Genomic DNA, 113,842 nt, shown 5'->3' with positions numbered 1-113,842 from the left:
GCGATCACGTGATCCTGACCGTGGACAAGGCCGGGGTGCTGTTTCTGGATGAGTACCGGGTAGCCCCCGAAGAACTGGAAGGGCTGCTGCGCAGCAACGTCGTGCGCATGCAGCGTCAGCTTTTCCTGCGGGCGGACAAGGGCGCGGCCTACGGCGACGTGGTCGGCGTGATGGGGCGCGTCCGCGCGGCCGGGATAGAAAAGCTGGGAATCGTCGCGGAACGCGACCCCGGTTTGGAGTAGCCATGTCGGGACGGGACTGGATGGTGTCACTGGCGCTGCATTGCGGCCTTGCGGGCGTTCTTGCGTACGGGGCGACCCGGGCCGAGGATACGCCCCGCCCCGTGGAGCGCGTCTACGAGGTGAGCCTGGCGGAATTCGCCCCCGCGCCCCCCGAGATTCCGGCCGCGCCGCCTCCTCCTGCGGAACCCGCCCCGCCGCCCCCGCCGTCTTCCCCGCCCCCCCGGCGCGAAACGAAGACCATCGCGCCGAAAAAGAAGCAGGATGCCCCGCCGGTACAGGCCGAAGCCCCGCCGCCCCCCGCCCCGCCCGAAACAGTGACCGATCCCCGGCCGCAGGCCGAGCCGTCGCCGGAAGCGGGCCGCGTCGTGGCCCGGTATGCCCCCCGCAATGTTTCGGGCTACCTTGCCTACGAATCGGACAAGGTGGACGAGCGGCCCGCCGTGGCCCGGCGCGTGATGCCCGATTACCCCCGGAGCGCCCGGCGGCAGGGCATTCAAGGCCAGGTCGTGGTGCGCATTGTGGTGGACAAGGACGGCAACCCGCAGGCGTGCGCTGTCCACTCGGCCGCCCCCGAAGGCTATTTCGAGGAAGTGGCCCTGCAGGCTGCGCGGCAGATGCGGTTCATTCCCGGCAAGGTGAAGGGAACGCCCGTGAACACCCTGGTCACGGTGCCGTTCGTGTTCAGGTTGCAGTAACCCCTTCGGCATGTTCGTGGCCGTGTGTCTGCGGCGCTGTTCCCCCGCCATGCGCGATTGCCCGTGACGATGGCCGAGGTGGAAATCAGGCTGGACGGCCCCTTTCCCTGGCGAACATGGAAAAGCTGACCTTGACGAGCAGCGCCGCCAGAATCTGGATGGCCGCGGCCGCGACGAAGATGCCGCCGATCCCCGTGGTGTCGAAGGTTATGCCGCCGATGGCGGCGGCAAGCCCGATGGAGAACTGGATGGCCGCCACGGGCACTCCGCCCCGATTTCCGCCTTGTCGGCAAGCGTTCTCGTGATCCTGCCACGCCTTCCTTGATGACCTCCCCGAGGACCGCCGGAAGAGGACGGCGAAGGGCGGCAGGCTGCCTGATCAGCACCCACCTGACACAGCCGCGCCGGGCGCGGCTGTGTCAGGTGGGTGCTATCGCGTACCCCTTGGGAGAATGACCGGAATTTTACGATTGCGCCTGGATTTTTTTCGTAGGGCGGCGTCAATGTTGCGTTAATCCGTTTTTTGTCGTGGGTTATAGACGGATTATTCCTTGATGGTGGTCGTTTTGGTTTGGCGACGGTAACTGTTGAAAATCATTATGCCGGATCATTATATTTATAATTGGGAATCAAAATACTTCCCAATTATTCGAATGGTTGTATATTGTTCAGAAAAACCAAACATGATCCAGGATGTTGCTATGATTGATATTTTCGCAATACGCGTAGTTTCAAACCCTTATGATTGCAAATCATGACGGGCATTAACAAGGGTGCCACACCGTCTTCGGCCGCGTGCGCGTACGATGCTTCAACGGGAACTTTTCCCGCATGATTGCCTGAGGCGTCCTGGACGAGCCGTCCGGCTCCAGTTCGGCATCAGGAAACTGCGGCGCTCGTGGAACATGAAGGCGACAGTCATACTCTTGACGGAATTTCTCTTGGATTTCAGATGGGTTGTTGCTTCGGGGGGATGTCGCAATGGAAGGGGATTGGAGAAAACGAATATCCGTATGCAAGTTTTCTTGAGCCAGGAATGCCAAAGCATTCATGAGCATCCAGCGACGGTTCGGACTTGATTGCATGTGCTCTCAATCTGTTTTTTTCAATATTTCGTATTCTGCTGCGCCGCATGCCGTTTTCATGCTGCTCCAGCCCATTCCAATGCCGACGGAATGCCCGGCGTGAGCATAGGCGGAGATGGGGGAGGAAGAATACATGCCCAAGGTTCGAGGCACCCACCGCCTACGTTCCATCCGGATAGCTGACACGATCACCACGGTGTCGTCATTTCTGGCCAGCGGCCTGGCCGTCGGCAATCTTCAGAAGTACTTCCAGCCCTTGCCCGGCGACCAGCCTCCACCTTCCCTGTCCAGCCCTGTCCTGACGATCTGCATACTGCTCGCCATACACAAGATGATGCTCGAGCACCTGTACGACGAGGCCGACAAAGTCCATGAGCATTGGATCGCTTCGCACGTATTGAGATATTTTCTCGTTATCGCGGCGGACTGCGCCGCCTTGCTCGTGTTGCACGGCATTCCGCGGTTCGACACGCCGGACAATCCCTTCATCGTGCTGTACGCCGTTACGGCGGCCATTCTCGGCTCGTCCGTCACCCTTGCCGCACATGTCTATTCCAAGCGCTGGAGCAGCAACCCCAAGAACATGCGAAACATCGTATTCTTCGGGTCAAACAAGCGTTCCACGTTATTTGCGCGTTATATAAAGGACAACAAGCACACCGGGTTGAACGTCGTGGGTTTTGTAGATGACGAGAACCACAGCCATGAAGACATCAACATCCTGGACCGTATCGACAACTGCGCATCAGTATTTCGCAACAATGTGATCGACGATGTCATAATAAACCTTCCGATACGTTCTCATTACGACAAGATAAACCACATAATACGAACCGCAGAAACGCAAGGAATAACTGTTCATTACATCGCGGACATATTCAATTTGGACAAAAGTTCCCTAGCATCAAAAAGCATTCACGGCATGCCCTCCATAATCCTGCACACCGCGCCGCTGGAAGACTGGAGGATGTCCGTGAAGCGGCTCCTGGATTTCGTATGCGCCCTTGTCCTGCTCATCGCCGTATCGCCGTTGCTTCTTGTCGTCATCATATGCATCAAGGCCACTTCGCCAGGCCCGGCCATTTTCGCCCAGGACAGGGTGGGGTACAACAAGCGAATATTCCGGATGTACAAATTCCGCACCATGTGCCGCGATGCGGAGCGGTTGCAGAAGGATCTTGAAGACAGGAACGAAATGGACGGCGCTGTCTTCAAGATAACGAACGACCCGCGCATAACGCCTATCGGAGCATTTCTGCGCCGCTACAGCATCGACGAGTTTCCGCAACTGTACAATGTGCTTCGAGGCGACATGAGCATGGTTGGCCCGCGCCCGCTTTCCGTCAGGGATTATTCGAATTTTTCAGAAGACTGGTTGCGGCGGCGGTTCAGCGTGCGGCCCGGCATCACCTGCTACTGGCAGATAGGCGGGCGCAACGATGCGAGTTTCATAGAGTGGATGCAGCACGATCTCTACTATATCGACAACTGGAACCTTCTGACGGATCTGAAAATCATCCTCAAGACCGCTGTGGTCATCTTCAAGGGGCATGGAAAATGAACGCGAACGACAGAAAAATGCAGAACTTCCGCGTGTGTTCACATTCCACGCGCTGCATAGGCATCATTCTTTCGACGCTTCTTGTCCTGCTTGTTGCCGCAATGTACGCAAATTCCATGTTTACGTACACAGACAGTGAAAAGATCATCATGAGCACCATGAAATCGAACAAGTGATCCATCGCAGGCACCTGCGAAAGGAGTCGCCATGCCGGAAAAATCAATGCTGCATGACGCACGCCACCGCTGGCGTACGGCCGGTTGTCTCACGCTTGTCGCCGCGCTGCTCGGCATCGGCGCGGCCTGCACGCGCAAGCCTCCCGAGGGATATGCGCCGGTACCAGCAGATTTCCGCCAACCCAGGTTTCCCCAGGAGTCCACGGCGATAGAGCCGGGCGATACGCTGAACATACGCTTCTATTACCATCCGGAACTGAACGACAGCATGACCGTCAGACCGGATGGCAAGATATCGCTTCCTCTTCATCAAGGCATTGCAGTCGCGGGAAAAAGCCCGGAGCTGCTCCAGGAGGAACTGCACGCCATCTACGCGCAGGAGTTCGTGGACCCGGCAATAACCGTGAACATTGAAAAGGCAGTAAACGCACAGGTCTTTGTCACCGGAGAAGTGGCCCAGGGCGGAGCCAAGCCGTTGCCGGGCAACGCCACCGTCTCGCAGGTGCTGGCCACCAGTTCCGTCCTGACCACGGAGGCGGACCTCGGCAACGTCATTCTGGTGCGGCAGACCCGGAAGGATCTGTACACGGCCTACAGGCTGGACGCCGACCTGGTCGCGGGAAAGGACAGGAGCGTCTACATGGCTCCGGGCGACATACTGATAGTCCCCAAGAACGGCATCACCATGGCGAACGATTTCGTGAAGAAGTACATCACCAACATGATCCCCACCCAGGCCAACGTCGTCTGGGGCTTCACGTACTATCTCAATTCAGATTCATCAAACTAACATAGTGGCATGAACCGCTAGCAACAGCGAGGATCACCTTGGCCACCACAACTCGTGACATACTCAACATCGTTTTCCGATACCAACGCCCAGCCATCATCTTCAGCGTGTTCGTGCTTGCGGCAACGTTGGTGTATGCGTTCGCAACGAAAAAATACTACACCTCGACCGCGAACCTGCTCGTACGTCTTGGTCAGGAGCAGGTGGGCACCATCACGTCCGGAGAAAACAACGTATACATCACTAGGCGAGAGCAGGAAATCAACAACGAAAGCCAGATACTGAAAAGCTCGGATGTCGTTCAGGCTGTTGCGGCAAGGCTTTCAGGGCAGGACGCCATTACGGAAGACAAGGACGGCATAGCCAAGCTCCTAACCGACAACATCGACGTAAAGACGATTCTCGATTCCGACACGCTTCAAGTCTCCTTCACCTTTCCCGACGCCGAAATAGCCAGGAAGGTTCTTTCCATTTATCTCGAAGAGTTCCAGAAGCATCACATAAGCGCATACCGGGACACCAACGAAATCGATTTTCTGAAAAAAAATGTCGTCGACTCCCGCGCCAGGTACGATGCGGCGCTCGGACGCCTGCACGAGTTCGTGAACGAGCACAAGATCTATGACAACAACCAGGTAGCCATGCTGTTGCAGCAGTATGACAGGGTTCGCCAGGTCATCATTGACGCGACATCGGACTACGAACACAACCTCAAGAAGAAAAACCGCCTCGAAGGCATTCTGGGCAGCGTTCCCCGATACGAGGAATACAGCGTGGTGGACGCCCGCAACACGCAGTTGAACAAATTGCAGGGCAGGCTGAACGACGCCCTGATCGAAAGACAGAGCCTGAGAGAGCGGTACACGGAAAATTCAAGGCTCGTCCGGGACATCGATGGCGAAATTGCCCTGCTCAGGCAGATGATCGGCGGCGAACCGGAAAGCGTCACCGACACCCGCGACCGCCGGCTGAGCGACACCTACGCCTCTCTCAACCAGACCCTGCTCACCCTGTCCGCCGAAACCAGCGGGCAGGCAGCAAGGATCGCCGAACTGCAGCAACGGCTGGGCGACATCGCCGCCGAGATAGCCCGGACCTCCGGCGACGCGCAGGAATACGACGTGTTGCGCAAGGACGCCGACCTTGCGGAGGCCACCTACGAGAAATACCACAAGGAATACACGGCCAGCATGATCCGCAACAGCGCGGCGCAAAGCGACATCACCAACATTTCGGTGATCGAGCAGCCGTCGCTGGCGCGGTCCCCCGCCAAGCCGAACCTGAAGAAGACGATGGCGTTGTCGCTGCTCCTGCTCGTCTTCGGCAACTGCGCCCTGATCATCGCGCTTCACCTCACCGACAGCACGTTCACCACGCCGGAGCAGGCCGCCCGCGCCCTGAAGCTGGGCGTGCTGGGCGTGCTGCCGCGCCGCGTCACCGCCGCCGGAGAGCCCGCCATCTCTCCTTCGCTGCCCTTTCCTGCGGATCTCCTGCGTGAATTCCAGCGCATCTATCTCAACATCGCGCACGCCGGAAAGGACAAGGTGGTCCTGGTCGCCAGTTCGCAGCCGTCCGAAGGAGCGCGCACCGTCGGGGTCAACCTTGCCCGCTTCGCCGCCGCCTATCCCCGCAAGAAGGTGGCCTTCGCGAACTTCTCTCCCGCTCCGGTGACGGCAAGCCTTGCCACGCCCCCTGCGGGAACGAGCTTCAACCACATCGTGGCCGACGGGGTGACACTATTCCAGTACCACCCGGGCAACATGGCCGACGAACTCCGTTTCGACATCCTCAAGGAACTCACGCGGGAGTTCGACCAGGTGTTCGTCACCGCGCCTCCGGTCAACAGCTTTCCCGACCTCGTGCTTCTCCGGCGCCATGTGGACCAGATCGTGTACGTGGTCGAGGCGGAACGGACCAACCGCCACTCCATCGCCTACTGCATCGACGTGCTGACAGGCTATGGTTTCGAGAATATCGGCCTGCTGCTCAACAAGCGCATCTTCCACATTCCACGGCAGATATACGGGGCGGTATAATGGACATCTTTGCGATCCAGCACAAGACATCGATGCGGATGGCAAAACTCTACACGCTGCTTCTGCGTTCTTCCTTCAAGCGCATGGGAAAAGGAACCATAATCTTCTTTCCCGTCCGCGTTGATTTTCCGCAGTACATGGCCATGGGAGAACGTTGCCGTATCATGGGGCAGGCGTGGATCACCATGGTGGAATCATGGTTCGACCGTACCTACACGCCGTACCTCGAACTTGGCGATGGCGCGATCATTGGCGCAAACGTGAAAATCTCCGTGGCGTCCACCATGCACATCGGAGAAAACGCAGCCATCGGGCTGAACTGCATCGTCACGGACCACTTCCACGACTATACCTACTGCGACCAGCCCATACTGTACGGCCCCCTCAGCGAGCCGAAACCCGTGACCATCGGACCGGACTCCTACATTGCCGCGAACACCGTCATCGCCCCCGGCACGCAGATCGGCCGCCACGTCTATATCGGGCCGAACTCCGTGGTGCGCGGGGTGATTCCGGACTTCAGCTTTGCCGTCGGCAACCCCGCCCGCGTGGTCCGGACATATGACCCCGAACGCGGCGGCTGGGTTTCGCCCGCGTAAGGCCAGCCCCGCCCGGGCCGTCGTTCCGGCCGCCCGGACAGGCAGATCAGGAGAACGCCATGGGCCGACTGTCCGCCATGCTGCCCAAACCTCTCTACCGCATATGCCGGCGTTGCCTGAACATGTTGGGGGTGCGCACCAGGATAAAGGGTCCCCGCAACCGCATCCGGATGCAGCTTGCGGCGCTGCGCGATGTCGAGATCGACATCGAAGGCTCGGACAACGAAATCAACATCGAAGCGGGCTGCTTTCTCAAGACCGTGTCCATCCGCATGCGCGGTACGGGCCACCAGTTGCATATCGGCCGCGACACCTGGGCCGTGGACGAAAATTTCCACTTCGAAATGCAGGACTGCGGCATCTACATCGGCCAGCGGGTCAGGATGAACGGGGGCAAGCTCTCCGCCGCGGAGACGGGCACATCCATCTTCATCGGCGACGATTGCGGCCTTGCCGAGGGGCTGGACATGCGCACCACCGACTCGCACGCCATCGTGGACCTGGACACGGGGGCGCCGCTGAATCGCGGAGCGGACATCCGCATCGGCCGCAACGTGTGGATGGGGCTTCAGGTGCTGGTGATGAAGGGGGCGGTGGTGGGCGACCATTCCGTGGTGGGAGCCCGTTCCATAGTCCTGCGCGAAATACCTCCGCGCTGCCTCGCGGTGGGCGCGCCCGCCAGGGTCATCCGCGAGAACGTCAGTTGGGTGTGGGACTCTCCTTCTTCCTTCGCCCGCCTGAGCGAGGCCGACCTGAAAATGCTGCGCAGCGGCGAGGATGCATGAACGCGCAAGCCAACAGCGCGGCCGGGGGCGATACGCCCCGGCCTGCCCCGGCGTCTTCCGTCCGCCTGCTCGCCAACACGGCGTGGCTGACGGCGGCGAACCTGATCGCGCGAATCATCGGGTACGGCGGGTTCATCCTGCTTGCGCGCGCGTACTCCAGCGCGGACGTCGGCACGTATGCCGTGCTCGTGACCGGCATGATCTTCGCCGAGCTGGCGGGCAACCTGAGCCTGGACAAGATACTGGTGCGCGACCTTGCCCGCGGGGCAGAGGACCCGGCCGGGCTTGTCTCCGCCGCCCTGCTCCTGAAATTGTGCGCTTCGGTGCTGGGCGCGGGCGCGATCACCGTCCTGCTGTTCGCCATGTACCCGGAATTTGGCGGAATCCGCCCGCAGGTCGTCGTCTACATGTCCGGCGCGGTCCCGGTGGCCATGGCCCGGCTTGTGGAAAGCCTGTACATGGCCCGAGAGCGCATGATGGAGCCTGCCCTTGCCCAACTGGCCGAACGGGGGACGCAGTTCCTCATTCTGCTCGGGGCATGGCTCGGCTGGTACGGGTTCCCGGTCCTGCTGCTGTTGCTGCCCGCCACGGGCATCGTCCGCCTGTGCGCGCTGCTGTGCATGACGGGCGAACACGGCAATGAACTCGCCCGGCTGCTCCGGGCGCTGCCCGGCCACATCCGCGCATGCCCTCCGGCCATGCGGCAACTGCTGTCCGAAGCCGCCCGGCTGCTGGCCGTCGAGGTCATGGCCGGCATCTACTTCCGGATCGACGTGTTCCTGCTGGCGCGCATGACCACCTTCAGCGATACGGGCCTCTATCATGTGGCCTACCGTGTCCTGGATGTCATGGCCGCCGTCTTCACCGGCTACCTTGCCGCCGTCTTCCCCATGCTGGCCCGCCGCGGGCGCGGCGCCCCGTTCACCGTCATCATCCTCTCCGGCCTTGTGGTCATGGTGCCCGCGAGCCTCGGCGTCATCGCGTTTCGCGCGGAAATCCTGGGGCTGTTCGGCACCGCATACGGGCAGGCCGCCACGGTGCTTGTCTGGCTCATGGCCGCCTGTCCGCTCGTCTACATCGCGTCCATGTTCGCGAACATAGCCATCGCCATGGGCCGGATCGGCATGCTTGTCCGCCTGGCCTTTGCGATGATGACCTTGAACGTGGCGCTGAACCTCCTGCTCATCCCCTTCTACTCCATCACCGGCGCGGCCATCGCCACGTTCGTCTGCGAATGCGTCAGCCTCGTCCTTTTCACGGCCGGGCTGCGCGACGTGCTGTGGGCGCCCGCCGAACCCGCCACCGAGGCAGGTGCACCCCGATGAGAAGAAGCCTCGCGCACCTCACGCCCCGCTTCTCGCGCATGGTCGGCATACCGCTGGCCATGGCCGTGCCCGTGGCGCTTCTCGTCCTCGGCATGGCCGAAACCGGCCTGCTGATCTCGGCGCTGGCCATGGCGGGGCTGGCAGGGGCGCTGCTGGCCGGTCTTGCCCCCACGCCGGCGCTGTGCCTGCAACTGCTCCTCCTTGGCCTTTCTCCATTTTTTTTCGGCCTCGACGTGGGGGCCCGGGGGATATTCCCTTTCATCTCGGCGGAAGAGGTGCTGTTCGCACTGATCCTGCCCTCGGTGCTGCTTCGGGCGGTGACGGGAAGGGCGCGCACCGCCGCGCCATCCCCCGGCCTGCTGTTCGCGCCGCTGGCGGCCATCCTTCTGCTGGCCTTCGGCTTTCTGCTGAACGCCGCCACCTACGTGGCCCTGCGGACGTTTCTTGAAACCGTCGTCCTCGGCTACCTGCTCTATCTCGTGTTCCTGCTCGAAACGGACAGCGAACGGGCCGTCCTTTTCACGCGCGTCCTCGCGCTTGTCGGGGTGCTGCTCGCCGCGGGGGGACTGGTGGAGTTCGCGTTCAAGTACAACCCGCTCATCGAGTACGCCGCGAAGAACCTGCCCGATTACAAGCAACTGTTCATCTCGCCCCGGCTGCTCCAGCGCCTGAACGCCTTCTACCGGCCGTACGTGATCTTCTTCCACCCGTCGGAGGCCGGGACATTCGTGGCCATGTGCGTGCCCTTCGTCTACCTGTGCGCGAAGGACATGCGAAACCGCGTTGCCGCCGCCGCGCTCCTGCTGCTTCCGCTCGCGTTTCTGGTGGTCAACTTCACCCGTGGGGTATGGTTCGCCATGGCGGTGGTCGCGCTGGCCCACCCCCGCCTGCGCCGCTGGGCCGTGCCCCTGTGCCTCGTGGGGCTGTCCCTGCTGGCGGCGGCCAGCGCGATGTTCGAGGGACATCCGTTCTTCGACCGCGTCCTCGCGCCACGAAACCTCGTGATGCGGTTCTTCTACTGGGGCGTCGCCTTCCGGATATTTGCGGACAACATGCCCGCCGGCATAGGCTACATGAATTTCAAGAACGTCTACACGGAGCACATGGGCGCGGTTCCCATGGATATCCGGTCCGAAGTGCAGACCATCAAGGTCGCGGACAACATCTTCCTCACCACGGCGGCCGAGCAGGGGCTGGTGGGGCTGGCCGGGCTTCTCTGGCTGCTCGGCTACCTTGTCTGGCGGGTCCGGACGGGAATGCGGCGGCTGGTCCTGGGCGGACGGGCATGCGACGCGCGGTTCGTGCAGATGGCGCTTGCGAGCATGGCCATATACGTGACGGCCGGACTGCTGGCGGACTTGCACTTCTTCACCAAGGTCACGCGGTTGTTTTTCATCCTCGCCGCCATGGCCCTTGCCCTCGCGGAGCAGGGCGCATCAGCGTCCGGCCCCGGGCAGGGCACCCCCGCGCCCCCCGCCGCGCCCGCGCGCCTGCCCCAGGGAGGCGCGACCCCATGAAGCGCCTGAGGATCCTGCTGCTCACCAACTCGCTCGGCGGGGTGAAGCGCCACGTGCTGGACCTGGCTGCCGGGCTGGACCGCGACAGGTACGAGGTCGTGGGCATCTTTCCGGACAAGACGGCCGATCCGCAACTGGACGAAGGGGGCGGCGCCTACCAGCGCGCCTTCAACGCCCTGGGCCTGCCGTTCCTGACCCTTGAACTGCCGCGCCGCCCCACGCCGGACATGGTGGCCCGCGCCATTGCCCGGCTCATTCCCCTGCTGCGCGAACTGAAGCCCGACGTGCTGCACTGCCACTCGACCATGGGGGGCGCGGTGGGGCGCATCGCCCGCCTGTTCGCCCCGGCCATGCGCGTGGTCTACACGCCGCACCTGATGTTCTACCAATGCTTCAAGGGCATCAAACGGCGTGCCTGCCTGATGGCGGAAAAGGCGCTGCTGCCCCTGTGCGACAGCATGATCGCCGTTTCGGCCTCCGAATGCGCGGCCCTGCGCCGCGACATGGGCACGGAGCGCATCCGGCAGATCAACAACGGCGTGGCGCTTCCGCCGCTGCCCGACGACGGCGCGCGCCACGCCATCCTGCGCGAACTGGGCCTCGCGGGTGCCTTCGGGGAAGGACTGCGGCTGATCCTCTGCCCGTCCCGCTTCGAGCCGCAGAAGGACGTGCAGGCGCTGCTGAGGGGCGTGGCCGGGCTGAACGGAACAGGCCCGGAAGTGCGGGTGCTGCTGGCCGGTACCGGCGAAGAGCGCGAACTCCTCGAACGGCTCGCGGCCGGTCCCCGGCTTGCCGGAAAGGTCATGTTTCTCGGCTGGCGGGAGGACATGGACCGCCTGATGGCCGCCGCCGACATCGTGGTGCTGCCCTCCAGGGTGGAGGGATGCCCCTACGTGGCGCTGGAGGCCGCGGCGCACGCCAGGCCGCTGATAGGCAGCGACGTGCAGGGGGTGCGCGACTGCATCCGCCACGGCGAGACGGGTTTTCTGGTCCCGCCCGGGGATGACGAGGCCATGACCCGGAGCCTGGCCACGCTGCTGGACAGGCCCGCGCTGCGCCACCGGTTCGGCATGGCCGGGCGCGACATGGTCGCCCGCGATTTCAGCCTGCCGGGCATGCTGCGTTCCACGTCGGACGTGTACGAGACCTTGTGCGCCGACGCCATGCGCAAGGATGGGAGGCGGCGCTGATGGACGTATCCGTCATCTACGTGAACTGGAATTGCGCGGACGAGATACTGGCCTCCGTTGCCACCGTGCGTCGGCACGCCGCCGGGCTGGAGTACGAAATCATCGCGGTGGACAATGCCTCGGCCGAAGACCCCGGCGTGCTGGAGGGCAGGGTGGACCTGCTTGTGCGCAACACGCGCAACGCGGGGTTCGGGGCAGGGTGCAACCTGGGCGCAAGCAGGGCGCGCGGGCGGCACCTGCTGTTCCTGAACCCGGATACCCGGCTGCACGACGACGTGCTCTCCGGGCTTTCCCGCTTCCTGGACGCAACCCCCGCCACCGGGGCCTGCGGCCCCATGGTGCTGGAGCCGGATGGCCGGGTGCACTACGGGGCCGCGCGTTCCTTCCTCAGCATCGGCAACGACCTCCTGGAGCATTCCACGCTCACGTTCCGCCTGCCCGGCAACAGGCTGACCGGCCGTCCCTACTATTCCTACTGGGACCACGCCTCCACCCGCGACGTGGACTGCCTGCTGGGGGCGTGCATGCTCTTTCGGGCGGATGTGTTCCACGCCGTGGGCGGCTTCGACGAGAAGTTCTTTCTTTATTGCGAGGAAGTGGACCTGTGCAGGCGCGTCTGGCAGGCGGGCCATGCCGTGACTTACGTGCACAGTTGCCGCATCACCCATTCCGCCCGGCACAGCACCATCCGTTTTTTCGGCAGCATGGGCAGACTGGTCCGGCAGTACCTTGAAAGCGAGGAGTACTACTTCCGCAAACACCACGGCAGGGCGTACGCCCTGGCTTGGCGCGGCATGATCGCCGCCATCTACGGACTGCGCTACCTGCGTCGGCGCGACCCGGACTTTCTCGATTACGTGCGCTGGAGCCTGGGCCATGATTAGCGTCATCATTCCCACCTGCGACCGCGCGCCCGTTCTGGACCGCTGCCTGCGCGCGCTGCGGGACGTGAAGGGCATCGAAGGCTGCGAGGTGATCGTGGTGGACGACGGCTCGGCCGATTCCACGCCGCAGGTCATCGCCCGGCATGCCGAATCCTTTCCCGTCCTGCGCCCGCTGCGGCAGGAGAACCAAGGGCCGGGCAGGGCGCGCAACGCGGGAATGGCCCAGGCCGGGGGCGACGTGTTCCTGTTTCTTGACGACGACGTATTCGCCAGCCCCGGCCTGCTGGATGCGCATGTCGCCCTGCTGGACGCGGGGGCCGACGTTTCGCAGGGGCGGCTGGAATGGCATCCGGAACTTGCGGGTTCGCCGGTCCTGCGGTTCATGGACCGCCATGGCATGCAGTTCGTGCAGGAAGGCTACGCGCATGGCCGGCCCGTCAGCTTCCTGCACGTCTATACCGCCAATCTTTGCGTGCGGGCGGACGTGTTGCGCTCCGTGCGCTTCGACGATGCGTTCGCGGCCAGGCGCTACGCGTTCGAGGACACCGCCCTGGCCTACAGGCTGCACCGCGCCGGAGCCAGGCTGCTCTTCAACGCCGCCGCCCACGCCCTGCATTACCACCCCATCGACGAAACGCAGCTGGTGGCGCGCGAGCGCAAGGTGGGCTACGCAAGCCAGATCCTGGCCTCGTCCTACCCGGAAATCGCCGTGGCGGCGGGAATGCGGGCATTTTCCCTGTTTGACCTGTTGCAGGCGGGCGTGCTGGCCGGTCTGATGGGACTCGGAATGGATGCATGCGCGGGGTTCGAACTGCGCCTGCGGCTGCGCTGCCGCGAGGCGTTCCTGCGCGGCGCGCTGGACTACACCCTCGAGCAGCGGCGGAAAGGGGGAAGCGCATGACGCGGCGGCACGTCCATGGTTTCCGGACCCATCTCGCGCGGCTCGCCGCCCTCCTGATGCTGGGCGTCGCCATGGCAATGGCCGCCGTGGGCGATGCGGCGGCCATGGACGCCTGGATCACCTTCCGGAACTCGCCGCGCCCCGTCTACGTCACCAACCTGCGCGTGCACTACCGGAACGACTTCGTCGGGCAGGAGCGCTTCGTCATGATGCTGGGGGAACAGCGGAAGTACGTCTCCTTCGACTTCCGCCAGGTGCGCGCGGTAAGGTTCCAAGGCGTGGCCAGTCAGCGCGCGGGCATGGTGAGCTACGTCATCCGGCTCGACCTGAAGGACGGCGGCAGCCATCTGGCGGGCATGCTCATGCCCATCAGGGCGCTGTCCGGCAGCGCCTCCGGGCGTCCGTGGAAGTTCGAGACGGGGTCCTACGACGAGGAACTCGCGCGCGAGATGTCCGAACCCCTGCAGGAGATCAGGTTTGCACCAGGAATCCGCTAGCACGGCCGGACACCGGCCCGCCCCCGCGTACAGCGTGGTGATCGTGGCCTACCGCAGCGAAGACGCCATCGCCGCGTGCCTCGATTCGCTGTTCGCGGATTCCGCCGCGACGGGGCGTTGCGAGGCCGTGGTGGTGGACAATTCTCCGGACGAGGGCACATGGGAGGCGCTTCGGGAATACGCGCGCGCCCATCCGCTGCGGCGCGTGCTGACGATCCGCAGGCCCGACAACCCCGGCTTCGCCCGGGGCTGCAACCTCGGCGCATCCGTGGCGGGCGGGCGCATCCTGGTCTTCCTGAACCCGGACGCATGCGTCCTGCCGGGCGCCCTGGACGCGCTGGCGGCCCGGCTGGACGGGCATGCGGACATAGCGGTCGCGGGTCCGCAGATACTGGCCCCGGACGGAAGCGTCGTGCCCACATGCCGCAGGCTGCCCACGCTCTGGCGCATCTTTCTCGACGCCACGGGGCTGGACCGTCTTGTGGGCGGATACCGCATGCTGCATTTCGATCACGCCACGGCCCGGCCCGTGGACCAGGTCATCGGGGCATGCTTTGCCGTGCGGGCCGACGATTACAGGCAAAGGGGCGGCTTCGACGAGCGGTTCTACATCTATTTCGAAGAAGTGGACTACTGTCGCCGGGTGCTGCAATCAGGCGGGCAGGTGTGGTTCGAGCCCGCCGCCAGGGTGCGGCACGCGGGCGGGGCGTCCTGCGAAAGCGCGGGGGCGCTGGAGTTCACCACCGCCATCCTGCGTGAAAGCCGCACCCGCTATTTCGACAAGCACGCCGGGCCGTGGGGGCGGGCAGGCATCCGCCTGCTGAACAGGTGCGAAGCGCTGGCCAAGGCGGCGGCGCTTCTCGCCCTCGACATCGCGGAGCCCAACCCCGCGCGCGCCGCCAAGGCCAGGGGCTTCATCCGCGTGGCGCGCGGGAAATGGCCTCCCCATCCTTAGCGGGGCATGTCCGCGGCAAGGTCCACGACCTCGGGCCCGCCCTCCGCCGCGGCAGGCAGCGGAGCCGTATGGTCCAGCACCAGCATGGGCGGCAACCCCACCATCCCCTTGTACGGCCGCCCCGCGAAGGCGGGGCTTTTCAGCGCGTTCCAGTTGTTGGCGTCAACCGGCAACGCTCCCGCGCTCAGGCGGGAAAGCAGCCTCAGCCACTGCCCGGCGGCATTCCGCATCCATGCGGGCTTGGGCTGCCACGAGCCGTAAGGATGGTCCGGAATGAACGTGGAGTACTCCTGCCCCCAGTAGCCGTCGGGAAAACGGCGGACCACCAGCTCCGGCGTCCAGTCCCGCCACGATACGCGCGCCAGCCTGGCCTTTCCGGCGTTGAAGTCGCGCACGGCCCGGCCGTACTCCGTAAGTTCGCCGGTTTCCGTGTTCGCCAGCGCCTTCACGTGTTCCACATATGCGTAATCGACGCCCATCCTGTAGGCGTACTCCAGCGCTTCGCGCAGTTCCCGAGGGGTATGGTGGCCCGGACTCCATGTTCCGTTTTCGGGAAACTTGTCGAGAAACCACAGGTCCACGCAGGCGAACAGCAATTCCTGGCGGTACTGCCGGGCCGCCCCTGCGTAAACGAAGTACATCAGGTCGTTGCTGGTCTCCTTCAGGAACTTCGGGGCAAGGATGGCCCCTCCCCGGGCTGCCGCGTGGGCGTAGTCCGGAAACACCATTTCGAACACCGCCAGCTTGCCGTATCCGGCCTGGTAGGCAGACAGTTCGCGTATTTTGCCGACAACGGCCTCGTAGGCGGCAAGCGGCGACATTCCGCGTGAATCGACGAAGTATGGCGGCACGGTGCGGCCGTTGACCGTTGCGCCGTTCAAGGACTGCATCAGCATCGGCTCGTCGTAGACCTGCCCCATGAACAGCGGGTCGGCGCGCAGCCTTTCCATGATCGCGGGCTTGATGTCCCAGCGGTAGGTGCCGTCCGGATTCCGGAAGAAGGGAACGCCGGGCACATAGTTCACCAGCTCGGTGTTGAACAGGTAGCGCAGCCCGTTGGACCGGAAGAAGCGCACCAGTTCGTCCAGCCGTCCGGGTTGTTCCATTTCTTCCGGCGAAACGTGCCAGACCACGAAGTCGACACCCAGCGCCTTCAGCGCGGCGGCGTAGCCGGGACGGCGTATCTCGCCCTTCCAGTTGTCGCCGTTGACGCCGAAATGGAATGGCGGGACCTGTTCCTGCGCCGCGTGCGCGCAGGCAGGCAGCAGCAGGACGAAGCACAGGACACGGAACAGGCGGGCGAGGTCAGGCATGGCGGTGTGCCCTCCGAAGTATTCCGGCGTAACCGGGAACATGCGCTTCCAGGCTGAAGGCCGCGCGCACGGTCTCCCGGGCGTTTTCTCCCATGCTTCGCCGCAGTTCCGCGTCGGACAGCAGGCGGTCCAGGCGGTCGGTCCATTCCCTGGCCGAGTCGGCGAAGAACCCGTTCTTTTCATCGATGACCACGTCCAGGTTCGCGCCCACCGGCGATGCCACCACCGGCAGCCCCGCGGCCATGTACTGGATGAGCTTGAAGGCGCATTTGCCCCTGGAGAAGGGGGAATCACGCAGCGGCATGACGCCGATGTCGAAGGTGCGGAAGAAATCCAGTTCCTCCCGCAACGACCACGCCACATCCACGACGCGCACCCCCGGCCATGCCAGCGGGCGGCCAAGGCCGACGACGCGCAACTCGAAATCATGGCGGCGCGCAAGCACGGGCATGGCTTCGGCAAGCAACTCCAGATGCGCTCCGCTGTAGGGCGTGCCTATCCAGCCTATCCTGGGGCGCGGCGCGGGTTGCGGGGCCAGCGGCCCGAAACGGGACATGGGCACCACGGTGGGGATGACGAAGACGTTCGGGGTGTACGCGGAAAAGTGGCCGGACAGGAACCGGTTCCCGCACACCACGGCGGAATAGCGGGGCGCAAGCCGGAAAAACTTTCCGAAATCGCGTCCCCGATGGTGCAGGATGCCCTTGCATGTCCCGTCATGCAGAAAGACGGCATCGTCGATATCCAGCACCACGCGGGGATTTACGGAAAACAGCAGGCGTTCCAGCAGCGGCGGGCCAAGCGGGCAGAGTTCGCGCCCTATCCACACCACATCGCACGAGCGGGCAAGCGCCAGGATATCCCGCAGCCGCCGCGCGTAGCCCGCAGCGAACCCGGCCGCCAGACGGACGGCGTCGCCGCCGTCCACCTGAGCCCGCCATGTCCGGGGGGAGAGCAGGCTGCGGTGAAGGACGTCGATGCCTTCTGCCCGCAAGGGCTCGACATACTGGAGAATCCTGTATCTTGTATCGGGAGCCTCCTCGGGCCGGACCGTCAGGGCCAATACAGACAGGCGGGAAGACATGGCGGCACCCCGCATTGCAAGGATGAGAGAGGATATTGCCTCGTGCCGGATAAAATACCACAGCCTGCCGCACCGGCGTCAAGAGAACTGGCGGGCTCAAGCCGATACTCATTGCATGCCGGATATCTTTCACGCAGAATGTCCGGCAACAACGGCCATGCGCATGACCCCGTCCCTGCCTTGGCGCAGGCGGGCGTCACCGCAAACCGGCAGGAGCCCTGCCCATGACCAGAAGCGGACTCACATCCGGATTCCTGCACGGAGCCGCCATCTTGATGGCAACGTGCGCCGTGGCGGTCTTTCTGGCCGCGCACGTGCAACCGGCCGATTCGCCGCCCGCCCGGATCGAGGCCAGACCGGCCCCACCCGCAACGGACGCCCGGCCTGCCGTTCTCCCCGCTCCGCCCGGAGATGCCTCCCCCTCTCGCGCCGGGGGCGCATCCGCCGCCCCGATGGCGGAAGCCGTGCCGGATTCCGGCGGCAACCGGCCCGCCGCCGATCCACCGGCGGAGGCAGCGGCGCTCGCCGCCCCCGCCATGCCGGACGGGCCGCGCGCTTCCGACGCTCCGGCGTCCCTTTCCGCGAGCACGGCCCCCGAACCGCTGCTTCTCGTCCGTATCGGCGGCGAATGCATCTCGCTGACCGAGGAAGAAGGGCTCGACCCCGCCTGTTTTCCGCTGATCGAGGCCAGCCTGCCCGCCATCCGGCGGTCCCATGGTCAGGTGCTGGTGCAGGGCCACACCGACAGCCGCACCATCGACCCGAGGGGGCAGACCAATTTCCGGAACAACCAGGAGTTGTCCGTCTACCGGGCGCGCATCGTGGCGGCCCGGCTGGCGGACATGGGCGTGCCGGCGGACCGCATCCTGGTCTCGGGGCTGGGGGAAAGCCGCCCCATAGCCCCCAATGACGGGGAGCGCCAGCGGGCGCTGAACCGCCGCGTGGACATCATGCTTGCGCAATGACGAGGCGAGGTCGCGTATGTATCTGGCTCACTTCGGTCTTGATCGCCGTCCGTTCGAAAACGTGCCCAACGCCGATTTTTTCTTCGAATCCGGCCAGTACGCACGAACACTGGCCTTCATGCGCGAATCGGTCGCCCTGGGCAGGGGGCTGATGGTCATTTCCGGGCCCATAGGCGCAGGCAAGACCACGCTCACGCACATGCTCGTTTCCGACCTTGGCCCGCAGGACGTGCGCGCCTGGCTGCTCATGCCTCCGGCGGAAAGCATGGAACTGTTCGCTTACGTGGCACGGGAAACCGGGGGGGCGCTTTCCTCCGGGGCAGGTTCCGCCGCGCTGCTGCACGCCGTGCGCGAACGTTGCGCCGACCTGCGGGCCAAGGGACGCAAGGCGCTGCTGCTCATCGACGAGGCGCACCTCGCCACGCCGGATTTTCTCGAAGGCGTGCGCATCCTGTGCAACCTTGAAGACGCAACGGGCAAGCTGTTGCAGATATTTCTCGTCGGGCAGGAAGAACTGCCCGGCTTGCTGGAAGCTCCCGACAGGGTCGCGCTTGCGCAGCGGGTGGCCGCCTGGCTGAAACTTGCGCCCATGACCCCCGAGCAGGTGGCCGGGTACGTGACGCACCGGATCACGGCCGCCGGAGGCCCGCCGGACCTTTTCACCCCGCAGGCCCTGGAAATGACGGCAGAAGCCGCGCACGGGACGCCCCGTGTCGTGAACAACCTTTGCGACAGGGCGCTTTCCCATGCAGCCGGGCGCGCGGGGCGACGCGTGAAGCCGCAAGACCTGCACGAGGCCGCCAGGGACCTGGGGCTTGGCCAGAGCACCCGCGCCTACCTCAGCCGCAACGGTTCGCCGGAAGTGTTCACCCGCTCCACATCCAGGGTATGGTCCGTCCCGGCGCAACCCTGTGTCGTCGTCACTCCCCCCGTCGACGCGCCCCTCGCCGCATCCACTGGCGCCCCTGCCGCCGCCGCCCACACTCGTGCACCGGCCGCATCGGCTGAGCCGGTCGAAACGGCCGCATCGGCCGAACCGGCCCCACGCCCCGGCCCGCCCACGGAAGCCAGCCTTCGTCCCCTTCTCCTCCAAGACCGCCAGAGACAGCCTGCCGTGACCGGCTTTCTGTTCGCGCTGGTCATGCTGCTTCTCAGCGCGCTGTATTACCATTCCCTGCGGGGCGACTGGCCCTGGCCCGGCGACATCCTGTCCGCTCTCGCGCGGATGTTCTGACCGGCCGGAAGGGGAGCGTGGCCGAGGGTTTCGTTTTGCAACGCGATGCTGGCGCGACATCGCGTTTTTCATGTTCCTGCCTTGCGTGGAGGCCGCTTTGGGACAAGGCCGCCTTTTCCTACCGCTCCGTTTCCATGCTCTCCAGCAGCCGCGCCATGGCCAGTTCCCTGCCCATTTGCAACAGCAGTCCGTCGACGTGCTCGAAGCTGAAGCGCGAGCCAAGATACAGGTGCATGTACCCGGCGGGCACGCCGCAGTGCGGGGCCATGGCCCCGGCCAGTTCGCGGGTGCGCTGCTGGGCGCGGCCGCTCCAGGGCCAGTCCGAGTCGGCCAGGAAGCCGATGGCGTGCTCGGCCCGCACGTCCTCGGCCCGCATGGTGAGGCCGGTCAGGCCGATGTCCAGGTAATGGTTGACCACGGCCAGCGGCTTCACGCCCTCGGCAAGGCTCACGTCGTCCAGCCCGTGCATGGCGGCGGTGGCGAGTATGATCTCTTCGTCCGCCCCGCGCGCGGCCAGTTCGCGCAGCACCCACGAGTGGTGGTCCTCGTTGCGGGCGATGAACGGGTCCTCGGACTTGTGCAGGGTGTAGTTCGCGTCGAAGGCGTACACGAAGCGCTTCAGGCAGTCGTGCAGCAGGATGGCGGCGTAGAGCAGGCTGCGGTCCAGCGGCAGGCCGCGCGCCTCGTGCGCGTCGCCCAGGGCGCGGGCGTTGCGCAGGTCCTGCAACACGTGCAGGGCCAGCCCGCCAATGTGCCCGTGGTGCGCGCCCGATCCGGGCGACGCGGCAAAGCGCCACGCCTCATGCCGGGGGTGGGCATAGGGCGTCAGCGGTTCTTCCAGTTCCATGAACTCTTCCACCAGGCCGCGCCACACCGGGTTGGTCACGGCGGGCACGAATTCGCGGCGGATGGCGGCCAGGGCGGGTTCTCCCTGATGGCGGGCCAGCCGGGACAGTTGGTGCGGCGGAATGATTTCTAGGTGCGGCATGGCTGTCCCGATCTCTTGTTTCCGGTCCTACTTGATGCCCGCCCGCATGAACGACTGCACGAACTGCCGCTGGAACAGCAGAAAGCCGATCAGCAGCGGGCCGGAGGTCATCAGGGTGGCCGCCGTGATGATCGACCAGTCCACCCCCTGTTCGGTGGACGAGAACACCTGCAGGCCCACGGTGAGCGGCCGGGAATTGGTGGTGTTGGTGACGATGAGCGGCCACAGGAAGTTGTTCCAGTGGTAGCTGATGGAAACCAGCGCGTAGGCCAGGTACACCGGCTTGCCCAGCGGCACGTACACCTTCCAGAGGATTTGCAGGGTGCTGGCCCCTTCCACGGCGGCGGCCTCGTCCAGTTCCTTCGGGATGCTCTTGAAGGTCTGGCGCAGCAGAAAGATGCCGAAGGCCGACGCCATGTACGGCAGGCCGATGGCCAGCGTGGAATCCAGCACCCCGATGGCCGACATGGTGCGGTAGTTCTCCACCACCAGCACGTCGGGCATGATCATGAGCTGCATGAGCACCAGCGCGAACAGGATGCCCTTGCCGGGGAAGTCGTACTTGGCGAAGGCGTAGGCCGCCAGCGTGCACAGCACCAGTTGCCCGGCCAGCACCATGGTCACCAGCAGCACGGTGTTGACCAGGTAGCGGGCGAAGGGGGCCGCGTTCCACGCCATGCGGAAATTATCCAGCGTCAGCGGCGCGGTAAGGCTGAACCGGGTGGAAAATTCCGAAGGGTGAAAGGCCGTCCACACGGCGTACAGCAGCGGCAGCGCCCACAGCAGGGCCAGGGTCCACGCGGCGGCGGTGTCCAGCACGCGGGCCAGGCCCCGGCTGTCGTAGATGTTGGTCTGGCTCATCTGTAGTGCACCTTGCGTTCGAGAAAGCCGAACTGGCCGATGGAGGCCAGGGCCAGGAAGCCGAGCAGCACCATGGTCAGCGTTGCCCCGTAGCCGGTATCCCAGAATTTGAAGCTGACTTCGTAGATGTAGTAGAGCAGCAGCGAACTGGCGTTGTTGGGGCCGCCCTGGGTGAGCACGAACAGGTGGTCCACCATGCGGAAGGCGTTGATGGTGGCGTTTACCAGCACGAACAGGGTGGTGGGCATCAGGAGCGGTATGACCACCCGGCGGTAGTAGTACAGGCGCGACGCCCCCTCCAGCATGGCCGCCTCGGCCAGCGAAGGGGGTATCTGCTGCAACGCCGCCAGGTAGAAGATCATGAAGAAGCCCGCGTCCTTCCACACCGCCACGGCGATGACGCACGGCAGCGCCGTGGACTCGCTGCCCAGCCAGTTCACCCCGGTCATGCCCAGCGCCCCGCGAATCTGTTCCAGCAGGCCGTATTCCGGCGTGTAGAAGAACAGCCAGATGTTGGCCACCGCGATCATGGGCAGCACCGTGGGCACGAAGTAGCACAGCCGCAGCACCGACTGCCCGGCCAGCCCGGCGTTGACCAGGAAGGCCATGGTCATGGCCAGGCCGATGGACAGCGGAATGGTGCCGCAGGCGAACAGCAGGTTGTTCACCAGCGCCTTGCGGAACACCTCGTCCTCCAGCAGGTACTGGTAGTGTTCCAGCCCCACGAACTCCGCGGGCGCGCCGCCCCGGCCGTCCAGGAAGAAGCTGTGGATGAAGGTGTTCACCGCCGGAAGGTGGGTGAACGCGGCGATGAACGCCAGGGCCGGCAGTAGCAGGAGCCAGGCGTGGATGTTCCGCATGGTGGCGGGGCTGCGGAAGGCTGGGAACACGGATGGACCTCCGGAATAGACAGTGAGGGCGGAATGGACTGTGAGGGCAGGATGGACGGCGCGCGGCAGGGTGAACGGCCGGGTGGCGGTCCATGTCCCCGGCCGGGGCGGAACACGCGGCTCCGTCCCGGCCGGGGCTTTCGGTCAGTCGGCCTGCCCGTCGGGCAGCAGGGGGGCAGGCGCGGCGTGCGCCCCTACTTGCCGTAGCGGCGCAGGATGCGTTCCGCTTCCTTCTGGGCGTCCTTCAGGGCGTCGGCGGGCTTTTTGGAGCCGGTCACGGCGGCCTGGATGGCGTCGTCCAGCGCCTTGGTCACGCGCTGGTTGTCGTGGGTGGACAGTTCCGGCACGGCGTGGGCCAGCTGGTCGCGGGCCACGGCCGCCACGGGGAACGTGGCCACGTAGTCCTTCATGGCCGGGGTTTCCCAGGCGTCGGGGCGTACGGCCACGTAGCCGGTGTCGATGCCCCACTGGGCGGCGCGTTCCGCGCTGGTCATCCACTGCACGAAGGTGACGGCCGCCTTGCGTTCGGCGGGGGTGGCCTTCTTGAAGATGTAGAAGTTGCCGCCGCCCGTGGGCGAGCCGGGGCGCGCGCTGGCGGGCAGCATGCCCACGCCGAAGGGGAAGGGCGCGTTGGTGCGCACGTTGGTCAGGTTGCCGGTGGTGGTCCACATGATGGCGGTCTTGCGCTCGAAGAAGTCGCGCGGGGTGGTGGCCCAGTCGATGGTGCCCTTGGGGGACACCTCGTGCTTGTAGGCCAGGTCCACCAGGAATTGCAGGGCCTCGACGGCCTTGGGGTTGTCGAAGTCGGTCCTGGTGCCTTCGGCGTTCATCAGTTCCACGCCGTTCTGGATGGCCAGGGCCTGGAACATCCAGTAGGCGTACCCGGTGGAGGGAATGGCCACGCCCCACTGGGTGACCTTGCCGGAAGCGTCGCGCACGGTCAGCTTCTTGCCCATTTCCACCAGTTCGTTCCAGTTGGCGGGGCCCTTTTCGGGGTCCAGCCCGGCGGCCTTGAAGGCTTCCTTGTTCCAGTACATCACGATGGTGGAGCGCTGGAAGGGAATGCCCCAGGTCTTGCCGCCGGTCTGGCTGTTGCGCATGAAGCCGGGGAAGTACGCCTTGACGAAGCCCATTTCCTCGGGCTTCAGGATGTCGTCGTAGGGCACCACCGCGTCCTCGTCGATGAGGGTGTACATGTCGGTGGACAGCAGCACCGCGATGTGCGGCGGCTCGCCCCCGCGCAGGGCGGTGAGGGCCTTGGTGAGGGTTTCGCGGTAGATGCCGGCGTACACCGGGGTGATCTTGATGTCGGGGTGTTCCTTCATGAACTGGTCGGTCATGCCCTCCACGATCTTGGTGATGGACCCGCCGACGGCAACCGGGAAGTAGAAGGTGAGGTTCACCTTTTCCGCCAGTGCGGTGCCCGCCAGCAGCGTCAGCGACAGCAGGGCCGCCGCCATCAAGGTGCACGCTTTCCTGAATCCGGCCATTGTGATGCCTCCTGCGATGTTGCGTTGGGGATGATGGTCGAGGATCGTGGCCCGCCCGTGCGGGGAAATCGTGTCCGTCGTGTCGCGGACCCGTGTCATTGGCAGGTGCCGCGCCGTTCGCCGGTTTGCGCGTCGAAGACGTGGATGTGCTCGTCCGGGCAGTGCAGGTAGATCTCGGCCCCCACGGCGATGGTCGGCACGCCGTCCACCACCACGGAAAGCTCCTCGCCCCCCACGCGGCAGCCCAGCACCGAGCTGGAACCCAGGTATTCCACGCTTTCCACCACGGCGCGCCACCCTTCGGGCGCGATGCGGACGTGCTCCGGCCGGATGCCCAGGATATAGTCCGGGCTGTCCACCACGCTCACCCTGCCGGAACGGCTGCCCGCCACGCACACGCTGCCGCGCTGGTCGTCCAGGCGCACCAGGTTCATGGGCGGGGTGCCGATGAAATTGCCCGCGAAGGTGGTGGCGGGGCGGGAATACAGTTCGGAGGGGGTGGCGTTCTGCACGATGCGCCCGCCCTGCATCAGGATGATGCGGTCGGCCATGCTCATGGCCTCGGTCTGGTCGTGGGTGACGTAGACCATGGTCATGCCCAGGGTCTGTTGCAGCGCGCGGATCTCCCGCCGCATCTCGTGGCGTAGCTTGGCGTCCAGGTTGGAGAGCGGCTCGTCCATCAGGCACACGGCGGCCTCGGCCACCAGGGCGCGGCCCAGGGCCACGCGCTGCTGCTGCCCGCCGGAAAGCTCGCCCGGCTTGCGTTGCAGCAGGGCGCCAAGGCCCAGGATGTCCACGGCGCGGGCCAGGCGTTTTTCGCGCTCGGCCTCCGGCACCCTGCGCACGGTGAGCCCGAACAGGATGTTCTCGCGCACCGTCAGGTGCGGGAACAGCGCGTAGGACTGGAAGACCATGGCCAGCTGGCGCTGGGCCGGGGGCAGGTTGGTGACGTCGCGCTCGCCGATCATGATGCGGCCCGAGGTGACGGATTCCAGGCCCGCGATGAGCCGCAGGGTGGTGGACTTGCCGCAGCCCGAAGGCCCCAGCAGCACCAGCATGGTGCCCTGTTCCACCTCGAAGGAGACGTCGTCAACGGCGCGGACGTCGCCCCAGTGCCTGCTGACGTTCAGAAGTTGAATGGCGGACAATGCGACCCCCTGTCGCTTGGGGTTGAGTGAGCACGAAGCGGGCCGGCGCGGCGGGCGCCGGGAATATGGTGGCCGTTACGCACAACCGCGTGAGCGGCCGGAAAACGGCACTGTTATGGGCAGGATATGTTGCACACATTTGCAGTTTCGCGTCAATATCTCGTAGTTGTATGATTAAACAGTCATGCGGTCCGGCGGGGTGACGATGGCGCGGCATCCTGGTGACGTTGGCGCGCGGGCACGCCAATCCATTGCGGGCTGGTCGCAGGGGCAACGCCGGTTGCGGTCCCCCCGGAAAGAAACGGAAAGGCCCCCGGAATCCACGGATTCCGGGAGCGCTTTCTGCATGGCCAGTCCGTATGGACCTTACAGGGTGACCAGTTCGTAGTCCAGGCTGCCCATGCCGATGGAGGCGGCGTACTCCACCTGATGCCAGCCGCGCGTGTGCGGGCGCAGGGCGGCGAACTTGTCGTAGCCGCAACTGTGCATGGCGTGGCCTTCCATGGGCACCAGGTTGGGCGCGTCCTTGACCAGGTCGTGGCAGGCCTGGTCGATGGCCACCGGGTCGGTGGAGGCCAGGATGCCGATGTCGGGCACGATGGCCGGGTCGGACCAGCCCGCGCAGTCGCACTGAGGGGTGATGTTCATCAGGAAGTTCAGGTAGCAGATGCGGTCCTGCTTCCCCAGCACCGCGCCGTAGGCGTATTCGGCCATGCGCTCGGCGAAGTCCGCGTATTCCGTGGGCAGCCCCACGCCGATGGCCCCCTGGTTGCACACGCTGACGCATTCGTAGCAGCCGATGCAGCGTTCCGCGTCGATGACCGCCTTGCGCCCCTTCTTGGCTTTCTTCAGCGTCAGCGCGTCGCGCGGGCAGGCCTTCACGCACTGCCCGCAACCGATGCAGCCGGGGTAGATGACCACGCTGCGGCCGTGCTGGTCGATCTTGCCGAGCTGCGGCGCGCAGCCCATGGCCAGGTTCTTGATGGCCCCGCCGAAGCCGCCGAAGGCGTGCCCCTTGAAGTGCGAGATGACCACCATGGCGCTGATGGACCGGAAGGCCTGGGCGATCTTGACCGAGGCGAAGTGCTTGAGGTTCACGGGAACCTCCTCGTAGCAGCGGCTGGTCACGCCGTCGGCGATGATCACCGGCGCATCCACCACGTAGGGGGTGAAGCCGTGGCGGTAGGCGGTTTCCAGGTGGTCCACGGCGTTGTGCCGGGTGGACTTGTACAGGGTGCAGGTGTCGGTGAGGAACGGGCGGCCCCCCGCCGCCTTCACACAGTCCACCACCTGCCGGGCGAAGGTGGGATGCACGTAGGTGTCGTTGCCTGTTTCGCCGAAGTGCATCTTGATGGCCACCACCTCGTCCTCGCCCGTGGCGCCCAGGGGGCGCACCCGGTCGGGCAGGCCCATGGCCTCGCACAGGCGCCGGATCTTGGCCAGGCGGTTGTCCGAGGGATTCTTTACTGCGAGTTTCGCCAGATAGACGGGAACGGACATGGGCGTACCTCTCTTGTCTTTGGGAAGCGAGGGGAGCGGGGGCGCGGGGGCGGGTGACAGGAAAATGCCCGCCGCCTCCGGCGCCGCGCCGGGCGCGCGGCAGGGTGCCAACGGCGGCAGCATAGGCGGCGGGGGGAAAAATGGGGAGGCCCGTTCCTCGCATTCTTTTGCCTGATCCTGCCGGGAGAAGGGAAAATCATCGATTGTCCGGTGATGGGGCGTGCTTTCGGCCCCATGCAATGCCGGAAACGGCAGCCCCCGCCGGGGGGCGGGGGCTGCGAGGGAAGGAGGGCGGACGAAAGGCAGGGGGGCGGGCGCGGGACTGCCCGCCGGGGACGTGAAGATGGGGTTGTGCGGCGCGTTGGGGTTATCCGGCGCTCCACGGCTGGGGCACCAGCGGCAGGTATCCGGTCTGGCGGGCTTGCAGTTCCAGCGGCAGCATGGCCAGTGCCGAGACGGACGGATCGGGCAGGTTGATGAATTCCGTGGCGTCCAGGCACAGGATGTACCGTTTGCAGGCATCGCAGGTGTCGGCCCGTTCGAAGGGCCTTTCCTGCGCCGCCAGCAGGCCCAGCCGCTCCGGCTCTTCGTTGCCGCAGCCGGGGCAGGACACCCGCTTGTAGCGCCATTCGGTGGCGCAGGTGGCGCAGTGCAGGAATCGCACGCCGCCATGCCCGGTGATGAATTCGCTGTCGTCCCGTTCGCGTTGCAGGCGCGAGAAGTTGGGCGTTCCTCCGCATGTCGGGCACACCGGGCGCGCCCAAGGCATGGCGCGCAGGACTGGCGCAAGGTCACGGGCCTGGCGTTCGATGAACGGTCGCACGGCCTCGACCGCCACGAAGGACAGCACCTCGGCGGAGACGCCGGGGGGCGGGGGAGCGATGCATCCGCCGGCGCTGGCCACCAGTGCCACAACGTCGATGCCGCCGATGTCGAGGGCCCGCCGCAAGGCCGCGAGTTCAGGTGCAAGGGCCGGGAATGCCCCGTTCAGCACCGGCAGCAACAGCTCCAGGGCGGCTGGCAGGTGTTCCGACACGTCCTGAAAGCCGCAGCCCGACAGCAGGGGAATGCCCTTGGTCGATGCTCCGGGCGCCGGGCACGGCAATGGTCCCGCCCAGCCGGGGGCGGCATCGCGCAGTCTGGCGCGTGCTTCCAGCAGGGGGGCGAAGGCGTCCAGCAGGGGGCGCAGCGGGGGCACCTCGCGCGCCAGACGCGCGGCGTCTTCACGCAAGCGGAGGCAGGCATTCTGCGTCGGGTCGATGGCGGACGTTTCGTCGGAAATGGTGTTCCCTCCGGGCATGGGCGTGGCGGCTGTGGTTGCTGCGGGCGTATCCGGCGTGGCGGCGTGCATGCGTGGCTCCCTTGCAAATGCGGTGCGGATGGCCCCGTGCGGCCGCCCGCAGTGGGCAGCCGCACGGGGTGTGTCGTCGTCAGCTGTTGGCGGAGTCGGCCAGCCCGCGCAGCGGGGCGGCCAGCCGGGCCATGAACTGCTGGCGGCTCATCTGTCGGGGCGCGGCTTCGGCCACGGCGTGGGAGTGGTACTTCTTGGGGTCGTCGGCCACCAGGAAGATCACCGCCACGTCCTTCACGTTCAGCAGTTGCGCCGCCGGGAAGGTCTTCTTCACCGCGGCCAGGCGTTCTTCGGCCAGTTGCAGCATGGCCGCGCGGTCACCGAAGTTCATGGCCCCCATGGCGCAGCTTTTCACGCACATGGGCAGCATGTTGGCGCGCACGCGGTCGATGCACATGTCGCACTTGACGATGCGCCCGGTGGCCGGGTCCTTGCGGGGGATGTCGTACGGACAGGCATCCCGGATGTCCTCGAAGTTCTCCTTGGCCGTCAGTTCGTTGTAGATGATGGCTCCGGTGTCCGCGTCCTGGATGATCGCCTCCGGGTTCGAGGCCACCAGCATGCACGGCGCATCCAGGCAGTGCCTGCACTGGTCCGGGAAGAAGTACCACTGCACGGCGCCGTTCACCATGTGCTCGCTGAAGCGCACCAGCTTGAAGTTGTACGGGTTCAGGTCCGGCGGGTTCTGGTGGGTGCCGGTCTGTTTGGTGGGCACCGGGGGCAGGTTCTTCCATTCCTTGCAGGCCACCTGGCAGCCCCGGCAGGCCGTGCACCGCGTGGTATCTATCAGAAACGCCTTGGGCATTTCGGTTCTCCTTGGCTTTGCGCCGTCAGCCTTCGGCTGCGACGGGACGCCTGCCCCGCCGCATGCCGGGCGGGACGGCTACAGTTCGGTGACCTTGGCGGCCTTGCGCAGGTTGACGAGGCTGGCCTTGAACTCGGGAATGGTGGTGTTGGGGTCGCCCACCGAGGGGGTGAGCCTGTTCACGGAATCCCCGCACTTGGGCTTGGTCCAGCCGAAGCAGAAGGGCATGCCCACGAGATGCACGGTCTTGCCCTCCACCTTGAAGGGCCGGATGCGGATGGTGACCATGGCCACCGCCTGCACCACCCCGCGTATGCTTTCCACGTCCACCACGTCGCCGTTCTTGATGCCCTTTTCCTTGGCCAGTTCATGGCTCATCTCGATGTACTGCTGCGGCTCCGCCTCCAGCAGGGGCGGGGCGTTGCGCGTTTCGGAGCCGGAGCACCAGTGCTCGGTCAGGCTGTAGGTGGTCAGCACGATGGGGTACTTGGGGTCGCCGTTGGCGGCCAGCCTGTCCATGTCGCTGGTGGCCACCTTCATGCAGGGGTTGCTCATCTGCTTCGAGAAGGGGTTGACCTTCAGCGGCGTTTCGGCGGGTTCGTAATGTTCGGGGAAGGGGCCGTCCTCGCGGCCCGGCCCGTACAACTGCGAGCGGCCTTCGATGGTCATGATGAAGGGATAGGTGCCTTTTTCCATGGCCATGGGCGGTGCGCCGCCGTCGGGCACGTCGCCCACCCACTTGCCGTCCTGCCATTCGATGACCACGCGGTCGGGGTTGTATGGCTTGCCCTGCGGGTTCACCGAGGCGCGGTTGTACAGCACCCGCCGGTTCATGGGCCAGGCCCAGGCAAAGCCGGGGTACATGCCGATCTTGGCCTGCATGGGGGTCTGGGTCAGGTCGCGCCGCTTGGCCAGGTTGCCTTCGTCGGTATAGCCGCCGCAGTACACCCAGCACAGGCTGACGGTGGAGCCGTCGTCGCGCAGGTTGGCGAAGCCGGGCACCTGCTGGCCCTTCTTGTATTCCTTGTCGCCGATCTTCACGTCGCGGGTGAACCAGCCGTTGCACTTGCGGGCCACGGCGTCGGCGTCGAAGGTTTCCGGGTAGTCCATGTGCAGCAGGGCTTCCGGCAGCGCGCCGCCCTCCTTGGCGTACAGGGCGCGCACCCGGCTCATGATGGCCGTGCACATCTCGCCCATGTTGCGGCTCTGCCCGTGGGGTTCCACGGCCTTGTAGTGCCACATGTGCCAGCGGCCGCTGTTGGAGATGGTGCCTTCCTTCTCGGCGCGGTAGGCCGAGGGCAGCAGGAACATCTCGGTCTTCACCTTACTGGGGTCGATGCCGGGCCTGCGCCAGTTGTCCGTGGTCTCGTTGTGGAACACCTCGGCCATGACCAGCCAGTCCAGGTTGTCCAGCGCTTTCCGCACCTTGTGGATGTTCGGGAAACTTTGGGCCGGGTTGTGCCCGAAGATGAACCCGCCCTTGATGCCGCCCTTGTACATGCGGTCGAAGATGAACAGGTGCGAGCAGTCCATGTCCGCGTCCAGCTTGGGCAGCAACTGGTACCCGAACTCGTTTTCGGGCGTGGCGTTGTCGCCGTACCAGCCCTTCAGCAGGCTGACCACGTACTTGGGCCGGTTGCCCCACCAGTTGACGCTCTTGGGGTCCTTGCTGACCGGGGTGCTGGCCTTCAGGTAGTCGGCAAGGGTGGGGTAGTTGGCCGTGAACATGTTGTGGTAGCCGGGCAGGTACCCGTAGAGCAGGGCGTGGTCCGTGGTGCCCTGCACGTTGGGTTCGCCGCGCAGGGCGTTGATGCCGCCCCCGGCGATGCCGATGTTGCCCAGCAGCAGCTGCACCATGGCCGAAAGGCGGATGTTCTGCACGCCCACGGTGTGCTGCGTCCAGCCCAGCGCGTAGATGATGGTGCCCGCCTTGTCCGGGCGGCCCGTGGCGGTGAAGGCATCATACACCCGCTTGATGTCCGCCTGCGAAACGCCGGTCACGGACGAGACGCGCTCCATGGTGTAGCGCTCGTAGTGCTTCTTCAGCAGGTTCAGCACGCAGCGGGGGTGGGCCAGGGTGGGGTCGCGCTTCGGCAGGCCCGCCTCGTCCTTCTCGAAGGCCCAGGCGGCCTTGTCGTACTTGCGGGCCTTGGGGTCGAAGCCGGAGAACAGCCCGTCGGTGAAGGCGTACTTTTCGCCCACGATGAACGCGGCGTTGGTGTACTCCATCATGTATTCCTCGAAATACTGCTTGTTTTCGAGGATGTATTTCACCATGCCGCCCAGGAAGGCGATGTCCGTGCCTGATCGGATCGGCACGTGGAAGTCGCTGCGGGCCGAGGTGCGCGAGAACTTGGGGTCCACGTGCATGACCACGGCGCCCTTTTCCTTGGCCTTGATCACCCACTTGAAGGTCATGGGGTGGTGCTCGGCGCAGTTGCTGCCCATGATCAGCACGGCATCGGCGTTCTGGATGTCGTTGTAGTGGTTGGTCATGGCGCCGCGACCGAACGATTCGGCCAGCGCGGGCACGGTGGAGCTGTGGCACACCCGGGCCTGATGGTCGAAGTGCACGATGCCGAGGCCCCGGATCATCTGGTGCAGCACGGCGGCTTCTTCGTTGGAAACCTGCGAGGAACCGAGGTGGAAGACGGATTCCAGCCGGTTCACCACCTGCCCGGCCTCGTTCTTCTGGCGGAAGTCCTTGTCGCGCTGGTCCTTCACCTTGCGGGCGATGCGGTCGAGCATCCAGTCCCAGTCCTTTTCCTCCCACTTGTCGCTGCCGGGGGCGCGGTACAGGGGCCTGGACAGGCGGTTTTCGCTCACGTGCAGCGAGCGCAGGGCAGAGCCCTTGGCGCACAGCCCGCCGCCGCTGACGGGGTAGTCCGGGTCGCCTTCAACGTTGATGATCCTGCCGTCCTTGACGTGGACCAGCGTGTTGCACCCGCAGGAACAGAAGGGACAGATGGAGATGTACTCCTTGGCCCCCTCGATCTTCAGCCCGGCGGCGTGGGCCGAGATAGGCCCAAGGTCGATCCCGAACCGCCCCAGTGCGAGCCCCGCGGCCCCGGCGCTGGTCAGTTTCAGGAATCCTCTGCGTGACAGTCCCATGGCAGCCTCCTTGTTGTGGATGCGCGGTCGGTACGCGCGATGCGCCCCCGTGGGACATGCCGCTCGGCAAGGTGTTGCGCCGGACCGGGGCGCCGCGTGGCGGCGCAACAAGTGCGCTGTCCGTATCGTGTGCGGCGTGCCGTTTCGTGCGCGTCGGGCAATCCTGTTTGGGGGTGGTGGGGCCATTGGTATGCCGCACAATGTGCTGTCGTCAATATTTTTATGTAAAATTTTCAAATAGTTATATGTATTTTTTACAATACATATCCGCAGGGATGGTCTTTTGGAATGGCACGTGTCAAAGACTATTGGTGCAAAAAATGACACGACCCGGAATGGTCCGGGTCGTGCGGCACCGGGGTGGGCGCCATGGCGTGGGGTTCCCGTACCGGGAACCGGAAGAGGGTTCAGGATGCAGGCTTGGGCGGTGGCAGGGTGCAGGCCAGGCAGGGGGCAAACCCTTCGCCAAGCCCGGCGAAGGGCGACACCGGCCAGGGGAACAGGCCGTCGGCACGTTCCAGGGCATAGCGCTCCACCTCTTCGAACCACTGGCGGAACGAGGCGCGCAGAGCCTCGCCGTGCGGGGTCAGGCGGCATCCGTCGCGCTTGTGCCCGGCGACTTCCACCAGGGCAACGCCGAGGGTGCGTTCCGTCGCGCGCAGCTTGCACCACGCGGCCCGGTAAGACATGCCCATGGCCTGTGCCGCCTTGCGGAGCGAGCCGTGCCGTTCGATCATGTCCAGCAGATGCACCCGGCCCAGGCCGAAGACCATGGATTCGCTGTTTTCCAGCCACAGGTGCAGCCGGACCGTGGCATGTCGGGACATGGACCAACCTCCTTTGCCCGACCGGCAGCGAGCGCGCGCGAGCGGGCGGCTGTGCCCGGAACTTGCCGATCGGCAGCGTGAGGCCGATGAAGACCGGGCGGGTTGCTGATGCCGCAAGCGTACGGTGGTGAAGCAGGCCGCGCAAACGGCAAGGGCACTGCAATGCGGCAGTCTGGCAACGCAGCGCCGCAGGTGGGCCGTGCTTGAAGAGCGGGGGCGGAAGAACAGGGAGCGTTGCACGACGTTGCGCGCAAGGCTTGCGGGGCAAGGGGTGCTGGGGGTGAAGCCTTGTGGGTGTAGTGGGGCACGCGCAGGGCACGTCAGCCGGATATGTTATTTTGCCACGAATAGTGACAGGTGCGTGACATTCAGGGCATAGAAGGGATCGATACGACGGGCGTGGCCATTTCACGCCGTGGACGCGCCGAAACAGGGCAGGCACGCCGAGCATGGACATACTTGCCTTCAATGATGTGGTTTCTTCGGAAACCAGAGCACGCCGCTACATTTTGGGATTCTGCTGGAAAAACCATCAGCGGTTCTGCCCCAAGTGCCGCGAGCGCAAGTTGTATCCCGTGGACGGGGGCGACAGGCGGCGGTGTGCCCGGTGCGGGTACACCTTTCACGATTTCAGCCGCCGTTTCCTGAACGGCTGTGCGTTCGACGCCCGCCGCTGGCTGTGGTTCCTGAAACTGTTCGAATTGGGGGTGGCCCCGGCGGACATGGCGGCGCAGCTTGGCGTTACCTATGCCACTGCGCTGAAGGCGCAGGACATTGCCCGCAGGGCGGTGCTGGCGCAGGCGCTGGACGCCCCGGCGCTGTACCGCGCGGGGATATGGCCCGGCCCCGGCGTGCCCCGGCCCCAGGGAAATGGCGCGGACTCCCCGGTATTCGGCATCATCGACCTGAACGGCATGGCGGTGTGCGACGTGCTGCCGGAAGTGACGCCCAACACCTTGTTGTCGTTCAAGTTCAACTTCGGGCTGCGCACGGCGGCGCTGGGGCGCGTGGTGTATACCGCGCCGTACCGGCAGTATCGCGCGCTGGTCTGCTGCGGGGAATCGTTGTGGCCCAGCCGCCTGGTGCGGCACGACGACAGAAAGCTTGCCGCCGAGGTCACGGGGTTCTGGAGCTTTGCCCGGCAGCGTCTGGCGCGGCTGCGCGGCGTGACGCCCGCCCAGTTCCCCCTGCATCTCAAGGAACTGGAACTGCGCTACAATCAGCGAGAAAATGAGTTGTTCGAACCGGTGGTACGGGCCGTGTGCGGCTTCGTGCCCGATGGCTGACGCCCGGCAGCGCATGCGCCCATCGGTGATGGGCCGTCGCTCCGTTGTGCCGCCATCGGCAGTGCGCGTTACGGTTCCGGGTCCACGGGCCGCCCGCCCACCCACGCGCCCAGCACGGGGATGGACGCAACGTCTTCACGCGTGCCCCCGGCGTTCCACGTGTCCAGCGGGTCGCCGCCCAGCACCGCGAGGTCGGCCAGCATGCCGGGGGCCAGGCGGCCCTTGTCCGCTTCCTCGAAGGTGGAAAACGCGGCCTCGGTGGTGAACATGCGCAGGGCTTCGGCCATGGTCACCGACTGTTCCGCAAAGGGGTGGGCCACGGCGCAGGCCATGCCGCGCAGCGGATCGTACCCGGTCACCGGGCTGTCGGAGCCACCGCACACGCGCACTCCGGCGTCAAGGATGGTCCGGTAGGGGTGCAGGCGGCGCATGCGGTGCGGGCCGAACAGCGAAGCGAGATGGGCCATGCGGTCATCGCCGAAATAGGACTCCACGAACGCGGGCTGCATGGAGGCCACCACCCCGGCGCGGGCCATGCGGTCGATCTGGTCCCACGTGGGCAGTTCGAAATGCTCGATGCGGTGGCGGCAGTCGGCGCGGGGTTCCAGCCGCTGGGCGCGCTCGATGGCGCGCAGCACCTGGTCGATGGCCCGTTCGGACTCGCAGTGCACGGCCACCTGCAATCCGCGCGAGTGGGCGGATAGCACGAAGTCGTTCATTTCCCACTGGGTGTACAGCAGGGCGCCGTCGTTGTCCGGATCGTCGGAATAGGGCTCGAACAGCGCGGCGGTGCGGGCGTCCAGTTCGCCGTCGGCGCAGATGCATCCGCCCACGCGCGGCAGCGACAATCGCTCCACCTCGGTCAGGTCCATGCTCTGGTTCCAGCACACCACGCGCAGCGGCAGGCGGGAGGCATTGTCCAGCAGCACGGCGGAGCAGCCGGGCGTCAGTTCGCCTCCCTCCATGGAGTGCACGGTGGTGATGCCCCGCCGCAGCGCCGACCAGGAAGCGGACTGCGCCGCCGCGTCGAGGTGGCCGCGCTCCAGGCCGCGCAGCATGGCCGGAAACACCCAGGTGAGAATGCCGGGGTCGCGCACCACCCCGGTAAGGTGGCCGCCGGGGCGGGAATCCTCGGCATCCGCGCCGGGCAGCCCGCGCGGCACCGCCAGCAGTTTCAGCGCGCGGGAATTCATGACGCAGCGGTGGCAGGTGGCGTGCATCAGCAGCACGGCGCGGTCGGGGGCCGCCCGGTCCAGTTCCGCCCTGGTGGGCATGCGCCGTTCCGCAAGGTCCAGTTCCTCGAACCGGAAGCCGTAGACCACCTCGTCGGGGGATGCGTCGCGCGCGGCGTCGGCCGCCATGGCGAGCACCTCGTCCAGGGTGCGGGCCATGGAAACGTCCATGCCCAGGTCCATGATGCCGGTGAGCAGCAGGTGCGAATGGCAGTCGATGAGGCCGGGCACCACCGTGGCCCCGCCAAGGTCGGCGCGGAGGAAGCCCCGGTCGGCGAAGGGGGCCAGTTCCGCCGCGCGGCCCACGGCCACGATGCGCCCGCCCTCCACGGCCATGGCGTCGGGCAGGTCGGCCCCGCGCAACGTGGCGGGGGCCAGCGGGTCGCGGAACCGGGCGTTGACCAGCAGGCGCGGGCGGGCTTGCGGGCGTGCGGCCGTCATGACCACGCCCCCGCGCCGCAGATGCCGCTGTTGGCGTGGGGAGAGGGCGGAGCAGTGGCGGCCCGCCGCATTTGTCGGCGGATGTGGCGGATGCCGGGGGATGCGCTGCCGGTGCGGACGGTCCGGGTGGTCCGGGTGGTTCGGGCGGCGGAGATGACGACAAAGGCCATGCGGTTCTCCGGTACGGGGGTGCGCTGCGCGGGAAAGGGGACGCCGTGTCCGCCCGGCGAAAGACGGACGCGATCCATGGAACGCGCGGAACGAAGGGCGTCAGCTGTCTTTCTTGCGGAACAGGCGCAGGGGGTTGGGAATGCGCGCGGGGCGGGAAGACTTGGACGTGTCCCCCGGTGCGGCGGGTATGACATCATCGCCGTCATTGACCTCGTCTTGTCCGTGTGGAGCCCCGTTCCGGCCTTGCGGGGCGTCTGCCCGGAAGGGCATGGCCCGGGCCACGGATGTGGCCATGTCGCCCGCACGGTGAACCACGTCGCCCACTCCGTGCGCGGTGGCGCGCGCGCCCTTGCGCACCGCGTCGGCGGTGCGTCGGGCGGTGCCCTCCAGGCCCGACCGGATGCCCGAGGCCACGCCGCCCACGGCGGCCTTGGTCACGGCGCGCACCAGCCCGGCGGTCATGCGTCCCAGAAGGGCCGCCGATTCGCGGTAGGGATTCTGCCGCGCCGGGCAGCCGGGCAGCACGGGCGAGAGCATGTTGCGGGTGACGATGCCCACCCGCAGGGCCAGCAGGGCATTGGCGGAGCCGTCCACCAGGGCGGCAGCCAGCAGGGTGCCCACGTGCGAGGCCCCCGGCACCGAGGCCAGCGGCGAGGCCGTGAGCAGCGGGCCGAGCAGGGCGTGGATGTGTTCCTCCAGTCCCGCCTCTTCCAGCGCGCCCGCCGCCAGGGCCGTGCCCGCCACGTTGATGTACAGGCGCACCATGTCGCGCGGGTGGGGCCGCTGGTCGTAGATGGATGAGACGCGCCACACCAGCCGCGCCAGCAGCACCAGCACGATGAGCGTATCCAGCCTGCCGTTGCGGGCCACGGCCGTGGACAGGAAGATGCGCGAGGCGGTGCGCTTGGTTTCGCGCAGGGCGGCGGCGTCCAGCAAGCGCAGCAGGGCGGCGGCTTCGGCCACCCCGTCGGTCGTGCCGGGCAGGCCGGGCGTACGGGGGGCGGCTGCCGCCATGTCCGCGGCGTCGGTCATCGGATGGGCCATGCCGCCTTCGCGCAGGTGCGGGTTGGCCCGTAGCCGCGCGGTGAGGCGGTACAGGTAGTCGCGCAGTTCTTCGGGCGTGGGGTTCTGCGGCTGCGCCAGCGGGCGGGGCCGCAGGAACCAACTGGCAGCCAGCCAGCCCAGCGCGGCGAGGTAGGCGGCCATGCCGCCCCAGAACACCGTCTGGCCCAGCAACGGGTGGATGCGCGCGGCCATGTCGGACAGGGTCAGCACCTGGCCGCCGATGAACACGAACAGGCTCGCGCACAGTGCCGCCACGAGCAGGAACAGGGCGCGGGGGACAAGCTGGTGCATGGGACTCCTTGGCGGGTAATGTGCGGCGCGAAGGGCCGGGAACGGCAGGCCCGCCGCCGTGCGATGGGGGCGGGTCCGTGCCCGGCAATGCCGGGCCGTTTCCTTTAGGTGCGACAGCAAGGGGGCATCGTCAAGTCCGGCAGCCCGGCAGGCCGGGGGAGGGAGGCGCCGGGGAGATGCGGCGGCGGGCGGGAAGGGAAGGGGGGCGGCCGGGGAGAAGCCAGGGAGGGTAAGACCGGCGGCTATTCGCCGTCGCGGACCTTGTCCTCGAACTGGCGCACCGGCCATGGCAGCACGGTGGCCGCGCTTTCCACGGCGCAGCGCTCCACGGTGGCGAACCACGCGCGAAAGCGGTCCATGGCCTCGCGTCCGACGGTGGTCAGGCGGTACCCCTCGCGGTTGCTGCCCGCCTTCTCCACCAGGCGCAGGCCAAGGGCGGTCTCGGTCTGCTTCAGCTTGCCCCACGCGGCGCGGTACGACATACCCAGCGCCTCGGCCGCCTTCTTCAGCGAGCCGTGCTCGTCGATGGCCAGCAGCAGCATGGCCCGGCCCATGCCGAAGACCATTTCGCCGTCCTCCTCCAGCCACAGGTGCAGGCGGACGGTGGGACGGGGGGCGGGTGCGGAGCGGAGGGGAGGGGTGGTCATGCGCGTGTTCCGTGTAGGTGTGAAGCGGCTACGGCTGGGGGCATGCTCCGGAAATATCACCGGAATGATCACGCCCGGCGCGGTTTGCGTGACTGCGCGGGGTATGTGTTGGCCCGAGCATACCTGTTCATCATGACATAATCGCGGGCCGATGAAAACCGGCACGCGGCCGGTCCGTTCGATTGCATCCGCGCGAGCCGTCGGCGGGGGATGAACCCCGCGCGGCGGCGCGCCGCCGGTCCCGAAGCCCACGGAAAGCGCCGACCGGATGGCCGGCCGGCGCTGGTGGGCAGTATCCGGGCAGTGTCTGGGCAGTAACCGGGCCGTGGCCGCGATACTACTTCTTCTTGGCGGCCGCGGCGTCCTTCTTGGCTTGCGGGCTCATGTGGCAGGGACGGCAACCCGAGAATTCGGGGTGGTCCTTGGCCATCTGCTTGTGGCAGCCGTAGCAGGAGCGGTCGGTGTCCTTGGCGTGGTAGGCCACGAACATGCTCATGGTGTCGCGCTCGCGCGGGCCGGGGGTGGCGTGGCAGTCGTCGTTGGTGCACGAGACGTAGGGTTTCGCGGGGTCCGGCGTGTCATGGTGACACTGCTCGCACGCCACGTCCTTGTGGGTCGCGTGGTTGAACATCACGTGCATTCGCTTGGAGGTGCCGTGCTTCAGTTCGATGGCCTTCTTAGGGGCCTTGGCGGCATCCCCGGCGTCGGCCGCCAGGGCCGCCCCGGCCACGAGCAAGGTCACTGCAAACAGGGAGATGACCAGGTATTTCATCAAGGTGCTCCTGTTCAATACATATTCCAGAAGGATGGTCTGAGCGGGCGCAACTTCTTGCGCGCCGCCACCATGTCCAGATGCATCATGCCCAGCGCCAGGGCGTCCAGGTTGGGGACGGCCTCGCGTTCCCGCAGGTCGACGGTGGGACAATAGGTGTTGCACTTGGTGCACCAGTCCAGCCGTTCGCCACGGGCGGCCTCGGTCTCGCGCAGCATTTCCATGGTGCCGCTGACCTCCTTTCCGCACGAGGGGCAGGCCCCCCGCAGGAACTTCCAGGCGGCGCCGCACATGGAGCAATGCAGGTGCTTCTTGCCGCCGCCGCCGGCCAGGTAGGCGTTCTTGTCGTCCAGAATGGGCTTGTCCAGCCAGGCGATGGTGGGAAAGGCCCCGCACACCGGGCAGTAGCCCTGCTGCCATGCTCCGCCCGTGTCCCAGGGGGCATCCCCTTCTTCGGGCACGGCGGCGGCAACCATGGCGTGCAGCACCGGAGACACCACGAAGCCGGTGACGAACGCAAGCACGCCCGGCTCCACGCCGCCGTCGCGGGCGATGGATTCGATGGACCTGCCCGCCACCACGGCCTCGGCCAGGGCGTCGCGGCTGTCATCGGCCTCCACCGGACGCAGGAAGAACGCCCGCAGCGAATCCGCGTGGGGAGCCACCGCCTCTATGGTGGTCAGGAGCGGCAGCAGTTCTTCCGCCGCCTGGCGCATGGGCCCGGCGATGCCGGTCAGGGAAACCCCCGCCAGCAGGGATACCCCCTGCTGGGCGCGGTCCCATTGCAGTTCCGGCAAGCGCAGGCCCGCCTCGCGCACTGGGTCCGCGAGTTTCCCGGCCAGCGCGTGGCCGGCCGAGAGCAGTGGTTCGAAGGCCCGCAGCACGGGTTCGAGGACAGGACGGCGGGAAGTGACATCTGCCAGCGTTTCCGCGACACTTTGGCGTTTGGCGGCCATGAATGCTCCACGAGAACCGGGGGCCGGAGCCCCCATCAGAGGGTGAAAGCGGCGCACGGGGCGCCCGCGTAGCTGCTACATGAAACCGGCGTACTCGTAGTAGTGTTCCTTTTCTTCCGCCAGCAGGTAGATGACGCTCACGTCCTCCATATCGACCAGATGGGCCTTGGGGAAGCGTTCCTTGGCCACCGCGAGGCGCTTCTGCGCCACGGCCAGCACTTCTTCGCGCTCGCCGAAGACCATGGTGCCGGTGGGGCAGGTCTTCACGCAGATGGGCTGCATGCCCGCGGACACGCGGTCGAAGCACATGTCGCACTTGGTGATGCGCTTGGTCTTGGGGTCGATGCGGGGGATGTTGTACGGACAGGCTTCGGCCACGGCCTTGGCGTCGGCCGGGCTGAGCTTGGCCGACTTTTCGGTGGCCAGCACGGCGCCGGTCTTCTTGTCCTTGATCATGGCGCCGGGCAGGGCCATGTCCGCCACGTCCACGCACACGGGCGTCACGCAGTGGCGGCACTGGTCGGGGAAGAAGTTCCAGACCACAACGCCTTCCTTGGTCAGCCGCTCGTTGAAGCGGACGATCTTGAGGTTGTTGGGGTTGAGGTCCGGCGGGTTCTGGTGCGAACCGCGCTGCTTGGTCTCGTTGGCCGGCAGGTCGTGCCATTCCTTGCAGGCCAGCTGACAGCCGCGACACGCCGTGCATCGGGTCGTATCAACTAAAAATGCCTTGGGCATCGTAGTGCTCCTTGACGGGCGCGCCCCGCAACGGGGCGCGCCCGGCTCTGGTTAGGCTATTTCGGTCAGCTTGTCGGCCTTGCGCAAGTTGACGAGGCAAGCCTTGCTTTCGGGAATGGTGGTGTTGGGGTCGTACGCGCCGACGGTAAGGCGGTTGGTGGAGTCACCGCACTTGGGCGTGGTCCAGCCGTAGGCGAAAGGCATGCCCACGAGATGCACCGTCTTGCCCATGACCGTGAAGGGCCGGATGCGCACGGTGACCATGGCTATGGCCTCCACGCGCCCGCGCGCGCTTTCCACGATCACGCCGTCGCCGTTGTTGATGCCCTTTTCCTTGGCCAGCTCGTGGCTCATCTCGATGTAGAGCTGAGGCTCGGTTTCCAGCAGGTTGGGCACATTGCGCGTTTCGCCGCCGCCGCACCAGTGTTCCGTCAGGCTGTAGGTGGTGAGCACGTACGGGTAGTCGGGGTCGGCCGCCTTGGCCATCTGGTCCATGTCCGAGGTGTGGAACTTGTACACCGGGCTCGACAGCTGCTTGGAGAACGGATGGCTGGCGAGCGGGGTTTCCGCGGGTTCGTAGTGCTCGGGGAAGGGACCGTCCACACGGCCGGTGCCGTAGAACTGGGCGTAGCCGTCCTTGGTCATGATGAAGGGCAGCTTGCCCTTTTCCTTGTCGGCCATGGGCGGCCACGGGCCGTCCGGCACGTCGCCGATCCACTTGCTGCCGTCCCACTCGATGACGGCCTTCTTGGGATTGAAGGGCTTGCCGTTCAGGTCCACCGAGGCGCGGTTGTACAGGATGCGCCGGTTCACCGGCCAGCACCACGACCAGTTGGGGAACAGGCCGATGTTGGCCTGCATGGGCGTCTGGCTGGCGTTGCGCCGCTTGGACTTGTTGCCGTCTTCCTCGGTGTAGCTGCCCGCGTAGACCCAGTTCAGCGACGAGGTGGTGCCGTCGTCCTTCAACTGGGCGAAGGCGGGCACCAGCTGGCCGCGCTTGTATTCCTTGTCGCCGATTTTGGTGTCGGCCCAGAAGAAGCCGTTGATGCGGCGGGTCCACTCCTCGGCGTCGAACTTTTCGGTCCAGTGCATCTTCAGCAGGGGATCGGGAAGGGTGCCGCCTTCCTTGCGGTACAGGTCGCGGATCTTGTTGACCAGCGGCACGAAGACGTCGGCGAAGTGGCGGGCCTGTCCGCTTGGCTCCACCGCCTTGTCGAACCATTGCAGCCAGCGGCCGCTGTTGCTGATGGTGCCCGCCTTCTCGATGCGGTGGGCGGACGGCAGCAGGAACACCTCGGTCTTCTTGGTCTTGGGATCGACGCCGGGGCGCTGCCAGTTGTCCGTGGTTTCCGAGTTGTGCAGTTCGGAGCAGACCAGCCAGTCCAGGTTGTCCAGGGCGGCCCGCATCTTGTTGGTGTTGGAGAAGCTGTTCATCGGGTTGACCCCGAAGATGAACCCGCCCTTGATCTTGCCATGGTACATCTTGTCCATGACGTACATGTACGAATAGTCCTCGCCGGGTTCGAGCTTCGGCAGGTATTCGTAGCAGAAGTCGTTCTCGGGCGTGGCCGCGTCGCCATACCAGCCCTTGAGCAGGCTGGCCACGTACTTGGGCCGGTTGCTCCACCAGTTGGCGCTGTTCTTCAGCTTGCTGGCGGGGGTGTTGGCCTTGTTGTAGTCGGCCAGGGTCTGCCACGGGGCCACGGGCATGGCGTTGTAGCCGGGGATGATGTGGTACAGCAGCGCGTGGTCGGTGGAACCCTGCACGTTGGGTTCGCCGCGCAGGGCGTTGATGCCGCCCCCGGCGACGCCGATGTTGCCCAGCAGCAGCTGGATGAGGGTGGAGGTGCGGATGTTCTGCACGCCCACGGTGTGCTGGGTCCAGCCCAGGGCGTACAGGATGGTGCCCGCCTTGTCCGGCTTGCCGGTGGCGCAGAAGGTCTCGTACACGCGCAGCAGGTTTTCTTCGGATACGCCGGTGACGTCGGAGACGTTCTTCAGCGTGTAGCGCTCGTAGTGCTTCTTCATCAGGTTGAAGACGCACCGTTCGTTCTTCAGGGTTTCGTCAATGACCGGGCCGCCGTCGGGACCCGTCTCGAAAGCCCACTTGGACTGGTCGTACTTGCGGGTCTTGGGATCGTACCCGCTGAAGACGCCCTCGTTGAAGGCGTAGTCCTTGCCCACCACGAAGGCGGCGTTGGTATAGTTGAAGACGTAGTCCTTGAAGTAGAGTTCCTTGTCAAGGATGTACTTCACCATGCCGCCCAGGAAGGCGATGTCCGTGCCCGAACGCAGGGGCACGTGGAAGTCGCAGCGGGCGGACGTGCGGGAGAACTTGGGATCGACGTGCATGAGCGCCGCGCCGTTGTCCTTGGCCCGCATGATCCACTTGAACGCGACAGGATGGTGTTCCGCGGCATTGCTGCCGATAATGAGCACTGCATCGGTATTCTTGATATCGATCCAGTGGTTCGTCATAGCCCCGCGACCGAACGACTCTGCCAGAGCCGCAACAGTGGGACTGTGTCAGACCCGGGCCTGGTGGTCCATATGGACAACACCCAGGCCGCGCATGGCTTGATGGATGACGGCGCATTCCTCGTTGGAGGCGTGCGAGGTGCCCATCATAAAAATGGATTCGAAGCGGTTGACAGTCTGACCCTTCTCGTTCTTGAGGATCATGTCCTTGTCGCGGGCGTCCTTAACGCGGCGCGCGATCTGGTTCAGGGTCCACTCCCAGTCCTTCTCCACCCACTTGTCGCTGTGCGGAGCGCGGTACAGCGGCTTCGTCAGGCGGTGCGGGTTGGTGTACATGGAGAAAAGGGCCGCGCCCTTGGCGCACAGCGCCCCTTCGTTCACCGGAAAGTCGGGATCGCCTTCGGTGGAAACGAGCTTGCCGTCCTTGACATAGGCGATGACCTGACAACAGACGGAACAGAAGGGACAGACGCTGCCCACTTCCTTCGCGCCTTCGATCTTGAGCTTGCTGGCATACGCCTGCGCTTCAGCAAGATCGAACCCAAGCTGGCCGAGCGAGAGACCGACAACGCTCACGCCCATGAGCTTGAGAAAACTCCGCCGCGTAGTTTTCATGTTTCACTCCTTGTTAAAGCCCCTCACAGAGTCCGAAAGGTCCGGCGGACCTTCGTGCTGCATCCGCAGAATCCGTGCGCGCGGCCGTGCGCGCGTCCCCGCCACGTGAAGGAGGGGGGACGACACGATGCCGCCGGGCGTGCTCGGGAATCGACGCCGTCGCGGTTCCGCAGGCTTCCGGGCGGACGCGCGGGCCTGCTGGCTTCGCGCGGCCGGTACGACCCTCGGTCCTGCTGGAGAAGATGGATCTGATGCCACCTTCGCATCGTATCTTTTGGGGGCACCATAACAGGGTTCGCGGTGAAAACAAGAAATATTAATAGAAATCGGTGAGTTAAATGCAGCATATGCGCAGGCTTTGTCACTGCCCAGGTCGGATATGGTGTGCGTTATGGTTTGTTACGGTTCTTTTTGGTTGGAATGCGGATGCGTTTGCGTCGGGAGGATGAAGTGGTGAAAATACTGATGGTTGCGCGTTCAAACTAGCGGATTCCGGCACGAATGCATCCGTACGCGTGCGGAATCGCCTGCGGAACGGCAGCCACCCGCACCGGGGGGCGAAGCGCTGTCGGCCCCCGGTGCGGGTGGATGTGAAGGGGAAAGGCTGCGCCGGGCATGCCGCCCGCGCGGGAGCGGTCCGGCGTCAGGCGCGGGGCTTCACAGGCCGGGCGGGGCGCGCGGAGTCGTCCACGCCGCCGGGCATGAAGCCCTTTTCCTGCAACAGCATGTCCAGATGGGCCATGCCCAGCGGCAGCACCGAGGCCACGTCGGCGTCGCGGTGGCGCAGGTCCGCCGCCAGGATGTACCGGCGGCAGGACGCGCACGCCTCGGCGCGCTCGTCCTCGAAGCCCTGCACGTAGCGCAGGGTGATGTTGTCCGGCTTGTCCACCCCGCAGAAGGGGCAGGCGGTGCGCTGGTGGCGCCAGGCATGGTCGCACAGCGCGCAGACCAGCCAGCGCTGGCCGCCTTCGCCCCGCAGCACGCCCAGCTTGGGGGCCGTGCCGCACACGGGGCAGTGCCCGTGGGCCCATTGTTCCGCGTGCGCGGCCAGGGACGGGGCCACGGCGCGCTGTACCCGGCGGGCGGCAGCCGTGGCCAGTTGCATGGCCACGAAGCCCACGGCGTCGGGCGACAGTCCGGCGCGCCGCGCCCATTCCTGGGCGGCGGGCATGCGTCCGGTCAGCGCCCACCGGGCCAGTTGGCGGGACAGGGAGGGCTGGGGGGGCTGGCCCGGGTCTTGCGCGCCGTCCGCCGCTTGCGCCAGCCGGGCAAGCTCGCGCACGTCCCCGGCCACGGCGGGCAGCCCCGCGGCGATGGCCGGAGCCAGATGCTTCAGCGCGTGGGCCAGGAAGATGTCGTCCAGGGCCTGCCCGTCGGGCAGTTCGTCGGCGGGCAGCAGGGCGCGGCCCTGCGCGAAGAGATCGGGCTCCACCCTGGCTTGGGGCACGGGGGCCGCCCCGGCGGGGTCTTCCATTTCCGCCAGTTCCGCCTGGGCCACGCTGAGCGCGCGGAACGCGGCGATGAGCGGCGCGTGTTCGGGGTGGCGGGCCAGCAGGCGGTCCAGGGTTTCCGAGGTGGTGCGGGAAAGGGAGGGGGAAGCGTCGGGCATGGGCATGTCCTTGGTGTGCTGGCGGTGGGGGATGTCCGCGCGAGCCGGGCGGGGCCGGGCGGGAACGCGTCCCGCCCGGCCGTGCCGTGCCGGATTGGGGTTACACGCCCGCCGCGTACTTGTGGTACTTCAGCGGGTCGTCAGTGACAATGAAGATGACGCGCACGTCGTCGGCGTTCAGCGCCTGGGCCTTGGGCCACGTCTTCTTCAGGATGTCCACGCGCCGTCTGGCTTCCGCGAGCATGGCGTCACGCTCGCCGAAGACCATGGCCCCGGTGGGGCACGACAGCACGCAGGCGGGCGGGAGCCCGCTGGTGATGCGGTCGAAGCACATGGTGCACTTGTACATCACCTTGGTGTCCGGATCCTGCCGGGGGATGTCGTAGGGGCACACGCTCAGCGACATCTCGAAGTCGCTCTTGCTGGTGCCTTCGGTGTACACCACCGCGCCGGTGGCCTCGTCGTGGATCATCTCGTCGCCCTGCGCGCCCGCCAGACACGGCGGGTTCATGCAGTGGCGGCACATGTCCGAGAAGAAGTGCCAGTACGGTTTGCCGTCCTTGTCCCTGCCGTCCGCGAAGCGCACCACCTTGAAGGTCTGGTGGCTGAAGTCCGGCGGGTTCTGGTAGGTGCCGGTCTGCTTGGTCCTGGTGCCGGGCAGGCCGTTCCATTGCTTGCAGGCCACCTGGCAACCCCGGCAGCCGGTGCAGCGGGAAACGTCGACGAGTATGGACTTTCCATCAGCCATGACTCACCCCCTATACCTTGACCACGTTGACCATGAACGCCTTGTATTCCGGCGTCATGGCGTTGGCGTCGCCCACCGTGGGAGTGAGCAGGTTGGCACTGTCGCCGTTGTCTTCAGGAAAGCGCCAGCCGTAGTTGTAGGGCATGCCCACCTGGTGCAGCGTCTTGCCGTTGACCAGGAAGGGGCGGAAGCGCGGCGTGACCATGGCCACGCACTCCAGTTTGCCGCGCGCCGATTCCACGCGCACCTTGTCGCCGTTCGTGATGCCCTTTTCCCTGGCCAGTTCCTCGCTCATTTCCACGTACGCCTGGGGCATGGCCTCGGTAAGCCACGACTGCCAGCGGGTGAAGGCTCCGGTGCACCAGTGTTCGGTGGAGGAGTAGGTGGTCATGACGATGGGGAAGCGCGCGTCGGCGTTGGCCACCATGTCCTTGTCGCTCTTGTACAGCAGGATGGCGGGGTTGTTCTGCTGCGGCGACATCAGGTTCTTGGCCAGCGGGCCTTCCAGCGGTTCGTAGTGTTCCGGGAAGGGGCCGTCGCCAAGGCCGGGCCCGAACAGCGAACCGACGCCGTTGGGCTGCATGATGAACGGCAGCTTGCCGCCTTCCGCGGCCAGCGGCGGCGGAGCGCCGTCGGGCACGTCGCCCACCCACTTGCCGTCCTTCCATTCCAGCACGGCGCGCTTGGGGTTGTAGGGCTTGCCGGTGGGGTCGCACGAGGCGCGGTTGTACAGCACCCGGCGGTTCACCGGCCAGGCGAACGACCATTCCGGGTACAGGCCGAGCCCCGTGGGGTCTGCCTTGCCGCGCCGCTGCATCAGGTTCTTGCCGTCCTGGCTGAAGCTGCCCGCGCAGATCCAGTTGCCCGACGAGGTGGTGCCGTCGGCCTGCAACAGGGCGAATGAGGGTACGCAGTCGCCCTTCCTGTACTGCTTGCCGCCTATCTCCACGTCGGCCAGGAAGTAGCCGTTGATGAGCCTGGCCACCTTTTCCGCGTCGTAGCCGCCCTTGTCGGAGAGGCCATCGGACGTCATGTTCAGGATGGGCTCGGGGAACGCGCCGCCTTCCTTCCGGTACAGTTCCTTCAGCTTGTTCTGGATGCGGATGACGGCCTCGCCCGCGTAGATGCAGTCGCCGGGGGCCTTGGTGGCCTCGTAGCGCCACTGTATCCAGCGGCCGCTGTTGGTCTGGCTGCCGGCCTTTTCGACAGAGGCGGAGGCGGGCAGCAGGAAGACCTCGGTCTTGACCTTGGCGGGGTCCATGCCCGGCCCCTTCCAGAACGACGCCGTCTCGTTGTCGAAGATGTTCAGGTGCACCATCCAGTCCAGCTTGGCGAAGGCGGCGCGCACCTTGTTGGAGTTGGGGATGCTGCACGCGGGGTTCTGGCCGAACACGGTCATGCCCTTGATCTTGCCCGCGTACATCACGTCGAACAGGGTCATGACCGAGTAGTCCTTGCCGTCCTCGGCCTTGGGAACCCAGGCGTAGCCGAACTCGTTGTCCTTGCCGGCCGCGTCGCCGTACCACGACTTCAGCAGGCTGACCGCGTACTTGCCGTAGTTGGACTGCCAGTTGACGGATCTGGCTTCCGTGGTCGCGGGGGTGATCTTCTTGATGTACGATTCCAGCGTCTGCTGCGAGGCGCGCGGGGCCGAAAGGTAGCCCGGCAGGTAATGGTACAGCAGCGCGTGGTCGGTGGAGCCCTGCACGTTGGGTTCGCCGCGCAGCGCGTTGACGCCGCCGCCGCACACCCCGATATTGCCCAGCAGCAACTGGATCATGGCCAGGGTGCGGATGTTCTGCACGCCCACGGTGTGGTGGGTTTGGCCCAGGGCGTACATGACGGTGCCCGCGCGGTCCTTGGTGCCGGTGGACGAGTACATCTCGTACACGGTCTTCAGGTCCTTTTCGGGCGTGCCGGTGATGGAAGAGACCTTCTTCAGGTCGTAGCGGGCGTAGTGGGCCTTCAGCAACTGGTAGACGCAGCGCGGGTTCTTCAGCGTCTCGTCGCGCAGGATGACGCCGTTGGCGTCCTTCTGGTAGGTCCAGGTGGACTTGTCGTAGCCGCGCTTGTCCGGGTCGTACCCGGTGAACAGCCCGTCCTTGAAGCCGAACTTTGCGTCCACCAGGAACGGGGCGTTGGTGTAGTTGACCACGTAGTCGTGGAATATCTTGTTGTTGTCGATGATGTACTTGATCATCCCGCCAAGGAAGGCGATGTCTGTGCCCGAGCGCAGGGGGGCGTAGAAATCGGCCTTGGACGAGGTCCGCGTGAAGCGCGGATCCACGTGGATCAGTTTCGCGCCCTTTTCCTTGGCGCGCATCACCCACTTGAAGGAGATGGGGTGGTTTTCGGCAGCGTTGCTGCCCTGGATGAGAATGCAATCACTGTGCTGGATGTCGATCCAGTGATTGGTCATCGCGCCGCGTCCGAACGACTCTGCCAGAGCCGGTACGGTGGGGCCGTGTCAGACACGGGCCTGGTGGTCGATGTACACCAGGCCGAGGGAGCGCGCCCAGGCGGTGATGCTCCAGCATTCCTCGTTGTCCAGGTTGGAACTGCCCATGTGGGCCAGGGTTTCCAGCCGGTTGACCACCTGGCCCGCCGCGTTTTGGGTGATGAAGGACTTGTCGCGCTCTTCCTTCATCAGCCGGGCGATGCGGTCGATGGCCCAGTCCCAGCTTTTCTCTTCCCACCTGTCCGAGTTGGGGGCGCGGTACAGCACCTTGGTCAGTCGGTGTTCGTTGGCCTCGGTGGTCTGGAACATGCCCGCGCCCTTGGCGCACAGCGAGCCTTCGCTCACCGGGTGCTCGGGGTCGCCCTCGATGTTGATGATCTTGCCGGTCTTCTCGTCGGTGGCGCAGATCAGGCCGCACCCCACCGAACAGTAGCAGCATACCGAGGTCGTCTGTCTGGCGCTCTTCAGGCGGTCGATCTTCTTGATCTCTTCCGCCCACGCCTCGATGGGCACGAGATCGACGCCCAGCCCGCACAGGGCGACACCCGCCCCGAGCACGCAGGACATCTTCAGGAATTGGCGTCTTCGCATTCCGGCAACCTCCTTGGATCAAGCTGCGCGGTCCGGCCCCGTCGCGCCGGTTCGCACCCCTGCCGGGGGCTGGCTGCGGCGGACCATGCGCCGTGTCCGCATGGTGAGTTTGGGCAAGCGTAGCAGGTTTTCGGAGGGTGATAATGATAAGTTCAATGAAATCAGCAGCTAAGCATAGCATATGCGTATAGTTTGGCACTGGTGACTTATTCGATGTGTTATTTTTAGTTTGTACAGGTTGAAATAACGTCAAAAACAATCATTATGAGGTCTCTTTCGTCATTCTGCGCCGCAAAATGGTGCCAGTATGACCCGTGAAGACGGCGCCATTGCAAGTGAACGAGTGCTCACGGCATGTGAATGCGTACATACTCCGCACGGTTAGCGGCGGGTTGTATGAACAGTCATTGCAACACGTTGTCATGCTTGAATTAACACGCGTTGTTCGTTGACCGTGACCTGCCGGGGCTGATACATATGCACACTAGGAGTGCCTGCATATTCAGTCCGGCCATGCCCTTCTCTTTGCGTCCGAGAGGGCTCCCACACCGACTGCGGCAACGCCGGAATGCTGCCTGTCCCTTCACGGGAGCAGAAGCACATGCATGGTCACGAACACGGCCTTTCGGTCGTCCCCGTCCACGAAGCCGTGGGCATGATGCTGTGTCACGACATGACGCGCATCGTCCCCGGCGTGGAAAAGGGGCCGGGGTTCCGCAAGGGGCACGTCATCGCCCCCGAGGACATTCCCCTCCTTCTGCAAATGGGGAAGGAGCACGTCTACGCCCTGCGCCTTGGCGCGGGCCAGCTGCACGAAGACGATGCCGCCCTGCGTCTGGCGCGCGCCGTCGGCGGTGCCGGCGTGGCCCCGGAAGCCAGGTGCGAGGGGCGGGTCAATCTCATCGCCGAACACGACGGGCTGCTGCTCGTCGATGTTCCCGCCCTGGGCCGGGTCAACGGCCTGGGCGAACTCGCCGTGTCCACGCTGCACGGCCTGTGCGCGGTGCGCGCGGGCCAGATGGTGGCGGGCATGCGCGTCATTCCCCTCATCGTCCACGAACAACTGCTGCACGATGCCGAACGCGCCCTTGGCGGCGCTCCGGCGGTGTCCGTGCTGCCCTTCCGTCGTGCCCGCGTGGGCATGGTGACCACGGGCAGCGAGGTGTTCCACGGCCGCATCCAGGACAAGTTCGGCCCCGTGGTGCGCCGCAAGTTCGCGGAACTCGGCAGCGAGGTGGTGCGCCAGGTGCTGGTGGCCGACGACCGCGACGCCACGGCCCGGGCCATCCGCGAACTGGTGGACGAAGGGGCGGACATGGTCGTCGTCACCGGCGGCATGTCCGTGGACCCCGACGACCAGACCCCGGCGGGCATCAGGGCCGCCGGGGCGCGCGTCGTCGCCTATGGGGCTCCGGTGCTGCCGGGCTCCATGTTCATGCTGGCGTATCTCGGCGAGGTGCCCGTCATGGGCCTTCCCGGGTGTGTCATGTACCACCGGGCGTCGATCTTCGACCTCGTGGCGCCCCGGCTGCTGGCCGGACTCGACGTCACGCGGGAGGACATCACCGCGCTCGGCCATGGCGGCCTGTGCCTCGGCTGCCAGGAATGCCGGTATCCCGCCTGCCCGTTCGGCAAGGGGACGTGACCCCGAGCCGGACCGGCGGAAAGGGAGGGGCGGCGCAAGCCGCCCGTGCAGGAAGGGCGATGCATTCGCCCGCGACGGAAAGGGCGGTTCGCCCGCCCGCGCAACATGCAACGGACAGATCCACGGAGGCCAGGCTCATGATCAACAAGCATTTCATCGTCAACGGCATACCCCGCAACCTCGTCGTCGATCCCGAGGCGACGCTGGCGGACGTGCTGCGCGAACAGCTGCTGCTCACCGGCGTCAAGGTGGGCTGCGGCGAAGGGCAGTGCGGCGCGTGCAGCGTCATCCTTGACGGCAAGGTGGTGCGTTCGTGCGCGTACAAGATGCGCCGGTTGCCCGAGGGGGCTTCGGTGACCACCATCGAGGGCGTGGGCAGCCCCGACTGCCTGCACCCGCTGCAACTGGCCTGGGTGGCCCACGGCGGCGCGCAGTGCGGCTTCTGCTCGCCGGGGTTCATCGTCTCGGCCAGACAGTTGCTGGAAGAAAACAAGAGCCCCAGCCGCGACGACGTGCGCGACTGGTTCCAGAAGCACCGCAACGCCTGCCGCTGCACCGGCTACAAGCCTCTGGTCGATGCCGTGATGGACGCCGCCAAGGTGCTGCGCGGCGAGATGACCACCGACGAACTCTGCTTCAAGATTCCCGCAGATGGCCGCATCTGGGGAACCAAGTACCCCCGCCCCTCCGCCATTGCCAAGGTAACGGGCACCTGCGACTACGGTGCGGACCTGGGCCTGAAGCTGTCCTCCGAAGCGCTGCACCTTGCGTTGGTGCAGGCGGAAGTGTCGCACGCCAAAATCCTGTCCATCGACACCTCCGAAGCGCAAAAGATGCCCGGCGTGCACAGCGTGCTCACCCACAAGGACGTCAAGGGCAAGAACCGCATCACCGGCCTGATCACCTTCCCTTCCAACAAGGGCGACGGCTGGGACCGGCCCATCCTGTGCGACGAGAAGGTGTTCCAGTACGGTGACGCCCTGGCCATCGTCTGCGCCGACAGCGAAAAGCACGCCCGCGCCGCCGCCGAAAAGGTGAAGGTGCAGCTGGAGGAACTGCCCGCCTACATGAGCGCCCCGGCCGCCATGGCCGAGGACGCCATCGAAATCCATCCCGGCACCCCCAACGTGTACTTCACCCAGAACATCGCCAAGGGCGAGGACACGAAGCCCATCTTCGACGGCGCCGACGTGGTGGTGGAAGGCGACTACTACGTGGGCCGCCAGCCGCACCTGCCCATCGAGCCGGACGTGGGCTTCGCCTACATGGACGGCGAAGGGCGCCTGGTCATCCACTCCAAGTCCATCGGCCTGCACCTGCACCTGTACATGATCGCCCCCGGCCTTGGCCTTGAGCCGGAAAAGATCGTCATGGTGCAGAACCCGGCTGGCGGCACCTTCGGCTACAAGTTCAGCCCCACCATGGAAGCCCTGGTGGGCGTGGCGGCCATGGCCACCGGCCGTCCGGTGCACCTGCGCTACAACTACCGCCAGCAGCAGAACTACACCGGCAAGCGCTCGCCGTTCTTCTTCAACGTGCGCTACGCCGCCGACAAGTCGGGCAAGATCAAGGCCATGGAAACCGACTGGATCGTGGACCACGGTCCGTATTCCGAGTTCGGCGACCTGCTGACCCTGCGCGGCGCGCAGTTCGCCGGGGCGGGCTACGGCATCGCCAACATCCGGGGCCAGGGCCGCACGGTGTGCACCAACCACGCCTGGGGCTCGGCCTTCCGCGGCTACGGCGCGCCGGAAAGCGAGTTCCCGTCCGAAGTGCTGATGGACGAACTGGCCGAAAAGCTGGGCATGGACCCGCTGGAACTGCGCTACCAGAACGTCTACCGCAAGGGCGACACCAACCCCACCGGGCAGGATCCGGAAGTGTACAGCCTGCCGGAAATGATCGACATCCTGCGGCCCAAGTACAAGGCCGCGCTGGAAAAGGCCAAGGCCGGTTCCACGGCGGCGGTCAAGAAGGGCGTGGGCGTCGCCGTGGGCGTGTACGGCTGCGGCCTTGACGGGCCGGACACCTCGGAATGCGACGCCGAACTGAACCCCGACGGCACCGTGACCATCTACAACTGCTGGGAAGACCACGGCCAGGGCGCGGACATGGGCTCGCTGGGCACCGCCCACGAGGCGCTGCGTCCGCTGGGCATCGCGCCGCAGAACATCCGCCTGGTGCTCAACGACACCAGCAAGGCCCCCAACAGCGGCCCGGCGGGCGGCAGCCGTTCGCAGTACGTCACCGGCAACGCGGTGCGCGTGGCCTGCGAAAACCTGGTGGAAGCCATGCGCAAGCCCGGCGGCTTCCGCACCTACCAGGAGATGGTGGACGAGAAGATCCCCACCAAGCATCGCGGCGCGTGGACGGCGGCGGGCACCCACTGCGACGAGAACGCGCAGGGCAAGCCCTTCACCGCGTACATGTACGGCGTGTTCATGGCCGAGGTGGCCGTGGAACTGGCCACCGGCAAGACCACCGTGGACAAGCTGACCATGGTGGCCGACATCGGCAAGGTCTGCAACAAGCTGGTCACCGACGGCCAGTTGTACGGCGGCTTGGCCCAGGGCGTGGGCCTGGCCCTGTCCGAGGACTACGAGGACCTCAAGAAGCACGCCACCATGGCGGGCGCGGGGATGCCGTACATCAAGGACATCCCCGACGACATCGAGCTGATCTACGTGGAAACCCCGCGCGGCGACGGCCCCTTCGGCGCGTCGGGCGTGGGCGAACTGCCGCTCACCGTGCCGCATGCGGCCATCATCAACGGCATCTACAAGGCGTGCGGCGTGCGCATCACCCAGCTGCCCGCCCTGCCTGAAAAGGTGCTGGCGGGCCTCAAGGGCGCGTAAGACGACCAACATGGCCCCGGGGTGGATGCGCTCCGCCCCGGGGCGTCATTTTCCCGGGCCGTGGGGATGTTCCCCGGCGGCCCGCCCGTATAGCCCACCCGTACAGCCCGCAAGGGGGAGCCCGGCATGGACCAGACCTCGCTACGCGACTGGGAGTCGCGCTGCATACAGGAAGAACCGCCCCGCTGCCAGGCGGCATGCCCGCTGCACGTGGACGCGCGCGCCTTTCTGGGGCACGCGGCGAAGGGCCGCTGGCGCGAGGCGCGCGGGGTGCTGGAACGCACCATGCCCCTGCCCGGCGTGCTGGCCCGGCTGTGCGAGGCCCCGTGCGAGGCGGCCTGCCTGCGCGCGGAGGCGGGCGGGTCCATTGCCGTGGGGGCGCTGGAGCGGGCCTGCGCCGCGCTGTCGGTTCCTGCGGCCGACCCGCGCCCCCTGCCGGGGCGGGGGCTGCGCGCCGCCGTGCTGGGCGGCGGGCTGGCCGCGCTAACCGTGGCCTGGGACCTGGCGAAGAAGGGCCACGCGGTGACCCTGGCCGGATGGCTGGAAGACGGCGGCGAGAGCAGCGCCGATGGTGGGGCCGCCGGTGATGCTGATGGTAGCGCCCGATCAGCCGCCTTGGGCCGCCTTGCCGCCATCTCCCCGGACGTGTTGCCACCACAGGCGTTGCACAAGGAACTGGACCGGCTGGCCAAGCTCAAGGTGCGCTTCGCCGCACCGGTCGCGCCCACGGCGGCGGCGCTGGAAGAGATGCGCGCCGCGCACGGGGCGGTGTTCGTGGCATGGAGCCCGGCGGCCGCCCGCGCGCTGGACCTGCCTGGCCGCAACCAGTGCGACGCGCTGACCCTGGCCCACCCGGACCTGCCCGGCGTGTTCTGCGGCGGCTGGCCCGTGGACGGCCCGGCAGGTTTGCCGCGCTGTATCGACGAGGCCGCCGACGGCCGCCACGCGGCCACCTCCATGGACCGCCACCTCACCGGCGTGTCGCTGGCGGCCGGGCGTGAGCGGCAGGGGCCGTTCGAGACGCGGCTGTTCACCAGTCTTGTCGGGGTGCAGGCGGTGCCGCCCGTGGCGCTGCCCGCGCTGCCGCCCGCAGGGGAGGGGGGCGGCGAATCCGCACCCGACGCCCCGTACCGGGAAGAGGCGGCCCGCTGCCTGCAATGCCAGTGCCTGGAATGCGTGAAGGTGTGCGCGTACCTGGAAAAGTACGGCGACTACCCCAAGAAGCACGCCCGGCGCATCTACAACAACTTGGCCATCGTCAAGGGCGTGCATCAGGCCAACCGGTTCATCAACTCGTGCAGCCTGTGCGGCCTGTGCGGCACGGTGTGCCCCACCGGCTTCGACATGGCCCCGCTGTGCCACGAGGCGCGGCGCACCCTGGTGCATGACGGCAAGATGCCGCCCTCCACCCACGAATTCGCGCTGGACGACATGGCCTTCAGCAACGGACCGCATGCCGCGCTGCTGCGCGCACCGGCGGGGGCCACGACCTGCGCGTGGCTGTTCTTGCCCGGCTGCCAGCTTGCTGCGTCCGCGCCGGAGCGGGTGGAGCAGGCGTGGGGCGTACTTGCGCAACGGCTGCCCGGCGGCACGGGCATCGCCCTGCGCTGTTGCGGCGCACCAGCCCTGTGGGCCGGGCGCGACGACCTGGCCGCTGCCGCCGCCGAAGAACTGCGCCATGGCTGGGAGGCCATGGGACAGCCCACGCTGGTGGTGGGGTGCCCGTCCTGCGGCACGACGTTGCGCACGCTGCTGCCCGACCTGCCCCAGACCCCGTTGTGGGCCGCGCTGGCGGAATACGGGACCGGCGGGCCGGAAGTGTCCGCCCCGGCGGCGCTCACCCTGCACGACCCTTGCGCGGCGCGCGAGGACGAACCCCTGCGGGCCACGGTGCGCGGGCTGCTGGCCGCGCGCGGGGTGGCGGTGCACGAGCCGGACCTGACCGGCCAGCTTACCGAATGCTGCGGCTACGGCGGCCTGATGGCCGAGGCCGACCCGGATTTGGCCCGCACCGTCATCAAGCGCAGGGCCGACGCCTGTGACCTGCCCTTCGTCACCTACTGCGCCATGTGCCGCGACCGTCTGGCGGAAGCGGGCAGCCCGGCCAGCCACCTGCTGGACCTGCTGCTGCCGCCGCTGCCCGGCGGCAACCCGGACCCGGCCGCCCCCGGCCCGCACATCACCGCCCGGCAGGAGAACCGCGTCCGGCTGCGCGACCGCCTGCTGCGCGAGGTCTACGGTGAAACCTCATCTGATGTCGCGCCGGAACTGGCGTTGCGCATCACGCCGGAGATGCGGCTGGTGATGGAGCGGCGGCGCATCCTCGACGACGATTTGCGCGGCGTGATCGCGGAAGCGGAACGCAGCGGGCGCTATTTCATCGACGCCGATACCGGCATGCGTCTGGCCTGCCTGCGCCGGGTGCGCGTCACCCACTGGGCGGGGTACGAGCCCGCGCCGCAGGATGCAGCCGGTGGTGAAAGTGCGGGCGACAGGCCCGCATACGCCATCCGGCAGGCCTACGCCCACCGCATGGTGTTGCCGCAGGGGCCACCGGCGGGCGGCTGGAAGGAATCGCCCCACGAACCGGCCTACCTGCCCGCGTCGGGCAACTGGGCCTGCTCCTGTGGCGGCACGCCGCGCCCGCTGTCGGTGGAACTGACCTACCTGGGCAGCACCTTCAACGTGCGGCTGCTGACCTGCCCGGACTGCGGGCGGGTGCTGGTGGATGAAGCGCTGGCCTTGGGGAAGATGCTGGAAGTGGAACAACTGCTGGAGGACAAGTGAGCGCGCCGTCCGCCGCCAACGCCCTTGTGCCGAAGGGGGCCGCCACGGGAACAGGCCCGTGGGAGCACCCGGCCCTGCGCGCCGTGGCCGGTGCCACGTTGCGCCCCGGCGGGCTGGCCCTGACCCGGCGCGCGCTGGAACTGGCCGCGCGGCTGGCGGGCCTGCCGCAGGGCGCGCGGGTGGCCGACGTGGGCTGCGGGCCGGGCGAAACCGTGGCCTTGCTGCGCGAACGGGGCCTGACGGCGGTGGGGCTGGACCTTTCCGCCAGCCTGCTGGCCGAGGCGCGCGGCCGTGATGGAGCCATGCCCCTGATACGGGCCGATGCGGGGGCGAATACCGAAGTTGGTCTGCCGCTGCGCACCGCCAGCCTCGACGGGGCGTTCTGCGAATGCGTGCTCTCGGTGCTGCCGGGGCGGCAGGCGGTGCTGGCGGAACTGGCGCGGGCGCTGCGTCCGGGCGGCGTGCTGGCCTGGTCCGACCTGTATGCGCGGGATGGCCGCCCGGCAGGTGCGCGGCGCGGCGCGGACGGTGGCGAACCCCGGTGCTCCGCGCCGTCGGTATCCGGTCGTTCCTGCCTTACCGGGGCCATCCCGCGCGCGGCCATGGAGGGCGTGCTGCAACGCACCGGGTTCACGGTGCTGGCGTTCGAGGACCACAGCCGCCTGCTGGCGGAACTGGCGGGCAGGCTGCTGTTTGCCGGGGCCGGGCTGGCGGAACTGTTCGGGTGCGGCGGCGGTGGCGGGGGACGGCCCGGCTATGCGCTGCTGCTGGCCCGGCGCAACGGCCCCGCACAGGGCGAGCCATGGGGGGATGCTTCATGAGCGACGACGCATTTGGGCGGGTATTGGCCCTGGGGGCCTCCGGGTACTGCTGTACCCAGATCATGGTCATGCTGCTGCTGGACGTGCAGGGGCGCGAGGCGCCCGACGCGGTGCGCGCGGCGGGCGGCCTGTGCCGGGGCTTCGGCCTGTCGGAGGGCGCCTGCGGCATCCTGCTGGGCGGGTGCATGGCCATGGGCCTGTGCGCCGCCAAGGGCCACGACGGCGAGGACGCCCACGAGGCGCTGGAAGGCATGACCACGGAATTCGCCGAATGGTTCCGCGAGCGTACGTCCGCCAGCGGGGGCATCTCGTGCGGGGCCATTCTGGGAGACACCGGGGGCGGCCGGCCCGACTTCGGCAAGTGCCACGGCCTGCTGCTGGAGGCGTACGGCAAGATGTTCGAAGTGCTGGCGGCCTACGGCGTGGACCCCACGCTGGTGCGCGGGGAGTAGGCGGCATGGCCGGGCGCGGCAATGTTCCGGCGGATTGCAGCCGCCTTGCAGAAAGCACGGGCGCGTCCGGCACTTCCGCGCCGCCGCATGGCCGCGTGCTGGCCCGCACCGCCAGCGTGTGCCCGGTGTGCCTGGGTCCGGCCCCGGCCGAGCGGGTGGCCGTGGGCGACACGGTGTTGCTGGTCAAGCGCTGCCCGGAACACGGCGAATTTTCCGCGCCGGTGTGGCGGGGCGAGCCCGCGTTCACCGGCTGGGTGCGCCCCAAGATTCCCACGGCCCGGCGCGGCCCCGGCACGGAACGGGTGTTGGGCTGCCCGCGTGATTGTGGGCTGTGCCCCGACCATGGGCAGCACACCTGCACCCTGCTCATCGAAGTCACCGGGCGCTGCAACCTGCGCTGCCCGGTGTGCTTCGCGTCCGCCGGGCAGGGGTCGGAGGATGCCCGCGAATCCCGCTGCGAGGACGACCCCTCGCTGAACGACCTGGTTTCCCGCCTGGCCGCGCTGCGCCCCCGCGCGGGCGACGCCAACATCCAGCTTTCCGGCGGCGAACCGACCCTGCGCGACGATCTGCCGCAACTGGTCACCGCCGTGCGCGGCCTGGGCTATCCCTTCGTGCAGTTGAACACCAACGGCCTGCGCCTGGCGCGAGAGGCGGGCTACGCCGCGCGTCTCGCGGCCGCCGGGCTGGATTCGGTGTTCCTGCAATTCGACGGGCCGGACGACGCGGCCACCGCCCGGCTTCGCGGCCTGCCCCTGCACGCGGACAAGGTGCGCGCCGTGGACGCCTGCGCGGCGGCCGGGCTGGGCGTGGTGCTGGTGTGCACCGTGGCGCGCGGGGTCAACGACCACTGCCTGGGCGACATCGTGCGCTTCGGCCTGTCGCGGGTGCCCGTGGTGCGCGGGGCGCATTTCCAGCCGGTGAGCTTCTTCGGCCGGTACGAGGGCTTCGGTGAACCGGACGCTGCGGACGGCGAGGCAGGGGAATCCCCGCGCGAGGCGGCGCGCATCACCCTGCCCGAGGTCATGCGCGCGGTGCGCGACCAGACCGGCGGGCTGATACCGCTGGCCCACCTGCATCCGCCGGGGTGCGAGCACGCCCAGTGCTCCTTCAGCGGCACGTTCCTGGCCCACGAGGACGGCGGGCTGGAACCGGCGGGCGGGGCCTGCTGCGGGACAGGCGGCAGCAATGGCGGCAGCAATGGCGGCAACCGCGACGATAGTACGGGCGTCATCGCCCCGGCCCCCATCCCCGCCGCGTTGGGCGCGGAACGGGCGCGGGCCTTCGTGCGCCGTCAATGGCGGGCGCCGGAGGGAGGAACCGATACCCCCGCCGCGCCGCCCCGCGACGATTTCGAGCGCTTCCTGGCCCGCGCCGGGCGGCGGTTCACCGTGTCCGGCATGGCCTTTCAGGATGCCTGGACTCTGGACACCGAACGGCTGCGCGGCTGCTGCATCCACGTGGCCGCCCCGGACGGCCGCATGGTGCCGTTCTGCGCCTGGAACCTGACCTCGGCGGGCGGCACGCCGCTGCACCGCACCGGCGCGCCTCGCGGAACGGGAAGGACCGGGGGAGAAGGAAACGCAATCGAACCGGGTGCGGGGGAGGGCGCATGACCCGGCACTCCGCGTTTCCTGCGCGTTCCCCGCTGGACCCGTGGCTGGCCGCGCGGTTGTCCATTCCCTCCGACGAACTTTCCCCGGCCACGGTGCGCGCCCGGCAGGACGAACTGCTGCGCGGGGCCGTGCGCCGCGCCCTCGATGCGCCATTCTACCGCGCCCGGCTGGCGGGCCTGCCCCTGCCCCGTTCGCTTGACGACCTGCCCGGCCTGCCCTTCACCACGGCCGACGACCTGCGCGAGGATGGTGACGCCCTGCTGCGCGTGGCCGACGACGCCGTGGCCCGCGTCGTCACCCTGCCCACGTCGGGCAGTACCGGAGCACCAAAACGGCTGCGCTTCGCGGACGCGGACATCGAACGCACCGTGGACTTCTTTGCCGTGGGCATGACCACCCTGTGCCGCCCCGGCGACGTGGTGGCCGTGCTCATGCCCGGCCAGCGGCCGGACAGCGTGGGCGACCTGCTGGGCCGGGGCCTGCGCCGCTCCGGCATGCATCCGGCGCTGCTGCCCCCGGAGGCCAGCGGGCCGGAGCACGCCGCCCTGCTGGCGCAATCCGGAGCGCACGTCTTTGTCGCCACGCCGACGCAGGCCCGCGCCATGGCCGAGGCCGTGCTGTCGGGGCAGGCTCCCGCCTCCCGCCCGCGCGCCTGCCTGCTCAGCGCGGAGGCCACCCCGCCGGAAACGGCGGACAGGGTGCGCGCGGCCTTCGGGTGCGAGGTGTTCGACCACTGGGGCATGACCGAAACGGGTTACGGCGGCGGCGTGGAATGCGCCGCCCACCACGGCTTTCACCTGCGCGAGGCGGACATTTTCGTGGAGATCGTCCACCCGCTCACCGGGGCTCCGCTGCCGGACGGCCAGACCGGCGAGGTGGTGGTGACCACCCTTGCCGCCGAGGCCATGGTGCTGCTGCGCTACCGCACCGGCGACGCGGCGGCCCTGCTGCCGCCGCCGTGCCGCTGCGGCAGTCCGCTGCGGCGGCTGGGACCGGTGCGGGGGCGCATCCACCGCAGCGGAAACCACTGGGACATCATCACCCTTGCCAAGGGAGTACGACCATGACGCAGTTTTTCGGGCAACTGGCCGACGCGCTGGAGCGCGATGGCGCGGCCGCGCTGGCCACCATCGTCACGGCGGAAGGCTCCGCTCCGCGCATGGCCGGGGCGCGGCTGTTCGTGCGCCCCGACGGAGCGGGCGGCGGCTTCGAGGGCACCGTGGGCGGGGGCATCCTTGAGGCGCGCGTGCTGGAGGCCTGCCGCACGGCCCTGGGTGACGGGCTGGCCCGTCTGCTTACCTTCGACCTGTCCGCCGACGAGGCCGCCGGGTCGGACATGATCTGCGGCGGCCGGGTGCAACTGTACGTGGAACCGCTGCGCGCCGCGTCCTGCCCGCGCCTGGCGTCCATGCTGCGCGAAGCGGACCGTCTGACCACGCAGGGGCGGCGCTGCGTGCTGGTCAACGTGCTGCGCCCCGATGCCGCTCCCGACTGCCGCCGCCTGCTGCTGGCGGGCGAGGGGCAGGGGGCTGACGTCAGCGGCGACCTGGCGCTGGAGCCCGGTGCGCTGGCCGAACTGCGCAAGGCCGTGGCCTCGGCCAGCGGGCCGCTGTGCGTGGAGGCGGGCGGCCTGTCCCTGCTGGCGGACCCCGTGGCCTCGCCGGGGCGGGTGGTCATCGCCGGGGCCGGGCACGTGGGGCGGCAGGTGGCGCTGATGGCCTCGCTGGCCGGGTTCCGGGTCACGGTGGTGGACGACCGGCCCGATTTCGCCAAGGCCGACCGGTTGCCCGGCGCGGATGACGTGCGTTGCGTCGGACAGGGCGGCGACTGGCTGGCGGGGCTGGGCCTGCACGAGGACTGCTACGTGGTCATCGTCACGCGCGGGCACCGCAACGACGGCGAGGTGCTGGCCAGCGCCCTGCGCACCCCGGCCCGCTACGTGGGCATGATCGGCAGCCGCCGCAAGCGCGACGCCGTGTACCGCAGGCTGGAAGAGGCGGGCACCCCGCGCGCGGCCATCGAGCGGGTGCATTCGCCCATCGGACTGGACATCGGCGCGGAAACGCCCGAGGAAATAGCCGTGAGCATCGTGGCGGAACTGGTGCAGGCGCGGGCCGCCAGCCGGGTACGCCACATGGTGGCCCCCGTGCAGGTGGTGACGCCGGTGGGCGTGGCGGATGGTGTATGATTGCGGATGAACAACCGGAAGGTGAAACGGCCATGCGGGCTCCCGTAATCGGCGTGGTGCTGGCGGCCGGGGCATCGTCGCGCATGACCCCGGACTTCAAGCCGTTGCTGGACCTTGGCGGGGCCACGGTGCTGGCCCGCTGCGTGGAGATGTTCCGGCAGGCGGGCGTGGCCGACGTGCTGGTGGTCACCGGACATCGCGCGGACGAGGTGGCGGCCGAGGCCGCCCGGCTTGGCGCGGCCACGGTGCACAACCCGGCATGGCGCGAAGGGGGCATGTTCTCCTCGGTGCGTGCGGGGCTGGCAGCCGTGGCGCAACGTGGCGACGGGGCTGGCGGGACTGGCGGGACTAACGGAACTGGCAGGACTGACAGAGCTGGGGCCTTGCTGTTGCCGGTGGACGCCGCGCTGGTGCGGCCCCTGACCGTGCGGCTGCTGCTGGAACACGCGGCCCGGCGGCCTGGCCGGGTATTGCTGCCGGTGTTCGGCGGGCAGTGGGGGCATCCGCCGTTGCTGCCCGCATCGGTTTTTTCGATCATTCTGGGCGATGGCGGCGACGGCGGCCTGCGCGGCGCGCTGCATCGGCTGGGACCGGACGTACTGGAGGAGGTGGCCGTGCCCGACCGGTTCATCCTCCGCGACATGGATACGCCGGGGGACTACCGCGCGGCCTGCGCCGACTGGTCCACCCGAGACGTACCCACGCCGCAGGAGGCGCGCATCCTGCTGGCGGCGCGGGCCATCCCACCCGGCGGCGTCGCCCATGCCGAGGGCGTGGCCGCCGTGGCCGTGCATCTGGCCGACACCCTGAATGCTGCGCGGAATGGCGGCGTGGCTGGCGGAGCAGCCGCCACGAACGCGCTTCTGGACCGGAACCTGACCGAGGCCGCCGCCCTGCTGCACGACATCGCCAAGGGCCAGCCGCGCCACGAGGCCGCCGGGGGCGCGCTGCTGCGCGAACTGGGCTTTTCCGGCGTGGCGGATATCGTCGCCGCGCACCGGGACACCACGCTGCCGGACGGCCAGCCCCTGGCCGAACGGGAACTGGTCTACTTCGCGGACAAACTGGTGCGCTGCCACATGGTGGTGGACGTGGAAACCCGCTTCGGCGAGAAGCTGGCCCAATGGCGTCACGATGCCGAGGCCGCCGCCGCCATAGAGGGGCGGATGCGCCGGGCGCTGGCCCTGCGTGCGCGCATCGAGCGGGAGGTGGGCCAACCGCTGGCGGACATCCTGCATCCGCTGGCCGTGGGCATGCCCGCGTGGGAACCGTCGGCTGACGGGGTGGCAGCCGCCACCATGTGTCCCACGAATACGGCCCCGTCACACGCATGACCGCCATGCCGGATATCCTGCTGTTCCGCCACGCGGCCACGGACATGGGCGACGGCCCGCGCCGGTACATCGGGCGCACCGAAGTGCCGCTATCCGGCGAGGGCCGGGAACAGGCCGTTGCATGGCGGCCGCGTCTGGCCGGGCTGGCCGTGGCGCGGGCCTACGCCTCGCCGCTGGCGCGGGCGCTGGAGACGGCCCGGCTCATGCTGGGGCAGGATGACGGCACGGACGGCAAAGATGGCCGCTCCGGTTTGCCGGGCACTGCGGGCGCATCGGGCATTCCGGTCACCGTCCTGGCCGACCTCGCGGAAATGGACCTGGGGGAATGGGAAGGGCTGGCCCAGGCCCAGGTGCGGGAAACCCGGCCGGACGCCTACGCCCGGCGCGGCCGCGAACCCTGGACCTTTCGCCCGCCGGGTGGGGAATGCTGCGCCGACGTGGCCGCGCGCGGATTGCGGGCGCTGTCCGCCATGTGGCGGGACTGCGCGGGAGAGGAGGAAGGGGAAAGGGGATGCGCCACAGGGCGGCCGTGCCTCGCGGGCGGCGTCGCTGATCACGTCCACGCCCCCCTGGTGCTGGCCGTGAGCCATGCCGGACTGATCCGTTCCGTACTGTGCGCGCTGGGCCACATCGGCCGGAACGAACTGCTCACACTGCCGGTGCGCCACCTGCAATGCGTGCGCCTGCGCCGCCACGAAACGGGTTGGGGCGTGGTCTCGCCGGACTGGCAACCCTGAGGCCCCCATGGGCGGGGTGCGTTCCTGCGGCGCGCCGCCTTCCTATTCCATGTCTTCCACGGACAGGATTTCCCAACGCGAATTGTCCGCCGCCACGCGGAAGGTGGCAACGGCCCGCGCGCCGCACGAGCGGCAGATGAGCACCCGGCGGTGCTCGCCGTTCTTCTGGCCCGCCCACGAGGTATCCGGGGGGCCGAAGTGGCAGCGCGTACAGCGAAACATGGGAGCGACGTTTATCTTGTGCAGGGTAAGGGTGTCTGCTTCGAAGCTGGGCATGTGCAAACCTGTGCTGTTCGTTGGTCGTGTCGTCCGGGTGGCGCATGGTCCGTTACCCGTATCGGGCGGGTAGGGCGATGCCGTACGAACCGGCATGCCGCGCGCATGCTGAACCGGAGTGTCATGTGTGCTATCCCTTTTCCCTTTTTCGGTCAAGTATCAGAGAAATTTTCATCTGCAACTCCCCCGTGAAGTGGCGCCTCATTTTTTGCGGCATACCATGCAACAGCATGCGCGATGCCCTGCGGAACAGTAATGGAGGAATGCCATGTGCATCATGGAAGGGCGAAAACGGCAAGCGGTGAAACGCAGGCGCACGCGAAGCTGACTATGCGGTTGCACGCGGGGCACGTTCTGGTATGGTGCCGATGCCCCCGCAGCACGCCGGACGGCCGTTGCGCCGGGGCTGCCCCCCCTTCATGAACCGTGATGCCCGCGAGCCCACATGTCATCGTCCTCCTCCATTTCTTCGTCCGGTTCCGGCGAGTCCTCGGTTTCCGGCGGCGTCGTGCCGGGTGGAACCGCACAGTCCGATCTCGGCAGGCTGTCCATCGACAAGACCGGCTGGCAGTCGCCCCGGCGTTCTCCCCGGCGGCGTTGGCTCTGGCTGCTGGCCGTGGTGGCGGTGTTCTGCGCCGTGGTGGCCGCATGGCTGCTGTTCCCGGCGGAGCGCGAGGTGCGCCTTGCCGTGGTGGCCCGGACGTATCCCACCCAGTCCATGACTACGCTGGTTTCCAGCGGCTACGTCACCGCGCAGCGCAAGGCGTCGGTGGCGTCCAAGATCACCTCGCGCCTGGAATGGCTGGGGGTGGAGGAAGGCAGCCGGGTGACCGCCGGGCAGGTGCTGGCCCGGCTGGAAAGCGACGACGCCCGTGCCGTCCTGGATCGCGCGCTGGCCAACGAGCGCGCCGCGCGGGCCGACATCGACCGCGCCGCCGCTGAACTGACGGACGCCAACCGCAACCACGCCCGTATGCGCAGGCTGCTGGCGGAAAACGTGATCTCCCGTGCCGATCTGGACACCGCCGAAACCCGCGCCCTCACGGCCGATGCCTCGGCCCGCGCCGCCCGCGACGGGCTGGCCGCCGCCACCGCCGCCCGGCGCGAGGCGGAGACGCAACTGGAATACACCTTCATCCGCGCGCCGTTCGATGCCGTGGTGCTGACCAAGAACGCCGACGTGGGCGACATCATCACCCCGCTGGGCGCGGCGGCCAACGCCAAGGCCAGCGTGGTGACCATCGCCGACATGGGCTCGCTGCTGGTGGAAACGGACGTCGGCGAATCCAGCGTGGGCCGGGTGAAGCCCGGCGCGCCCTGCGAAATCGCCCTGGACGCCCTGCCGGACGAGCGCTTTCCCGGCCGGGTGCACATCATCGTGCCCACGGCCGACCGCAGCAAGGCCTCGGTCATGGTCAAGGTGGCCTTCGACGCGCTGGACCCGCGCGTGCTGCCGGAAATGAGCGCCCGCGTGGCCTTTCTGGACCGCGTGCCTTCCGAGGATGAACGCCGCGCCCGTCCGGCCGTGCCCGCCACCGCCGTGCGCGGAGAGGGCGAGGCCCGCGCCGTGTTCGTGGTGCGCGAGGGCAGGGCGCAACGTACCCCCGTGCGCACCGGCATGGCCCTTGGCGATGCCGTGGAACTGCTGTCCGGCCCGGCCGAGGGCGAACGGGTGGTGGCCGACCCGCCCGCCGACCTGGCCGACGGCGACCGCGTGCGGATGCAGCCATGAGCGGCGCGCAGGATTCCGCCGCTTCTCCCCGTCCCGCCCCGCCCCGCACGGCCAGCCCGCCCATCCGGCTCGACGGGGTGTCCAAGGCCTACCGGCGCGGCGCGCAGGTGGTGCCGGTGCTGACCAGCGTGAACATGGCCGTGGCCCCCGGCGAATTCCTGGCGCTCATGGGGCCGTCCGGCTCCGGCAAGTCCACGCTGCTCAACCTCATCGCGGGCATCGACCGGGTGGACGCCGGGTCCATCTTCGTGGGCGGCACGGACATCACCACCCTGGACGACGCGGACCTGGCCCGCTGGCGCAGCCGCAGCGTGGGATTCATCTTCCAGTTCTACAACCTCATCCCGGTGCTGAACGCGCAGGAGAACGTGGAACTGCCGCTGCTGCTCACGCCCCTGTCCGGGCGCGAACGGCGCGACCGGGCGCGCACCGCGCTGGACATGGTGGGCCTGTCCGACCGCCTGGACCACTACCCCGGCCAGCTTTCCGGCGGGCAGCAGCAGCGCACCGCCATCGCCCGCGCCCTGGTGGCCGACCCGGACATCCTGGTGGCCGACGAGCCCACCGGCGACCTGGACCGCGTGTCCGCCGGGGAAATCCTGGACCTCATGGACGGGCTGAACCGCACCATGGGCAAGACCATCATCATGGTCACCCACGACCCGCGCGCGGCGGAACGGGCGGGCCGCCTGCTGCTGCTGGAAAAGGGCGAACTGGCCGATGCTCACGCTTAGGTTCGTGCTGCGCAACCTGGCCCGGCACCCGCTGCGCAACGCGCTGACGGTGCTGGGCATCGCCGTTTCCATCATGGCCTTCGGCCTGTTGCGCACCACGGTGGAGGCCTGGTACGTGGGGGTTTCCGCCTCGGCCGCCAACCGGCTGGTCACCCGCAACGCCATCTCGCTGGTGTTTCCGCTGCCCATGGCCTACGCGGGCAAGATCCGCGCCGTGGAAGGGGTGACCCACCTTTCGTGGGGCAACTGGTTCGGCGCGTACTACGTGGACGAGAAGAACCTTTTCGCCAACTTCACCGTGGACGTGCGCAGCTACCTGGACCTGTACCCGGAATACGTCATCCCCGACGACCAGAAGGCCGCCCTGCTGCGCGACCGCAAGGGCATGGCCGTGGGCGACAGGCTGGCCCGGCGCTTTGGCTGGAAATTGGGCGACACCGTGCCCCTCAAGGGCACCATCTACCCCGGCGACTGGAGCGTGACGGTGCGGGCCATCTACACCGGGCGCTACCCCAACACCGACGAGACGCAGGCCTTCTTCCACTGGGACTACGTCAACGAGCGCATGAAGACCGAAAATCCCGGCCGCGCCGACCACGTGGGCTTCTACCTGGTGGGCGTGGACCGGCCCGAGAACGCCGCCCGCGTGGCCAACGACGTGGACGCGCGGTTCCGCAATTCGCTGGCCGAAACCCTGACCGAGACGGAACAGGCCTTCCAGATGGGGTTCATCTCCATGACCGAGGCCATCATCGTGGCCATCCGGCTGGTGTCGGGCATCGTCATCGTGATCATCATGGCGGTGGCGGCCAACACCATGGCCATGTCCGCGCGCGAGCGCATGGGCGAATTCGCCACCCTGAAGGCGCTGGGCTTCGGCGGGGGGTACGTGGCCCTGCTGGTGACGGGGGAGGCGCTGGCCCTGTCGCTGCTGGGCGGGGCGGCCGGGTGCGCGCTGTCGGTGCCGGCCACGCGGGTCATCGCCCACGTGCTGGGCGACTACTTTCCGGTGTTCCTGCTGTCCGGCGAAACGCTGGCCCTGCAAGGCGCGGCGGCGGCCGTGGTGGGGCTTGTGGCGGGTGCCGCGCCCGCGTTGCGGGCACGGCGGGTGCGCATCGCCGACGTGCTGGGACGATAGGATACCGCCGCTGCGGTCGTCTTGCCGCCCGCCTCTCCCGTCCCCTCGCCATCCTCCCCGGGCAGCCGACGCTGCCCGGGGAGGTGCGGGCTTCCCGCAGCGTGTACCCGGCGTGCCCGTTACAGGTTTTTCGTGAAGAACCCGGCCAGCTTGCCGAAGGGAATCAGGTTCACCCGGTCGTACAGGTCAACGTGTCCGGCGCCGGGAACATAGTACAGTTCTTTCGGCTCGGCGGCGCGCTGGTACGCGTCTTCGCTGAACTCCCTGGAATGCGCCTGGTCGCCCGTGATGAACAGCAGCGGGCGCGGTGAAATGATTTCGATGTCATTGAACGGATAGAAGTTCATGAACTTGGTGTTGCTGCTGAGCGTGGGGTGGGTGGCGGTTTCCTTTGAAGATCCCGCGGGAATGAACTCGCCTCTCGGCGTCCGGTAGAACTCGTAGAACTCGATTTCGATGGGGTGCGAGTTTTCGTTGATTTCATGCACCGTTCCGCTTGTGTACCTGGTTACGCCGCCTTCGAACTCCACGTAGCGCTGCTCGGCCGCTTCCGCGATGATTCGCTTTCTCTGTTCGAGGCTCTGGGATTTGTTCAGGGCATTCCGGTTGGCCTGCCCCATGTCGTACATGCTGACGGTCGCAATGGCTTTCAGGCGCGGGTCGATCTTGGCGGCGCTGATGGCAAAGCTGCCGCTGCCGCAGATGCCGATGACGCCAATCCTGTTCCTGTTCACGAAGGGGCGCGTACCAAGATAGTCCACCGCGGCGCTGAACGCCTCGCTGTACATGTCCGGCGAGACGACATTGCGTGGTTTACCCGAGCTTTCGCCCCAGAACGGCAGGTCGATGGACAGGGTGACGAACCCCTGTTCCGCCATCTTGATGGCATACAGGTTGGCGGACTGTTCCTTTACCGCACCCATGGGATGCCCCACGATGATGGCCGGGTGCCGCTGGCCCTGATCCATGCCTTTGGGCAGGTAAAGATTGCCCGCCACGGTCATGTCGTACTGGTTCGGAAAGGCCACCTTTTGCGTGGTCACGGCTTGGCTTTGGTAGAAATTGTCAGCGTCCGCGGGCCTGGTCCGGGCTGATGCCGATGTGCTCATGGTCACTGCTCCCAGTAGTGCGGTTATGATGGCGATAAGCGCGAGTCGTTGCATGTTGGTGCTCCTTGCTCGGGTGGCGTTGTGCCGGAAGTGGCCTTGATGAGCCGGATGAACCGTGCGGGAACGCCGCCGACAACCGTATCCGGCGCGACGCTTCTGGACACCACCGCCCCGGCGGCCACGATGGCGTTGTCCCCGATGGTCACGCCGGGCAGAATGGTGGCGTGTGCACCGATCCAGACGTTCCTGCCGATGACGATGGGCGCGGGGTGGATGTGGCCGCGCTCTTCCGGCAGAAAACCATGGTTTATGGTTGCGAAGACGACCATGTGGCCGATGAAGGCGCCATCGCCGATGGTGATGCCGCCCTGGTCCTGAAACCGGCAGCCCGAATTGATGAACACGTTTTTGCCGATGGTCAGGTTTTTTCCGAAATCGCTGTAGAGCGGGGGAAACACTGTCAATGATGCATCCACCTGCTTTCCGGTCAATGTCGAAACGAACCGCCGTATTTCTTCCGGCGTATGATAGGAGCCGTTCAACTCGGCCGTGATGCGCATGGCTTCATTGCTGTACGTCACCATGCAGGCATGCGCGTCTGTTCCTGCCTCGACGGGCAGCCCCTTTTCGAGATGTCGCAATAGTTGCCCAAGTTCCATGTCGCCCGTCCCTGTTGTCCGTCCATGTCGCGCCCCGGTCCTGTCCTGTGAACCGGATATAAGGTTCGCCTTCGCCCATGGGAAATACTTATATCAAATAGCTTGACATGCCTTGAAGGCATGAAAGATCCTGCCGGAAACGGAGGACGCCACATGGAGTTGCGCGTATTACGCTATTTTCTGGCTGTGGCCCGTGAGCGGAGCATTTCCGGGGCTGCCCAACTCCTGCATATTTCGCAGCCCACGCTTTCCCGCCAGATCATGGAACTGGAGGAAGAGTTGGGCGTTACGCTGTTCCACAGGGGGAACAGGCGGATTACCCTTACCGATGAGGGTATGTTGTTGCGTAACCGAGCGGAACAGATTGTGGAATTGGTGCAGAAAACCAAAGGGGAGGTTGCCGCTGCCGATGAAGCCGTCAGCGGGACGGTCTATATCGCGGCGGGGGAGACGCACGCATTCAGGATGTTGGCGGCATCGACAAGGAATCTGGTAGGGCAGTATCCGGGCATCCGCGTGCATCTTTTCAGCGGCAACGCGGAAGATGTGATGGAACGGCTGGACAAGGGGCTGGCGGACTTCGGCCTGCTGATCGAACCCGCCGACGTGACCCGGTACGAGTATTTCCGGCTGCCAGCCGTGGACAGGTGGGGCGTGCTCATGCGCAAGGACAGTCCGCTGGCCGCTCTCGACGCCGTGCAGCCGGAAGACCTCTGGAAGGTGCCGCTTATCGTTTCACGGCAGGCCATGGAAGGGGGGCAGTTGTCGAGCTGGCTGAAAATCCGGCGCGAAAAGCTGGATATCGTCGCCTCGTACAACCTGTTGTTCAATGCGTCACTGTTGGTGGAAGCCGGTATCGGATACGCGCTGTGCCTGGATAACATCATTGCCGCGACCGACGAGAGCGAGCTTTGTTTCCGTCCGCTTCTTCCCCCGCTTGTGTCGCATGTGGATCTTGTATGGAAGAAACAGCAGGTGTTTTCCAGGGCTTCGGAACTGCTGCTGGAAAAGCTGAGAGAGGAACATTGAGTCTTCAGCCTGTTTGGCGAATGTCCATCTTCCGATTACGAAATACGACACAGAGTATCCCAAAGGAAACGGCATGGCCTCGCTCTTCTCGTACAGCCTGCGCAACATGCTGGCGCGCCGCCTGACCACGGCCCTTACCGTGGGGGGCATGGCGCTGGTGGTGTTCGTGTTCGCGGCCATGCTCATGCTGTCCGAGGGGTTGCGCGCCACGCTGGTGCTCACCGGTTCGCCGGACAACGTGGTGGTGCTGCGGCAGGGGGCCAAGTCCGAAATGGAAAGCTCGGTGGAGCGCGACCAGGCCCCGCTGGTGGAAAGCCTGCCCCAGGTGGCCCGCGCCGCCGACGGCGGCCCGCTGGCCGCGCGCGAACTGGTGGTGCTGATCACCCTGAACAAGCGCGGCACCACCAAGCCGTCCAACGTGGTCATCCGGGGCATCGGCCCCCACTCGCCGGAACTTCGTTCGCAAGTCCGGCTGAAGGAAGGGCGCATGCCGCGCTTCGGCACGTCCGAGATCATCGCCGGGGAAAGCATCGCCCGGCGGTTCAGCGGTACGGGCATCGGCGAAAGCCTGCGCTTCGGCCTGCGCGACTGGACCGTGGTGGGCATCTTCGAGGCCGGGGCCACCGGCTTCAGTTCCGAGGTGTGGGGCGACGCGGACCAGTTGATGGCCGCGTTCCGCCGCTCGTCCTATTCCGTGGTGGTGGCGCGCATGAACGAGCGGGACGGGTCCGAGGGACGGGGCGGACTCGCGGGCCTGCGCGCGGGCCTTGCGGCGGACCCGCGCCTGCAACTGGAGGGCAAGCGCGAAACCCGCTTCTACGAGGAACAGTCGGAAATGATGGCCAAGTTCCTGGGGGTGCTGGGCACCATGCTGCCCGCCATCTTTTCGCTGGGGGCCATCATCGGGGCCATGATCACCATGCACGCCGCCGTGGCCAACCGGGTGCGCGAGATAGGCACCCTGCGGGCCATCGGGTTCCAGCGGCGGGACATCCTGCGGGCGTTCCTGATGGAATCGCTGCTGCTGGGCGGCAGCGGAGGGGCCATCGGGCTCTTGCTGGCGTCCACCCTGCAATTGGTGACCGTCTCTACCATGAATTTCCAGACCTTCTCGGAACTGGCGTTCAGCTTCAGCCTCAGTCCGCGCATCGCCGTGTGGTCGCTGCTGTTCGGCACGGGCATGGGCTGCCTTGGGGGCATCCTGCCCGCCATCAAGGCTTCGCGGCTGGTCATAGTGGACGCGCTGCGCGCGGCCTGATTCCCTTTGGGAAGCGGCATATCGCACCCTATTTTGGTAGGAATTATGTCCGCAGTAAAATAAACACCAAGTTATTTCAGTATATTGTAAAATAGGAGAATGCGGCATCCCGGCCCGGTCGAACAGGACTGGCGGCGAGGGGCTTGCACGCGGAATACGAGCGCCGGAATGGGGAATTCCGGCGCTCGTGTTTTTAATACCATGATATTATGGCATATATTTTTTCATGGAAATTTTGGAAGAGCCGTTGACAATATCCCACCATGCAGGTAGGAAATAACCCATACCAGCACGGTAGGAATTAACGGAACACGCGGACTGCCACCCGCGCCTCCGTGCCGGTGACTGAAGGTAGACGCTGGATCACCCCGGATGCGCGCGGAACCATGCCCCCGCGCCACCCGGATACCGGAACAAGGCGATGAGGTTTCCCAAGCTGGCCCGGCGGTGCTGCCGCCGCGGTCCCCGCAGCCGGATGGCGCTGGCGGCGGGGGCCACCCGGAAGCACCGGGGCAGGATTTCCCAACCTTTCAGTACACAGGGGCAAGCCAATGCAAGTTCAGGAGATGTTCGCGATGGCTGAGGCGGGCGACGCAAGCGCCCAGTTCAATCTTGGCATGTTGTACTACGAAGGCAACGGCGTGGCGCAGGACTTCGGCAAGGCCGCCCAGTGGCTGGGCCGCGCCGCGCAGGCCGAACATCACGAGGCCCTCAATTTCTACGGCGTGCTGCACGCCACCGGCAAGGGCGTGGCGCAGGACTTCGGCAAGGCGCTGGAACTGTTCCGCAAGGCCGACAAGTGCGGCTACAACTGCGAACCGGTGTATGACGACCTGCCCACCGACTTCCGCGACAAGCAGTACGGCATGGAACTGGTGGCCGCCAAGCGCGACTTCGTGCGCAAGGCGCGCCTGCTGGCCGCCGAGGCCCGCTGCAACGTGGGGCTTGCCTACCACGGCGAAGCCACCGACGCCACCTCGCGCAAGGTCGCGCGCGAACTGTTCCTGAGCGCGGCCACCTTGGGCAACGGCAAGGCCATGCACCTGCTCGGCACCATGTGTCGTGACGGCGCGGGCGTACCCGCCAGCGAAGTGCGCGCGTACATGTGGTTCGACCTGGCCGTTACGGCGGGCTTCGCCAAGGCCGGAGAGGCCCGCCGCGAACTCATCGACAGGATGAAGGACAAGGACGTGACGCGGGCCGAAAAGCTCGCGGCGCGCTGGCTGCGTTGTTTCCCGCTGCCGGAGGGTGCGGCCCAGTAACCGGCGGCAGGCGGAGCGGCGGCGGGGACGGCAACCCCCGCGCCTGCCGTGCCGCCGGGCTCAGGCCGCGCGCGGCGGTTTCCTCCTTCTTGCGCCGCACCAGTGGCCGATGCACGTGACGCACGGGGCTCCCTGCCGAAAGGCACGGAGCCCCGCAGCATTTGGCGCGTCCGTGACCGGCGTGGAGCCTGCGCGGGCTCCGCGCGGGCCATGCAAATCCTACGTTGCAGGTATGAATTTGACTAATTTAGTCCGAATTGCGCAGGTGAACCGGTATCGAGGTGCAGCGGAGTCATCGATTCGGTGAAGAGGGCGAGCCGGAGGAGGATGGCTCACCTGCGCAGGTAGGGGCAGGCAGGGGCGGGCAGGGACAGGCAGGGCCTGGGTGGGGCACGGCGGACGCCGGCCCGTCATGTCGTGGTTGCGGCGCGGTTACGCCTGGGCGGGAACGGCCCTGCGGATGGTGTCCAGCAGGACGGCGGGGACCACCGGCTTCTGGTGGGTGGGCACGCGACGCGCCAGGCGGGCCGGGCGGGGACCCACGCCGCTCACCACCACCACGGGGGTTTCGCGCAGGGCGGGGCTGCGGCGCAGCCGGGCGTAGAACACCGTGCCACCGGGGCTCGGCAGGTCCATTTCCAGGGTGATCAGGTCGGGACGGAAGCTGGCGGCGGCCTCGAGCGCCTCGGGCGTGGAGGCGGCGGTGCGCACGGCATGTCCTTCCGCCGTCAGCAGCCCGGCAAGGCGTTCGCGCTCGGCGGGGTCGTTGTCGACCACGAGCACGCGGCGGTGGGTGGCACTCATGTTGGTCGCGGACATTGACATCTCCTTCACAAGATGGGGGTAAAAAGGACCCGCCGTGCCGGGCGGCGACGGCGGGTCCGTTCGATGCGGCTAGTCGTTCTTTGCGGCGGGAGCGTGGGCGGCGCAGCCGCAGGCGCAGCAGCCGTCGCCCTTCAGCGAGCCGAGGGCCTTCAGCACTTCCATGGCCACGCCAAGACCTTCCTTGGCTTCCCTGGAACCGAGAGCCCCGACCATGCCGAACATGCCCACGGGCTTGGCCTGCGACAGGTCCAGCTTGGCCAGCATGTCCACCGCGCGGGCCAGGAAGGCCTGCACGTTGGGATCGGCCAGCTTTTGCAGCAGTACGGTCATGAAGGCGAGGGCGTCGCCCATCTTCTCGATGCCTTCGGGGGTGTTGGCGTCCAGCACCTTGCCGCCCGCGCCCTTCAGGGCGGTCAGCTTGGCGAACACGCCGTCCTGCTCCCACTTGCCCAGCCCCTCGATGATGTGGGGCCAGGTGGGGGCCACCGCCGGGTGCATGGTGCGCCACAGGTCGATGAGGTTTTCCAGCTGGTCGAGGCAGTAGTTCAGGTTCGGCACGCCGCGCAGGCCACGGCGCAGCAGTTCGAAGATGTCGTCCAGATGGACCCTGCCGTGCACGTCCTGCAACTCTTCCACCATCAGGCGGAAGGCGTGGTTGCCGATGGGCGTCACTTCCTCGATGAAGTATTTGGTGCCCATCGCGCGCTCGTGCAGGAAGGCGATCCGCTCTTCCATGGCCTCGAGGCGCTGGAGAATGAGTTCTTCGTTGGTCATTTGCGCCTCCGGCTTACTTCTTCCGCATCAGGGAAGTGTCCTTGCCGTGCAGGTACATGTTCGGCTCGAACGGCAACTCGTGACCCTTCAGCATCAGGCTGTAGTACACCCACTTGAACATCAGCTTGCCCCAGTAGTTGATGTAGCTTTCGCCCAGCAGTTCGCAGGGGCCCACGCCGGGGAAGGGGAACATGCCGGGCAGCGGTTCCACGTCGTAGCTGAAGTCGATGAGCGAAGCCTTTTCGTAGCCGGTCACGATGAAGCAGGTGGAGTGACCGTCGAAGTGGTGGTAGTGTTCGCTGCCGTCGATGTCGGACATCAGGTTTTCGGCGATGATGTCGGCCTCGTAGTGGGCCACCGAACCGGCCTTGGAGGTCGGCACGTTGGTGGTGTCGCCGATGACGTACATGTTGGGGTACTTCTTGGACTTCAGGGTGCCCTTGTCGGTGTCCATGAAGCCCATGGGGTCGGCGATGTCCGAATCGATCAGGAACTGCTGGCCCATGTTCGGGGGAATGGTGACCAGCAGGTCGTAGTTGATCTCGTCGCCGGTGACGGAGGCGATGGTCTTGTTGCCCGCGTCAACGCTGTCCACCACGAAGTTGGGCGTGACCTTGATGTTCTTCTTGTCGCACAGTTCGCCCAGGATCTTGGCGGCCACCGGCTTGGTGAACGCGCCGGTCAGCGGGGTGACCAGTTCGATTTCGATGTTGTCGCGCACGCCCATCTTGGTGAAGTACCAGTCGGCCAGGTACACGAATTCCAGCGGCGCGACCGGGCACTTGATGGGGGTTTCGCAGATGTGGTGGACCAGGCGGCCCTTCTTGAAGTTCTTGATCTTGGGCAGCAGGGCGGCGGCGCCGTCGGGGGTGTAGAAGTCGTGGATGCTGCCGCGCCAGTCGTCCAGCAGACCTTCCACCTCGTCGGGGGCGATGCGGCAGCCGGTGGCGATGACCACCCAGTCGTAGCTGTACTTGCCGCCTTCACAGGTGACCACCTTCGCTTCCGGATCCACGTTGGTGATGGTATCCTTCACGAAGTTCACGCCACGGGGAATGAAGTCCTTCTTGGCCTTCTCGCAACCCTTGGGGGTGTCGATGCCGAAGGGTATGAACAGCCAGCCGGGCTGGTAATGGTGGGTGAGGTCGCGGTCGATGACCGTGATCTCCCATTCACGCTCGCTGAGCTTTTTCCTCATTTTGGTGGCGAGCATGGTGCCGCCGGCACCTGCCCCAAGAATGAGCAGTTTCTTCATGCCAGGTTTCTCCTTCACTTATTGGCTTTGGTGAGAGCAGATTCGTGTATTGCAGCCCCGCAGGGCACGGGGCGTTCTGCCGTATCGCGGCGTGTTCAGCGGCTTGTTGCCGTTCAGCTTGGGCGAGGGCGCCGGGCGGGCGTCCTTGTCCCCTTCGGCCATGTGGGCGCAGTCGTCGGGGCGTTCGGCGCCGTGCATGATGTCGGTAAGGGTGAACTGGTCCAGGGTTTCTTCCAGGGCCTTGGCGGCGCTGGTCCAGGCGGCCTTGCAGCGGCAGGGGGCGTCGTCGCAGTCGGCGCCCACGCAGCAGTTGGGAGGCTGCACGCCGCCCTCGACCACGCGCAGCACGTCGCCCAGGGTCACGTCGTCGGGGTTCATGGTCAGCACGTGGCCACCGGCGGCCCCGCGAACGCTGCGGACCATGCCCGCCGTGCGCAACTGCCGGATGATCTTTTCGATGAACTTGACGGAAATGCCGGTGTGCTCGGCCAGTTCGGAGGCGGAAAGGGGCCCGTCCTGCGGGCCGTGCAGGGCAAGGTTGACCAGCAGCCGGGATGCGTAATGCACCGTGGAGGAAATTCTCATGCCGTTCTCCAGTGCCTGTGCGGGGGGGCGAAGGCTGCGCGCCGGGGCGCGGTGGGGCTGTTGACCGGGTAATTCCGGTATGTGCCGTATGTATATTGATGCAATTTTGTTTCTGTTAATCTGAATCTTTTAGAATCAGATTAATTTCGTATGAATTAAACCCATCCGAATTTAGGTGTCAAGCACCCCTCAAAAAAAGGGGTATTTTTCAACAGATTGAATTCGTGCGGTTATTTTGGGGTTGTGAAAAAATTCTTGCTGCGCCCGCCTTCGTTACGGCCGTGCATGACTGGCGGCGGCATCCGCCGGGCGCGCTGACGGCGTGCATGGTGCCACGGGCGGGCCGGGTGACGAGAGGCGGGAGTGGGCTTTTCGGGCGAACGGACGACGCCCTGGCGGGCCGGACGGTATCCGGAGTGATGCGATGCACACTTTTGTAAGAGTGGTTGTTCTGTGCGGCGTCGAGAGTAGCACTTCATGTTGCGTAAACCGATTGTTTTTATTTACCCATTTTCTCGGCATGTCCGGTTAATGATTACTAACATCTTGCCGTTCCAGTCGATTTTCCGGATGTGCAGTGAAAACGAATTTTTTTAATTCCTATTGACAAGGGAGGATATTTTCTGTAAGAAGTTTCCCATAGTTATGTAATAGCTCACTCTTTTTCATCGTGCCGTGTGGCGCGGTGTCGAGTGACGGGCGCGGGACCCATACAATGAAGCTTGCAGCAAAGACACGATACGCGGCGCGCATCCTTCTTGCTCTGGCCATGCACGGCGAAGAGGCTCCCATGACCACCACGGCGCTGTCCCAGCACACCGGCGTGACGGTCCAGTTCATCGAGCAGATCCTCAAGACCCTGAAACGGGGCGGGCTGACGCGCAGTTCGCGCGGGGCCTCGGGGGGCCACATGCTGGCGCGCACGCCGGAGGAGATTACCCTGGGCGAGATCGTGCGCCTGATGGAAGGGGGCATCCAGCTCACCGTCTGCTGTTCCGGCGACGCCAACGTATGCGCCCGGCGGGCCTCGTGCCTGACCCGGTCGGCCTGGGTGCGTGCGTCGCAGGCGCTGGAACGCTCGCTGGAGGAAACCACGCTGGCCACCCTCATGGAGGGCGAACAGCCGTTGTCCCCCCACGACGAAGCGGTCTGTCGCCCGGCGGACGGTGACGGCGCCTCCGCAAGGCGCTCCTCGGTCCGCCGGCCGGCCCGTCCGGTGAGCCCCGCAGAACTGTACTGACCCGCTACCGGGCCGCCCTGCATCGCCAGGCGGCCCTTTTGCCGTCCGGCCCCCTCCCGCGCCGTTGTTCGCCGGGCGGGATGCGGCCGCCCCGGCCGATGTGCCTGCCCCGCTGGCCTGCGGGCGTGCACAAGCCCCGCCCCACGAGTCCCGTCGCACAAGTCCTGATCCAGCCGCCGGTCTGTCCGGCGGCTTCGTTTTGGCGGGCCGTACCGTACGCACCATGGCCCATGCGGCCGCACTCCTCCTCGCGCGCAGTTCCGGTCCGGGCCTGCGCCCGCCGTGCATCATGTTCTATCCCGGCGTGCTTCTTGCAAGATTCCGGAGCGGCGCGGGCCGCCGCAGGCACAATCTGCCGGACGGCGGAAGTCGCCCGGCGGCCGCAAGGCCGGAAAATTTGCATGAATACAGCGCATTGCATACGCATTTCAAAGGACGCCATACGGTTTGCCGCCCCCCGTGAAATGCGGTACGGGTGAGGCCCGGCGCGCCACGGCGCGGGCCGGTTCAATTTCTCGACAGGGCAAGGGGTTTCCGGATGCTCAAGAATTGCAGTCTGTTCATGAAGCTCAGCCTGGGGTTCGGCTCGCTGCTGCTCATCGTGGCGGCGGTGGTCACCTTCTCGTGGCAACAGCAACAGCAGTTGCTGCGCAAGTCCGAGGTCACGGGCAACGCGCAGGCGCTGGTGGCGGGCATGGAGCATTCGCGCGTGGAAATCCTGTACTACCTGCTCAGCCAGGGCCGGGATCACGTGCGCGCCTTCGAATCGCAGCACGGCAGGGATGCCGAGGGCATCGCCATGCTGCGCGAACGCCTTGCCGCGGAGGGCGTGCGCGGGGGCGGCCTGGATGTGCTGGGCCCCATGCACGCCGACTACCGCCGCAAGTTCCTGGAACTGGACGGCGTGCTCACCCACCGCGACCAGACCATCAAGAACGCCGTGCAGGCCGCCAACGCCCTGCAGGAAGGGGTGGAACGGCTGCATGCCGCGCGCCTGAGCATGATCGTGCAGGCCAACCCCGCCCTTGCGCCCCGGCGTGACGAACTGCAAACCCTGGTGACGCTGGAGACGGAATTCCTGCAATCGCGCGTGGACGTGCTCTATTATCTGTGGCGGGGCGATGCCGATGCCCTGTCCCGCGCCCGCATGCGCCTGGACAAGGCCATCACCGCCGCGTCCGGGCTTTCGGTCAGCGAAGGATCCGGCGAAAGCTGGAAGCTGGCGTCGTCGGTGCTGGCCAGCGCGCGCGCCTACCGCGAGCAGGTGGAGCAACTGGTCAAGGACGAAAACGAGCGTGAGAGCCGCCTGACGGGCATGGCCAGCGTGGCCGAGGGCGTGCGCAATACCGTCATCGCGGTGAAGGACGCCCAGCAGGACCGCATGGAGGACGAGGTGCGCCGCTCGTCCGTGATCTCGCTGGGCGTGGCGGGCGGGGCGCTGGTGCTGGGGCTGGTGTTCGCCGTCCTCATCGGCAAGTCGGTGCGCGGGGGCATTGCCCGCGCGGCCGCCGTGGCCGAAGCCGTGGCCCAGGGCGAGACCTCGCTGGAGGTCCGGGCCGAAGGCACCGACGAAGTGGGCAGGCTGTTGCAGGCCATGCAGGAGATGCTCGAGGCCGAGCGCCGCGTGGTGGACACGGCCCGCGAACTGGCGCGGGGCAATGTGGACATTGAGGTGGCCATGCGCGGCCCGCGCGACGAACTGATGCGCGCCCTGGGAGAGATGGTGTCCGTCGAGCGTTCCATCGCGCGCAGTGCGTCCACCCTGGCCACCGGCGACCTGCGCGTGTCGCTGGACCCGCGCGGCGACAACGACCGGCTGCTGACCTCGCTGGGCAACATGGTGCGCCGCCTGTCCGACGTGGTGCGCGACGTGCAGGTGGGCGCGGAGAACGTGGCGGCAGGCAGCGAGGAATTGAGCGCCACGGCGGAGGCGCTTTCGCAGGGGGCCACCGAGCAGGCGGCCTCTGTGGAGCAGTGTTCCGCCTCCATGGAAGAGATGGTGGCGCGCATCGCCCAGAACGCCGAGAACGCCCGCACCACCGAAGCCATCGCGGTGCGCGCGGCCGACGACGCCCGCGAGTCGGGCGCGGCGGTGGGGGCCACGCTGAAGGCCATGCGCGAGATAGCCAGCAAGATTTCCATCATCGAGGAAATAGCCCGGCAGACCGACCTGCTGGCCCTGAACGCCGCCATCGAGGCGGCCCGCGCGGGCGAGCAGGGGCGCGGATTCGCCGTGGTGGCGTCGGAAGTGCGCAAGCTGGCCGAACGCAGCCAGGCCGCGGCCGCCGAAATCACCCGCCTCTCGGGCGCCAGTCTGGAGGTGTCCGAGCGGGCCGGAGAACTGCTGGGCAAGCTGGTGCCGGACATCGAGCGCACTTCCGAACTGGTGCAGGAGATTGCCGCCGCCAGCATCGAGCAGCGCGAGGGCGCAAGCCAGGTCAACGAAGCCCTGCACATGCTCGACCAGGTCATCCAGCAGAACGCGGCGGCCTCCGAAGAGGTGGCCTCCACGTCCGAGGAGTTGTCGGCCCAGGCGGCCCATCTGCAACGCACGGTGTCGTTTTTCCGGCTGACGGCGGACATGGCCCCCAAGGCCCAGCGCGCGCCGGGGCCGCTGCCTGCCGCCATGCCCGCGCTGGGGGAGGGCGACCCGCGCAAGGTGCGTATCGACCTCACGGATGATGCCGACGACCAGGATTTCGAACGTTTCTGATGCCTCCGGCTGGGCGGCCCCGGAATCCGGAGCCGGCCCCGCCGCCTCAGACCGGGTCACACCGTGACCCGCCGCGCAACCGGAACCACGACGTGCAGCAGGGCAACAACGGACAGACGCCGCAGGGGGATGCGGACGGCAGGGGCGCGGCGGGCACGCCTCGGGCTCCCGCCGTGCCGCGTGGCGGGGCGCGCCCGCCGCTCCAGGCGGGACCGGCTCCTTTTGCCCCCACCCGCAGGCTGCTGGCCCTCACCCTGGGGGACGAGCGGTTCGCCCTCGACATCGGCGTGGTGCGCGAGGTGTTGGACTTCGGCGACCTGACGCGCATCCCCCGCATGCCGGCATACGTGCGCGGGGTGGTGAACCTGCGCGGCGCGGCGGTGCCGGTGGTGGACCTGCGCACCCGCCTCGGCATGGGCAGCGTGGCGCGCACGGTGCATTCGCGCATCGTCATCGTGGAGGCGCCCGCATTGCCCGAGGCGGGCGGCGGCATCACCCTGACGGGCGCCCTGGCCGACGCCGTGCGCGAGGTCATCGAAATCGACGCCGCCGCCGTGGAACCCCCGCCGCGCATGGGCACCCCCGTGCCCGCCGAAGTGCTGGCCGGGATATTCCGCCACGATGGACGGCACGTGCTGCTGCTGGATGCCGACCGCCTGTTCGACGACGAGGAGCCCGCCGGTTCCCCGGTTTCGCCCGCTGCCGATGGCCGTCCCCATTCCCGTGCGGCGCGCGTCCCAGATATGCCAGACGCGCCTGACACGCCTGACGCGCCGGACACCTGGAACAGGGCCGCCCACGGCGGAGGAGGCGGCGCATGAACCCCGGCGGCACCGCGCGGCGCGTGTTCACCGAGGAAGCGCGCGACCTGCTCATCGACCTTGAGGAAGCCCTGCTGGAACTGGAGTCGCACCCCGGAGACGCCGCGCTCATGGCGCGGGTGTTCCGGGCGTTGCACACCCTGAAGGGCACCGGGGCCATGTTCGGCTTCGAGGCCGTGGCCCGGTTCACCCACGTGGTGGAAGACCTGTTCGACAGCGTGCGCAAGGCGGGCATGCCGGCCACGTCCGAACTGCTGGCCCTGGGGCTGGACGCCAAGGACCACTTGCAGGACCTGCTGGAACTTGGGGCTGCCAGTGCATCGGCGGAGGGCGGGCCCGAGAGCGCCGCCGCCGTGGCCGCGCGCGAGCGCGAACTGCTGGACCGCATCGGCGGGCTGGCTGCGCGGTGTACGCCCCCGGCGGCGGAGCCCGCCGGGGAGGAAGCCCCCCACGACGCCGCCGACATGGCCTTGTCCCCGCCCGGCGGCGCGGGCGAACCGCCCGCCCTGTCCGGCATCCCCCCGGGCAGCCCGTTCGAGCCCCGGGTGTACTGGCTGCGCTACGCCCCCTCCGCCGACGCGCTGCGCCGGGGACTGGACCCCTCCCGATTGCTGGACGGGCTGCGCGGGCTTGGGGCGCTGCATCTCTGGCCCCACTGCGAAACCGTGCCCGGCCTGGACGGGCTGGACGCCGAAGCGGTGCATCTGCGCTGGGACGCCGTGCTGGTCACCGAGCACCCGGTGGCCATGGTGCGCGAGCCGTTCGCCACGCTGATGGACGAGGCCGGGCTGGAGGTGGTGGCGCTGGGCGAGGAGCGGTTGCTGCCCCCGCCGGAACTTTTGTGCCGCATCGCGGCACAGGGGGGCGTTGCCGATGCCGCCGGGCTGCTGACCGCCGCCGGATTCCCGCACGCTTCCCTGCCCCGGTCCACGCCCATGTCGCCGTCCGCCTCCGCGCCGCGCCCGGCGCCGGAATGCACTCCCCCGCCGGGGGACGACGCCGCCCCGGCGGGCACCCTGCGCCCCGGCGGCGACGAAGGCCCCACCACCAGCCTGCGCGTGGACAGCGCCAAGGTGGACCGCCTGCTGGACAACGTGGGCGAACTGGTCATCCTGCAGGCGCGCCTTTCGCGCATCGCCACCGACCACGACGACCCGCGCCTGCGCGAACTGGCCGAAGGGCTGGAACGGCTTACCGAATCGCTGCGCGACAGCACCATGTCGGTGCGCATGGTGCCGCTGGACGCGACCTTCCACGCCTTCCGGCGGCTGGTGCGCGACCTGGCGGCGCGTCTCGGCAAGGAGGTGCGCTTCGTGGCCGAGGGCGGCGAGACGGAACTGGACAAGACCGTCATCGACCACCTGCGCGACCCCCTGCTGCACTTGGTGCGCAACGCCATGGACCACGGGGTGGAGCCCGCAGGGGTGCGCCTGGCGGCGGGCAAGCCCGCCGAGGCGGTGCTGCGCCTGTCCGCCGCCCATGCCGGGGGCGAGGTGTTGATCACCGTGTCCGACGACGGCGCGGGCATCGACCTGGACAGGCTGCGCGCCGTGGGCGTGGCGCGCGGCCTGCTTGCTCCCGACGCCGAACCCGGCGAGGCGGAACTGCTGCAACTGCTCTTCCTGCCCGGCTTCAGCACGGCCAGCGGCGTGTCCGACCTGTCCGGGCGCGGGGTGGGGCTGGACGTGGTCAGCACGGCCCTGGGCGCGCTGCGCGGCAGCGTGGACGTGGTCACCCGGCGGGGCGGCGGCACGGCCTGGCGGCTGCGCATCCCCCTGACCCTGGCCATCATCGACGGCCTGCGCGTGCGCGTGGGCGACGAGGCGTTCATCCTGCCCCTGACCCAGGTGGAGGCGTGCCTGGAACGCTTCGTGGACGGCGAGGCCGCCACGCTCGGCCTCATCGAGTACCGCGAACGGCTGGTGCCGTGCCTCAGCCTGCGCCGCTTCCTGGACGTGCCGGGCGAACAGCCCGCCTACGAGCGGGTGATCATCGCCAATGTGGACGGCCAGCCCGTGGGCTTTGCCGTGGACGGCGTGGCCGGGCTGGAGCAGGCGGTCATCAAGCGCCTGGGCGGGCCGTGCCGCCGCGCCGCATGGATCGCCGGGTCCAGCGTGGACGCCGAGGGCGGCATATCGCTGATCCTCGACGCCGCCCAGCTGGTGCGCGTGGCGCAAGGCATGCAGGAGCGCTGACCGGCTCCAGGGCCGCCTCAGTGCAGGGCGCGCATCTGGCACACCCCGCATTCCAGCACGTAGGCGTTGCCGGGAATGGCTTTCGCCAGGTGCTTCACGTGGGCGGCGCGCTCGCCGATCTCGTGCAGGTTGCTGCGCTCGTGGCAGTCCAGCACGGCCAATGACACCGAGACGAAGGGAAAGCGCCGCTCCATGCCGTCGCGCCCGCGCGCGGTGATCCAGCCCCGCGCGATATCCTCGCCGCAGTAGCAGCCGCGCACCAGCCGCCCGAAGCAGCGCGTGGCCGCCCGGCACACCCGCTCGGCATGGCGGGGCGAGGTGATGCACACGAAGTCGTCGCCGCCGATGTGCGCCACGTAGTCGCCCTTGGCCCCGTGCCGCTGCACCGCCCACGACAGCACCTTGGCCAGCAGCAGGATGATCCGGTCGCCGTTCTTGAAGCCGTAGGTGTCGTTGTAGCTTTTGAAGTTGTCCAGGTCCGCGTACAGCAGCGAAAAGGGCTGCCCACCGGCCAGGCGCGTCTCCAGTTCCTTTTCCAGCGCCACGTTGCCGGGCAGGCCGGTGAGCGGGTTGGTGCCCTTGGCCAGTTCCACCTGCACCTGGGCCAGCTTGTGCAGCAGCCGCTGCACCGACACGATGCCCGCCAGCACCCCGCCCCGGGTGACCATGATGTCGTCGTACGCCTGCAACCGGCTGCGCGACATGGCCCGGCGGGCGGCGTCCTCCACCGGGGTGGATTCCTCCACCACCAGCGGGCGGGTGTCCATGACCGCCGACACCGGCCGCTTGAAGTACAGCGCCACCCCGTACTGCGCCGACAACTGGCGGTTGAGGTGGTAGTCCATGATCAGTCCCAGCGGCTTGTGGCGCTCGTCCACCACGGCGATGCTGGTCAACGGATCGGAGGTTTCAAAGAGCTTGCGGACCTCGCCCGCCAGCGTGGTGGGCGGCACGGTGTGGGCCGGTTCCGCCAGTTCGCCCACGGGCATGGAGCAGGCCAGCCCGCCCACGCTGGGCAGTTGTCCGGCGGGGCGCAGTTCGCCGATGTCCACGTGGGTTTCCGGCTTGGGGTAGTCGGGCCGCCCCAGGTAATAGCCCTGCCCGTAGTGCGCGCCGATGGCCATCAGGGTTGCCGCCTCCTCGCGGGTTTCTATCCCTTCCGCGATGACCCGCGAGCCGATCTTTTCGGCGAAGCTGACCAGGGTTTCCATCAGCGCGCGGCGCACCGGGTCGCGGTTGATGTTGCGGATGAGCGACATGTCGATCTTGATGAAGTCGGGCTTCAGTTCCGCGATGGTGGCCAGGCCGGAATAGCCGGTGCCCGCGTCGTCGATGGCCACCTTGAACCCCTGCCCCCGGTAGTGCGACAGCGTCTTGTAGAACACCCCGAAATCGCGGATGGAATGCCGCTCGGTGATCTCGAACACGATGTTCTCCGGCGCAAGGCCCATGGCCCGCACCGCCTCCAGCGTGCTGCCGGGGGTGAAGCCGGGGTCGGTGAGGGTGCGCGGGTGGATGTTCAGGAACAGCCTTTGGTCCGGGGCCAGGGCTCCCGCGCAGGCGATGGCCCGCTCGCGGCAGATGCGCTCCAGCGCGAAGAGCATGCCCAACTCCTCCGCGATGTCGAAGAGCATCATGGGCGAGTGGAAGGGCGTGTCCACCGGGCCGCGGCTCAGGGCCTCCCAGGCCATGATCCGCCCGGTGGGAAAGCGCACGATGGGCTGGTACAGGGTGCGGATGGCGTTGTCCTGCAACACCGCCTTGAAGTCGCGCGCAAGGCGCAGGTCGGACAGGTCCAGTTCCTTGCGGGCCATGGTGCGCGCCTCGCGCACGGCCTGGAAGAATTCCTGGCGGGGTTCCGCGCCGGGGCGGCGGCGGTAGGTGGCGCAGCCCACGCCGATGTTCACCTCGCGCCCGGTCCAGCGCAGCACCGGATCCTTCAGGTGGTGCTGCAACTTGAGCTTCATGGTGAAGGCGGCGTCGGCCAGGCGCAGCGGGCGCGCCGCCGGTTCCGGCCAGAACACCAGGAATTCGCCGGGCTCCAGCGGCAGCAGGTGGTGGGCCGGGGCGGGCTGGCCGCTCAGGCCGGGCACCGCCGCCCACAGTCCTTCCACCAGCAGCGATTCGATGCCCGCCGTGATTTCCTCGCCGTACAGGTCGCGCACCAGCACGTGGTCCACCATGCGCACCAGCAGCATGTGCAGGGCTTCGTGCCGGGCCACCAGATCGCGCACCGAGGCCTCGACGGCAATGGGGCCGCCGGGGCCGGACCGGGAAGGGCAGTGCGCCACGGGACCGGATGCCGCTCCGGGCGGCGGCGGACCGTCCGGGCGCGGTGGGTGGATGGTGTCGTCGCGCCTGCGGCCGAACATTTCCAGGAACGGCTCCAGCCAGGTATGTTGCATGTATCCCCCCAGGATACCGTGTGGGCACGTTGCCGGACGCGCGGACGCGAGTTCCGCGACCGGCGTGCGAACGCAACCTCGCGCGGGACGGTGAGCGTGTCGTCTGCGGGTGCGTGCCCGGCGGCGCGGTGACGGCTGCGTGACATGGCGCTGCGCCGGGGTCGTCTCTGGGCGGGTAGTTAGCATGAAGGCGCGGGTGACGGCGGTGACGGGGGTGTGACGATTTGCAGAAGCCCCGGTGCGCGGGGAACGTGGCGCGGCGGAAGCCGGAAAAGGCGGGAGTGATGCCCGCGTCACCCGCGTCAGGCGCGTCAGGCGCGTCAGGCCAGGGGCAGGCGCACCACGAACACCGCGCCGCCTTCGGGCGCTTCCTTTATGGTGATGGCGCCCTTGTGGTTGGTGACCACGATGAAGTAGGCCACGGAAAGGCCAAGGCCGGTGCCCGCGCCCGCCTCGCGCGTGGTGAAGAAGGGCTCGAAGGCCCGGCGGCGCAGTTCGGGCGGCATGCCGGGGCCGTTGTCGGCCACCTCGATGCGCACGTGCGCGGCCTCGGCGGCGGTGGTCAGGGTCAGCACCGGGGGCGGTCCGCCGTCGCGCAGCGCCAGCGCCTGTGCCGCGTTCTTGAACAGGTTCAGGAACACCTGCTCCATCTCGCTGGCGGAACAGCGCACCGGCGGCAGGTGCGGGTCGTAGCGGCGCACCACGGCAATGCGCTTGAAGTCGTAGTTGCGGGCCAGGCTGTAGTCGGTGACGGCCAGTTCCAGGGTGCGTTCCAGCAGGTCGTTGATCTGCACCGGCAGCCGCGAAGGATCGCTGCGGCGGCTGAAGGTGAGCATGTTGGCCACGATGCGCGCCGCGCGCGCCCCCGATTCGCGGATGCCGTCCAGCAGCCCGCCGATGCGGCGTTCGTCGGCATAGGCGGCGATGCGGTCGAAGGTCACGCCGCTGCGTTCCGCCGCCGCGCGGTTGGCGGGCAGGTCGTCCAGCAGGCGGCGGCGCAGGTTCTGCTCCCCTTGCAGGATGCCCCCCAGGGGGTTGTTGATCTCGTGGGCCATGCCCGCCGCAAGGCCGCCCACCGAGGCCATCTTTTCGGCCTGCACCATCAGGTCTTCCATGGCGGCGCGTTCGCTCACGTCGTCCAGGCGCAGGATGCCCCACATCTCCTCGCCGGTTTCCAGCGGGATGGCGGTGACGTCCTCCACCCGGCGGAATTCGCCGGGCTGGCCGTCCGGCCCGTCCGGCCGGGCGTCCGCCGGAACCTCCACGGGGGTGACGATCCGTTCCGGCGGCGTGGCTGTGCCCCCGCGCCGCGCGGCGTGCAGGCGGGGCAGGTGGCGGGCCAGTTCCGGGGCCACCTCCGCCAGCGGGCGGCCGTGCGCGGCCTCGCCCGCGACGCCGAAGCGCCGTTCCGCCGCCGGGTTCCACAGCACCACCCTGTCGGCGGCGTCGGCCACCACGATGGCCGAGGGCATGGCGTCCAGCACTCCCTTCAGGTGGCGCTGGGCGCGCGACAGGGCGCGGTTGGCGCGCGAAAGGTCGGCCAGCAGGGCCTGGCGCTCGCGCTCCGACTCCATGAGCACCGTCAGGTCGTGCATGATGAACGCCACGGCGTCGGGCGCGCCCGGCGCGCCGCCCACGGGGTACAGGCGCAGGGCCATCCAGCGGGGGTGGCCGTCGGGCGTGGCTCCGGGCGGAAATTCCAGGGGTTCGGTGACGATGGGCTCTCCCGCAAGGGCGGCATCCGCCAGTCCGAGCAGTTGGGCGTGCAGCACGTAGCGGTCCCGGCCCAGGGTGTACACGGCCGGGTTGCCCGTGGCTTCCGTCAGCCCGTGCAGGGCCAGCCATTCGGCGTTGGCCTCGCGCAGGGTGCCGTCGGGGTGCAGCAGGGCCATGGCGAAGGGGGCCTGGGTGAGCACGGCGCGGAACTGCTGCTCGCGGGCGTGCAGGGCCTGTTCGGCTTCCTTCAGGTCGGTGATGTCGGTCAGCATCACCAGCACCGCCGGGCGGCCGTCCCATTCCAGCAGCACCCCGGTGCCGAACACCCAGCGCTCGCCCTCGGGCACAAGGATGCGCAACGGCGGGTGGGTGCCCGGCGGCTCGCCGCCCATGCGCCGCATGTACCTGTCCAGGGCCATGGGCCGGTCGGCCGGGTGCAGGTGGTCGGTGAAGTGGGTGCCCGCCAGTTCATGGGCGGGGCGGCGCAGGATTTCGCCGATGCGCGGGTTGACGAAGGACAGCAGGCCGTCCTGGATGACGGCGATGCCTTCCTGCGCATTCTGGAAGATGGACCGGTACTTCAGTTCCGCCGCGGCCAGCCGCTGCTCGGCGGCCTTGCGCTCCTCCACCTCGCGCTCCAGTTCCGCCCCGCGCCGGGCCAGGGCGCCCAGGGCGGTGACGAAGGTGAGCCCCAGCAGCAGGAACACCGTCACGGCCAGGGCGGCCGTGGCCAGGATGTACCGCCGCTCCCCGGCGTGCACGTCGCCGAGGTATGCGCCGGTGCCGATGTAGCAGTCCAGTTCGGGGATGGGCAGCACGAACGACAGCTTTTCTTCCGGCGCGCTGCCGCCCGGCGGTATGTAATAATAGGAGAAAAACCCGCCGTCCGGGTTCGCGCGGGCGGTCTCGACGAGCCCGTTGATGATGGCCACGCCGTGCGCGTCGCGCAGGTCGAGACCGCTGCGGCCTTCCATCTGCCGCTCGAAGGGCTGGACCAGCACCGTGCCGTCGTAGCCGCTCATGAAGATGTAGTTGGGGCCGCGAGTGTCGTTGAAGGTCATGGTGCGCATCCGTTCGCGCACCAGCACCAGGGCGTGGTCCCGGCCGTAGGCGCCGGAGGCCAGTTCGTCCAGCACCGGCTGCACCTGGTTGCGGGCCAGCAGCACCATTTCGCGCAGATGGTTGCGGCGGTATGTTTCCGCCGTTTCCCAGAAGGTATGCACCGCATGCAGCAGGAACAGGGTGAACACCCCGCACGCCAGCACCAGCAGCAGGCACAGCCGCCGCACGGGCGCGCTGCGCAGCAGCGAGGAAAGGGCGCGGGGGGTGATGATGTCCATGCGTTTTCTGGTGTCTTTTCTGGAATTGCCGGGAGCGCGAGGCCGCTGGACGGGTAGGCGCGCTTTTCTTTCCGGGCCGCTGCTGGTAGTGCTGTGCCCCACCGGTCCCTGTCGCCGTGGCCGGTTGTGGTGACGCAAGCCCTACCAATACCTGAAACGGGACCCGAGGGAAACGGTAATGGCGCTCTTTCCGCCTGCGGTGAGCGCTATATCCATACTTCGGTGGACACGCAACAGCATGCATGCCGGAATCGTCCGGCGGAGAATGGATGACCCTGCCGACGACATGGCTCGTGGTGCGCTTGAGCGCGCTGGGCGACGTGGTGCTGACCACGGGCGTGCTGCTGTGGCTGCACCGCACCCGTGGCTGGCGCTTCGTGGTGCTGACCCGGCCGCAGTGGGCTCCGGTGTTCCGCAACCACCCCGCCGTGGACCGCGTGGCCACGGTGGACCAGCGCGACCTGCGCCCCGCCGCGCTGCCCGGCCTGGTGCGTGGGCTGGCGGCCTCGCTGCCCGGCGCGGGCCTGCTGGACCTGCACGGCACCCTGCGGTCCCGGCTGCTGGGCCTGCTGTGGCCCGGTCCGGTGCGCCGCTACCCGAAATTCTCGCTGGAACGGCGGCTGTTCCTGCGTACCGGCGGGCGGCTGTTCCGCCACCGGCTGCGCGCCTGCAACGTGACCCAGCGCTACGCCCTGGCCGTGGAGGCCACGCCGCCCCCGCGCGCCGGACTGCTGCCGCGCATCCTGCTGGACGACGCGGAGCGGGAGCGGGGCATGGACCTGCTGCGCGAGGCCGGGCTGGCGCTCGAAGGGACGCCGGATGGTGCGCCGGATGGGGCGTCGGGCCGCACGCCTTCACTTGCCCGTCCGCTGGTGGCCCTGCATCCCTATTCCACCCACCCGGACAAGGCGTGGCTGGCCGACGCCTGGCGCGACCTGGCCGGGCGGCTTTCCGCCGCCGGGCATGCATGGTTCGTGGTGGGGCGCTCCGGCGGAAAGGGGGGGGCCGAGGGCGGCGAATCCGGCCCCCTGTCCGGCCTGTCCGGCCTGTCCGCCCTGGTCGAACAGGTCCGGGCCTCGGGTGGGGCGGCGGCGGACTTCACCGACCGCACCGGCCTGCGCGAAACCTGCGCGCTGCTGGCCGCCGCCGACGTGCTGGTGACCGGCGATTCCGGCCCCATGCACCTGGCCGCCGGGGTGGACACCCCGGTGGTGGCGCTGTTCGGCCCCACCACGCGGGAATGGGGCTTCTACCCCGAAGGCCCGCGCGACGTGGTGCTGGAAACGGACGACGCCTGCCGCCCCTGTTCGCTGCACGGCAGCAGGCGCTGCGCCCATTCCGGGCGCTGCATGGGGGGCATCGCGCCCGATGCGGTGTTCGAGGCGGTGCGGCGGGTGACGGCGGGGGAGATGGTTCCGGCAGGCACGGAGACGAAGCCCCGCTGACGGCACGGGCCATCGGCGGAGGCGAAGGGCGGCGCTTCCGTCAGCGCGTCAGGCAGGACAACGGGAGGCCGCGCTTCCGTCAGCGCGTCAGGCGGGACAGCAGTTCCCGCGCCTCGGTCAGCGAAGGATCGGCCTGCATGGCGCGATTGGCGTATTCGTACGCCTTGTCCCGCTTGCGCCATTCCATGTACAGCTTGGCCAGGTTGAGCATGGTGCGCGGATGCGCGCCGAACTGGCGCAGGGCGCGCAGGTAGACGACCTCGGCCTTGGGGTACTCGCGCAGTTCCATGTACGCGGCCACGGCTCCGGAATAGGCCGGGGCCTCGCCGGGGAAGGAATCCAGCACCGATTCGAACAGTTCCGCCGCCTCGAAGAACAGCCGGGCGCGCAGGAAACGTTGCCCGATGTCGGTGAGCACCCCCGGCTCGTGCCCCCATTCATCGGCCACGCGGCGCAGCAGGGCCCGCCCGCGCGGCAGGTCGCCCGCGTCCAGCCGGGCCTGGCCGTTGCCGGTCAGTTCCATCTTGCGCATCAGTATCTTCTGGGCCTGTTCGGCGGCCCGTGCGCGTTCCTCCTCCAGCATGGCGTGGCGGATGGATTCCAGCCGTTCGGCCAGCGGAAGCTCGTCGCCCGGCGCGTACGCCACGTAGGGGCCGGAAAGCACCTTGCGCCCTTCAAAGAACTTGCGGATGACGTGGTTCCTGTTGAGGTCGTTGACGAATTCGTGGATGTGCACCTCTGTCTCGAAGCGGGCCTGCCCGATGAGCGTGGTGCCGGAATAGTTGCGCAGGGCCGTTTCCATGGCCCCCAGTGCGCGCGTGAGGTAGCCGCGCGCCAGATAGGCGCGGGACCGCGCGATGTTGTCGCGCACGGCCTTGGGGGCGGTCATTCGCATGGGGCGTCCTTGGGGGGGGCCTTGGAAGGGCCGGACGGACAGGGAGGGCGACAGCCGGGGCGCGGGGCGGTGGCCTGCGGGGTGTCGGCGGCGGACATCCAGCAGCGGCGCACCTCGTCGGCGTGGGCGCGCAGCAGGCTGTCCACGTCATCGGGCACCAGCAGGCGGATGTCCGCGCCGCGCAGCCATTTGCCGCGCAGCAAGGATGCGCTGATGTCCAGTCGGGGCAGGGGCAGGAACGTCAGCATGGTGTCGCCGTAGGGGCCGCCGGGCAGCAGGTGGCGTTCCGTACCCTGCGAGAGGCGGGGTGCGGGGTGGGCCATGCCGCCGGGTTCCGGCGGCAGCGGGACGGCGTCCGGCCAGCGGGCGGACAGGGCGGCGCGGAAGGCTTCCGGCCCGCTGCCCGCGCGGGGCACCACCACGAAGTCGGCGATGCGCGGCAACTCCAGTCCCCGGTGCCAGTGGGGCAGCATTTCGAAATCCTCGCCCCCCAGAATGAAGAACGGCGCGGCCTCCGGCTCGGCGGCGCGGTAGGCGTGCAGGGTGTCCCAGGTGTACGAGGGGCCGCTGCGCCCGCCTTCCAGCGCGTTCACGGCCAGCGCGGCAAAGGGGCGCACGGCGGCGCGCAGCAGGGACAGGCGCAGGCCGAAGGGCAGCAGGCCGTGCCCCTCCTTGTGGGGGGGCACGGCGCACGGCACAAGGTCGATGCGTTCCGGCCGCAGCGCCTCGGCCACCTCTATGGCCAGGCGCAGGTGGCCCGAATGCACCGGGTTGAAGCTGCCGCCAAGTATGCCGATGCGCCGCATGAGCCTTTCGCCGTCCCCTTGGTTGCTCCGGATTGCCTGATTCGTCTGCCCCGGCCCACGTTCGCTCAGCGAGCGCTTACGGACCGTGCGCGACGAAGCCGGTGAAGAAGCGCCACCGGGGACGCCCCTTCAGCCGCCGCGCTGTTCCCGCTGTTCCCGTTACTCCCGGACCTGGCCCGCGCCGAACACCACGAACTTGGTGGTGGTCAGTTCCTGCACGCCCATGGGGCCATAGGAATGCAGCTTGGACGTACTGATGCCGATCTCGGCCCCAAGGCCCAGTTGCCCGCCGTCGTTGAAGCGGGTGGAGGCATTCACCGCCACCATGGATGCGTCGGCCTCGCGCAAAAAGCGCATGGCCCGCGCGTGGTCGCGGGTGCAGATGATTTCGGTGTGGTTGGACCCGTGCGCGGCGATGTGGGCCAGCGCTTCGTCCATGTCGTCCACCACGCGCACGGCCAGGATCAGGTCGTGGAACTCCATGCCGTAGTCTTCCGGCGCGGCGGGGGTGGCCGCCTCGCCCAGAAGGGGCAGCGACGCCGGGCACGCCCGGAAGGTCACCCCGGCCGGGGCCAGCCGCGCGGCCACGGCGGGCAGCAGGGCGGCGGCCTCGTCGCGGTGCGCCAGCAGGCATTCCAGCGCGTTGCACACGCCGGGGCGCTGCACCTTGCCGTTGAAGACGATCTCCACGGCCTGGGCAAGGTCGGCCCCCGCGTCCACGTAGGCGTGGCACACGCCCTTGTAGTGCTTGAGCACGGGCATGGTGGCCTGCTGCACCACGGCGCGGATCAGGGTTTCGCCCCCGCGCGGGATGATCACGTCGATGTACTGTTCGAGGGCGCACAGCGCGCCCACGGCGGCCCGGTCGGTGCGCGCCACCACCTGCACCGCGTCGCCGGGCAGGCCCGCGGCGGCCATGGCCTCTGCGATGAGTCCGGCCAAGGCCAGGTTGGAGTGGATGGCCTCGGACCCGCCGCGCAGGATCACCGCGTTGCCCGCCTTCAGGCACAGGATGGCGGAGTCGATGGTCACGTTGGGCCGCGATTCGTAGATGATGGCGATGACGCCCAGCGGAATGCGCATGCGCCCCACCAGCAGGCCGTTGGGGCGCTGCCACTGGGTTTCCACCGCGCCCACCGGGTCGGGCAGGCCCGCCACGTGGCGGCAGGCGGCGGCCATTTCGGCCATGATGCTCGGGGTCAGGCGCAGGCGGTCCATGCGCGGGGCGTCCATGCCCGCGGCCTGGGCGGCGGCCAGATCCTTGGCGTTGGCGGCAAGGATGTCGGCCTCGCGCGATTCCAGCAGCCCGGCAAGGCGCAGCAGGGCGTCGATCTTGGCGGCGGGAGACGCGGCGGCCAGCTTGCGGGCGGCGGCCTTGGCGCGCTTGCCCATGGACTCGACCAGCAGGGCGATGTCGTCTTTGGTGGCGTCCGGGGCGGCGTCCTGCGTGGTGCCCGGTGTACTGTCCGGGGCGGGGGTGGTGTTCTGCGTGCTCATGGCGGCTCCGGCGCTCTGGCGTTCCGTGTGGCGGCGGAACGACGTGAAGGTTGCGAAACATTGCTATATCCGCAGCCCTTCGGCAACGCAACAATATGACCCGAAGGCCGGGGGCGGCACTGCATGCGGAGGCATCCGGCCCCATCGCGCAAGCCGGTTTGCATGATTTGCGCGCGGCGCATCGCGCCCCGGGCGCGGGCGGGCGAATGGCCTTGTCAAAACCCGCAAGCCCAGACGGGCCGCGAGAAACCGGTCAGCGTCCGGAATCCTTTTGACATTTCTGTAATGGGCACGTAAAAGAATCGGGCTTTGCGATTTCCAGCCACAAAGCGGCCGTGCGCCGCATTCTCAAGGAGCAATTCGCATGTCGGAGAACAAGATCCGGAAAGGACTGCCGCGCGCCCAGCAGCAACCCGCCATCCCCGAACCCCTGAAGGGCGAAGTGTCCGGCGAGGCCGCGCCGCTGCTGCGCTTCGTGCTCGACAACGCCCGCTACATCGCCGCCGGTCTCGGCGTGCTGGTGCTGGCCGCCGGGGCGGGCGCGGGCTACCGCTGGTGGGCCGCCGAGCAGACGCGCGAGGCGCAGGCCGAACTGGGCATGATCACCGTGACCAAGACCGGCGCGGAACGCGTGCAGGCGCTGGAAGCCTTTGCAGCCAAGGCTCCGTCGGGCGTGCGCAACGCCGTGCTGCTGGACCTTGCCGCCGCCGCCATGGAACAGAAGGACTACGACAAGGCCGCCTCGGCCTGGGAACGCCTGGCCGCCGCCGACGGCGCCACCGGCGTGGTGGCCCGCATCGGCCGCGCGCAGGCCCTGTCGCAGGCGGGCAAGGACGCCGAGGCCCTTGCCGTGCTGGAAGCGCTGGAAGGTTCGGTGAGCGAGATTTCGCGCAATGCCGTGCGCGGCCAGCTGGCAGTCGTGGCGGAACGCGCGGGCAAGCTGGACCGCGCCGTGGCCGCCTACGAGCAGTTGATGACCTCCGATATCGGAGGCAACAAGGACTACTTCAGGAGCCGCGTGGAAGCGCTGAAGGCCCGCATGCAGAAGGGGGGCGCGTAAGCCCATGAGCGAATCGACTGCACCATCGGGCGTGACGCCGGGCGCGCGCCCGGTGAATCCTCTTCTGGCTGACGAACCGGGCGCCCGGCGCCTGCTGCTGGGCAACGAGGCCATCGTGCGCGGCGCGCTGGAGGCGGGCGTCAACCTGGTGGCCTGCTACCCCGGCACCCCTTCGTCGGAAGTGCCCGACACCTTCCGCCGCATCGGCGGCGGGGGCCGCTACCGCCTGGAATATTCGGTGAACGAGAAGGTGGCCATGGAAGTGGGGGCGGGCGCGGCGCTGGCCGGTGCCATGACCCTGGTGACCATGAAGCACGTGGGCGTCAACGTGGCCGCCGACCCGCTTTTGACCATGACCTACACCGGCCTGCCCGGCGGCCTGGTGCTGCTGTCCGCCGACGACCCCGGCTGCCACGCCAGCCAGAACGAGCAGGACAACCGCACCTACGCCCGTTTCGCGGGCATGCCGTGCTTCGAGCCCGCCACCGCGCAGGAAGCCAAGGACATGACGCGCGACGCGCTGCTGCTGGCGCGAGAACTCGAACAGCCCGTGCTGCTGCGCACCACCACCCGCGTCAACCATCTGCGCGGCGCGGTGGAATTCGGCCCGCTTGACCAGCCCGCGCCCATCGTGCCCTTCGAGCGCAACCCCCGGCGCTTCGTGCCCGTGCCCGCCGTGGCCCGGGTGCGCCACGCCGAACTGGTCAGGCATCTTGGCGTGGCGCGGGAGAAGGCCGAGCATTCGCCGTGGAACACCGTGCGCGGCGACGGGCGCTTCGGCGTCATCGCCAGCGGCATCAGCCGCGCCTACCTGTCCGACGCCCTGCACGAGACGGGCTGGGGTGGCCGGGTGAAGGTGCTGGATCTGGGCATGACCTGGCCCCTGCCGGAAGAACTGCTGACCGACTTCCTGTCCGAATGCGACGCCGTGCTGGTGCTGGAAGAACTGGAACCCCTGCTGGAGAACGACGTGCGCGCGCTCGTCCAGCGCAGGGGCCTGCCCGTGGCCGTCAGCGGCAAGGGCGGCGCGCTGACCATCTACGGCGAATACTCCACCCAGTCCGTCACCCAGGCCCTGGCCGACCTGCTGGGCGAAACCGCCCGCCTGCCCATGGCCTGCGACCCGGAAACGGCCCTGCCCGTGCGCCCGCCGAACCTCTGCCCCGGCTGTTCGCACCGCGCGCTGTACTATGCCGTGCGCAAGGTGTTCGGCGATGACGCCGTGTACTCCAGCGATATCGGCTGCTACACCCTGGGCCTGCTGCCCCCGCTGCGCATGGCCGACTTCCTGTTCTGCATGGGCTCGTCGGTGTCGGCGGGTTCCGGTTTCGCCACGGCCTCGGGCAAGCCCACGCTGGCCTTCATCGGCGACTCCACCTTCTTCCATTCCGGCATCACCGGGCTGGTCAACGCGGTGTTCAACAAGCACGACCTGATCGTGGTGGTGCTGGACAACGGCACCACGGCCATGACCGGCCACCAGCCCAACCCCGGCGTGATCCAGGACGTGCTGGGCAACGCCTGCGTGCACCTGGACATCGAGGCCGTGGTGCGCGGCTGCGGCGTGGCCGACGTGGTCAAGGTGCGGCCTTTCAACGTCAAGTCTACCATGAAGGCCCTGGCGGAGATGAAGGAACGTTCCGGCGTGCGCGTGATCATCGCCGAGGAGCCGTGCGTGCTCTACGCCCGGCGCACCCTGAAGAAGCCGCGCAACCAGGTGGCGTACGTGGCCGAACAGAGCCCTTCCGTGGCCGACTGTCTGGAACACCTGGCCTGCCCCGCCTTCTTCCGTGACGACACCGGCATCCACGTGGACGAGAACCTCTGCGGCGGCTGCATGGTCTGTCTGCAGGTAGCGGACACCATCAAGGCCCGCAAGAGGAGCGACGCATGAGCAACGCGGCACGCATCCGCATCTACCTTACCGGCGTGGGCGGGCAGGGCACCCTGACCGCCACCACCCTGCTGGCCCGCACCGCCCTGGACCAGGGGCTGGAGGTGACCTCCGGCGAAATCCACGGCATGGCCCAGCGCGGCGGGGTGGTGGAATCCACCATCCTGCTCGGCGGCTGGATGAGCCCCAAGATCGGCCATGGCGAGGCGGACCTGATCCTGGGCTTCGAACCGCTGGAAACCCTGCGCGGCATGACCCACCTGGCCGCCGGGGGCAGCGTGCTGTCCAACACCGAACCGCTGCCGCCGGTGGGCGTTTCCACCGGGCGCGAAGCCTACCCCGGCATGGAGCGCATCCGCGCCAAGGTGGAAGGCTGCGCCGCGCATTCGTGGTTCCTGCCGTGCCGCACCCTGGGCCTTCAGGCCGGGTCGGTGCAGGCGGGCAACAGCGTGCTGCTGGGCGCGGCCTGCGCCACGGGGCTGCTGCCCTTCGGCCCGGACGCGCTGGAGGCCGCCATCCGCACCCATCTTGCCCCCAAACTCATGGACATGAACCTGAGGGCGGTCGAACTGGGCGTTCGGGCCGTCACCTCCGCGAGCTGACCGCATGACCACCATCACCGACGACAAGCGCCTTCAGCCCTATCTCGGCACGCTCCAGAAGATCGTGTCCGACATGGGGCCGCAGCGGCCGTTTCAGTCCACCCTGAAGTCGCTGCTCCGCACGCTGGCTGAAAACCATGACTTCCAGCGGCCGCACATCGTCATCTTCGACCCCGAGACCCGCACCCTGAAGCTCAGCCTGTCGCAGACGCCCGCCAAGGCGGACCACGTGGAATACGAGCCGGGCGTGGGCGTGACGGGGCAGGTGTTCTCCACGGGCCAGCCGGTCATCGTGCCGCGCATCAAGGACCACCCGGCGTTCCTGAACAAGGCCTTCGGCCGCTCCGACGAGGAGCAGGAAAACCTGGCCTTCATCTGCGTGCCGGTGCTGGGCCCCGCCGACGAGCCCCGGCAGGGGCGCGAGGTCATCGGCACCCTGAGCGTGGACACCCCCTCGGTGCCCATGCCGCAGCTGGAATCGCACTGCCGGTTCCTGGAGGTGGTGGCGGGCATGATCGCCAACCACGCCTCGTATCTGCAAGAGGAAATGGCCCGCCAGAAGCACCTGATGACCCAGGGCCTCATCGTGGGCGACAGCAACGACATCGGGTTCACCCCGGCCAACGTGGTTGCCGCGTCCAAGGCCATGCGTCTGGTGCTGAACCAGGCGGCCCAGGTGGGCCCCAGCCGGGCCACGGCGCTGCTGCGCGGCGAATCGGGCACCGGCAAGGAACTGCTGGCCGAGGCCATCCACCAGGCCAGCCCCCGGCGCGAGATGCCGCTGATCAAGCTGAACTGCGCGGCGCTGCCCTCCGAACTGGTGGAAAGCGAACTGTTCGGCTACCAGAAGGGCGCGTTCACCGGGGCGGTGCACACCAAGAAGGGCCTGTTCGAACTGGCCAACAAGGGCACCCTGTTCCTGGACGAAGTGGGCGAACTGTCGCCCAACGCCCAGGCCAAGGTGCTGCGCGCCATCCAGGAGCAGGAAATCCAGCGCCTGGGCAGCGAACAGACCATCACCGTGGACGTGCGCCTGATCTGCGCCACCCACCAGCCGCTGGAGGAACTCGTCGAGCGGGGGCTGTTCCGCGAGGACTTGTACTACCGCATCAACGTGTTCCCCATCTTCATTCCCCCGCTGCGCGAGCGGCGCGAGGACATCCTGCCGCTGGCGGAACACTTCCTGCGCATCTACTCCGAGGAGTATTCGCGCAGCATCAAGCGTATCTCCACCCCGGCCATCGACCTCTTGACGCAGTACCACTGGCCCGGCAACATCCGGGAACTGAAGAACTGCATTGAGCGCGCGGTGCTGGTGTGCGACGAGCAGGTCATCCGCACCTACCATCTGCCGCCCTCGTTGCAGACGGCGGAATCCACCGCCACGGACACCAACCTCTCGTTCTGCGAGGCGGTGGCCAAGTTCGAGCAGGAACTGCTGGTGGACGCGCTGAAGAAGGCGCGCGGCAACATGTTGCAGGCCGCCCGCGACCTGCGCGTGAGCTACCGCATCGTCAACTACAAGGTGAAGAAGTACGGCATCGACGCCAAGAAGTTCGCCGTGGCCAAGGCGCGTGGCATGAAGTAGGCGACGCCCGACCGGCTGGCGCACGCACGTGACGCGACCGGCTTCCGGCAACGGGGGCCGGTCGTTTGCTTTCGGACGCGTGGCGCGGCATGGCGAGGAATGATCATGGATATTCGGAAGATGCAGCGCCTCATCGAGGATAATCTGTCCATCCGGCTGGCCGCGCAGACGGTTCTGGTGCGCGGCGAGGACCGTGCGGGCGGCGGAGAAGCGCCGGGAGCGGGGCAGGGGAAGGAAAAGGATGCCCCCGCCCTGCTGGAGCGGGCGGACATTCGCGCCGTGTACGCCGGGGTGGCCTCGGATACCTTCAACAAGGCGTTCGGGTATCGGGGCGGGGTACCGCTGGCGGACACGGTGGCGGCGGTGCGGTCGTTTTTCGGCGGGCATGGCGCGCCGTACACCTGGTGGCTGGGGCCGCTTTCCGGCGCGGGGGATAGGGCGGAGCAGGGGGAGGACATCCCCGCCGCGCTGGCGGCGCACGGATTTGCCGTGGGCGAAGTGGAAACGGGCATGTACCTGCCGCTGGCGGATGCGGAGCCGGACGCAGCGCCCCCCGTGCCGGGGCTGGACATCCGCCCGGCTCGTGACGCGGCGGGTGTGGCCGACTTCGCTGCGGTGTTGGCCGCCAACTGGAACCCGCCGGATGACGAGGTGTTGCGCTTCTACCGCCGCGCCGCCCCGGCCCTGTACGCGCCGGAATGCCCCGCAACGCTGCTGGTGGCGTATCTGGACGGGCAACCGGCTGCTGCGGCCGAGGTGTACCGCACCGCGTCGGGGAGTTCCCCGGCGGGGGACGCTACGCGTCTCGACGTGGCGGGCGTGTACAACGTGTGCACGCTGGAAACCTTCCGGCGCAGGGGGCTGGGCGTGGCCATTACCCGCGCCGCCTTGCTGCACGCCCGAGGGGCGGGGTGCCGCCACGCGGTGTTGCAGGCGTCCGGCGACGGGTACCGCGTCTATGCCCGCCTGGGCTTCCGCGACGTGGGGCGCTTCGTGGAGTGCGCGCCCGTGGCCTGAGGAGCACGGCAGGCAGAAGGGGGTGACGAGGGAATGCTGCGCCGGACACATCAACGACGAAAACGGGCGGGACCGCGCGCACTGCGCACTCCCGCCCGTTGCGTTCCGATGGTGCCCACCCGGAATGACCGGCCTGTCTGTCTCGTCCGGCCGGTCGGAACGGCCTACGCCGTGGGGTCCTCGTCCAGCCAGCCCTGCAATGCCTCGATGATCTTGCGGGCCTGGTCGGCGCTGGAGATGTTGAACTTGGACTGGGCGCGGTATTCGCCGCCCGTCTTCTTGTAGCGCTTCACCACGTACTTGTCCGCGCCGTAGTCTTCGGTCTTGGGATCCCACTGCCGGTAGCGGAACAGGATGGTGGTCCATGCGCCCTTGGAGAGCACGGCCTTGTCCAGTTCCTTGACCACAAGCTGGCCGTCTTCCTCGTAGTTCACTGTCAATTCTTCGATGGTCGTGCTCATGGTTTGGTCCGTCTGCGCCCGGCGAGGGGCGGAAATGCGTTATTTTTCTTGGGATCAATCAAATTTTGCCATTCTATTCGTGCTGCCGGGCGCTGCGATCACGCAGCCTCCGCGAGGGACACGAATTTCGTTCTCCGGCAAGGAAGGCGAGTTCGCCGCGATGGGAGCGCACTCTTTGGTGCGTGACCGGAGCGGCGAACGACGCCTGACGACGCAGGAGGGCGAAAGCGTGTTCCTCGCTACACTATGATGTCGTCTTCGGAGTGCTGCCCATTCTCCTCCGCCGCCGCCCAGATGCCGCCCGCGTCGCCGAAGTTGCGCTGGGCCTGCTTCAGCCCCAGGGCGAAGGCCTTGGCGTTCACCTCGCGGATCTTGGCGGGCAGGTTGGCCTCCAGGCTCTTGCGCATCACCTTGGGGTCCGCGAAGGGCAGGAGGTGCGTCACCGCGCCCATGACCATGGTGTTGATGGTCATGGGATTGCCGATCTGCTCCCTGGCCATCTGGGTGAACGGCAGGCCCAGGTACACGTTGGTGGGCGCGTGCTTGACCAGGGTGGTGTCCACCAGCAGGATGCCGGTCTTCTTGAGCAGCCGGTAGTAGCTGTTGCACGCCTCGGGGCTCAGCGCCACCAGCAGGTCCAGGCTTTCGGTCTTGGGGTAGCTGATGGGGCGCGAACTCACCACCACGTCGGCGCGGCTGGAGCCGCCGCGCGCCTCGGGCCCGTAGCTCTGGGTCTGGGTGACGTAGTAGCCGTGGCCCAGCGCCAGCGCCGAGCCCAGCAGGCGGCCCAGGGTGATCAGCCCCTGCCCGCCCAGGCCGGAAAGGCGGATCTCGAAACGGTCTATGGGTTGCGGCGCCTTCATCGGTTCTGCCCCATGAGTTTGCGTTGCAGCTCGAAGTAGCGTTCCTCAAGCCCCGGCTCGTCCACGTCGCGGAACACCCCGATGGGGATGCGCCCGTCCGCGGGCTTCCGGTCGGGCTCCTTCAGGGTTTCCACCTTCACGGTGTTGGACTTCAGCCACTTGTACATGTCCACGGCGTTGCGGAACTTGTTCTTGCGTCCGTACTGGGTGGGGCAGGGGCTGAACACCTCCACCACCGAGAAGCCGGGGTGCATGATGGCCGAGCTGATCAGCCTGTCCAGTTGGATGGCGTGGAACGAGGTGCCCCGCGCCACGTAGCTGGCTCCGGCGGCCTTGCACATGTCCGCGATGTCGAAGGCCTTTTCCAGCGACCCGAAGGGCGTGGTCATGGAAATGTCGCCCTGCGGAGTGGCCGACGAACACTGCCCGCCGGTCATGCCGTAGATCTGGTTGTTCAGGATCAGCGCGGTGACGCCGATGTTGCGCCGCGCGGCGTGGATCAGGTGGTTGCCGCCGATGGACAGCGCGTCGCCGTCGCCCATGACGCAGATGACTTTCAGCTTCGGGTTGGCCATCTTGATGCCGGTGGCGAAGGTGAGCGCCCGGCCGTGGGTGGTATGCACGGTGTTGAAATCGACGTACACGGCCATGCGGCCGGAACAGCCGATGCCCGCCACCAGCACCACGTCGTCCTTGGGCAGGCCCAGGGCGTGCACGCTGCGGATCAGCGATCCCAGCACGATGCCGTGGCCGCAGCCCGCGCAGAACACGTGGGGGAACTTCTTGTTGTGGCGCAGGTAGTCGTGGATGAGTTGGGTAACGTCCGCCATGGCCCACCTACAGTATGGCTTTCAGGATTTCGGAGGGCGTGATGATCTGCCCGTCCACCCGGTTGATGGTGCGCACCTTGGTGCGGCCGTTGTTGACCCGTTTCACCTCGCGCGACATCTGGCCCATGTTCATCTCTGGCACCACCACGGTGTGGCAGCGATGGGTCAGCTTTTCCACCGCCGGGCGCGGGAAGGGGAACAGCGTCTTCAGCGTCAGCAGCCCGGCCTTGGCCCCGCGCTCGCGGGCCTGCTCCACGGCCAGGTGGGCCGAGCGGGCCACGCTGCCATAGGCGACGACGGCAACCTCCGCGTCGTCCAGCAGGTATTCGTCGGCCATCTGGATGTCGCCGTAGTACTGGTCGATCTTGCGGAACAGGCGCAGCATGGCGTCCTTGACCTCGTCCGGCCGCTGGGTGGGATAGCCCATGATGTCGTGGGTCAACCCGGTGACGTGGGTGCGGTAGCCGGAGCCGATGGGCGCCATGGCGGGCACGCCGCGCGCCGTGTCGGCGTAGGGTTTGAACCATTCCGGCGGCACCGTGGGTTCCACGCGGGACAGGATTTCCACCTCGTCCGGGTCGGGCACGGAGATCTTTTCGCGGGTGTGGGCCGTCACCTCGTCCAGCAGCAGGATGACCGGGGTGCGGTACTTTTCGGCGAAATTGAAGGCCGTCACGGTCATTTCCAGGCATTCCTGCACGTTGGAAGCGGACAGCACGATGATGGGGTGGTCGCCGTGGGTGCCCCAGCGGGCCATCTGCACGTCGGCCTGGGCGGGGCTTGTGGGCAGGCCGGTGCTGGGGCCGCCGCGCATGACGTTGACCACCACCAGCGGGGCCTCGACCATGCAGGCGTAGCCGATGTGCTCCTGCATCAGGGCGAAGCCGGGGCCGGAGGTGGCCGTCATGGCCTTGCGGCCCGCCAGCGACGCGCCGATGGTCGCGCCCATGCTGGCGATTTCGTCTTCCATCTGGATGAACACGCCGTCCTCGATCAGGGGCAGGCGGTTGGCCATGACCTCCATGATTTCCGTGGACGGGGTGATGGGGTAGCCGGCGTAGAACGAGCACCCGGCCAGCAGTGCGCCCTCGGCCACCGCCTCGTTGCCGAGCGCGAACAGTTCGCGTCTCTTGCGTTTCTTGCGTTGCACCGCCATGGCGTCACTCTTCGGGGTTGGGGTTCGGTTCGGGCGTGGGCTCGGGCGGAGAGGCGCGGCCGTGTTCGGCCTCGGGGTCGCTCCATCCGCTGCGCGGGTCCGGCTGGCCTGGGGCGCTGCGGGTGCGCGGCTTGATGGCGATGGCGAAATCCGGACAGTGCAGTTCGCAGAAGCCGCAATTGATGCACTCGTCCTCGTTGGCCACCTCGGACTTGCCGAAGGCGTTCAGCACAAGCACCTTGGCGGGGCAGAACGCCACGCACAGGCCGCAGCCCTTGCACCAGTCGGGGTAGACACAGACGCGGGTCTGACCTTTTTGCTTCTTTGACATAGCCGCACCAATGGTGGCTTTGGGTGCAACGGAGCAGGGCGTCCGTTCCATGGTGGCCGGGCCGCTGGGGCCGGGATGATGCGGCGGTGAGAGTGCCGCCCCTGCGCGCGTTTGGGCCATCAATAAACGCAACCTCGGGTCACGGCAAGAAAAATTCGGCATGTTGCACGGTTGTGCGAACAATGGAAGCATGCCGGACGGATGGCGCGGCCTGCCCGCCGATGCAATGGCGGCGCGGCATGGGACGCCGTGCGGCCCGATACGGACGGATGGGGAAGGGGGCGGGGCACGGCGGCCACGACGCGCCGGATACGCCGGGCGGACGGTTCGGACCGGGGCGGACGTGGTTCCCGCCGGGACGACGGAACCGGCCGGGAGGGGGCTGCGGAAAGCGGCGGAAAGCGGCGGACAAATGAAACGGCGGCTTCCGAAGAAACCGCCGGTGCGTGCGTCAGATGGACCAGCTTGTAATCAGCCCCCGGAGCACTTCCGGGGGAACCCCGCGTTGCGAGGCCGTCACCACCTTTGTGGGGTACTGTTCCGCCACCTGCACAGAGCGCAGGTACAGGGCGATGATCTCGTCGGTGATCTGCAAGCGCATGCCGGAGCGCACCTGCTGCCCCAGCACCATTTCCAGCATCCTGCGGCCGGAGAAGGTGGAGATATCGGAATAGACGTACGCCATGGCGCACCCCCCTTTGGCACGAAGGCCGTGACGCCATGGCCGCGTCCCCCGCTATCGTCCGGAATGCGGTCGGGGACGGCGTCATGTCGCCGGTTCGGGGCTGCCGGTCCATGGCTGCCTGCGATGCGGGACGAAGGCGGGCGGGACGAGCCCCGTTTCTGCCTTCCATGTGACAAGAGATAGCCGCAAGCCGGGCGTCTGGCAAGGGCGTGGCCGCGAAACGCCGCGCCGGTGCATGGATTATCCGGCTGGTGGAACGGGGATTCAGTCGTCCTCGTGATTGGCTGGCTGGGAGGCGTCCGTCCTGGGATCAGCCGCCGTGGCGGCATCCGTCTTGGGATCACCCAGCAGGGCCACGGCGCACGCGCCGGGGCCGCTGTGGCAGCCCAGCACCGGCGAGGCGGGCACCACGTACAGCGGGGCCACGCCAAAGCGGGCCGTAAGTTCACGGGCGTAGCGGGCGGCGGTTTCCGGCGCGCCCACATGCGCCACGGCAAGGCGCGGGTTGGTCAGGCCGTCCATGGCCCTTTCCAGCAGGGCGAACAGCTTTTCCCCGGCGCGGCGCGGGCCGATGCCCTTGGCCGCCACCTCCACCTTGCCGCCCTGGCGCGGGTCGAAGCACAGCACCGGCTTGATGTGCAGCAGCTTGGCCACCATGCCGGTGCCCCGGCTCATGCGGCCGCCGCGCACGGCGAAGTCCAGGGTGTCCATGGAAACGTACACATGCAGGTTGTCCGCGTCGCGCGCGGCCAGGAGGGCCACCTCCGCCGCATCCATGCCCGCCCTTGCCCGGCGGGCCGCCTCCAGCACCACCAGGCCGAGGCCCACGGTCAGGGTGCGGCAGTCCACGGCGGCGATGCGCGGCGAGACCGTGCGGGCCACGGTGGCGGCAGACTGGTGGGTGCCGCTGTACATGGCCGTGACGTGCAGCGAGGCCACTTCGGCATGGGTGGCCAGCACATCCTCGTACACGGCGCGGAAATCGGCGGGCGCGGGCTGCGAGGTGCGCGCGGAACGGGAGGAGGGCAGGCGGCGGTTGAACTCGTCGGCCGAGATGCTCACCTTGTCCACGAACTCCTCGTCGTCCAGGAACAGGCGCAGGGGCACGGTGCGGATGGCGTATTCGTCCAGCAGTTCGCGCGGCAGGTCGCAGGTGGAGTCGGTGACCACGGCAGTGCCTGTGGGCGCGGGCGCGGCCTGGGGATGGGTCCCGGCCACGGCGGCCAGCAGGTCGCGGTGCTGACGCAGCATGTCCTCAGCCTTGTGGTGCGACACCTCGCCGTATTCGGCGGCGATGGCGAACACCGTGTCCGGCGTGTCGGTGTGCACGTGCACCCGGGTCACGGCCCCGGCGCCCGCCACCACGATGGAATCGCCCAGTTCCTCCAGCCGGACGCGCAACTCCTCGCGGTCGATGGGGCTGTCTGCCGCGTTGCGGATGAGGCATTCGGTGCAGAAGCCGTAGGTCAGTTCCTGCACGGCCACCCGTTCCTGGGCTTCGCCGAGGGTGGGGCTGCCGCCGTCGCCGTCCGGGACATCCGCCGCGTCCGCCGCGTCCGTTGCGCCGGGGACGTCTGATGCCTCGGCCGCCTGCCGCCGCCGGTTGATGGTGCCGCGCTCGGTGAATTCCACGATGCCTTCCAGCAGGTACACGAAGCCGAGGCCCCCGGCGTCCACCACGTCGGCGGCCTTGAGCGCGGCCAGCTTTTCGCGCGTTTCCTGCACCGACTGGCGGGCACGGTCCAGCGAATCGTGCAGCAGGTGATGGAAATCCTTGTAGGAGTGGCAGTTGGCGCGCAGGTGGTCGGCCCAGTCGCGGATGACCGTGAGGATGGTGCCCTCCTTGGGGTGGGCGATGGCCTCCACGGCGCGGCGCGCGGCCAGCGACGCGGCCTCGGAGAAGTCGCGGGGGCTGACGCGCGACAGGTCCTTCACCCCTTCCGAAAACCCGGCCAGGAACTGGGCCAGGATGACCCCCGAGTTGCCCCGCGCGCCCATGAGCGCGGATTCGGCCACGATGGAACTCATGCGGCCGATGGAGCTTTCCGGTGTGGCCGAGGTGGAGGCCACGATGGACTTCATGGTGCCGGCCATGTTGCTGCCCGTGTCGCCGTCCGGCACGGGAAACACGTTGATGGCGTTGAGATGGCCGTGCTTTTCGATGAGGCGGCGCGCGGCGGCGCGCACCACCCGGCGGAAGCGGATGCCGTCGAGATAGCTGATGCGCGAGGGCTGCGCCTGGCTCTCGGAATCTCGGGCGGCCTCGCGGGAGGGCCCGGTGGATGTTCCGGAAGAGTCTTGGGGCTGGGTCTGCCTGTCCTGCAAGTGGAGTCGCTCCTGGCGGGGCAAGTATGGGTGTGGATGCGCGGAGTACGGCGGAATGCGGCCGGGAACGCCCTGCCGGCATGCCCGCCCCCCGGCGGCGCGTTAGCTATAATGGAGTTGCCGTGCCACTGCAACATTGTTGTAACATTGTGTAATGGAAGGGAAACACCATCTTCCGGCACTAGAGGGGCGCGCGGGGCGGCCACGGAACCGGCCCCCCGGCGTTGACGCGAAGGCCCGGCCGTGCGACATGCTGCCGGGACGTGCCCCACACATTCCGTACCCGCGCATTCCTCCTCCGGCCACCCGGCCGGGACTCCCCTTCGGCATCATTCCCGGACAACGCACCGCATCCACATACCGCATGGGATATTCATGAATCTCGACCAGAAGCGCTGCATCATCTTCGACCTGGACGGCACGGTGTACCTGGGCGACCGGCCCATCCCCGGCACGGTGGACTTCATCCGCCGCAACCTGGGGGTGCGCGACATCCAGTTCCTGACCAACAACACCTCAAAGAACCTTGCCGACTACACGGCCAAGCTGGCGGGCATGGGCATCCACATCGGGCTCGACCGCATGCTGTCGCCGCTGCTGCCGCTGGTGGATCATCTGCGGGAACAGGACATCACCCGCGTCTACCCGGTGGGCAACGCCAATTTCACGGCCTTCCTGCGCGAACGCCTGCCCGAACTGGTGTTCACCGCCGGGGACGACTGCCAGGCCGTGCTGCTGGGCTACGACACGGAACTGACCTACCGCAAGCTTGCGGAATCGTGCCTGCTGCTGCAACGGCCAGAGGTGGCCTTCCTGGCCACCCATGCCGACAAGGTGTGCCCCTCGCCGCAGGGTCCGCTGCCCGATGCGGGCAGTTTCATCGCACTGTACGAGGCGGCCACCGGACGCACGCCGGACGTGGTGTTCGGCAAGCCCAACACCATTCTGCTGCGTTCGCTGCTCACGCGCTACCAGCCCCACGAGATGGCCATGGTGGGCGACCGCATCTACACGGACAAGCTGCTTGCGGAAAACGCCGGTATGGATTTCATCCTGGTGCTCAGCGGCGAAACCCGGCGCGAGGATCTTGCCGGGCTTGCACGGCAGCCCGCGCTTGTAGTGGATGACCTGGGGGGATACTGACCCTCGGGGCTTCCGGAACGGGCATCCGCGTGGTCATGCATGGCGTAACGGTAACGTCGCTTGCGCGGGCATGCGCATGTCCGGCAGAATGCCGCCATGCGCCCGTCCCGCCGTGTCCGGTCCATGTCTGGCCCACATCCCGTCCATGTCCCGTCCATGTCCCGTCCATGTCCTGTCCATGCCGGGCGGATGCCCGGCGGACAGAAAATGCTTTGAGAACAAGCCTTGCTGGATTATAATACGACGATTTTGCGGCGTTTCGGTGACGAGGATGAGACGCCGCAAGGGCCGATCATTCCAACGTCAACGCCATATCTAGGAGAAGGCAATGACAAAGAAGTGGATGCAGTTGCTGCTCGCTCCGGTCGTCCTGGCCGCGGGCCTGTGCGTCATGACCGCCGACATCGCCAAGGCCGCCGACGAGTGCGCGAACCGTGGCGCGCTGGACGCCATGTTCTGCGACGACAACAAGGACCTGGTGGCCGATACCCCCAAGGACAAGGGGAAGTGGAAGGATCCTGGCACGCTGGTGTTCACGTACACCCCCGTTGAAGACCCCGCCGTCTACAAGGATGCCTTCGCCGACTTCCAGGCCTACCTGGAAAAGAGGACCGGCAAGAAGGTCATCTACTACACCGTGCAGTCCAACGCCGCCGAAGTGGAGGCCATGCGCTCCGGCCGCCTGCACATCGCGGGCTTTTCCACCGGCCCCACCTGCTACGCCGTCAACCTGGCGGGCTACGTGCCCATCGCCGTCAAGGGCGACGCCGAAGGCTTCCAGGGCTACCGCCTGCTGATGATCGTGCGCAAGGACAGCCCCTTCCAGACCCTGGCCGACCTGAAGGGCAAGAAGGTGGCGCACACCTCCGCTTCTTCCAACTCCGGCAACCTGGCCCCGCGCGCCATCTTCCCCAAGCTGGGCCTGACCCCCGAAAAGGACTACACCGTGGTCTATTCGGGCAAGCACGACCAGTCCATCCTGGGCGTGGGCTACGGCGACTACGACGCCGCCCCCGTGGCCGGCGACGTGTTCAAGCGCATGGCCCAGGCCGGGCGCATCAGCGAGGCCGACTACCGGGTCATCTGGCAGAGCGACGTGTTTCCCACCTCTTCGTTCGGCTACGCCCACGACCTGAACCCCGATCTGGTGAAGAAGATCGTCGACGCCTTCCACGAATACCGCTTCACCCCCGAAATGCAGAAGACCTTCGGCGGGGCCGACCGGTTCTTCCCGGTGACCTACCAGAAGGACTGGGCGGTCATCCGCGAAATCGCGGAAGCCAACGGCGAAACCTTCAACCAGTCCGGTCTGCAGAAGATCGCGGAGAAGGAAGCTGCCGAGGCCGCCAAGAAGAAGCAGGAAGCCGAAGCCAAGAAGCAGTAGCGATTCCGGATGGCGGGTGCCGGGCGTCGGGCCCGGCCCCGCCCTGTCGTCCGTCGGCAGAAGGGGTGCCGCCGCCGTGGCCGCGCAGTGCGCGCGGGCCGTGCGGCCATCCGGTCATCAGGTCCGGGCGCATGCCCGGATTTTCCCGTCCGCATTCCGGGGGGTGCACCGCGCGGTGCACGGCGGAGTGCAGCGGGGCGTTCCGCCGGGACGCGCCATGCCTGTCGGCAATACGTTCGTCGCGCGCCGTGACATGCGCCGGGCAATGCCCGGCCGCCGCCGTGCCGCGCCATCACCCGCAGCATTGGGAACCAGCACCGTGCACAAGGAAACCGAGTCCTCTACCACTGCCCGCCGCCCCGCCTGCAGCGCGGGCGACAAGTCGCTCGTCGTCGAGAACCTGCGCAAGGAATACACGCGCGGCAAGCCCGTGCTCAAGAACATCAGCCTGACCGTGGCCGGGCAGTGCACCACCGCCATCATCGGCCCGTCCGGCACCGGCAAGAGCACGCTGCTGCGCTGCATCAACCGGCTCATCGAGCCCACGTCCGGGCGCATCCTGGTCAGCGGGCAGGACATCTGCGCGCTGCGCGGGGCCAACCTGCGCGCCGCGCGCAGGCGCATCGGCATGGTGTTCCAGGAATACAACCTGGTGGAACGCCTGTCGGTGATGGAAAACGTGCTCTGCGGCCGCCTGGGCTACATTTCCCCGTGGCGCGCCTGGCTGCGCAAGTTCCCGCAGGAGGACATCGACCGCGCCTACGACCTGCTGGACATGGTGGGGCTGACCGAATTCGCCCGCGCCCGCGCCGACGAGCTTTCCGGCGGGCAGCGCCAGCGCGTGGGCATCGCCCGCGCGGTGATGCAGCAGCCGCACATCCTGCTGGCGGACGAGCCCACCTCGTCGCTGGACCCCAAGACCTCGGTGGAGATCATGGAACTCCTGCGCGAGGTGGCGGCCGTCAACGACATCCCCGTGCTGGTGAACATCCACGACGTGTCGCTGGGCCGCCGCTTCGCCGACAGGGTGGTGGGCATGTCCAAGGGCGAGGTGGTCTTCGACGGCGTGCCCGGCGACCTGACCGACGCCCACCTCAAGCTCATCTACGGCGGCGAGGACTGGCTGGCATGAGCGCTGCAACCGTCGCCCGTCCCGCGCCCTTCGCGGTCAACTGGTGGTCCCGCCTGGGCTACCTGCTGGCCGTGCTCTACTGTCTGTACGCGCTGTCCATCCTGGACATTTCCTGGGACCGGCTGCTGGCGGGCCTGGACAACGGCGCCCGCTTCCTGGGGGCCATGTTCCCGCCGGAGTTCAAGCGCTGGAAGCTGCTGATCGACAACCTGCTGGAGTCGTTGCAGATAGCGCTCATCTCCTCGCTGTTCGGGGTGCTGGTCTCGCTGCCGGTGGGGCTGGCCGCCTCGCGCAACCTGATGCCCGACTGGCTGACCTGGCCCGCGCGCGCCTTCATCGCCGTGTGCCGCTCGTTCCACCCGGTGATCTTCGCCATCCTGTTCGTGAAAGCCGTGGGCTTCGGCCCGCTGGCGGGCATCCTGACGCTGATCTTCGCGTCCATCGGCTTCGTGGCCAAGCTGTTCGCCGAGGCCATCGAGGAAATCTCGCTGAAGCCGGTGGAGGCCGCGCGGGCGGCGGGAGCGCCGTTCCTTTCGGTGCTGACCTTCGCCGTGCTGCCGCAGGTGCTGAACCGGTTCATCGGCTTTTCCACCTACCAGGTGGACTCCAACCTGCGCAACTCGACCATGATCGGCATCGTGGGCGCGGGCGGCATCGGCGGCACCCTGGCCGCCGCCTTCCAGCGCTTCGACTACAGTTTCGTGTGCGCCATCCTGTTGGCCATCATCGCCCTGATCATGGTTTCCGAGTACGTGGCGGTGCGGGTGAAGGGGGTGTTCCAATGAGCGCGGCGCGCACCTGGCAACGCTTCACCCCGGCGGAGCGCATGGCGCGCTTCACGGTCTTCCTCGTCGCGGGCATCCTGCTGGCGTGGTCGTTCCGCACGGTGGAGATCATCCCCGAGTTCCTCATGGACGCCCCGGAGCAGGTGGCCGACCTGTTCAAGCGCATGTGGCCGGTGGACTACGCCTACTACGAGCGCGGTGTGCACGCGGTGCTCATGGAAACGCTGCATATCGCCACGCTGGGCACCATCATGACCCTGGGCGTGGCCATTCCCGTGGGCATCATGGCCGCCAGCAACGTGTGCCGCGTGCCCGCGCTGAACTGGCTGGCCACGTTCATCCTGGTCTCGTCGCGTTCGGTCAACACGCTGGTCTGGGCGCTGCTGTTCGTGGCGGTGTTCGGCCCCGGCACGCTGGCGGGCACGGTGACCATCGCCGTGCGCTCCATCGGCTTCGTGGGCAAGCTGTTCGGCGAGGCGCTGGAGGAATCCGCCCCCGGCCCCATCGAGGCGCTGCGCGCCTCCGGCGCGCCGTGGATCAGCGTGTTCCTGAAGGGGTACTGGCCGCAGGTGTCTCCGGCGTTCTGGGGCATCGCCCTGTTCCGCTGGGACATCAACGTGCGCGAATCCTCGGTCATCGGCCTGGTGGGGGCGGGCGGCATCGGCATGGCCCTGGACGAGGCGCTCAACCTGTTCCATTGGGACCGCGTGGCGCTTATACTGGTATGCATCTTCGCGGTGGTGGTCATCGCGGAGGTGTTCGTCACCCATATTCGCAAGCGTATTATTTAAGCGCGGCGCGATGTTCACGGGGCGGCGAAAGCCGCCCCTTTCATTTACGGCAAGCCGATTGCCCCGCCGGAGCGGGGCGGGAGGAACCCATGGAACGACTGAAGGGAAAGCGCGTCCTCATGTTCGTGGACGACGTGTATGAAGACCTGGAACTGTGGTACCCCAAGCTGCGCCTGATCGAAGAGGGCGCGGAAGTGGTGGTGGCCGGGCCGGAGAAGGGCCGCACCTATGCGGGCAAGAACGGCTACCCCTGCAAGGCGGACGCCGCCATCGCCGACATGGACGACGCCGGGTTCGACCTGCTGGTCATCAGCGGCGGTTTCGCCCCGGACAAGCTGCGCCGCGACCCCAAGGTGCTGGAACTCACCCGCCGCATGCACGAGGCGGGCAAGGTGGTGGCCCACATCTGCCATGCCGGGTGGATTCCCATCTCGGCGGGCATCATGCGCGGGTTTCGCTGCACCTCCACCCCCGGCATCAAGGACGACCTGGTCAACGCCGGGGCCATCTGGGAGAACGCCGAGGTGGTGGTGGACCGCAATCAGGTGAGCAGCCGTAAGCCCGACGACCTGCCCGCGTTCTGCAAGGCCATCATCGAACTGGCGGCGAAGTAGGCTGCGTCCCTAAGCCAGCCGCCACGCGGCCAGCGCCAGCATCAGGCAGCTGACGGCGGCCCCGCCCGCGAACACGGCGGGCAGGTCGCCCCCGGCGTAGAGCAGTCCGAACAGCAGCGGGGCGATGGTCTGGCCCAGGCGCAGCAGGGTGCCGTTGACGGCCATGATGGCGGCGCGCTGCTGGGTGGGGGCCAGCGAGGTCATCATGGTGGACAGGTTGGGCAGGTTCAGTCCCTGGGCCATGCCGAAGCACAGCACTGGCCCCAGCAGCCACCACAGGCCGGGCATCAGCGGCAGGAGCAGCATGGCCACTGCGTACAGCACGTGGCTGAGCATGATCAGCCGCCGGGCCGGGAACCGTTCCGACAGCCGCCCCAGTTGCGAGGCGATCATGGCCGTGCCCAGCGAGGACACGGCGAAGATGGCTCCGATGCGCGATGGCGCGGCGTGGAAGCGCGTGTCCGCCAGCACCGGAAAGAAGGTGACCATGGGGCCGTACAACTGCACGAAGGTGAGCAGCGAGAGCCCGAACAGCACCAGCGCGCGGGGCGAAAGCGCGATGCGCAGGGTGGAGCGGAAGTAGTCGCCAAGCGTCTGCGTGGCGCGCGAGGCGGGCAGGCGCAGGCGCGCGGCGGCCAGCATCAGCGGCAGCACGGCCAGCGGCAGCAGGAAGGGCGCGTTCCAGCCCAGTTCCGCCAGCAGGCCGCCCACGGCGGGAAAGATGGCCGTGCCCAGGCTGAGCACCCCGGCGTTGTAGCCCATGGCGCGCACCCGGTCGTTGCCCTCGTACAGGTCGCCGATGAGGGTGGTGTACAGCACGCCCAGCGGGGCCGCGCCAAGGCCCTGCACGAAGCGGCAGGCCAGCAGGGCGGGCAGTCCGTGCGCGAAGAAGCAGGCGGTGCCGCCCAGCGTGAACAGGGCCATGGCGGGCAGCAGCACGCGCTTGCGGCCCAGGCGGTCGGCCAGCACCCCCGCGATGGGGGCCAGCACGATGCCGGGCAGGGTGAACGCCGTCAGCACCAGCCCCACCGAGGCCAGCGGGATGTCCAGTTCGCGCGCCATGAGCGGCAGTGCGGGCATGACGCTGGAAACGCCCATGATTACCGTGAGGGTGATGCCGAAGATGGTGTGCAGGTTCCTGTCGCGCAGCAGCGGGTGCATCGGGCTTCCGTGGGCGGTCGAATGTTGGGCGGGTTCTACGCCCGTCCGCGCGGCAAGGTCAAGGCAGATGGGTGGGCACGGGCGCATCCTGCCGCCATTGTTGCATCGGCGGCGGTTACCGGATAGGAAGTCCGAAGGAGCCGGCACCCTGCCCCCGCCATGTGGCGAGGGGCGTGCACGGGCCACGCGGGGGCAACCGCATCCAGCATACGCGAGGGGAAAAGGTGATGCAGCCGGTGGATCCGGAAGGCTTGAGGGTGCGCTGCCCCTACTGTCACAAGGTGTTCATGATGCGCAAGAAACTACCGGCGTCGGAAACCGCCAGGATTCGGGTGAAATGCCCGAACTGCCGCGAGGAAGTGCTGTTGCCCGGCGAGGTGCTGGTGCAGGCCTGCAAGGACGGCGCGGGGAAGTAGCCCGCACGAAGCCCCGGCATCAGACGATGCCGGGGCTTCGTGCGTTTTCGCGTGATGGCGTGATGCGCGCCCCTAGCGCTTGCGCTTCTGCCTGAAGGCGTCCTTGGCCAGCCTGCCCAGTTCGGCCAGGCGGCGGTCCACCTTGTCGTACAGGGTGCCGGGGGTGAACGTGGAGTCGGCGCGCATGCGCCCGGCGGGCATGCCGGTGAGCAGTTCCATGGCCTCGGTGATGTGCGCCACCGGCCAGATGGAGAAGCGCCCCTCGTTCACGGCGGCCACCACTTCCTGCTTCAGCATCAGGTGGGCGATGTTGTCGCGCGGCAGGATAACGCCCTGTTCGCCGGTCAGCCCGTGGCGGCTGCACACCTCGAAGAACCCTTCCACCTTGCGGGTCACGCCGCCCACGGCCATGATCTGGCCGGACTGGCTGACCGCGCCGGTGAAGGCCAGCGAAAGCCGGATGGGCACGTCGGCGATGGCCGAGAGCAGCGCCGCCAGTTCCGCGCCCGAGGCGGAATCGCCCTCGATGCCCGCGTAGCTCTGCTCGAAGCACAGGCTGC

At 67.6% G+C, this 113,842-nt stretch carries 96 protein-coding genes (2 of these 96 running past the window's edge); 51 read left to right on the top strand and 45 right to left on the bottom strand.

Annotation, left to right across the window (positions count from 1 at the left end; all coding sequences use genetic code 11):
* A protein-coding gene (locus ACR4XJ_RS04905) for an ExbD/TolR family protein (RefSeq protein ID WP_434754151.1) crosses the window boundary here: on the top strand, positions 1-242 show its 3' portion. Its footprint begins 175 nt before the window's first position; only the last 242 of its 417 coding nucleotides appear in the window; its start codon lies off the left edge, out of view; its stop codon occupies positions 240-242.
* 2 nt (positions 243-244) lie between these two features.
* Positions 245-937 carry an energy transducer TonB gene (locus ACR4XJ_RS04900; RefSeq protein ID WP_434754150.1) on the top strand — a complete coding sequence of 231 codons (693 nt, stop codon included), beginning with the start codon at positions 245-247 and terminating at the stop codon, positions 935-937.
* Positions 938-1,022: 85 nt separating this feature from the next.
* Here the strand turns inward: ACR4XJ_RS04900 and ACR4XJ_RS04895 are convergent, their stop codons facing one another.
* Positions 1,023-1,196, bottom strand: coding sequence for a hypothetical protein (locus ACR4XJ_RS04895; RefSeq protein WP_434754149.1), 174 nt, complete (start codon positions 1,194-1,196; stop codon positions 1,023-1,025).
* 959 nt (positions 1,197-2,155) lie between these two features.
* On the opposite strand from ACR4XJ_RS04895, the gene ACR4XJ_RS04890 reads away from it, so the two are divergent.
* From ACR4XJ_RS04890 to ACR4XJ_RS04835, 12 genes are all read left to right on the top strand, one after another.
* Positions 2,156-3,583, top strand: coding sequence for a sugar transferase (locus ACR4XJ_RS04890; RefSeq protein ID WP_434754148.1), 1,428 nt, complete (start codon positions 2,156-2,158; stop codon positions 3,581-3,583).
* A 207-nt stretch (positions 3,584-3,790) separates the two neighbouring features.
* A complete protein-coding gene (locus ACR4XJ_RS04885; protein WP_434754147.1) occupies positions 3,791-4,549 on the top strand; it encodes a polysaccharide biosynthesis/export family protein in 759 nt (252 codons plus the stop codon).
* A 38-nt stretch (positions 4,550-4,587) separates the two neighbouring features.
* A complete protein-coding gene (locus tag ACR4XJ_RS04880; RefSeq protein ID WP_434754146.1) occupies positions 4,588-6,585 on the top strand; it encodes an exopolysaccharide transport family protein in 1,998 nt (665 codons plus the stop codon).
* Entirely contained in the window at positions 6,585-7,184 is a 600-nt protein-coding gene (locus ACR4XJ_RS04875; protein WP_434754145.1) for an acyltransferase, read from the top strand. Before ACR4XJ_RS04880 ends, ACR4XJ_RS04875 begins: the two co-directional genes overlap by 1 nt.
* 59 nt (positions 7,185-7,243) lie before the next feature.
* Positions 7,244-7,969: an acyltransferase gene (locus ACR4XJ_RS04870; protein ID WP_434754144.1), complete on the top strand. Its 726-nt coding sequence runs from the start codon at positions 7,244-7,246 to the stop codon at positions 7,967-7,969.
* The gene (locus ACR4XJ_RS04865) at positions 7,966-9,294 is read left to right on the top strand and encodes an oligosaccharide flippase family protein (RefSeq protein ID WP_434754143.1); all 1,329 of its coding nucleotides are present in this window, start codon (positions 7,966-7,968) and stop codon (positions 9,292-9,294) included. The genes ACR4XJ_RS04870 and ACR4XJ_RS04865 overlap by 4 nt, the downstream gene beginning before the upstream one ends.
* Positions 9,291-10,811 carry an O-antigen ligase family protein gene (locus ACR4XJ_RS04860; protein WP_434754142.1) on the top strand — a complete coding sequence of 507 codons (1,521 nt, stop codon included), beginning with the start codon at positions 9,291-9,293 and terminating at the stop codon, positions 10,809-10,811. Before ACR4XJ_RS04865 ends, ACR4XJ_RS04860 begins: the two co-directional genes overlap by 4 nt.
* A complete protein-coding gene (locus ACR4XJ_RS04855) occupies positions 10,808-12,001 on the top strand; it encodes a glycosyltransferase (RefSeq protein ID WP_434754141.1) in 1,194 nt (397 codons plus the stop codon). Before ACR4XJ_RS04860 ends, ACR4XJ_RS04855 begins: the two co-directional genes overlap by 4 nt.
* Positions 12,001-12,885 carry a glycosyltransferase family 2 protein gene (locus ACR4XJ_RS04850; protein ID WP_434754140.1) on the top strand — a complete coding sequence of 295 codons (885 nt, stop codon included), beginning with the start codon at positions 12,001-12,003 and terminating at the stop codon, positions 12,883-12,885. The genes ACR4XJ_RS04855 and ACR4XJ_RS04850 overlap by 1 nt, the downstream gene beginning before the upstream one ends.
* A complete protein-coding gene (locus ACR4XJ_RS04845; RefSeq protein ID WP_434754139.1) occupies positions 12,878-13,786 on the top strand; it encodes a glycosyltransferase family 2 protein in 909 nt (302 codons plus the stop codon). The genes ACR4XJ_RS04850 and ACR4XJ_RS04845 overlap by 8 nt, the downstream gene beginning before the upstream one ends.
* Positions 13,787-13,857: 71 nt before the next feature.
* A complete protein-coding gene (locus ACR4XJ_RS04840) occupies positions 13,858-14,283 on the top strand; it encodes a hypothetical protein (protein WP_434754138.1) in 426 nt (141 codons plus the stop codon).
* A complete protein-coding gene (locus ACR4XJ_RS04835; RefSeq protein ID WP_434754137.1) occupies positions 14,264-15,238 on the top strand; it encodes a glycosyltransferase family 2 protein in 975 nt (324 codons plus the stop codon). Before ACR4XJ_RS04840 ends, ACR4XJ_RS04835 begins: the two co-directional genes overlap by 20 nt.
* Here the strand turns inward: ACR4XJ_RS04835 and ACR4XJ_RS04830 are convergent.
* Together ACR4XJ_RS04830 and ACR4XJ_RS04825 are read right to left on the bottom strand one after the other, a co-directional pair.
* Positions 15,235-16,551: a hypothetical protein gene (locus ACR4XJ_RS04830; RefSeq protein ID WP_434754136.1), complete on the bottom strand. Its 1,317-nt coding sequence runs from the start codon at positions 16,549-16,551 to the stop codon at positions 15,235-15,237. The two genes, ACR4XJ_RS04835 and ACR4XJ_RS04830, sit on opposite strands and share 4 nt — an antisense overlap.
* Positions 16,544-17,635, bottom strand: a complete 1,092-nt coding sequence (locus ACR4XJ_RS04825) for a glycosyltransferase family 4 protein (protein ID WP_434754135.1) — start codon at positions 17,633-17,635, stop codon at positions 16,544-16,546. Before ACR4XJ_RS04825 ends, ACR4XJ_RS04830 begins: the two co-directional genes overlap by 8 nt.
* Positions 17,636-17,859: 224 nt before the next feature.
* Here ACR4XJ_RS04825 and ACR4XJ_RS04820 point away from each other — a divergent pair, with 224 nt between their 5' ends.
* Both ACR4XJ_RS04820 and ACR4XJ_RS04815 read left to right on the top strand, forming a co-directional pair.
* Complete coding sequence (locus tag ACR4XJ_RS04820) at positions 17,860-18,600, top strand: OmpA family protein (RefSeq protein ID WP_434754134.1); 741 nt, start codon at positions 17,860-17,862, stop codon at positions 18,598-18,600.
* A 16-nt stretch (positions 18,601-18,616) separates the two neighbouring features.
* Entirely contained in the window at positions 18,617-19,834 is a 1,218-nt protein-coding gene (locus tag ACR4XJ_RS04815) for an ExeA family protein (RefSeq protein ID WP_434754133.1), read from the top strand.
* Positions 19,835-19,952: 118 nt separating this feature from the next.
* Here the strand turns inward: ACR4XJ_RS04815 and ACR4XJ_RS04810 are convergent, their stop codons facing one another.
* From ACR4XJ_RS04810 to ACR4XJ_RS04765, 10 genes are all read right to left on the bottom strand, one after another.
* Positions 19,953-20,822 (bottom strand): hypothetical protein, encoded by an 870-nt coding sequence (locus ACR4XJ_RS04810; protein WP_434754132.1) that lies wholly within the window; start codon positions 20,820-20,822, stop codon positions 19,953-19,955.
* A 27-nt stretch (positions 20,823-20,849) separates the two neighbouring features.
* Positions 20,850-21,683 (bottom strand): carbohydrate ABC transporter permease, encoded by an 834-nt coding sequence (locus ACR4XJ_RS04805; protein WP_434754131.1) that lies wholly within the window; start codon positions 21,681-21,683, stop codon positions 20,850-20,852.
* On the bottom strand, positions 21,680-22,543 hold the full coding sequence (locus tag ACR4XJ_RS04800) for a carbohydrate ABC transporter permease (protein ID WP_434754317.1): 864 nt from the start codon (positions 22,541-22,543) through the stop codon (positions 21,680-21,682). Before ACR4XJ_RS04800 ends, ACR4XJ_RS04805 begins: the two co-directional genes overlap by 4 nt.
* A gap of 224 nt (positions 22,544-22,767) precedes the next feature.
* Positions 22,768-24,063, bottom strand: a complete 1,296-nt coding sequence (locus ACR4XJ_RS04795) for an ABC transporter substrate-binding protein (protein ID WP_434754130.1) — start codon at positions 24,061-24,063, stop codon at positions 22,768-22,770.
* Between the two features lie 95 nt (positions 24,064-24,158).
* The gene (locus tag ACR4XJ_RS04790) at positions 24,159-25,211 is read right to left on the bottom strand and encodes an ABC transporter ATP-binding protein (protein WP_434754129.1); all 1,053 of its coding nucleotides are present in this window, start codon (positions 25,209-25,211) and stop codon (positions 24,159-24,161) included.
* A gap of 366 nt (positions 25,212-25,577) precedes the next feature.
* Positions 25,578-26,711, bottom strand: a complete 1,134-nt coding sequence (locus ACR4XJ_RS04785; protein ID WP_434754128.1) for a DUF362 domain-containing protein — start codon at positions 26,709-26,711, stop codon at positions 25,578-25,580.
* Between the two features lie 367 nt (positions 26,712-27,078).
* A complete protein-coding gene (locus ACR4XJ_RS04780) occupies positions 27,079-28,062 on the bottom strand; it encodes a formate dehydrogenase accessory protein FdhE (protein ID WP_434754127.1) in 984 nt (327 codons plus the stop codon).
* 79 nt (positions 28,063-28,141) lie between these two features.
* Positions 28,142-28,867, bottom strand: coding sequence for a 4Fe-4S dicluster domain-containing protein (locus ACR4XJ_RS04775; protein WP_434754126.1), 726 nt, complete (start codon positions 28,865-28,867; stop codon positions 28,142-28,144).
* Positions 28,868-28,945: 78 nt separating this feature from the next.
* Positions 28,946-31,978: a formate dehydrogenase-N subunit alpha gene (fdnG, locus tag ACR4XJ_RS04770; protein ID WP_434754125.1), complete on the bottom strand. Its 3,033-nt coding sequence runs from the start codon at positions 31,976-31,978 to the stop codon at positions 28,946-28,948.
* Positions 31,979-32,385: 407 nt separating this feature from the next.
* Entirely contained in the window at positions 32,386-32,805 is a 420-nt protein-coding gene (locus ACR4XJ_RS04765) for a winged helix-turn-helix domain-containing protein (protein ID WP_434754124.1), read from the bottom strand.
* Positions 32,806-33,254: 449 nt separating this feature from the next.
* On the opposite strand from ACR4XJ_RS04765, the gene ACR4XJ_RS04760 reads away from it, so the two are divergent.
* Positions 33,255-34,091 (top strand): transposase, encoded by an 837-nt coding sequence (locus ACR4XJ_RS04760; RefSeq protein ID WP_434754123.1) that lies wholly within the window; start codon positions 33,255-33,257, stop codon positions 34,089-34,091.
* A 68-nt stretch (positions 34,092-34,159) separates the two neighbouring features.
* Here ACR4XJ_RS04760 and ACR4XJ_RS04755 read toward each other — a convergent pair whose 3' ends face one another.
* From ACR4XJ_RS04755 to fdnG (ACR4XJ_RS04705), 11 genes are all read right to left on the bottom strand, one after another.
* Positions 34,160-35,764 carry an amidohydrolase gene (locus ACR4XJ_RS04755; protein WP_434754122.1) on the bottom strand — a complete coding sequence of 535 codons (1,605 nt, stop codon included), beginning with the start codon at positions 35,762-35,764 and terminating at the stop codon, positions 34,160-34,162.
* A complete protein-coding gene (locus ACR4XJ_RS04750; protein ID WP_434754121.1) occupies positions 35,761-35,934 on the bottom strand; it encodes a hypothetical protein in 174 nt (57 codons plus the stop codon). The genes ACR4XJ_RS04755 and ACR4XJ_RS04750 overlap by 4 nt, the downstream gene beginning before the upstream one ends.
* 100 nt (positions 35,935-36,034) lie before the next feature.
* Complete coding sequence (locus ACR4XJ_RS04745; protein ID WP_434754120.1) at positions 36,035-37,291, bottom strand: DUF697 domain-containing protein; 1,257 nt, start codon at positions 37,289-37,291, stop codon at positions 36,035-36,037.
* A 242-nt stretch (positions 37,292-37,533) separates the two neighbouring features.
* Positions 37,534-37,938 carry a winged helix-turn-helix domain-containing protein gene (locus ACR4XJ_RS04740; RefSeq protein ID WP_434754119.1) on the bottom strand — a complete coding sequence of 135 codons (405 nt, stop codon included), beginning with the start codon at positions 37,936-37,938 and terminating at the stop codon, positions 37,534-37,536.
* 337 nt (positions 37,939-38,275) lie between these two features.
* On the bottom strand, positions 38,276-38,710 hold the full coding sequence (locus tag ACR4XJ_RS04735; RefSeq protein WP_434754118.1) for a formate dehydrogenase subunit gamma cytochrome c-553: 435 nt from the start codon (positions 38,708-38,710) through the stop codon (positions 38,276-38,278).
* A gap of 14 nt (positions 38,711-38,724) precedes the next feature.
* On the bottom strand, positions 38,725-39,666 hold the full coding sequence (locus ACR4XJ_RS04730) for a formate dehydrogenase accessory protein FdhE (protein ID WP_434754117.1): 942 nt from the start codon (positions 39,664-39,666) through the stop codon (positions 38,725-38,727).
* A gap of 75 nt (positions 39,667-39,741) precedes the next feature.
* Positions 39,742-40,401, bottom strand: coding sequence for a 4Fe-4S dicluster domain-containing protein (locus tag ACR4XJ_RS04725; RefSeq protein ID WP_333505283.1), 660 nt, complete (start codon positions 40,399-40,401; stop codon positions 39,742-39,744).
* A 51-nt stretch (positions 40,402-40,452) separates the two neighbouring features.
* Positions 40,453-43,494: a formate dehydrogenase-N subunit alpha gene (gene fdnG / locus ACR4XJ_RS04720; RefSeq protein ID WP_434754116.1), complete on the bottom strand. Its 3,042-nt coding sequence runs from the start codon at positions 43,492-43,494 to the stop codon at positions 40,453-40,455.
* 643 nt (positions 43,495-44,137) lie between these two features.
* Positions 44,138-45,103, bottom strand: coding sequence for a formate dehydrogenase accessory protein FdhE (locus ACR4XJ_RS04715; RefSeq protein ID WP_434754115.1), 966 nt, complete (start codon positions 45,101-45,103; stop codon positions 44,138-44,140).
* Positions 45,104-45,203: 100 nt separating this feature from the next.
* Complete coding sequence (locus tag ACR4XJ_RS04710) at positions 45,204-45,851, bottom strand: 4Fe-4S dicluster domain-containing protein (RefSeq protein ID WP_434754114.1); 648 nt, start codon at positions 45,849-45,851, stop codon at positions 45,204-45,206.
* A 10-nt stretch (positions 45,852-45,861) separates the two neighbouring features.
* Positions 45,862-48,900 carry a formate dehydrogenase-N subunit alpha gene (gene fdnG, locus ACR4XJ_RS04705; protein WP_434754113.1) on the bottom strand — a complete coding sequence of 1,013 codons (3,039 nt, stop codon included), beginning with the start codon at positions 48,898-48,900 and terminating at the stop codon, positions 45,862-45,864.
* Between the two features lie 601 nt (positions 48,901-49,501).
* On the opposite strand from fdnG (ACR4XJ_RS04705), the gene ACR4XJ_RS04700 reads away from it, so the two are divergent.
* The 10 genes from ACR4XJ_RS04700 (at position 49,502) to ACR4XJ_RS04655 (ending at position 63,335) form a co-directional block, all read left to right on the top strand.
* Positions 49,502-50,545, top strand: a complete 1,044-nt coding sequence (locus ACR4XJ_RS04700) for a molybdopterin-binding protein (protein ID WP_434754112.1) — start codon at positions 49,502-49,504, stop codon at positions 50,543-50,545.
* 137 nt (positions 50,546-50,682) lie between these two features.
* Positions 50,683-53,400: a molybdopterin-dependent aldehyde oxidoreductase gene (locus ACR4XJ_RS04695; RefSeq protein ID WP_434754111.1), complete on the top strand. Its 2,718-nt coding sequence runs from the start codon at positions 50,683-50,685 to the stop codon at positions 53,398-53,400.
* 126 nt (positions 53,401-53,526) lie between these two features.
* Complete coding sequence (locus ACR4XJ_RS04690; protein ID WP_434754110.1) at positions 53,527-56,187, top strand: pyridine nucleotide-disulfide oxidoreductase/dicluster-binding protein; 2,661 nt, start codon at positions 53,527-53,529, stop codon at positions 56,185-56,187.
* Positions 56,184-57,008 carry a DVU_1556 family methyltransferase gene (trsM, locus tag ACR4XJ_RS04685; RefSeq protein ID WP_434754109.1) on the top strand — a complete coding sequence of 275 codons (825 nt, stop codon included), beginning with the start codon at positions 56,184-56,186 and terminating at the stop codon, positions 57,006-57,008. The genes ACR4XJ_RS04690 and trsM overlap by 4 nt, the downstream gene beginning before the upstream one ends.
* Positions 57,005-57,460: a DVU_1555 family C-GCAxxG-C-C protein gene (locus tag ACR4XJ_RS04680; protein ID WP_434754108.1), complete on the top strand. Its 456-nt coding sequence runs from the start codon at positions 57,005-57,007 to the stop codon at positions 57,458-57,460. Before trsM ends, ACR4XJ_RS04680 begins: the two co-directional genes overlap by 4 nt.
* Positions 57,461-57,555: 95 nt before the next feature.
* The gene (gene trsS, locus ACR4XJ_RS04675; RefSeq protein ID WP_434754107.1) at positions 57,556-59,076 is read left to right on the top strand and encodes a radical SAM (seleno)protein TrsS; all 1,521 of its coding nucleotides are present in this window, start codon (positions 57,556-57,558) and stop codon (positions 59,074-59,076) included.
* Positions 59,073-60,143, top strand: a complete 1,071-nt coding sequence (locus tag ACR4XJ_RS04670) for a DVU_1553 family AMP-dependent CoA ligase (protein WP_434754106.1) — start codon at positions 59,073-59,075, stop codon at positions 60,141-60,143. Before trsS ends, ACR4XJ_RS04670 begins: the two co-directional genes overlap by 4 nt.
* Positions 60,140-61,264: an XdhC family aldehyde oxidoreductase maturation factor gene (locus tag ACR4XJ_RS04665; RefSeq protein WP_434754105.1), complete on the top strand. Its 1,125-nt coding sequence runs from the start codon at positions 60,140-60,142 to the stop codon at positions 61,262-61,264. The genes ACR4XJ_RS04670 and ACR4XJ_RS04665 overlap by 4 nt, the downstream gene beginning before the upstream one ends.
* 32 nt (positions 61,265-61,296) lie before the next feature.
* Positions 61,297-62,598: a DVU_1551 family NTP transferase gene (locus tag ACR4XJ_RS04660; protein WP_434754104.1), complete on the top strand. Its 1,302-nt coding sequence runs from the start codon at positions 61,297-61,299 to the stop codon at positions 62,596-62,598.
* A complete protein-coding gene (locus tag ACR4XJ_RS04655; RefSeq protein WP_434754103.1) occupies positions 62,595-63,335 on the top strand; it encodes a histidine phosphatase family protein in 741 nt (246 codons plus the stop codon). The genes ACR4XJ_RS04660 and ACR4XJ_RS04655 overlap by 4 nt, the downstream gene beginning before the upstream one ends.
* Before the next feature lie 42 nt (positions 63,336-63,377).
* Here the strand turns inward: ACR4XJ_RS04655 and ACR4XJ_RS04650 are convergent, their stop codons facing one another.
* The gene (locus tag ACR4XJ_RS04650) at positions 63,378-63,611 is read right to left on the bottom strand and encodes a hypothetical protein (protein ID WP_434754102.1); all 234 of its coding nucleotides are present in this window, start codon (positions 63,609-63,611) and stop codon (positions 63,378-63,380) included.
* Positions 63,612-64,056: 445 nt separating this feature from the next.
* Here ACR4XJ_RS04650 and ACR4XJ_RS04645 point away from each other — a divergent pair, with 445 nt between their 5' ends.
* The 3 genes from ACR4XJ_RS04645 to ACR4XJ_RS04635 are packed head-to-tail and all read left to right on the top strand — an operon-like array spanning position 64,057 to position 67,215.
* Positions 64,057-65,343: an efflux RND transporter periplasmic adaptor subunit gene (locus ACR4XJ_RS04645; protein ID WP_434754101.1), complete on the top strand. Its 1,287-nt coding sequence runs from the start codon at positions 64,057-64,059 to the stop codon at positions 65,341-65,343.
* Positions 65,340-66,077: an ABC transporter ATP-binding protein gene (locus tag ACR4XJ_RS04640; RefSeq protein ID WP_434754100.1), complete on the top strand. Its 738-nt coding sequence runs from the start codon at positions 65,340-65,342 to the stop codon at positions 66,075-66,077. The genes ACR4XJ_RS04645 and ACR4XJ_RS04640 overlap by 4 nt, the downstream gene beginning before the upstream one ends.
* Positions 66,064-67,215 (top strand): ABC transporter permease, encoded by a 1,152-nt coding sequence (locus ACR4XJ_RS04635; protein WP_434754099.1) that lies wholly within the window; start codon positions 66,064-66,066, stop codon positions 67,213-67,215. The genes ACR4XJ_RS04640 and ACR4XJ_RS04635 overlap by 14 nt, the downstream gene beginning before the upstream one ends.
* A 119-nt stretch (positions 67,216-67,334) precedes the next feature.
* Here ACR4XJ_RS04635 and ACR4XJ_RS04630 read toward each other — a convergent pair whose 3' ends face one another.
* Both ACR4XJ_RS04630 and ACR4XJ_RS04625 read right to left on the bottom strand, forming a co-directional pair.
* On the bottom strand, positions 67,335-68,324 hold the full coding sequence (locus tag ACR4XJ_RS04630) for an alpha/beta hydrolase (RefSeq protein WP_434754316.1): 990 nt from the start codon (positions 68,322-68,324) through the stop codon (positions 67,335-67,337).
* 23 nt (positions 68,325-68,347) lie between these two features.
* On the bottom strand, positions 68,348-68,983 hold the full coding sequence (locus tag ACR4XJ_RS04625; protein WP_434754098.1) for a DapH/DapD/GlmU-related protein: 636 nt from the start codon (positions 68,981-68,983) through the stop codon (positions 68,348-68,350).
* A 153-nt stretch (positions 68,984-69,136) separates the two neighbouring features.
* Here ACR4XJ_RS04625 and ACR4XJ_RS04620 point away from each other — a divergent pair, with 153 nt between their 5' ends.
* The 3 genes from ACR4XJ_RS04620 (at position 69,137) to ACR4XJ_RS04610 (ending at position 72,532) form a co-directional block, all read left to right on the top strand.
* Entirely contained in the window at positions 69,137-70,012 is an 876-nt protein-coding gene (locus ACR4XJ_RS04620) for a LysR family transcriptional regulator (protein ID WP_434754097.1), read from the top strand.
* 73 nt (positions 70,013-70,085) lie between these two features.
* Complete coding sequence (locus tag ACR4XJ_RS04615) at positions 70,086-71,270, top strand: ABC transporter permease (protein WP_434754096.1); 1,185 nt, start codon at positions 70,086-70,088, stop codon at positions 71,268-71,270.
* Between the two features lie 575 nt (positions 71,271-71,845).
* Positions 71,846-72,532, top strand: a complete 687-nt coding sequence (locus tag ACR4XJ_RS04610; RefSeq protein WP_434754095.1) for a tetratricopeptide repeat protein — start codon at positions 71,846-71,848, stop codon at positions 72,530-72,532.
* 432 nt (positions 72,533-72,964) lie between these two features.
* On the opposite strand, the gene ACR4XJ_RS04605 is transcribed toward ACR4XJ_RS04610, so the two are convergent.
* The 4 genes from ACR4XJ_RS04605 to ACR4XJ_RS04590 form a co-directional block, all read right to left on the bottom strand.
* Positions 72,965-73,351 (bottom strand): response regulator, encoded by a 387-nt coding sequence (locus tag ACR4XJ_RS04605; protein ID WP_434754094.1) that lies wholly within the window; start codon positions 73,349-73,351, stop codon positions 72,965-72,967.
* A gap of 75 nt (positions 73,352-73,426) precedes the next feature.
* On the bottom strand, positions 73,427-74,131 hold the full coding sequence (locus ACR4XJ_RS04600; protein ID WP_434754093.1) for a DUF1641 domain-containing protein: 705 nt from the start codon (positions 74,129-74,131) through the stop codon (positions 73,427-73,429).
* Between the two features lie 13 nt (positions 74,132-74,144).
* Positions 74,145-75,386 carry a type III sulfide quinone reductase, selenoprotein subtype gene (sqr, locus tag ACR4XJ_RS04595; protein ID WP_434754092.1) on the bottom strand — a complete coding sequence of 414 codons (1,242 nt, stop codon included), beginning with the start codon at positions 75,384-75,386 and terminating at the stop codon, positions 74,145-74,147.
* An 18-nt stretch (positions 75,387-75,404) separates the two neighbouring features.
* Positions 75,405-75,971, bottom strand: coding sequence for an RrF2 family transcriptional regulator (locus tag ACR4XJ_RS04590; protein WP_333505301.1), 567 nt, complete (start codon positions 75,969-75,971; stop codon positions 75,405-75,407).
* A 715-nt stretch (positions 75,972-76,686) separates the two neighbouring features.
* Here ACR4XJ_RS04590 and ACR4XJ_RS04585 point away from each other — a divergent pair.
* The 4 genes from ACR4XJ_RS04585 to ACR4XJ_RS04570 all read left to right on the top strand — a co-directional run bounded on the left by ACR4XJ_RS04585 (position 76,687) and on the right by ACR4XJ_RS04570 (position 82,940).
* On the top strand, positions 76,687-77,211 hold the full coding sequence (locus tag ACR4XJ_RS04585) for an RrF2 family transcriptional regulator (RefSeq protein ID WP_434754091.1): 525 nt from the start codon (positions 76,687-76,689) through the stop codon (positions 77,209-77,211).
* Between the two features lie 538 nt (positions 77,212-77,749).
* Positions 77,750-79,924 carry a methyl-accepting chemotaxis protein gene (locus ACR4XJ_RS04580; RefSeq protein ID WP_434754090.1) on the top strand — a complete coding sequence of 725 codons (2,175 nt, stop codon included), beginning with the start codon at positions 77,750-77,752 and terminating at the stop codon, positions 79,922-79,924.
* A 92-nt stretch (positions 79,925-80,016) separates the two neighbouring features.
* The gene (locus ACR4XJ_RS04575) at positions 80,017-80,745 is read left to right on the top strand and encodes a chemotaxis protein CheW (protein ID WP_434754089.1); all 729 of its coding nucleotides are present in this window, start codon (positions 80,017-80,019) and stop codon (positions 80,743-80,745) included.
* Entirely contained in the window at positions 80,742-82,940 is a 2,199-nt protein-coding gene (locus tag ACR4XJ_RS04570; protein WP_434754088.1) for a chemotaxis protein CheA, read from the top strand. Before ACR4XJ_RS04575 ends, ACR4XJ_RS04570 begins: the two co-directional genes overlap by 4 nt.
* A 17-nt stretch (positions 82,941-82,957) precedes the next feature.
* Here the strand turns inward: ACR4XJ_RS04570 and ACR4XJ_RS04565 are convergent, their stop codons facing one another.
* Positions 82,958-85,345: a GGDEF domain-containing protein gene (locus tag ACR4XJ_RS04565; RefSeq protein WP_434754087.1), complete on the bottom strand. Its 2,388-nt coding sequence runs from the start codon at positions 85,343-85,345 to the stop codon at positions 82,958-82,960.
* A 320-nt stretch (positions 85,346-85,665) separates the two neighbouring features.
* Positions 85,666-88,401, bottom strand: coding sequence for a cache domain-containing protein (locus ACR4XJ_RS04560; protein WP_434754086.1), 2,736 nt, complete (start codon positions 88,399-88,401; stop codon positions 85,666-85,668).
* A 269-nt stretch (positions 88,402-88,670) separates the two neighbouring features.
* Between ACR4XJ_RS04560 and ACR4XJ_RS04555 the strand changes: the two genes are divergently transcribed.
* A complete protein-coding gene (locus ACR4XJ_RS04555) occupies positions 88,671-89,846 on the top strand; it encodes a glycosyltransferase family 9 protein (protein WP_434754085.1) in 1,176 nt (391 codons plus the stop codon).
* A gap of 79 nt (positions 89,847-89,925) precedes the next feature.
* On the opposite strand, the gene ACR4XJ_RS04550 is transcribed toward ACR4XJ_RS04555, so the two are convergent.
* The 3 genes from ACR4XJ_RS04550 to ACR4XJ_RS04540 all read right to left on the bottom strand — a co-directional run bounded on the left by ACR4XJ_RS04550 (position 89,926) and on the right by ACR4XJ_RS04540 (position 93,044).
* Positions 89,926-90,741: a hypothetical protein gene (locus ACR4XJ_RS04550; RefSeq protein ID WP_434754084.1), complete on the bottom strand. Its 816-nt coding sequence runs from the start codon at positions 90,739-90,741 to the stop codon at positions 89,926-89,928.
* Positions 90,732-91,547 (bottom strand): nicotinate-nicotinamide nucleotide adenylyltransferase, encoded by an 816-nt coding sequence (locus ACR4XJ_RS04545; protein WP_434754083.1) that lies wholly within the window; start codon positions 91,545-91,547, stop codon positions 90,732-90,734. The genes ACR4XJ_RS04550 and ACR4XJ_RS04545 overlap by 10 nt, the downstream gene beginning before the upstream one ends.
* A gap of 159 nt (positions 91,548-91,706) precedes the next feature.
* The gene (locus ACR4XJ_RS04540; RefSeq protein ID WP_434754082.1) at positions 91,707-93,044 is read right to left on the bottom strand and encodes a glutamate-5-semialdehyde dehydrogenase; all 1,338 of its coding nucleotides are present in this window, start codon (positions 93,042-93,044) and stop codon (positions 91,707-91,709) included.
* A gap of 364 nt (positions 93,045-93,408) precedes the next feature.
* Between ACR4XJ_RS04540 and ACR4XJ_RS04535 the strand changes: the two genes are divergently transcribed.
* The 5 genes from ACR4XJ_RS04535 (at position 93,409) to ACR4XJ_RS04515 (ending at position 99,205) form a co-directional block, all read left to right on the top strand.
* Positions 93,409-94,104: a tetratricopeptide repeat protein gene (locus ACR4XJ_RS04535; RefSeq protein ID WP_434754081.1), complete on the top strand. Its 696-nt coding sequence runs from the start codon at positions 93,409-93,411 to the stop codon at positions 94,102-94,104.
* Between the two features lie 4 nt (positions 94,105-94,108).
* The gene (gene iorA / locus ACR4XJ_RS04530) at positions 94,109-95,998 is read left to right on the top strand and encodes an indolepyruvate ferredoxin oxidoreductase subunit alpha (RefSeq protein WP_434754080.1); all 1,890 of its coding nucleotides are present in this window, start codon (positions 94,109-94,111) and stop codon (positions 95,996-95,998) included.
* Positions 95,995-96,600: an indolepyruvate oxidoreductase subunit beta gene (locus tag ACR4XJ_RS04525; protein WP_434754079.1), complete on the top strand. Its 606-nt coding sequence runs from the start codon at positions 95,995-95,997 to the stop codon at positions 96,598-96,600. Before iorA ends, ACR4XJ_RS04525 begins: the two co-directional genes overlap by 4 nt.
* Positions 96,601-96,604: 4 nt before the next feature.
* Complete coding sequence (locus ACR4XJ_RS04520; protein ID WP_434754078.1) at positions 96,605-98,188, top strand: sigma 54-interacting transcriptional regulator; 1,584 nt, start codon at positions 96,605-96,607, stop codon at positions 98,186-98,188.
* 105 nt (positions 98,189-98,293) lie between these two features.
* Positions 98,294-99,205: a GNAT family N-acetyltransferase gene (locus ACR4XJ_RS04515; RefSeq protein ID WP_434754077.1), complete on the top strand. Its 912-nt coding sequence runs from the start codon at positions 98,294-98,296 to the stop codon at positions 99,203-99,205.
* Between the two features lie 164 nt (positions 99,206-99,369).
* On the opposite strand, the gene ACR4XJ_RS04510 is transcribed toward ACR4XJ_RS04515, so the two are convergent.
* Positions 99,370-99,666 (bottom strand): hypothetical protein, encoded by a 297-nt coding sequence (locus ACR4XJ_RS04510; RefSeq protein ID WP_434754076.1) that lies wholly within the window; start codon positions 99,664-99,666, stop codon positions 99,370-99,372.
* 34 nt (positions 99,667-99,700) lie between these two features.
* Between ACR4XJ_RS04510 and ACR4XJ_RS04505 the strand changes: the two genes are divergently transcribed.
* Positions 99,701-99,916, top strand: a complete 216-nt coding sequence (locus ACR4XJ_RS04505; RefSeq protein WP_434754075.1) for a hypothetical protein — start codon at positions 99,701-99,703, stop codon at positions 99,914-99,916.
* On the opposite strand, the gene ACR4XJ_RS04500 is transcribed toward ACR4XJ_RS04505, so the two are convergent.
* The 6 genes from ACR4XJ_RS04500 to ACR4XJ_RS04475 form a co-directional block, all read right to left on the bottom strand.
* Positions 99,906-100,529: a 2-oxoacid:acceptor oxidoreductase family protein gene (locus ACR4XJ_RS04500; protein WP_434754074.1), complete on the bottom strand. Its 624-nt coding sequence runs from the start codon at positions 100,527-100,529 to the stop codon at positions 99,906-99,908. The genes ACR4XJ_RS04505 and ACR4XJ_RS04500 overlap by 11 nt on opposite strands.
* Positions 100,526-101,359 (bottom strand): 2-oxoacid:ferredoxin oxidoreductase subunit beta, encoded by an 834-nt coding sequence (locus tag ACR4XJ_RS04495; RefSeq protein WP_434754073.1) that lies wholly within the window; start codon positions 101,357-101,359, stop codon positions 100,526-100,528. Before ACR4XJ_RS04495 ends, ACR4XJ_RS04500 begins: the two co-directional genes overlap by 4 nt.
* 7 nt (positions 101,360-101,366) lie before the next feature.
* Positions 101,367-102,515 carry a 2-oxoacid:acceptor oxidoreductase subunit alpha gene (locus ACR4XJ_RS04490; RefSeq protein WP_434754072.1) on the bottom strand — a complete coding sequence of 383 codons (1,149 nt, stop codon included), beginning with the start codon at positions 102,513-102,515 and terminating at the stop codon, positions 101,367-101,369.
* Between the two features lie 4 nt (positions 102,516-102,519).
* A complete protein-coding gene (locus ACR4XJ_RS04485) occupies positions 102,520-102,846 on the bottom strand; it encodes a 4Fe-4S dicluster domain-containing protein (protein ID WP_434754071.1) in 327 nt (108 codons plus the stop codon).
* A 451-nt stretch (positions 102,847-103,297) separates the two neighbouring features.
* Positions 103,298-103,531, bottom strand: coding sequence for a hypothetical protein (locus ACR4XJ_RS04480; RefSeq protein ID WP_333505323.1), 234 nt, complete (start codon positions 103,529-103,531; stop codon positions 103,298-103,300).
* Positions 103,532-103,795: 264 nt separating this feature from the next.
* A complete protein-coding gene (locus ACR4XJ_RS04475) occupies positions 103,796-105,856 on the bottom strand; it encodes a DAK2 domain-containing protein (protein ID WP_434754070.1) in 2,061 nt (686 codons plus the stop codon).
* Positions 105,857-106,231: 375 nt separating this feature from the next.
* Between ACR4XJ_RS04475 and ACR4XJ_RS04470 the strand changes: the two genes are divergently transcribed.
* From ACR4XJ_RS04470 to ACR4XJ_RS04445, 6 genes are all read left to right on the top strand, one after another.
* On the top strand, positions 106,232-106,999 hold the full coding sequence (locus ACR4XJ_RS04470) for an HAD-IIA family hydrolase (protein ID WP_434754069.1): 768 nt from the start codon (positions 106,232-106,234) through the stop codon (positions 106,997-106,999).
* 328 nt (positions 107,000-107,327) lie between these two features.
* A complete protein-coding gene (gene phnD, locus ACR4XJ_RS04465; RefSeq protein WP_434754068.1) occupies positions 107,328-108,383 on the top strand; it encodes a phosphate/phosphite/phosphonate ABC transporter substrate-binding protein in 1,056 nt (351 codons plus the stop codon).
* A 319-nt stretch (positions 108,384-108,702) separates the two neighbouring features.
* Positions 108,703-109,515 carry a phosphonate ABC transporter ATP-binding protein gene (gene phnC, locus ACR4XJ_RS04460; protein WP_434754067.1) on the top strand — a complete coding sequence of 271 codons (813 nt, stop codon included), beginning with the start codon at positions 108,703-108,705 and terminating at the stop codon, positions 109,513-109,515.
* Complete coding sequence (phnE, locus tag ACR4XJ_RS04455; RefSeq protein ID WP_434754066.1) at positions 109,512-110,300, top strand: phosphonate ABC transporter, permease protein PhnE; 789 nt, start codon at positions 109,512-109,514, stop codon at positions 110,298-110,300. The genes phnC and phnE (ACR4XJ_RS04455) overlap by 4 nt, the downstream gene beginning before the upstream one ends.
* The gene (gene phnE, locus ACR4XJ_RS04450) at positions 110,297-111,091 is read left to right on the top strand and encodes a phosphonate ABC transporter, permease protein PhnE (protein ID WP_434754065.1); all 795 of its coding nucleotides are present in this window, start codon (positions 110,297-110,299) and stop codon (positions 111,089-111,091) included. The genes phnE (ACR4XJ_RS04455) and phnE (ACR4XJ_RS04450) overlap by 4 nt, the downstream gene beginning before the upstream one ends.
* A gap of 89 nt (positions 111,092-111,180) precedes the next feature.
* Complete coding sequence (locus ACR4XJ_RS04445) at positions 111,181-111,705, top strand: type 1 glutamine amidotransferase domain-containing protein (protein WP_434754064.1); 525 nt, start codon at positions 111,181-111,183, stop codon at positions 111,703-111,705.
* Between the two features lie 9 nt (positions 111,706-111,714).
* Here ACR4XJ_RS04445 and ACR4XJ_RS04440 read toward each other — a convergent pair whose 3' ends face one another.
* Positions 111,715-112,866 (bottom strand): MFS transporter, encoded by a 1,152-nt coding sequence (locus ACR4XJ_RS04440; protein ID WP_434754063.1) that lies wholly within the window; start codon positions 112,864-112,866, stop codon positions 111,715-111,717.
* Positions 112,867-113,093: 227 nt separating this feature from the next.
* Between ACR4XJ_RS04440 and ACR4XJ_RS04435 the strand changes: the two genes are divergently transcribed.
* Entirely contained in the window at positions 113,094-113,282 is a 189-nt protein-coding gene (locus ACR4XJ_RS04435; protein WP_434754062.1) for a hypothetical protein, read from the top strand.
* Between the two features lie 72 nt (positions 113,283-113,354).
* Here the strand turns inward: ACR4XJ_RS04435 and ACR4XJ_RS04430 are convergent, their stop codons facing one another.
* Positions 113,355-113,842: the 3' end of a Lon protease family protein gene (locus ACR4XJ_RS04430; RefSeq protein ID WP_434754061.1), read on the bottom strand. It continues 1,945 nt past the right edge of the window; 488 of the gene's 2,433 nt are visible here — the last part of the coding sequence; its start codon lies beyond the right edge, outside the window; the stop codon is at positions 113,355-113,357.

Source organism: Nitratidesulfovibrio sp. D1, assembly GCF_051133415.1.
In the GTDB taxonomy this organism is placed as follows: domain Bacteria; phylum Desulfobacterota; class Desulfovibrionia; order Desulfovibrionales; family Desulfovibrionaceae; genus Cupidesulfovibrio.
This window is presented reverse-complemented; position numbering and strand designations above follow the sequence as displayed.

Excerpts from the sequence above, each read along its gene's own strand:
- ACR4XJ_RS04900 (WP_434754150.1), top strand. The coding sequence starts at position 245 with ATGTCGGGACGGGACTGGATGGTGTCACTGGCGCTGCATTGCGGCCTT.
- ACR4XJ_RS04890 (WP_434754148.1), top strand. The coding sequence starts at position 2,156 with ATGCCCAAGGTTCGAGGCACCCACCGCCTACGTTCCATCCGGATAGCT.
- ACR4XJ_RS04885 (WP_434754147.1), top strand. The coding sequence starts at position 3,791 with ATGCCGGAAAAATCAATGCTGCATGACGCACGCCACCGCTGGCGTACG.
- ACR4XJ_RS04875 (WP_434754145.1), top strand. The coding sequence starts at position 6,585 with ATGGACATCTTTGCGATCCAGCACAAGACATCGATGCGGATGGCAAAA.
- ACR4XJ_RS04870 (WP_434754144.1), top strand. The coding sequence starts at position 7,244 with ATGGGCCGACTGTCCGCCATGCTGCCCAAACCTCTCTACCGCATATGC.
- ACR4XJ_RS04865 (WP_434754143.1), top strand. The coding sequence starts at position 7,966 with ATGAACGCGCAAGCCAACAGCGCGGCCGGGGGCGATACGCCCCGGCCT.
- ACR4XJ_RS04860 (WP_434754142.1), top strand. The coding sequence starts at position 9,291 with ATGAGAAGAAGCCTCGCGCACCTCACGCCCCGCTTCTCGCGCATGGTC.
- ACR4XJ_RS04855 (WP_434754141.1), top strand. The coding sequence starts at position 10,808 with ATGAAGCGCCTGAGGATCCTGCTGCTCACCAACTCGCTCGGCGGGGTG.
- ACR4XJ_RS04850 (WP_434754140.1), top strand. The coding sequence starts at position 12,001 with ATGGACGTATCCGTCATCTACGTGAACTGGAATTGCGCGGACGAGATA.
- ACR4XJ_RS04845 (WP_434754139.1), top strand. The coding sequence starts at position 12,878 with ATGATTAGCGTCATCATTCCCACCTGCGACCGCGCGCCCGTTCTGGAC.
- ACR4XJ_RS04840 (WP_434754138.1), top strand. The coding sequence starts at position 13,858 with ATGGCAATGGCCGCCGTGGGCGATGCGGCGGCCATGGACGCCTGGATC.
- ACR4XJ_RS04830 (WP_434754136.1), bottom strand. The coding sequence starts at position 16,551 with ATGCCTGACCTCGCCCGCCTGTTCCGTGTCCTGTGCTTCGTCCTGCTG.
- ACR4XJ_RS04825 (WP_434754135.1), bottom strand. The coding sequence starts at position 17,635 with ATGTCTTCCCGCCTGTCTGTATTGGCCCTGACGGTCCGGCCCGAGGAG.
- ACR4XJ_RS04820 (WP_434754134.1), top strand. The coding sequence starts at position 17,860 with ATGACCAGAAGCGGACTCACATCCGGATTCCTGCACGGAGCCGCCATC.
- ACR4XJ_RS04815 (WP_434754133.1), top strand. The coding sequence starts at position 18,617 with ATGTATCTGGCTCACTTCGGTCTTGATCGCCGTCCGTTCGAAAACGTG.
- ACR4XJ_RS04810 (WP_434754132.1), bottom strand. The coding sequence starts at position 20,822 with ATGCCGCACCTAGAAATCATTCCGCCGCACCAACTGTCCCGGCTGGCC.
- ACR4XJ_RS04805 (WP_434754131.1), bottom strand. The coding sequence starts at position 21,683 with ATGAGCCAGACCAACATCTACGACAGCCGGGGCCTGGCCCGCGTGCTG.
- ACR4XJ_RS04800 (WP_434754317.1), bottom strand. The coding sequence starts at position 22,543 with ATGCGGAACATCCACGCCTGGCTCCTGCTACTGCCGGCCCTGGCGTTC.
- ACR4XJ_RS04795 (WP_434754130.1), bottom strand. The coding sequence starts at position 24,063 with ATGGCCGGATTCAGGAAAGCGTGCACCTTGATGGCGGCGGCCCTGCTG.
- ACR4XJ_RS04785 (WP_434754128.1), bottom strand. The coding sequence starts at position 26,711 with ATGTCCGTTCCCGTCTATCTGGCGAAACTCGCAGTAAAGAATCCCTCG.
- ACR4XJ_RS04780 (WP_434754127.1), bottom strand. The coding sequence starts at position 28,062 with ATGCACGCCGCCACGCCGGATACGCCCGCAGCAACCACAGCCGCCACG.
- ACR4XJ_RS04775 (WP_434754126.1), bottom strand. The coding sequence starts at position 28,867 with ATGCCCAAGGCGTTTCTGATAGATACCACGCGGTGCACGGCCTGCCGG.
- fdnG (WP_434754125.1), bottom strand. The coding sequence starts at position 31,978 with ATGGGACTGTCACGCAGAGGATTCCTGAAACTGACCAGCGCCGGGGCC.
- ACR4XJ_RS04765 (WP_434754124.1), bottom strand. The coding sequence starts at position 32,805 with ATGTCCCGACATGCCACGGTCCGGCTGCACCTGTGGCTGGAAAACAGC.
- ACR4XJ_RS04760 (WP_434754123.1), top strand. The coding sequence starts at position 33,255 with ATGGACATACTTGCCTTCAATGATGTGGTTTCTTCGGAAACCAGAGCA.
- ACR4XJ_RS04755 (WP_434754122.1), bottom strand. The coding sequence starts at position 35,764 with ATGACGGCCGCACGCCCGCAAGCCCGCCCGCGCCTGCTGGTCAACGCC.
- ACR4XJ_RS04750 (WP_434754121.1), bottom strand. The coding sequence starts at position 35,934 with ATGGCCTTTGTCGTCATCTCCGCCGCCCGAACCACCCGGACCACCCGG.
- ACR4XJ_RS04745 (WP_434754120.1), bottom strand. The coding sequence starts at position 37,291 with ATGCACCAGCTTGTCCCCCGCGCCCTGTTCCTGCTCGTGGCGGCACTG.
- ACR4XJ_RS04740 (WP_434754119.1), bottom strand. The coding sequence starts at position 37,938 with ATGACCACCCCTCCCCTCCGCTCCGCACCCGCCCCCCGTCCCACCGTC.
- ACR4XJ_RS04735 (WP_434754118.1), bottom strand. The coding sequence starts at position 38,710 with ATGAAATACCTGGTCATCTCCCTGTTTGCAGTGACCTTGCTCGTGGCC.
- ACR4XJ_RS04730 (WP_434754117.1), bottom strand. The coding sequence starts at position 39,666 with ATGGCCGCCAAACGCCAAAGTGTCGCGGAAACGCTGGCAGATGTCACT.
- ACR4XJ_RS04725 (WP_333505283.1), bottom strand. The coding sequence starts at position 40,401 with ATGCCCAAGGCATTTTTAGTTGATACGACCCGATGCACGGCGTGTCGC.
- ACR4XJ_RS04715 (WP_434754115.1), bottom strand. The coding sequence starts at position 45,103 with ATGCCCGACGCTTCCCCCTCCCTTTCCCGCACCACCTCGGAAACCCTG.
- ACR4XJ_RS04710 (WP_434754114.1), bottom strand. The coding sequence starts at position 45,851 with ATGGCTGATGGAAAGTCCATACTCGTCGACGTTTCCCGCTGCACCGGC.
- ACR4XJ_RS04700 (WP_434754112.1), top strand. The coding sequence starts at position 49,502 with ATGCATGGTCACGAACACGGCCTTTCGGTCGTCCCCGTCCACGAAGCC.
- ACR4XJ_RS04695 (WP_434754111.1), top strand. The coding sequence starts at position 50,683 with ATGATCAACAAGCATTTCATCGTCAACGGCATACCCCGCAACCTCGTC.
- ACR4XJ_RS04690 (WP_434754110.1), top strand. The coding sequence starts at position 53,527 with ATGGACCAGACCTCGCTACGCGACTGGGAGTCGCGCTGCATACAGGAA.
- ACR4XJ_RS04680 (WP_434754108.1), top strand. The coding sequence starts at position 57,005 with ATGAGCGACGACGCATTTGGGCGGGTATTGGCCCTGGGGGCCTCCGGG.
- ACR4XJ_RS04670 (WP_434754106.1), top strand. The coding sequence starts at position 59,073 with ATGACCCGGCACTCCGCGTTTCCTGCGCGTTCCCCGCTGGACCCGTGG.
- ACR4XJ_RS04665 (WP_434754105.1), top strand. The coding sequence starts at position 60,140 with ATGACGCAGTTTTTCGGGCAACTGGCCGACGCGCTGGAGCGCGATGGC.
- ACR4XJ_RS04660 (WP_434754104.1), top strand. The coding sequence starts at position 61,297 with ATGCGGGCTCCCGTAATCGGCGTGGTGCTGGCGGCCGGGGCATCGTCG.
- ACR4XJ_RS04655 (WP_434754103.1), top strand. The coding sequence starts at position 62,595 with ATGACCGCCATGCCGGATATCCTGCTGTTCCGCCACGCGGCCACGGAC.
- ACR4XJ_RS04650 (WP_434754102.1), bottom strand. The coding sequence starts at position 63,611 with ATGCCCAGCTTCGAAGCAGACACCCTTACCCTGCACAAGATAAACGTC.
- ACR4XJ_RS04645 (WP_434754101.1), top strand. The coding sequence starts at position 64,057 with ATGTCATCGTCCTCCTCCATTTCTTCGTCCGGTTCCGGCGAGTCCTCG.
- ACR4XJ_RS04640 (WP_434754100.1), top strand. The coding sequence starts at position 65,340 with ATGAGCGGCGCGCAGGATTCCGCCGCTTCTCCCCGTCCCGCCCCGCCC.
- ACR4XJ_RS04635 (WP_434754099.1), top strand. The coding sequence starts at position 66,064 with ATGCTCACGCTTAGGTTCGTGCTGCGCAACCTGGCCCGGCACCCGCTG.
- ACR4XJ_RS04630 (WP_434754316.1), bottom strand. The coding sequence starts at position 68,324 with ATGAGCACATCGGCATCAGCCCGGACCAGGCCCGCGGACGCTGACAAT.
- ACR4XJ_RS04625 (WP_434754098.1), bottom strand. The coding sequence starts at position 68,983 with ATGGAACTTGGGCAACTATTGCGACATCTCGAAAAGGGGCTGCCCGTC.
- ACR4XJ_RS04620 (WP_434754097.1), top strand. The coding sequence starts at position 69,137 with ATGGAGTTGCGCGTATTACGCTATTTTCTGGCTGTGGCCCGTGAGCGG.
- ACR4XJ_RS04615 (WP_434754096.1), top strand. The coding sequence starts at position 70,086 with ATGGCCTCGCTCTTCTCGTACAGCCTGCGCAACATGCTGGCGCGCCGC.
- ACR4XJ_RS04610 (WP_434754095.1), top strand. The coding sequence starts at position 71,846 with ATGGCTGAGGCGGGCGACGCAAGCGCCCAGTTCAATCTTGGCATGTTG.
- ACR4XJ_RS04605 (WP_434754094.1), bottom strand. The coding sequence starts at position 73,351 with ATGTCCGCGACCAACATGAGTGCCACCCACCGCCGCGTGCTCGTGGTC.
- ACR4XJ_RS04600 (WP_434754093.1), bottom strand. The coding sequence starts at position 74,131 with ATGACCAACGAAGAACTCATTCTCCAGCGCCTCGAGGCCATGGAAGAG.
- sqr (WP_434754092.1), bottom strand. The coding sequence starts at position 75,386 with ATGAAGAAACTGCTCATTCTTGGGGCAGGTGCCGGCGGCACCATGCTC.
- ACR4XJ_RS04590 (WP_333505301.1), bottom strand. The coding sequence starts at position 75,971 with ATGAGAATTTCCTCCACGGTGCATTACGCATCCCGGCTGCTGGTCAAC.
- ACR4XJ_RS04585 (WP_434754091.1), top strand. The coding sequence starts at position 76,687 with ATGAAGCTTGCAGCAAAGACACGATACGCGGCGCGCATCCTTCTTGCT.
- ACR4XJ_RS04580 (WP_434754090.1), top strand. The coding sequence starts at position 77,750 with ATGCTCAAGAATTGCAGTCTGTTCATGAAGCTCAGCCTGGGGTTCGGC.
- ACR4XJ_RS04570 (WP_434754088.1), top strand. The coding sequence starts at position 80,742 with ATGAACCCCGGCGGCACCGCGCGGCGCGTGTTCACCGAGGAAGCGCGC.
- ACR4XJ_RS04565 (WP_434754087.1), bottom strand. The coding sequence starts at position 85,345 with ATGCAACATACCTGGCTGGAGCCGTTCCTGGAAATGTTCGGCCGCAGG.
- ACR4XJ_RS04560 (WP_434754086.1), bottom strand. The coding sequence starts at position 88,401 with ATGGACATCATCACCCCCCGCGCCCTTTCCTCGCTGCTGCGCAGCGCG.
- ACR4XJ_RS04555 (WP_434754085.1), top strand. The coding sequence starts at position 88,671 with ATGACCCTGCCGACGACATGGCTCGTGGTGCGCTTGAGCGCGCTGGGC.
- ACR4XJ_RS04550 (WP_434754084.1), bottom strand. The coding sequence starts at position 90,741 with ATGCGAATGACCGCCCCCAAGGCCGTGCGCGACAACATCGCGCGGTCC.
- ACR4XJ_RS04545 (WP_434754083.1), bottom strand. The coding sequence starts at position 91,547 with ATGCGGCGCATCGGCATACTTGGCGGCAGCTTCAACCCGGTGCATTCG.
- ACR4XJ_RS04540 (WP_434754082.1), bottom strand. The coding sequence starts at position 93,044 with ATGAGCACGCAGAACACCACCCCCGCCCCGGACAGTACACCGGGCACC.
- ACR4XJ_RS04535 (WP_434754081.1), top strand. The coding sequence starts at position 93,409 with ATGTCGGAGAACAAGATCCGGAAAGGACTGCCGCGCGCCCAGCAGCAA.
- iorA (WP_434754080.1), top strand. The coding sequence starts at position 94,109 with ATGAGCGAATCGACTGCACCATCGGGCGTGACGCCGGGCGCGCGCCCG.
- ACR4XJ_RS04525 (WP_434754079.1), top strand. The coding sequence starts at position 95,995 with ATGAGCAACGCGGCACGCATCCGCATCTACCTTACCGGCGTGGGCGGG.
- ACR4XJ_RS04520 (WP_434754078.1), top strand. The coding sequence starts at position 96,605 with ATGACCACCATCACCGACGACAAGCGCCTTCAGCCCTATCTCGGCACG.
- ACR4XJ_RS04515 (WP_434754077.1), top strand. The coding sequence starts at position 98,294 with ATGGATATTCGGAAGATGCAGCGCCTCATCGAGGATAATCTGTCCATC.
- ACR4XJ_RS04510 (WP_434754076.1), bottom strand. The coding sequence starts at position 99,666 with ATGAGCACGACCATCGAAGAATTGACAGTGAACTACGAGGAAGACGGC.
- ACR4XJ_RS04505 (WP_434754075.1), top strand. The coding sequence starts at position 99,701 with ATGCGTTATTTTTCTTGGGATCAATCAAATTTTGCCATTCTATTCGTG.
- ACR4XJ_RS04500 (WP_434754074.1), bottom strand. The coding sequence starts at position 100,529 with ATGAAGGCGCCGCAACCCATAGACCGTTTCGAGATCCGCCTTTCCGGC.
- ACR4XJ_RS04495 (WP_434754073.1), bottom strand. The coding sequence starts at position 101,359 with ATGGCGGACGTTACCCAACTCATCCACGACTACCTGCGCCACAACAAG.
- ACR4XJ_RS04490 (WP_434754072.1), bottom strand. The coding sequence starts at position 102,515 with ATGGCGGTGCAACGCAAGAAACGCAAGAGACGCGAACTGTTCGCGCTC.
- ACR4XJ_RS04485 (WP_434754071.1), bottom strand. The coding sequence starts at position 102,846 with ATGTCAAAGAAGCAAAAAGGTCAGACCCGCGTCTGTGTCTACCCCGAC.
- ACR4XJ_RS04480 (WP_333505323.1), bottom strand. The coding sequence starts at position 103,531 with ATGGCGTACGTCTATTCCGATATCTCCACCTTCTCCGGCCGCAGGATG.
- ACR4XJ_RS04470 (WP_434754069.1), top strand. The coding sequence starts at position 106,232 with ATGAATCTCGACCAGAAGCGCTGCATCATCTTCGACCTGGACGGCACG.
- phnD (WP_434754068.1), top strand. The coding sequence starts at position 107,328 with ATGACAAAGAAGTGGATGCAGTTGCTGCTCGCTCCGGTCGTCCTGGCC.
- phnE (WP_434754066.1), top strand. The coding sequence starts at position 109,512 with ATGAGCGCTGCAACCGTCGCCCGTCCCGCGCCCTTCGCGGTCAACTGG.
- phnE (WP_434754065.1), top strand. The coding sequence starts at position 110,297 with ATGAGCGCGGCGCGCACCTGGCAACGCTTCACCCCGGCGGAGCGCATG.
- ACR4XJ_RS04445 (WP_434754064.1), top strand. The coding sequence starts at position 111,181 with ATGGAACGACTGAAGGGAAAGCGCGTCCTCATGTTCGTGGACGACGTG.
- ACR4XJ_RS04440 (WP_434754063.1), bottom strand. The coding sequence starts at position 112,866 with ATGCACCCGCTGCTGCGCGACAGGAACCTGCACACCATCTTCGGCATC.
- ACR4XJ_RS04435 (WP_434754062.1), top strand. The coding sequence starts at position 113,094 with ATGCAGCCGGTGGATCCGGAAGGCTTGAGGGTGCGCTGCCCCTACTGT.